Here is a 115,343-nt window from a genome sequence, read left to right on the forward strand (position 1 = left end):
CTTTCGATTGAGTCTAGTAAATCTTCTTTAACCTCTATTATCTTTGAACAGTTTTTACATATTAAATGATGGTGATTATGGCTATCTTCTTTATCTAGGCATATTTCATATCTTATACATCCATCGTCTAAGTTAAGCTTTGATATAACCCCAACATCATCTAATAACTGCATAGTTCTATAAACTGTTGCTAATCCGATTTCAGGACAATCTACTCTAACTAAATCATATATTTCTTCACTGCTTAAATGTTTATCTGTATTTTTTATAAGTATTTCAACTATTGCTCTTCTTTGTGGTGTTATTTTAAATCCTGTTTCTTTTAATTTATCTTTTAATAACTCCATTGTATTCATATAATATCACCCTTATTTTCAATTGATAATCTTTATTAATTATTTTATTTGATAATGGCCATTTTGTCAATAATTTATAGACATTTTATTTGTTATATATAAAACCATTTAGAATTTTCAGATTTTCTTCTTTGTCCCACTTTATAACATACTTTTTACTTTCATTGCTTATACCTTCATCTCTATACTTTTCTACTGGAAACTCCAATTGCTTTATCTCATAATTAGCTAACTTTTGAGATATTAATGCTAATTTAAATATTTTATCAATAGATATATTTACATCTATATGTTTAACTACACTACTTATAACCTTTGGATAATCTTTTAAAGGTATATTAGTTAATTTGTTTGCTATATCAGTTAATATTTTTCTTTGTCTTTCATCTCGCTTATAAATGGTATCCATCTTCCTTATTCTTGCATAAGCAAGAGCTTGGTATCCATTTAATTTATTATTTCCTACTTTGTCTATATACTTTATATTACCCTCATTTTGAGAATTTAAATCATAACAGACTTCTATAGTTTTATTAAGGTATTCTATTTCTTTTTGACTAACGTCTACTTCTACCCCTCCTATAGTATCTACTATTTCTATAAATGATTTAAAATCTACTACTGCATAATCCTTTATATCTAAATTAAAATTATTATTTATTGTTTCTAAAAGTAGTTTTTCCTTACCATAAGCATATGCATGATTTAATTTTTCATATCCTATATTAGGTATATTAACTAATGTATCTCTGGCTAGGGACGTAAGCCTTAGAGCTTTATTTTTAGTATCTATAGTTAGTATTATCATACAATCAGACCTTGATGGTTTATTAGTATTTGAACTATCTGTCCCAATTAGAAGTATATTTTCAATATCATTTTTACTATTTTCTAAACTACTATTTTCTAATGAGTCAATCTTTTGTGTTATACAAATAAGTATTATAAAAAGACATAATATAAATTTTTTCATTATCATTACTCCTTATTCTTATTTGTAAATATTTTGCCTCACTATTATATTTTTACTCAAAAAATTTACTATGCTTAAGCGACGTATCGACGAAATATTTCATTTTACCAATTATATATCTTATCTAACTTATGTTTGCATCAATCTCTCAAACTAAGTATCAGTAAAATATTTTAAATTTTATATATTAAACTACTATAAATTATCCTAAAACTAAATAGTTTATAATACCTTAATATATAAAAAACTACCTATTGCTAGGTAGTCTTTTTATTATTCTTCGTCTTCGTCGAAGTTTAATCCTTCTTCTTCCATTAATGTGTTGTATACATCAACAACTATTTCATATTCTTTGTCATCTTCTAATGGAACTAATATTTCGCCTTCTTCATCTTGGTCAATTCTAAATACTAAAGCTTCTTCTGTTTCTTCTTCTAAAGGAACTAATATAGCATATTCTTTTCCTTCTGCTTCTAGTGTTAATATTATTTCAAAAGCACTTTCTTGGCCATTTTCATCGATTAAGTTTATTATATTTTCTTGCATGTTATCCACCTCTAATTCTATTTATTAACTATATTATATATCATAAACTAGTTAATTTATATATATTTTAAAAATTTCTTTGTCTATCTAAGTATCCTTGAAGTATTATTACAGCAGCTACCATATCTATAACACTTTTTCTATTTTCTCTTCTAACATTACCTTGTATAAGTGTTCTTTCTGCTGCTACTGTTGATAATCTTTCATCCCAGTATTCTATTGTTATTCCCGTTTCTTCTTGTAATAATTCACAAAACTTTATTACTTTTTCACCTTGTGGACCTAATGTTCCATTCATATTCTTAGGTAACCCTGAAACTATCTTAGTTACTTGTCTTTCTTTTATTATTTCTTTTAATGCTTCTATGTCTTTTTTCTTCCCTATTCTCTTTACTGTTTTAACTCCTTGTGCTGTAAGACCCATTAAGTCACTAACTGCAACTCCTATAGTCTTATCACCAACATCAAGTCCCATTATTCTTCCGTCTAGCATTTTTTTCTCCTTAAATTTTAAGATAGGTCAGGTTTTAACCTGACCTTTATGGTTTAATTTTTATTGTCTTCTTTGTTAAATATTATCATATTTATACTTATAATTATTATTGGTATAAGTATGTATATTGATGCAGTTGAAGCTGCTACTATTCCTGAGTCATTAACTAAAAGTGTAACTATACATCCTACCATAGATGCAATAAATCCTTTAAATAATATAGGATATTTCTTAGCTATGTCTCTAAAGTGTCTAGGTGGCTTAAATATAAACATAGCAATTATAAATATTCCTGCTAGTAATATATTAACCCATACACTAGTTTGAGCTAACTTCATATTCATTTGTATCTTTCTACCAAATGTTTGTAGTATAGCTCCTGGTCCATTTACTAGTATTTGATTTACAAATACAGATAAATGAGATTCACTTCCTGATACTACGTCTAATACTGCAAAGGCTACAACTACAGCTACTGCTGCTACTCCTAGTAATATAACCTTTTTAAAGTCTAATTTTACATCATATATAAGTAGTATAAATAATAAGTATGCTACTGATTCAGATATAGCACCACCAACGTTGGCTCCCATAGAAGGATATGCACTTGTTATTAGTATTACTATACTCATTAGGGCTACTAACCACTTAGGTATTTTTTTGTAATTTAGAAGCACTGCCATAGCAAATACAGCACTTGCTATTGTTACTCCTTCATATTCATTACCTATACCGTAGTATCTTGCACCTATTATAGCATCATAACTCATTATATTGTTTCTCATTAAATATGTTCCAAATACGGAGTCAATAACTATAACAATTATAGTTACTAAAGCAAAGAATCCCATTTGCTTTATATCATCTTTAAATAGCTTTCTACCTAATATATAAAGAATTAGTGTAGTAAGTACTATCCCAGCTGTTATAGTCATAGGTGTCTTAAAATTAAATACAGGTGCCAGAAGTAGTGCTAGTGGCATTATTATCCCTAATTTTATAAGCTCTTTTAATACATTAAATACTCGTTCTTTGTATGGTACATATTTTCTAAGTAATATAGCAATCATTCCTATTACCCAAGAAGCTGACACTATACCAACAAATGTATTTACTACATTTGCTCTTATGTCAGATACTGAAACCATTTTTACAAATTCATGTTGAATATAACCTATGTTATCATCCTTTTGAATTAATTCATAGCTTCTACCTACCATATTTTTATTTTTAAGTCCAAATTCATTTAAGATATCAACACCAACATCTATATTAGCAACTATTCCTTCTCTTCTAGTAGTTGCTGATGATAACAATCCTTTTTTATTTCCTTCAAACTTTATTATAGGAGATAATCTTCTTCTGTTTTTGTAGTCTAGATCATTTGGAAATGCACTACTTATATATACAACATCATTTTCTCCTACCATATTAAATACTTCTTTAAGGTATTTATTTATATTTTTAACTATATTTGCCTTCATACTTTTGTATGTATTATCATTTAAGAATAATCTATATTGATCTAATCTATATGTATCTCCTAAGTCAACAAATATAGCATCACTTTCATTGTAATATTTTTGAGTTTCTTTTATAAGTTTATTATAATCTGTTCTTATTCCATACGGCATAGATTCATCTTTTACATTAATATTATCAATGTTTCCACCATCTATTCTTCCGTACTCATCCATTGCAACTAAGCCTATATTTCTATTTTTTACAAGCTCTCCATTTTCAATCTTGTCACTATTTCCAAGAACTGCTGTTTTTAAATTATTTTCAGATAATGTTTGTCCAAGGGCACCTAGCATTGATCCATATTGGCCATATTCTATATTATCATTTATAGATTTATTTATATCTATATTGTTTATTGCCTTTGGTTCTTTACCTGTTACGGATTTAAAAACTTTTCCATTTTCTTTAGTTAACTCTTGAAAATCTATATACTCTTGTGCAGATACATTAACTCTTCCTCCTGCACCCATACTAGCATAAGATCTTCTATCATCAGTACCTCCATCGCCTCTTATATTCATAAGGGCAACATATCCCCTATTTTTTAATTCTTTTTTAAGAGTTGGTACACTTAGCATAGTATTTAAATTAGTTCTATTCATATTAATAAATATAACTTTGCCGTGTTCATCGGCAAAGCTATATTTTGGAATAGAAACTAGGAGTATCATTAATGTTATCAACACTGATACAACCTTTTTTTTCATAAGATTGACCTACTTTCTATTTAGATAATGTGTTATTACTTCCTCTAGTATTTCATCCCTTTCAAATCTCTTTATAACAGCCCTTGCATTGTTATGACTAGTTATATAACTAGAATCACCTGATAAGATATATCCTATTAATTGGTTTATAGGATTGTACCCCTTTTCAACTAGTGATTGATATACAAATTTTATTGTATCACTAATACTCATATTTTCAGATTCAAATCCTTCAAATTTCACAGTACTATCAAAATTATTATTCATGTTAAATCCCCCTTATTAAAATTATTTTATTTGAGATTTTACAACTTCACTAGCTCCATTTAATACTTCTTCTACTTTTTCTACATCTGGTGCACCAGCTTGAGCCATATTAGGTCTTCCTCCACCTTTTCCACCAGCTATAGCTGCTATAGATTTAACTATATTTCCAGAGTGTATTCCTTTATCTACTGCATCCTTAGTAGCAGTTACAACAAGATTTAACTTATCATCAGCTACATTTGCTAAAACAACAACTCCACTTTGTAATTTGTCTCTTAAGTTATCTGCTACTTCTTTTAAAGTATTCATATCCATTCCTTCGAATTTAGCAGTAACTAAGTTAACTCCATTTACATCAACCTTTGAATCAAGTACTGATTCTATTGATTGTAAACTCATCTTAGTTTTAACATCGTGTAATTCTTTAGCTAAGTTTTTGTTTTCTTCTAATAAAGCTACTACTCTTGTAGTTAAGCTATCTTCTTTAGTTTTTAAGCTTGAACAAACATTAGCTATTACATCTTCTTTTCCATTTAAGTAGTTGTAAACTGCCTTACCTGTTATAGCTTCTATTCTTCTAACTCCTGCAGCTACTCCACCTTCAGATAATATCTTAAACATTCCTATTTGAGAAGTGTTAGTTAAGTGAGTTCCTCCACAAAGTTCTATAGAATAATCTCCCATAGAAACAACTCTTACTTCATCACCATATTTTTCTCCAAATAAAGCCATAGCACCTTTATTTTTAGCATCTGTTATACTCATATTTTCACAAGTTATATCTAAAGCATCAAATATTATATCATTTACTTTTTCTTCTATAACTTTTATTTCCTCTTTAGTTATAGCTTCAAAATGAGTTACGTCAAATCTTAATCTATCTTCTGTAACTAAAGAACCTGCTTGATTAACATGTTCTCCTAATACTTCTTTTAATACTTTATGAAGTATGTGAGTAGCACTATGGTTTCTAGCACAAGCCATTCTTCTTTCTTTATCTACTTTAACAAATAAAGTTTCTCCTACATTTATTTTACCACTTCTTACAACAACTATGTGTTTTATAGTATTGTTTGGACCTTTTTTAGTATCAACAACATCTATTACGATATCTTCATTTTTATTAACTAAAGTACCTTTATCTCCTGCTTGACCTCCACCTTCTGGATAGAAAGTAGTTTTATCAAGTACTATTATAGCTTCATCACCTGCTTCAACACTTTCAACTATTTCATTATCCTTAACTATTGCCTTAACAGTAGCTTCTTCATTTAAGTTGTTATATCCTTCAAATGATGTGCATATAGACTTATCTAATTGAGATACTGCATCTTTTTCCCAAGCTACAGAGTCCATATTTCCTCTAGCATCTCTTGCTGCTTGTCTTTGCTTTTCCATTTCAGCATGGAATCCTTCTTCATCTATAGTCATATGTTCTTCTTCTAATATTTCTCTAGTTAAGTCAACAGGGAATCCATAAGTATCGTATAGTTTGAATGCATTTTCTCCACTTAATACTGTCTTTTCTTCTTTTCTTAAATCTTCCATATAAGAAGCTAATATTTCTATACCTTTATCTATAGTTTCATTAAACTTTTCTTCTTCTATTCTTATAACTTTTTGTACATAGTCTCTCTTTTCAACTAGCTCTGGGTAAGCTTCTCCACTTACTTTTATAACTTCGTCAACTAATTTATATAAGAATGATTCCTTCATTCCAAGTAATTTTCCATTACGAGCAGCTCTTCTAAGTAATCTTCTAAGAACGTATCCTCTTCCTTCATTTGATGGAAGTACACCATCTGATACTAAGAAACTAACACTTCTTATATGGTCAGTTATTATTCTTATAGATTTATCATTCTTAGCATCTTTTCCATAAGTTGTATTAGTTATTTTTTCAACAGAGTTTAATATATGCTTTATAGTATCGACTTCAAATATAGTGTCAACACCTTGCATTATACAAGCCATTCTTTCAAGACCCATACCTGTATCTATGTTTTTATGCTCAAGTGGGTTGTAGTTTCCATCTTCATCTTTGTTAAATTGAGAGAATACGTGATTCCAGAATTCTAAGTATCTATCACAATCACATCCTGGCTTACAATCTGGATTGTCACACCCATATTCAGGACCTCTATCAAAATGTATTTCTGAACAAGGACCACAAGCACCAGTACCTATTTCCCAGAAGTTATCTTCTTTACCAAGTCTAACTATTCTTTCTTTAGGTATACCTATTTCTTTTTCCCATATTTCGTAAGCTTCATCATCTTCTAAGTATACACTTACCCATATTTTATCTTGAGGTATGTTTAAATGTTCTGTAACAAATTCCCATCCCCACTTTAATGTTTCATGCTTAAAGTAATCTCCGAAAGAGAAGTTACCTAGCATTTCAAATAATGTAGCATGTCTAGCTGTAACACCTACATTTTCTATATCACCTGTTCTTATACATTTTTGACAAGTTGACATTCTCTTGCTTGGTGGTACTTCAGCACCTGTAAAGTAGTTTTTAAGCGGTGCCATACCTGCATTTATTAATAATAAACTTTTGTCATTTTGTGGAACTAGTGAATAACTTGGTTGCACTAAATGACCTTTAGATTCAAAGAAGTTTAAAAATTTACTTCTTATTTCATTTAATCCCATTGATTGCATTATTTTATCCTCCTTAATTATGTATTACAAATTTGCATATAAAAAAGCTCGCCACTATAACATAGTATAGGGGCGAGCTTATTCTCGCGGTACCACCCTACTTACTGAATATTCAGTATCTTCGGAAAACCTTAAGTTATAACGGAACTACCGTCGATTCATACTATTATTTCAAAATCGATACTCAAAGACTGCTTCAATTAATCTATCATAAGAACTCTCACCAATATTCTCTCTCTGTAAAGCTTCAATTAATTTACTATTTCTTTTCACTGCATTTAATATATTTGTTTTATTACATTATATTACTAAATTATGTTGAAATAATCAATAGTATTTTGCTACACATATAAATTTATATTCATATTGTTTCACAAATACTTGTAATTTTATCTTAGTTATTAATAAAATAGCTTTATAAAGCTAAGTCTATGATTCCTCCGCCAACTACAACATCACCGTTGTACATAACAACTGATTGACCTTTAGTTATAGCCCTTTGTGGCTCATCAAATACTATCTTTATAGCATCTTCTCCGTGCTTGTATACAGTAGCTGGTGATGGCTTAGCTGAATATCTAATTTTAGCTTCAACTCTTATAGGTTCGTCTTCTTTTACACCATCTATTGATATAAAGTTTACATCTTTAGCTATTAATACTTTATTAAATATATCTTCATTATCTCCAAGTACAACTGTATTTCTAACAGGGTCTATATCAACAACAAACATAGGCTTACCAAGCGCTATTCCTAGACCTTTTCTTTGACCTATAGTATAGTTTATTATACCTTTGTGTTTTCCTAATACATTTCCTTTAGTATCTACAAAGAATCCTTCTTCAATTCTTTTTTTAGAATGTTTTTTAACATATCCAGCATAATCATTGTCTTTAACAAAGCATATTTCTTGACTATCTGGCTTATTGTGAACATCCATGCCCATTTCTTTTGCTATTTCTCTAACTCTATCCTTTTCATAATCTCCTATAGGAAGTAAAGTATGTTCTAACTGTTCTTGAGTTAGGTTGTATAAAGCATAAGTTTGGTCTTTTTTATCCGTAACTGATTTTTTAAGTAAAAATCTTCCATTTTCTTCATCTTTTTCTATTTTCGCATAATGTCCTGTAGCTACATAATCACACCCTATTTGACGAGCTTTTCTAAAGAAGTCATCAAACTTTATGTGCTTATTACAAGCTATACAAGGATTAGGAGTTCTTCCATTTAAGTATTCATCTATAAATGGTTCTATAACTTTTTCCTTAAATACATCACTAAAGTTTAATACATAAAAAGGTATACCTATCTTGTCAGCAACTTTTCTAGCATCTTCAACAGCTGCTAATGAACAACATCCACCTTCATTTTCTATAAGTTCATCATCATCATCTTGCCATAGTTTCATAGTAACACCTATTACATCATATCCTTGCTTTTTTAAAAGATATGCTGCAACAGAGCTATCTACTCCACCACTCATACCGATCATAACTCTTTTTTTCATAACGTCACCTTCTTTTGTTAATTACATTTATCTCTTTATTATATATATTTTTATAACTTTTTAAAAGGATAATAGCATAATTTTTCAATATATAAAATATAATATCCCTTTTAAGTATTAACTTAAAAGGGATATTATATCATCTATTACTTAATAAATTACATTTCTTCCTCTTCTATATCATGGTGATGATCATGATCATCATCTATAACAACACCATCTAATTCTGGTATGTGTATATTGTGCTTTTTAGAATAATCTATTAAAGCTGATTTTATAGCTTGTTCAGCAAGTACTGAGCAGTGCATTTTAACTGGTGGTAAACCATCTAGCGCTTCAGCAACAGCTTTGTTTGTTACTGCTAATGCTTCATGTATAGTTTTTCCTTTTACCATTTCTGTAGCCATTGATGAACTAGCTATTGCAGATCCACATCCAAAAGTTTTAAATTTAACGTCTTTTATAACTTTTGTATCTTCATCTATATCAAGATATATTCTCATTATATCTCCACATTTAGCGTTTCCTACTTCACCTATTCCACTAGCATTTTCTATTTCTCCTATATTTCTTGGATTCATGAAATGATCCATAACTTTTTCACTATATTGCATGATGTTATCCTCCTTTAATTTTATATATTAAATCTTCCCGATATTATTTGTCTTTGTTTTCTTTTATAAATTTATCATATAGAGGTGACATACTTCTTAGTCTCTCTATAACTTTTGGTAATTGTTCTATTATATAATCTATATCTTCTTCAGTTGTAAAGTCTCCTATAGATAATCTTAAAGAACCATGAGCTATTTCATGAGGTAATCCTATAGCCATTAAAACATGTGATGGATCTAATGAACCTGATGTACATGCAGAACCACTTGATGCAGCTATACCTAACATGTCTAGCATTAATAGTATTCCTTCTCCTTCTATAAATTCAAATGAGAAGTTAACATTTCCTGGTAATCTATGTTCCATACTTCCGTTAACTCTTGTGTATGGTATATTTTCAAGTATTCCATCTATTAATCTTTTTCTTAATGCAGTAAGTCTTTCTATATGGTTATCCATATTTTCTTTAGCCATTTCTGCTGCTTTTCCATATCCAACTATTGCAGGTATATTTTCAGTACCAGCTCTTCTTCTTCTTTCTTGTGCTCCACCGTGTACAAATGAATGTAACTTTGTTCCAGTTTTGATGTATAAAGCACCTATTCCTTTAGGTCCATATATCTTGTGAGAAGACATACTCATTAAGTCTATATTTAATTCTTTAACATCTATATTAATATTTCCAGCTGCTTGAACTGCATCTGTGTGGAATATTATATTATGTTTTTTAGCTATTTCACCTATTTCTTTTATAGGTTGTATAGTTCCTATTTCGTTATTTGCAAACATTATAGTTATTAATATTGTAGTGTCTTTTATAGCTTTTTCTAATTCATCTAATTTAACTCTACCTTCAGCATCAACATCTAGGTAAGTTACTTCAAATCCATGATATTTTTCTAAGTATTCGCATACATGAAGTATACCATGGTGTTCTATTTTAGATGTTATTATGTGGTTTCCTTTATGTTTATTAGAGAAAGCAACTCCTTCTATTGCCCAGTTATCACTTTCTGTTCCACCAGCTGTAAAGTATATTTCATTTGGTTTTGCATTTATAAGGTTTGCTACTTGCCCTCTAGCTTTATCTAATGCAGCTTTTGCTTCTCTTCCGAATGTATGAAAACTAGATGCATTCCCAAAATAATCTGTTAAATAAGGCATCATTTCATCTAGTACTTCTTTTTTAACAGGTGTTGTAGCTGAATAATCCATATATAATCTTCTTTTTTCCATTTTGTATTCGCTCCAATCTACTTTAATAAATTTGTTATATCACAGTCTAATTTGTTTTTGTTGTAATCATCTATCATGTCTTGAAGGTTTATAGCATTTATTACATCCTCTATTCCCTTCTTTAATTTTTCCCAAACGACTTTTGTAACGCATATATTTGAATTTTCACAAATATCCTCATCTATAACACAATCTGAAATTGATATAGGTCCTTCTAGCACTACTAAAATATCCCCTACTTTTATTTCTTCAGGTTTTTTAGCTAGCAAATATCCACCTTGTGCACCTCTTACACTTTTAACAAGTCCAGATTTCTTAAGTGATGAAAATATCTGCTCTAAATATTGTTCTGATATATTTTGTTTTTTAGCTATATATTTTAATGGAACTGGTCCATTCTCTTCATTTAGAGATAATTCAAACATAGCTTTAAGCCCATATCTACCTTTAGTTGATAGTTTCATATATTATCACCCTTTACTCAATTACAATTCATAGTAATTTACTAGGTTTTATCTTCAATATTATTTTATTATATCCTAGTAATTTTGTCAACATTAAATTCATACTAATTTACTAGGTTTTATTTTTTCACATTCACTAATTAAAATGCTTTATTTATACTATATATATACCACCTTTTTTATAGCGTAAACATATTATTTTTTTAATTTTTCTAAATATTTTTTATAAGTAAAAAAGACCGTATTTAAACAGTCTCTTTATAATTACTTTTTTTGAATAGGAAATTAAAAAATCCTCTTATTCCATTAAACATAACTATTATTACAACCAGTATTATTATTCCAGTAATAGCTCCACTTGAATCTATAAATACATCCTTTATACTTCCAACTCTTCCAGCTACTGATAGTTGTCTCATTTCATCGTAATAAGCATATAAAGCACTTATTATAAATGCTAGTGTAGCTGATATAAATACTCTTTTAGTAAATACATAAAGCATTAAACATAAAGAAATGCCAATACATGCATATATACTGAAATGAGCTAATTTTCTAACTATATAACTTTTGCTTCCATATCTTTTCAAAACATTAAATACTTTATCTTTTATACTTATTAACTTACTATCTTTTAGAGTAACCTCTTGTCTTACTTCATCAACTATTTTAACAACTTTATCTGATTGTATTTTAGATACATTACCTTCTTGGCTTGAAAAATAATACATAGTTCCCATTGCTAAAATAACTAATACTAAGCAAATTATTTTTTTCATGGTAGTATCACCTCTTTTATATTTAATGATTATACATTATATAATTATACAAGTCCAATTTTTACAAAAAATATATCCTATAATACTCACTAAATAATAAAGTTTTTTCTTAAACTTTAGTCATGTCTATATTGTTTGAATATAAAATAGGGTATCTCCCAATAAGAGGACACCCTAAGCATAATAAATACTCCATTTTCCTATTTCTTTAAATCCTAATTTTCTATATATCTTTCCTGCTTCTTCATTATCATAAAATAAACACGGAATTTTTCCTTCTTCTAATAATTCTCTGCATAACTTGCTTATACATACAGTTGCATAACCTTTATTTCTGTAATTTGGATGAGTCCCTACACCAACTATAAGTCCATATTTTTGGCTTTCTAATGTACTCTTTGCCATAGCAACAACTTGTTTATCACATGGTATATAATAACCCCTTCCAGTTTTTAGAAGATTTTTTATGTTTTCTACTGTAGTGTTTTCAAATTCTTCTATAACTTCATATAATTTTACCACTTTACCTATATTACCAAATCTAATCTTTTTTACATTTGAACTTCTCATTGTATTTTCTAAATTTTTGGTTGTAAGTAACTTACAAAAACTAACTATTCTTTTTCTATTGATATTTAAATTATTTTCAAATTTTTCTAAACATGCTGTTTTACCACTTATTTCAGTATAATCTAATTTGTCTATAAAGTTAGAAAATCTCTTTACATTAAATTTAGAATGAGAATAAAATGTTAAAAAATCTAAATATTTAACTAATACTCCTTCTATATTGCCACTTCTATCTATATCTGCCCATACACTAAAAAAACTATTATCATATCCAAATCTTTCAATATCCCCAACTATAAATAAATTAAATTCAGGTTCCTTGCTTAAATAATCAACTACCTTCTTATGATATTTTTCATCTATTTTCAAAATCATATACTTCCCCCTGATATAAAAATCAATATATATATGAAAACTACCCTTATAATATTTTTATTATCAATAGTGGTTTTTATGATAATTTTATAATTGTTAATATATCTCCTTCTTATTAACCTTTATTTTTTAAATTTTCCCAATAAGCTTTAAAAGCCATCTCATTTTTATTTTTACCTGGATTGTAATATTTTTTATCTTTTATAAGTTCTGGCATGTATTGCTGACTTACATAATTATTTTCATAATTATGAGGGTATTTATAGTCTATACCTCTACCTAGATTTTTAGCACCACTATAGTGTGCATCTTTTAAGTGGACTGGTATATCTCCAACTTCTATATTATCTAAATCATATATAGCTGATTGTATAGCAGCGTATGTAGAATTAGACTTAGGACAATTTGCTAGATATATTGTAGCTTGTGCTAAAGGCAATTGTGCTTCTGGAAACCCTAGTTGATTTGCTGCGTTGACACAAGCCTCAACTATAGTTATAGCTTGGGGTACAGCTAGTCCTACATCTTCACATGCAATACACAAAAGCCTCCTAGTTATACTATTTAAGTCTCCTGCCTTTATAAGCCTTGCTAGATAATGTATAGATGCATCTATATCAGAACCTCTTATAGACTTATGAAATGCAGACAATATTGAGTAGCTATCATCTCCTTTATTGTCATAATTAAGTATCTTAACAGAAGAACATTCTATTGTATTATCTAGAGTTATGTTAATTTCATCAGAATTACTATCAATGCTAACATTAAATACAAGTTCTAATTTGTTTAAAGCACTTCTCATATCACCATTGCAAGTTTCTGCTATATATCTTATAGCCTTTTCTTCAACTTTTATTGTTTTGCTTTTATAGAGATTTCTTAATTTTTCTATTGAATTCATAAGGCCTATAAATATATCTTGTGAATTTATTTGTTTAAACTCAAATACTGAACATCTACTAAGTATTGCTTTATATATAGCAAAGTATGGGTTATCTGCTGTACTTGCTATTAAAGTTACTGATCCTTCCTCTATAACTTCTAGTAATGATTGTTGTTGTTTTTTATTTAGAGCTTGTATCTCATCTAACATTAAAATTATACCATTATAAGAAAATAGGTCTCTTTTAGTGGCCTCTATTACTTCTTTTATTTCTTTGACACCGCAGTTTACAGCATTTAGTTTTATATACTTTTTTCCTGTTGCGTTTGCTATTATGTTTGCTAAGGTAGTTTTACCTGTTCCTGGAGGGCCATATAAAATCATATTTGGTATAGTTTTATTTTGTATTAATTTATTTAATATTTTCCCTTTTCCTATTATGTGAGATTGCCCCACCATATCATCTATACTTTGAGGTCTAAATCTATCTGCTAACGGTTGCATATTACCTCCTAATATACTTGTATTAAATAAAGGTACCTATAAACATTTATAGATACCTTTTATTATTAGTAATTTGATTTTAATTTCTTTAATTCTTCTATAAGCTTGTCATTAAGTATTTTTATATGTGTCCCCTTCATACCTAACGATCTAGATTCTATTACTCCAGCACTTTCAAATTTTCTAAGTGCATTTACTATAACTGATCTTGTTATACCAACTCTATCAGCTATTTTACTAGCTACTAATAAACCTTCTTTGCCATCTAATTCTTCAAATATATGCTCTACAGCTTCAAGTTCTGAATAAGATAAAGTGCCTATAGCCATTTGTACTACCGCTTTCTTTCTCATTTCAACTTCTAATTCTTCACCTATAGCTCTTAATATTTCAAGACCTACAACTGTTGCACTATACTCTGCTATAACTAGATCATCATCATTAAACTCTTTATCATACCTCGATATAAGTAGTGTACCTAATCTTTGTCCACTTCCTAATATAGGAACTATTGTATTATATTTTTGTGCTCTTTCTGCTTCTAGAGGGAAGAACTCTAATAATTTTTCTCCTGTTAAGTTCTCTAATGTATCAGATACTTTTAGCATATTTTTAGTATACTCTTCTGGGAATTTTTTTTGTCTTGTCCCCTCTTCTTCTACTACCGAACTATCTTTTTCATCATTTAGGAATAAGCCTAATACTTTACCTTTAGAGCTTAGTATGTATATATTTGCACTTAACACCTCACCTAATGCTCCAGCTAATAAGTCAAAAGAAACATTACTGCCACCACTTGTTTGTAACGTTTTATTTATCCTTCTAGTTTTTTGTAATACTTCACTCGCCATTATAATTCATCTCCTCATGAAAATCAGCCTTTTCAGCTTTTCCCTATTCATCTATCTAAATTTTTATTCTTAATACGCATTATGCAATAGAATATTATCACAAAATCAAACCTTTTTCAATATAATAGGCCTTATTTTTCTAATTTTCGCTATTTTCATTCACTGGTTTTATATTATCGTTTTCTTTATTATTTAAATTCTTACAATCTTTATTAGAACATACAACTTTAGTTTCACCCTTTGTGACCTTTTCTACCATATATGACCCACATTCTGAACATAATTCTCCTGTTGGTTTATTCCATGCTACAAAGTCACACTCTGGATACCTAGAACAACCATAAAATGCTTTCCCTCTTTTAGATTTTCTAAGAATGATATCTCCTTCATGACACTTAGGACATTTTACGCCTATTTTATTAACTAGTGGTTTTGTCGTTTTACATTCCGGATAGTTTTTACATGCTATAAACTTTCCAAATCTACCGTATTTTATAAACATCTTTTCTCCACAGTTTTCACATACTTCATCTGTTTCCTCATCCATGTTTATTTTTTCTATACTTTCTTTAGCTATTTCTATAGCTTCTTTTAGTGGTTCATATGATTCTCTAACTACATCTTTCCACTTCATATGACCTTCTTCTATTTCATCTAGCTTACTCTCCATTTGAGCAGTAAAATCAGCATCTATAAACTTTTGGAAGTTTTTTTCTAGTATATCTGTGACTATTATCCCTAATTCTGTAGGATGTAAACTTGTACCTTGTTTTTCAACATATTCTCTATTTAGTATAGTTGCTATAGTAGGCGCATATGTACTTGGTCTACCTATACCTAACTCTTCTAAAGTCTTTACTAAACTTGCCTCTGTAAATCTAGCAGGTGGCTGAGTAAAGTGTTGAGTTGGTATTATATCTTCTATATCTAATATGTCACCTTCATTTATAGTTGGTAATATTTTATCTTCTCTGTCAGTAAAATTATATATTTTTGTATATCCATCAAATTTTAATTTTGATCCTGTAGCTTTAAATATATAATCATCTATCTTACACTCTACATTTAATATATCAAATACAGAGTCTTCCATTTGACTTGCAACAAATCTTCTCCATATTAAGTTATATAACTTAAATTGATCTTTAGTAAGATATTCTTTTATACTATTTGGAGTCTTTTCTACATATGTAGGTCTTATAGCTTCATGTGCATCCTGAACTTTTTTACTTTCTTTTTTATCTTTCTTGTCTTCTACATTTTTATAGTAGTTTTCTCCTATTTCACCTAGGATATAATCCTTAGCCTTTTCTTTAGCTTCTTCTGATATTCTCTTAGAATCTGTTCTTATATATGATATAAGACCGACAGTTTCTTTTTCTATATCTATACCTTCATACAACTCTTGTGCTATACTCATAGTTTTTTTAGTTGTAAAAGATAGTTTATTTGCAGCTTCTTGTTGAAGCATACTAGTAGTAAATGGCTTTGGCGCTGATTTTCTTCTACTCTTAGATTCTATTGATACTACATTCAATTTCTTACCTTTTATATCATCTAAGATGTTATTTATCATCTCTTCATTTTCAATTTCTATCTTCTCATTTTTCTTTGAATGAAATTTTAAATTAATATCTTCATTTTTTTCTGTTTTTGCATTTAGCTCTAATGTCCAATATTCTTTTGGTATAAATGCATTTATTTCTTTTTCTCTGTCGCATATTAATTTTGTCGTTACTGATTGAACTCTACCTGCACTAAGACCTTTTCTTATTTTTTGCCAAAGTATTGGGCTTATTTGATAACCCAAAAGCCTATCTAAAACCCTTCTAGCTTGTTGTGCATCTACTAGACTTAAGTCAATATTTCTAGGACTCTTTATAGCTTTTTTTATTGCATCTTTAGTTATCTCATTAAATTCTATTCTACACTGTTCATTTTCATCTAGATTTAATATATGAGCTAAATGCCAAGATATAGCTTCACCCTCTCTATCAGGGTCGGTTGCTAAATATACTTTCTTAGATTTTTTAGCTTCCTTTTTAAGTTCCTTTATTACGTCGCCTTTTCCTCTTATATTTATATATTGAGGATCAAAGTCATTTTCTATATCTACACCTAATTTACTTTTAGGTAAATCTCTTACATGACCGACCGAAGCTTTTACTGTATAATGGCTCTTCCCTAAAAATTTCTCTATCGTTTTAGCTTTAGCAGGCGACTCAACGATGACTAATGTTTTGGCCATAACCACACACCCCCACTTTTTATGTTATTTATGAATTTAAAATATATCTATTATTATTAATCTGTACTAAAATATCTCTTAATACTAATTCATTTAAAATTATGTTTACATATTTTATATCCATTCTAGTATTATCACAAATTTCATCTATATGCAAGGTTCCTTTATTTTTTATAGTATCTATTATAATACGAGATTTCTTATCTAAATTAATATTATCATACTTTTTTAAATTTTCTTGATTTTTATTATTAATAATTTTATATTCTTCTAAAATATCTTCTATACTGCATACCAACTTTGCACCTTCTTTAATTATTTTATGGCATCCTTCACTCATGGCAGAATGTATACTTCCTGGTATAGAAAATACTTCCCTTCCTTGTTCTAATGCAAAATCTGCAGTTATTAGTGCTCCACTTTTTATGGCAGCTTCAACCACTATAACTCCATCACTTATTCCACTTATAATTCTATTTCGCTGTACATAATTACTTGGATAGACTTTAGAATCTATACCATATTCAGATATTATAAGTCCATCATTTTCTAGTATTTCTTTACTCAAATATAAATTTTTTCTTGGTAAAATATTATCCACAGATGAACCTATTACAGCAACCGTTTTTCCACCACCTTTTATACAGCCCATATGCGAGTATGAGTCTATACCAGTAGCTAATCCGCTAACCACATTTATATTCATTTCTGATAATTTACTACTAATTGTTGTTGCACAGTGTTTACCATATGCAGTTGCTTTTCTTGATCCAACCATAGCAATTGATAGCCCTTCATTTAAAAGGTTTATATTTCCTTTATAATATAATAACTTTGGTGCATTATATATATTTTTTAGCTTACTTGGGTAATGATTATCTTCTATACTTACATATTTTATATTTCTCTCTCTTAATTTTTCTTTTATATTATCTAAATAAGCAAGACTTTTATATTTTACTATATTTTTCTTAATATTTAAATTTATATTTTCCATTTCATTTATTTCTTTATCACTTAAATGAATTATATCTTCTACTTTTAATCCATTTTTTAGCATTTTATCTATTATGTTATTACTTATCTTATCTATTGATTTTAGCCATAAATAAGCATCTTTTTTATCCATATGAGTCTCCTATTTAAAATATGTGTAATAAGCTTTTCTAAATGAAAAAGCTTCCATTATATGACTTGAATTTATATTTTCACTTTCTTCTAAGTCTGCTATAGTTCTCGATACTTTTAATAGTTTAGTGTAACTTCTGTTACTTAATTTATATTTTCCTAATATTAGATTTAATGTACTTAAACCATCACTTTCTAGCTTACAATAATCTAGTAACTTTGATGATTTTATCTCATCATTAGTTTTAATTAAATCATTTTCAAATCTTTTATTTTGAATAATTCTTGCTTTCTCCACTCTATCTCTTATAACATCAGAATTTTGTGAATTATCACTCTTAATTAACTCGTCATATGGTATTGAGTTAACTTCCACAAATATATCAAATCTATCTAATAGTGGTCCTGACAATTTATTTATATATCTATCTATGTCAATTTTTTTACATCTACACTCCTTATCGGACATAAAATATCCACAAGGACAAGGGTTCATAGCACCTACTAAAAGCACATTACAAGGATAGGTTATATTTTGCTTCACTCTAGATATATTAATAACTTTATCTTCTATAGGTTGTCTTAATGTTTCAAGTATTTTTCTATCAAATTCAGCTATTTCATCTAGAAATAATACACCTCTATGAGATAAAACAATTTCACCTGGAGTCGCTTTTTGACCCCCTCCTATTAATGCTTGCTTAGTTGAAGTGTGGTGTGGTGATCTAAAAGGTCTTTTTGTAATAATACCTTCATTATCAGAAGTCATTCCACATGCACTATAAATTTTAGTAACTTCTAACATTTCATCTTTTTGAATTTTCGGAAGAATCGTTCTTATTCTTTTTGCTATCATAGTTTTTCCCGAACCTGGAGGACCAATCATTAACATGTTATGATTTCCTGCTGCTGATATTTCTGCTGCTCTTTTTACAAAATAATTACCATAAACATCTTTAAAGTCTTCATCATAACCTATATTTTCTTTTCTATCTTGTTTTTTAGTTTTTATAATTTCATCTTTATCTATATCTATATCACCATTTAAATAGTCTATACATTCTTTTAAGCTGCTAACAGGTATTATATCTATACCATCAATAAAAGAACTTTCTAATACATTATCTTTAGGTATAAATACTCTTTTTATCTTGTTTTCTTTAGCCCCTATTACCATAGGAAGTATTCCTTTAACTTTTCTTATATTTCCATCTAAAGATAATTCACCTATAAACAAACTACTATTTAAATACTCATCATCTTTTTTTATAAGATTTTTAAGTATACCAATGGCTATTGGCAAATCAAAATAAGCTCCTTCTTTTTTCATATCTGCAGGAGATAAATTTATTACTATTCTAGAATTTAAAAACTTATATCCACTATTTATTATTGCTGATTTAACCCTATCTCTTGATTCTTTTATTTCTACTCCTGCAAGACCTACAATATTAAAACAGGGTATACCATTTTGTATATCAACTTCCACCTTAACAATAAAAGATTCTATTCCTATTAAATTACTTGAATTTATAATACTTAGCATTTTAACTCCTCTAAAAAGCATTTTCTATATGGTTAATCTTTTTATCCATAAAATATACTTCTATAACATCAAATCGAATTTTACTATCATAAATTTTTTTTGCAAATATATAATGTTTTGCTGTATTTGTTATCTTTTTTATTTTTTTATTATTTATTGCATCTCTTCCATATCCAAATCTTAAATCCATTCTTGATTTAACTTCTACAAATACTAATTCATCTTCAAATTTTGCTATTATATCTATTTCTCCACTTTTTATTCTATAATTAGTATCTAATACCTTAAATCCTTTTTGTATTAAAAATTCACAAGCTATTTTTTCTCCTAAATTACCTTTTTCTTTATTATTCATAGCTTCTCCTAATTCAAAAACTTTTTTGTAATTATATCCTCCTATATATTTATGTATACTACTTTTTACTTTTTTTGATTGAATTTTTTATAAGTTGCTACTAATATTACTTGTAGAGGGGGGGATTTTAATGTCTAGGTCTAAAAGACTTATTTATAAAAAGAAAAAGAAAAGATTATTAAAAAATAGAATTATCTTTTTATCTTCTTTCCTTTTTATACTAACTTTTTCATTTTTAATATTTACATATGGTAATAATCAAAAAAATAATAATACTACATCAAGTAATCCTAAAGTTGTACAAGCTCTATCTTCAGCTAAAGAAACTTCGACTCTCACCTTAAGCACTGCAGGAGATATTATGACCCATATGCCTCAACTTAAAGCTCAGTACGATAATTCATCTAATACATACAATTTTGACAATAACTTTCAGCATGTAAAACACATCTTAGAAAATGACGACTTATCAATAGCTAACCTAGAAACTACTTTAGCTGGTACCTCAGTACCTTATTCTTCTTATCCTACTTTTAATACGCCTGATAATATTATAGATAGTTTAAAATATGCAGGTATTGATATTTTATCTACCATTAATAATCACTCTTTTGACAAAGGTGATTTAGGTGTTAAAAGAACATTGGATATTTGTAAAGAAAAAGAAATAGAAACTATAGGCACCTCTAATAAAAATGAAAATAGGCACATTATAAAAGAAATAAATGATATATCTTTAGGTATAATTGCATTTAGCTATGGTGAAATAATAAATAATAACAAATATTTAAATGGAATAAAAATATCAGATGGATCTAAAGATAATATGAACATATTTGATATGCATGATGTTAACAAGGCTTTTAATACTATAAAAAAAGAACTAGATAAAATAAGAAATACAGATACACAAATAGCTGTTTTACATTGGGGTAATGAATATCAAAGGACTCCCAGTAAATTTCAAAAAGAGTTAGCTCAGAAGCTATGTGATTATGGAGTAGATATAATAGTAGGTTCTCATCCTCATGTTGTACAACCTGTAGAAATAATACGTTCTAAGGATAATTATACCAATACCTTAGTTATATATTCTTTAGGAAACTTCATATCAAATCAAAGACAAGAACTTTTAAACACACCTTACACAGAAGATGGCCTTATAGTATCTATCGAACTTACTAAAGATCATACAAAAAATCAAACCTTAATATCATCAGTAAATTGTATTCCAACTTGGGTTAATAAATATAAAGGCTTTAACAAGGATGTATATGAAATAATTCCAATATACTCTAAAGAACAACTACTTGAAATTAACAATTTACCTATGGAAAGACTAAAACTTTCTTATGAAAATACAGTATCTCAAATAAAAACTTCAGATATAATTAAAGTTCCGCAAAATATTTTTGAGCAAAAGTAAAAGTCTCTCCTAATTATTAGGAAAGACTTTTATTTTTATATCTATTTATATATAACCTTTTCATCTATATCATCTATATTTTGACATCCTGTTAATATCATTGTTGAACTTAATTCATTTTTAAGTTTTTCTACATAAGATTTAACCCCTTCTGTCTGACCTCCAAAAGATGCTGTTACAAATGGTCTTCCGATAAGCACTGCATCAGCTCCTAGTCCTATCATCTTAAGAACATCTACACCACTTCTAATTCCACCATCTACAAGTATAGTTATCTTACCTTTTACTGCCTTAGATATATTAGGAAGCACATCTACCGCCCCAGGAGTGCAGTCTAAAACTCTACCACCATGATTAGATACAACTATTGCATCAACTCCAGCCTCTACTGCCATTAAAGCATCTTCAACTGTCATTATACCTTTTAGTATAAATGGTAAATTTGTAGACTTTTTAAGTTCTTTTATAGCATTTACATCTTTAGGTACAACCTTTTTACCATGCATTGAAAGTGTTACAAGGCCACATGCATCAACATCTACACCTACTGCTATTGCCCCTGCTTCTTCTGCAAGTTTTATTTTATTTATTATGTCATGATTTTCCCAAGGCTTTATAAACACTATACCTTTACCATTATTTTCTTTAAGTACTTTTAAGTTTTCTATTAAAAATTCATCTATAGCAGTATCTCCTACCATAGCATATACCCCTGAATCAATACATCCTTTAACTACAGGTTCTATATATTCTCTTTCTGATATTTGTCCACCCATATTTAAAGTTGTTCCTGTAATTGGTGCAGCAAATATTGGAGCATCCATTTTTTGACCAAATAACTCTATACTAGTATCAGGATTACATACATTATGTACTACCCTCATATTTATCTTAACTTTTTCTAAACTCTTATAGTTCTCAGTGAAAGCTGATCCACTTCCTTTACCTCCCATACCAGGCACTTCTCCTGCACAGGCTACACCATTACAAACTTTACAAACCCTACAGCTTCCATTAAACTTTTCTCTAGCATTTTTTTCTAGTTCTTTAAAATTCATCTTAACTTCCCCCATCTTAAATTGTATAGTTTTGCTTTATAATTTATGGTATTTTTATATTTGTATTAATTATAGCACATTTTTTAAGAAACTCTTTCTATGTATAGGAGTTATACCATGCTTTTCTATAGCTTCGTAATGTTCTTTAGTTCCATATCCCTTATGGCCTTTAAATCCATATTCAGGATACATCTCATCATACTGATACATTAAATTGTCCCTTGTAACCTTTGCTAATATACTTGCTGCAGCTATTGATATAGATTTTGAATCCCCTTTTATTATAGGATTTTGAACAATATCTACTCCTGGTATAGTAGCTGCATCTATTAATAGATAGTCTGGACTTTTCTTCAAGCAGTTTAAGGCTTTTTTCATAGCCATATAAGTTGCATTTAATATATTGAATTTATCTATTTCTTCATTATTTACTATTCCTATACCATAATCTAGGGCTTCTTCCTTTATTATATCAAATAGTTCTTCTCTTTTAGCTTCACTTAGCTTCTTAGAATCATTTATTCCTTCTATCTTAGTTCCTTGTTTAAATACTACAACACTAGCTACCACAGGCCCTGCTAATGGACCACGTCCTGCTTCATCTATACCACCTATATATATATATCCTTTTTCATAACCTTCATTTTCAAATTCGTTTATCTTTTCTAATCTCTCTTCTTCTCTTCTTATAGCATCTAATTTTTTAGCCATTTTTACAGCTAAACTTTGAACTGATTTTCTCTCATCTATTTTCAAAATTTCTATATATTTCAAATATTCATCAGTACTTATATTTTCTATTATTTCTTTAATTTCTTTTACACTTTTATCTTTCATAAATTTCTCCTTGGATTACTTTATATTGTCTATTTATATATAAATATATATTTTTATTTCCTTCTATTAATATATTAACATATATTTGATAAACTATAATATAGTTCATTGTTTATATATTTATACCTTATAAATTTATAAAATAAAAAATCGTTGGTAATTAAACCAACGATTTTTTATTTTATCCAACTCTATTAATATCAGCACTTGATAAATCTTTAGATGTTGGTATAAAGTTACCTACTAATGATCCTATTAATACTGGAACTATCCAGTTAAATCCTAGTGGTGCAAAAGGTAATTTTGTTACAAGTGGTATTGATATTCCCATTGAATTAGCAACAGTTAATACACTTATAAGTAATGCAGCATATGTGGCACCTTTGAATGCATTATCATTTTTAATTCTTTTACCGAATATTGTCATTATAACTAATACAACTGTCGCTGGGTATATCATATCTAATATTGGAGCTGAGAATTGTATTATTGTACTTACTCCAAAATTTGAAACTATTGCACTAAATATACAAACTACTGTAACTATAACTTCATACTTTAATCTTCCATTAGTTATTTTTTCAAAGTATTGAGCAGTAGCTGATGTAAGACCTATAGCTGTCGTTAAACATGCTAAACCTACTATAAGTGCTAGTATTATTTTTCCTGGTTGTCCAAGTAAAGATGCAGTCATCTCTACTATTAAAGATGTTTGAGATACATCTACTCCATATATTTTAGAAACTGTAGCTCCAAGATATGTTAGTCCTCCATATACTAAACATAGACCTAAAGCTGCAACCATTCCTGCTTTTAATGTTAACTTAACTTTTTGATTTTCTTCTGTATATCCTTTATTTACAAGAGATCTTATTACAACAGTTGAAAGTGCTACTGCACCTAACGCATCCATTGTTTGATATCCTTGCTTAACTCCTTCGGCAAATACTCCATCAATCATAGGACTTGGATTTATTTCGCCTAATGGAGATATTATCCCTTTAACTATTAAAACACCTAAAGCTACTAATAATGCTGGTGTTAAAAACTGGCCTATTATGTCTACAACTTTTGATGGCTTTATAGTTAGTACAAATGTAATAGCAAAGAATATTACTGAGAATAATACCGGATTAAATCCATTAAATAAAGGGTGAACTCCCATTTCGAAAGTTGTTGCTGCTGTTCTTGGTATTGCTAATAATGGTCCAAGACATATCATTATAGCTGAACCTAAAATTATTGCTAATGTTTTTCCTGATCTTCCCAGAATTTTACTTACTTCTCCATTACACTTTGCTGATGCTGTTACTGCAAGTAATGCAAGTCCTACATCGGCTAGTATAAATGCTACAAATCCTATTAGCCAACTAGATCCTGATATTACTCCTAAATATGGAGGAAATATTAGGTTCCCTGCTCCAAAGAACATGGCAAATAGTGCAAATCCTACAACTACTACATCTTTAGTTGTTTTGTTCATATTAACGCCCCCTTAAATTCCTTCGAATTTACATAGATAAGTTTAAATATTAAATTATTTTTATATTAATAAATTATTTAATATTTCGAATTAAGTATAACATCTTTATTTTCAAAACGTCAACAATATTAAAAATATACTAACTTTTTTAAATATTCTGTATATTTTCATTTTCGCTTTATATTGTATCATTTTTCTACAAATATCTTTCCCTATTTCATATTTTTTATTACCTTTTTCAATATTTTCAGTATATTTTTTAATCTTATTTAAATTTTACAATATATGGTTTAATACTGTCAATTCATTTTTGTTATTTTTCTAACTATTCTATTTTTTACAATTATATTTTAATAACGTTTTCTTACTATTTTCAATAGTTTGAGCGTTATTTTATATTTCTAAATTTTTTTATTATTTTGTATAAAAATATCTAAAAGAATGTAAAAAAAGCATAGATAATTATCTATGCTTTTTCATTAAATTACAGCTTCTTGTTTGTGTACTTTTTCATCTTCTTTTTCTGCTTTTAATTCTCTATATAAAACAAATGCTGTTATTGCAGTTGCTAGAAAATCTGCTACTGGTTGAGCATACCAAACCCCATCTAATCCAAAGAATTTTGGAAGAATCATAATCATAGGCATAAGTAATATAAATTGTCTAAGTAAACTTAAGAACATTGCTATTTTAGCCTTACCTATAGATTGTATATAGTTTGATCCTGTTATAGATATTCCTATTATAGGTATCATTAATAGATATATTTTAGCTCCATTAATTGATACTTCCATAAGCTTAGGATCTTTATTAAACATTCCTACTATAACATCTGGTATAGTTTGTATTAATATCCATCCTGCAGTTAATATAACTATAGATATTAATGCAGATATCTTGAAAGCTTTATTTGCTCTTTTATATTTTCTTGCACCAAAATTAAATCCTATTATAGGTTGGGCACCTTGGTTAAGACCAAATATTGGCATTAAGAATATCATTGATATAGACGATATTGTAGCCATAGCACCTATAGCTAAATCTCCCCCATAAATTTTTAAAGCATTATTTGATATAACTTGAACTAGACTTGTAGCAAGCTGCATGGCAAAAGGTGCTGACCCTATAGCAAATATTATTTCAACTAAATGTTTATCTAGCTTTAAACTAGACTTATGAAACTTTAGATTAGATTTACCTCTTGCATAATACATAAGACCCCATAAAGCAGTTACTATTTGAGATGTTACTGTCGCAATAGCTGCTCCTTGTATACCTAATTTAAATCCAAATATTAATACTGCGTCTAAAACTATATTTGTCATACATCCTACTATCATTATTAATGCTGCAAGTTTTGGATTTCCATCACCTCTGATGGTATTGTTTAATGTATACGCTAGTACATTAAATATAGTACCACCTAAAATTATATATATATATGATTTCGCATAACCAATTGTACTACTACTTGCACCAAATATTCTAAGTATTTGATCTCCAAATACTATACCAAATACACTTATTAATAACCCTATTATTATTGATAAAGTTATGCTATTTCCTATAATCTTTTCTGCATCTTCTTTTTTTCCTTGACCTAATTTTATAGATATATTAGTAGTAGCTCCTATACCTACCAACATTGCAAAAGCTAACATTATAGTCATTATAGGAAGACATACTCCAACACCAGTTATAGCTAATGGTCCAACACCTGGTATATTACCTATAAATATTCTATCTACTACATTATAAAGTGCATTTACCATCATACCTATAATAGCTGGAACTGAATATTTTAGTAATAATTTACCAATGGACTCTGTTCCTAGTATTTGTTCATTTTTCATAATTTTCCCTCCTTTATATTGCACTACATATTTTTTTCAATAATATAATCATATTTTCTGATTCTTCTTTGTCTAAATTAGACGTTATAACTTCTTCCCAACTAGACATTATTGTATAAATATCATTTTTTAAGTCTTTGCTTTTATCTGTTAAATATACCTTATATGCTCTTTTATCATCTATGTTCTTTTCTCTTATTAAAAATCCTTGTTCTTCTAGCTTCTTTATCGCTCTTGCAGTTGTTCCTTTATCTATATTTAACACATCTGATAGTTCTTCCTGATTTCTACCATCCTGTCTATAAAGTTCTAATAAAAACATAACTTGCCCAGAACCTATTCCTAATTCATTTAATCCCTTTGATATAAATGAATTACCTTTTCTATATATTTGAGATATATATCTACCTATATGTTCTCGTTTTTTACCCAAAAAATCACCACCTAAATATAACACATATTTTAGAGTAGTTGCATAGACAACTATATTAGTATATCTCATTTTAGTTGTTATTGCAACTATTTTATTATATAATTTTTTAACTTTAATTAAATCACTTAAGCTCAAAACATGTTGTAATACAAACACCAACTATATTTCATAGAAAGTAGTTTTTTTAAAGGATACAAATCCCGAAATGTCAATATATACATGTGAACAAAAACTGTAAAAATAAATATATAACCTTAATGGAATTTTTCATAAAAGAAATAGATACTATCAAGAAAACGCAAAAAATAAATAATAGTGATTGGTCTAAAAACAATTAGGTTCTTCATCAAATATCTTAGTTAATACATTAAGAATTTTAAATATATTACTAAGATAAACTATTAATTATAAATACTGCTATTTATAGTTATTTTTATGCTAAATTATCACAAAATTCTTTAATATAGCCTAATTAAAATAAAAAGTTGCTCCTTTAAATTTAAGGGAGCAACTTTTTATATACGTAAATATTTTACGCTTATATTTTATATTGTATAAAATATTAATATCCTATTATTGGTTGATTAAAATTGTTCATCACTAAATGATATTTTTCCGTCAAAGTACTTATTTTCTTCATCTTTTAAATTAAACTTACCTATAAGTTCCTTTAACATTTGAGCTTGTGCAGATAATTCCTCACTTGCAGCAGCACTTTCTTCAGCAGTTGCTGAGTTAGTTTGTACAACTACAGATATTTGTTCAACACCAACATTTACTTGACTTATATGATTAGCTTGTTCATTACTTACATCTGCTATATACTGTATAACATTTGCTGAATTTTTAGCGCCTTCAACTACTGCTTCAAGAGATTTAGCAGTATCTGAAACTATTATAGTCCCCTTTTCTATAGCTTTAAGTGATTTTTCAATTAATTCTGCTGTATCTTTTGCACTTTGTGCAGATTTAGCAGCAAGATTTCTAACTTCATCTGCAACTACAGCAAATCCTTTACCAGCTTCTCCAGCACGTGCTGCTTCTACGGCTGCATTAAGTGCTAATATATTTGTTTGGAATGCTATATCATCAATATTTTTAATTATATTTCCTATTTCATTTGATGTAGTATTTATATCATCCATTGCAGTAATCATTTCTTTCATTTGTTCTTTACTTTTATCTGTTGCCTTACTTGCTTCTAGAGATATATCTTTTGCTCTTAATGCATGTTCTGCTGTTTCTTTTATTTGTGATGAAACTTCATTTATAGTTGCTGAAAGTTCTTCAATTGAGCTTGCTTGTTCTGTAGTACCTTGAGAAAGTACTTGTGCTCCTTCTGATAATTGATAAGAACTAACTGCTACTTGTTCGCCAGCTTCATTTATTTGTATTAAAGTGTTATTTAAATCATATACTATTTTATTTAAAGCTATTAATATAGGCTCAAAGTCTTTTACAAATAGACTTTTGTATTCTTCGCTATCTGCATGAATATCTAAATTGCCATCACTAACTTCTGTTAATATATATGTTAAAGCATTTATCATACTTCTAAAATCTTTAACTATTTTATATGTAGCATCTGCTACTAGACCGATCTCATTGTCTTCATCTATAACTGGGACCTCTGAATTTAGATCTCCTTGAGCTAACTTATTTAATCTTTCACTACATTCTTTTAATGGATTTCCTATTTTTTTAGAGAATCTTATAGCCACAAATATAGCTAAAACTGTAACTACTACAGTCAATATTCCTGTATATATGATTGATTTATACATCTCACCAAGGAAATCACTTTTGTTTACCATTATACCCATACCCCATCCATTACTATTTTTTACTGGGGCATATCCTAAAATCCAATCTTCACCATTTAAATTTGCATCAGAAAATCCTGTTTCTCCTGAGATAAGCTTTTCATCTGCTTGTGCAAAAGGTTTTAGACTTTCATTACTTTCTGCTTCTTTTATAGTATTTTTTGCATTAACTAAACTTGCATCTCTATGAGCAATTGTAGTTCCTTGATTGTCTACAAGATAAGCATAACTATTTTCACTTATATCTATGCCTCTAACTATATCATTTAAATAATCTTTATCTAAATCAAAAGTTACAACTCCCACAACTTTACTATTTTCTACTCCATTTTCCCAAATAGGTGCTGAAACTACTAGTATATTCTCTCCTGTTACCTTACTAAGAACTGGACTACCTAAATATGCTTTACCATTTATAGAAGCTTTAAAGTAATCTCTGTCAGAGTAATCGTTTCCACTAAAAATATCTTTTCCATTTGTATCTATTATTTGACCCACTTTCATTCCATATAATTTTTCTTGTCTATCTATAATACTTTCTTTTTCTTCCTTACTTACTTTTGGGTCTGAAATTTCCTTAATAATACCTGTTTGAATCGTTGCATTTTTTATATTTGTAATTTTTTGAGTTGCAGTTTGTGCTGCTTGCTTAGTAGTTTCTACTATGGTTTTTGATAATACACTATTAGCACTCTTATAATTTAAGTAACTTGTAACAGTACCTAAAAGTAAACAACTTATAACTGAAAAACTTACTATTATCAAAGTTAGTTGAGTTTTTATACTTTTGCTTTTACTTTTACCTTTTATCTTATGCCATAATTTAGTTTCCATTAATTGCCTTCCTCCTCTTATCACACTTATTTTCATACATTCTTTTCATTAAATAACCCTGCATTATAAATCATTAGATTTTAAATATACTCATTCCAAATAATTTATTCACCTCAAACCTTCCATATTAAAATTTGCCCTCATTAAATCATTTAAGATTTGTTGATTTTGTTTTGTGCTAAATATCATAATATAATTTCCATATTATGGTTAATAATACGGACATTTCTATGATTTATTTAGACTTATTAATAACTATTCCTACTACAAAATTTTAAAACATACCTTATAATTACATGTACAACGTCCCTAGTACTATATAAGTATAAATAACAGCTTATAAGTAAAACTTAAAGTGAGAAACAAATATGGTAGTAACAGTAACTAAAAATTCATTAAAATTAAAACTAAGATTTGATTGTATAAAAATTAAGAAACATGTAAGATAATAGTAAAAAATAAAACTTATTCAAATATAAACCCAGATGTGCTCAATGATGGTGTACATACAGTAGGAGTGGTATTATCATCACTTCAAAACTTTAAATTATTAGAAGTATTAAAATAGATAATTCAATATTATCCTAATAAAAATTCACTTCGCTCATTTTGTATAATTTAAATTTATAGAGAATAATTTTATGGAAATTAAAAAGAAATTTTTAATGAGTTTTAAAATTACATCAAGTAAAATGGATCAGTAGATGAGCCTAAAGTAGATTTGACAGAAAAAGAAATAGAAACAGCTATGTCTATAATAGTTTCTAAAAATATATTAGACATAAAATAAAGGTAGAGCTTTTGCTCTACCTTGTTTTAGTTAAGTATGTTAATTACAAAATTTTCTAACAGAACCTTAATTTTTTATATCTTCTGGAACCTCTAAAGTTATTTTTCCTATTTTACCATCTCTAAACTCATTTAATACAGTAGTTGCTATACGAGTATAATCTAACTCTTTTCTTCCTGTTACAAATCCTCTTTTACGTCCTATCATATCCATAGTTTCTATATCACTATTACCTAGTTCCCCCAGCTTATATCTAGCTTTTAATTTTTCTGGCTCTATCTCCATAAGCTTTCCTATAAGTCTTAAAGCAAGTGTATCAATATCTAGTATTTCATCTTTTATTGCTCTACAAAACGCTAAATTAAGGGCTACATCTTGATCTTCAAATTTAGGCCAAAGTATACCTGGTGTATCTAATAATTCTAGGTTTCCTTTTAATCTTACCCACTGTTTACCTTTAGTAACACCTGGCTTATCTCCTGTTACTGTACTTTTTCTACCTGTTAATTTATTTATTATAGACGATTTACCTACGTTTGGTACTCCAACTATCATTATTCTTATAGGTCTTTCTTTTCTACCTTTTTCTTTTAATGCATCCATCTTATCTTTAGTTACATTTTTACACTCATCTATTAATTTATTAAGACCCATACCTTTAATAGTATCTATTGGTATAGCTTTTATACCTTTTTCTTTATAGTATTTTATCCATCTATCAAGCTTTGCTCTATCTGCTAAGTCACTTTTATTTAATATAACAACTCTTGGTTTATTTCCTGCAAGTTTGTCTATATCTGGATTTTTACTACTAAATGGTATTCTAGCATCTAAAAGTTCTACTACAACATCTACTAATTTTAAATTATCTCTAACTAAGTCCTTAGTCTTTTTCATGTGTCCTGGATACCAGTTTATATGTAAATTATCATCTCTTAGATATTCATCATAATCGGTTCTCATTTTATCTCCTCTTGCCATGATTATCACTCCTTTTTATATTAATTCGCTCATTTTATTTCAACTTATCTATTATACCATAATATTTTTTTATTTGCTTGTTTAATATTTGATGCTACATTACTTCTATTATAACTATAACGTATATTTTTTAAACCTCTTTATATATAGAGAAAAAACTAGCATATTATATTTCTGCATACTTCCTAATGTTTGATTAATAATAAGCATAAACTTCATGTGAAAAATCTATAGATGTTTCTATAGTTCCTTGTATAATAAGATTTTATATATAAAAAAAGGACTGTAAATCAGTCCTTTTTATCTATAGTAAAGTTTAATTATCTAGCTTCTTTTATCTTAGCAGCTTTACCTACTCTACCTCTTAAGTAGTTTAACTTAGCTCTTCTTACTTTACCTTTTCTAGTTACTTCTATCTTTTCTATTCTTGGAGTGTGAACTGGGAAAGTTCTTTCTACACCAACGTTGAAAGATATTTTTCTAACAGTGAAAGTTTCTTTTATTCCTCCACCTTGTCTCTTTAATACTACACCTTCGAATACTTGTATTCTTTCTCTTTTACCTTCAACTATTCTAACGTGTACTCTTACTGTGTCCCCAGGTCCAAAGTTAGGAACTTCTTTCTTTAATTGCTCTTGCTCTAATGATCTTAATATTTCGTTCATTTTTTTCCTCCTGATATCATAGACATTCTTAATTACTGACCAACGTAACAGAGGAATGCCCGTTTTTTTCAACATTTAAAATTATACTATACTTTAAACTTATTTACAAGCTTTTTTGTACAAGTCTGGTCTTCTTTCTTTAGTTATTTTTATAGACTGTTCATGTCTCCAATTATCAACATTTTTGTGGTTTCCAGATAATAAAACATCCGGCACTTCTAACCCCATAAATTCTCTAGGTCTAGTATAATGAGGGTACTCTAATAAATTATCTTTGAAAGATTCTTCTTCAAAAGATTCATTTTGGCTTAGTACTCCTGGTATTAACCTTGATATAGAATCTATCAATATAAGAGCTGGTAACTCTCCTCCTGTTAATACATAATCTCCAATAGATATTTCATCTGTTACTATTAAGTCTATAATTCTTTGATCTATGCCTTCATAATGTCCACAAAGTAATATTATATCTTCTTCTGTAGAAAATTCTTGTGCTATAGACTGGCTATGCACTTTACCTTTAGGTGTTAAATATATTACTCTAGGATTATTTATACCATGAGTATCTATAATATGCTTATATGTATCATATATAGGTTGAGGAGTCATAACCATACCTGCTCCCCCTCCAAATGGGTAATCATCTACTTTTTTGTGCTTACTATTTGAAAAATCTCTAATATTATATATAAATACTTCTATTTTTCCTTTTTCAATAGCCCTTTTCATTATACTTTCACTCATATAAGAGTTAAATATATCAGGAAATAATGTCATTATATGAAATCTCATTTTATCACCTAGTCTAACATACCTTTTATAGGATTTATTATCATTTTCTTCTCATTAATATCTATAGTAGGTACAAATTGCATAACAGCTGGGATTAAGTATTCTTTGTTATTTTCATCTTTTACAACATATACATCATTAGCAGCATATTGTAAAACTTCTGCTAATTTTCCTACATATTGCCCATCAACAGTTTCTACATCTATTCCTATAATATCAGCTACAAAGAATTCATCTTCATCAAGTTCTCTAGAATTTTCTCTAGATACATATATAAATTTATCCCTTAATTTTTCTGCATCTTCTATTCTATCGATACCTTTTATTTTCATTATTACCATATTTCCTTTATATCTTACCCTTTCAACTTCTAAAGGATTTTCTCTGTCTTTTCCTATGTAAAATTCTTCTAAATCATCAAATCTATTTATATCATCAGTATAACTATAAACTCTAACTTCACCTTTTAACCCTTGTGTATTGACTATTTTTCCTATTTTAAAATGTGTTACTTGTGTCATTATCATTCTCCTTAAAGATAATATTTTATATGTTCTTTCTATAATTTTATTATATATTATGCACTATAAAACTATAGTCTATAAGTTCTTAATACATTAAAAGGATTAGGTATATACCTAATCCTTTTAAACTATATCAAGAGAAACTTTAACATTCTCTTTGTTAGCAACGGCTTTTACAACAGTCCTTATAGACTTAGCTATTCTACCTTGCTTTCCGATAACTTTTCCCATGTCATCCTGAGAAACTTTTAGTTTTAATGTTATTTCCTCATTGTGTCTGACTTCTTCAACTATTACAGCTTCAGGATTGTCAACTAGAGCTTTAGCTATCTCTAACACTAGCTCTTTCATATACTCATCTCCTAATAAAGCTTATTATTTTTTAGAAGCTTCGAACTTTTCCATAACACCGTTGTTAACTAATAAAGTTTTTACAGTGTCAGTTGGTTGAGCACCATTTGATAACCACTTAACAGCTTTCTCATCGTTTATTTTAACTTGCTTTGGTTGAGAAACTGGGTTGTAGTATCCTATTTCCTCTATGAATTTTCCATCTCTTGGAGATCTAGAATCTGCTACTACTATTCTGTAGAAAGGTTTTTTATTTGATCCCATTCTTTTTAATCTTATTTTAACTGCCATTACAGTCACCTCCGAAAATTTTTATTTTGCTTATTTATTTAAAGAAAGGAAGTCCGGCAAAACCGCCCCTTTTCTTCATACTTTTTTGAGAGCCTGTAAACATCTTCATCATCTTCTTCATCTCATTGAATTGTTTTAAAAGTCTGTTTACATCTTGAACAGTAGTTCCACTACCTTTAGCTATTCTTCTTTTTCTAGAAGCATTTAGCAAACTTGGGTCTTTTCTTTCTTCTTTTGTCATAGATTGAACAATGGCTTTAGTTCTTTTCATTTCTTTACCATTTAAATCTACATCTCCAAGTTGGTCTTTTATATTCCCTATACCTGGAATCATACCTAATATTTTATCAAGAGGACCCATATTTTGGATTTGCTCCATTTGTTCTAAGAAATCTTCAAAATCAAGTTCTTGTTTTTTAATCTTTTCTTCTAATTCCTTAGCTTTATCTAAATCAATATTTTCTTGTGCCTTTTCTATTAAGCTAAGTATATCACCCATACCTAATATTCTTGAGGCCATTCTATCTGGATGGAAAGGTTCTAAATCATCTAATTTTTCACCCATACCTATGAATTTTATAGGTTTTTGTGTTACGGCTCTTATTGAAAGTGCAGCACCACCTCTAGTGTCTCCATCTAGTTTTGTTAGTATTACTCCATCTACACCAAGAGTTTCATTGAAGCTTTCTGCAACATTGACTGCATCTTGTCCTGTCATTGAGTCTACTACTAATAGTATTTCATGAGGTTTAACTTCAGATTTTATAGATTTTAATTCATCCATTAAGGCTTCATCTATATGAAGTCTACCTGCTGTATCTATTATAACTAAGTCATTGTTATTTTTTATTGCATGACTTAATCCTGCTTTTGCTATGTTTACTGGACTTTCCTTATCACCCATATTGAATACTGGTATATCTAACTTTTCTCCAACAACTTGTAACTGCTTTATAGCCGCTGGTCTATAAACGTCACAGGCAACAAGTAAAGGTTTCTTACCTTGTTTTTTGAAATATCCTCCAAGTTTTCCAGATGTAGTTGTTTTACCTGCACCTTGAAGACCTACCATCATTATTATAGTTGGTGGTTTTGGAGATATTACTATTTTACTAGCTACATCACCCATTAGGCTTGTAAGCTCTTCATTTACTATTTTTATTACATGTTGTGCCGGAGTTAAACTCTGCATAACTTCTTGCCCAACACATCTTTCTTGCACCTTCTTTATAAAATCTTTTACAACCTTAAAGTTAACGTCCGCCTCTAAAAGAGCAAGTTTAACTTCTCTCATAGCATCTTTTACGTCTTTTTCGGTTAATTTACCTTTAGATTTTAATTTATCAAGTGCACCTTGCAATTTATCTGATAATCCTTCAAATATCATTTTAACATCTCCCTACATACATCTTCTATATTTTCTAGCTTAGGGATTAAATTAGCACAATCTCTATTTTGCAATAAATTTTGTTTAATGTCAACAATTTTATCTTGTATATTTTTTATAAAATTTTCTTGTTCTTTATGTTTATGAACTAAATTTAATTTACTCTCGTAGTCTTTTAGTATTTTTTCTGAACGCTTAAGAGTATCATATACTCCTTGTCTTGATACATTCAGATTTTCACTAATTTCACCTAGAGAATAGTCTTCTTCATAGTAAAGTGAAACTATTTCTCGCTGCTTATCAGTAAGTAGTTCTTTGTATTGTTCAAACAACAATCCAATCTCAACCATTTTTTCTATATTCATCTCTTTACACTTCCCAGTAAATTACTGTAAAGGTTAATTACTTTACACATTGTATTTTATATCATATATAAAGTATTGTCAATATAGAATTAGCTTATTTTTTGCTTTATTATTGACATTTTATTTTTGCTAATTTAGTTCCCAAATAATGCATCTGAAAATGCTTTTGCATCGAAATCTTGTAAGTCTTCTACCTTTTCTCCTACACCTATAAGTTTTACAGGTACATCTACCTCACTCTTAACTGCAAGGACAACACCACCCTTAGCAGTACCATCTAGTTTAGTTAATACTATTCCTGTTATATCAGCAACTTCTTTAAATGTCTTAGCTTGTGCTACTGCATTTTGACCTGTCGTTGCATCTACTACTAATAATACTTCTTTTTTAGCTTCCGGGAATTCTCTATCAACTATTTTAAATACTTTTCCTAACTCATTCATAAGGTTAGCTTTGTTGTGAAGTCTTCCTGCTGTATCACATATTAATAAATCTACTTTTCTAGCCTTTGCAGCTTTAACTGCATCAAATATTACTGCACCTGGATCTGCTCCTTCTTGATGCTTTATTATATCTACATTGCTTCTGTTTGCCCATACTTCTAATTGTTCTATAGCTGCGGCTCTAAATGTATCACCAGCTGCAAGTAAAACTTTTTTACCTTCTGATTTATATCTATTAGCTAATTTACCTATAGTAGTTGTTTTACCAACACCATTTACTCCAACCATCAGTATTATAGTAGGTGAATGAGTAACATCTAATTTTTGATTTTCTTCTCCTAATAATTCTTCCACTACTATCTTTAGTTCATTTCTTACATCCATAGGATCAGTTATACCTTTAGACTTTATCTTATCTCTAAGGCTGTCTATTATATTCATTGTAGTATTAACACCAACATCAGCAGTTATTAAAATTTCTTCTAATTCTTCTAATAACTCCTCATCTACTTTTGTATATGATTTTAATACATCATCTATTCTATCAGTTATACCTTTTTTAGCCTTAGTTAAACCTTCTTTTAATCTATTAAATAGATTAACTTTCTTTTCTTTTGGTTGTTCCTGTACTTCTTCTACTACCTCTATTTCTTCAATAGATTCATCTTTAACTTCATCTTTAGTTTCTTTACTTTCATTTACTATTTCTATTTTTTCTTCAATAAATTCTTCTTCTAAATCTTTTACATCTTCTTCATCTTCTTTTATAGTTTCTTCTATAACTTCAGTTTCTTCTGTATCTACTTTTTCATTTACTTTACTAACTTCTTCTATAAGATCTACTTCTTTTATATCTTCTTCAATTAAGTTTTCTTCACTTACTAACTCTTCAACTTCTTTATTTTCTTCTTTTTTCTTTCCAAAATTAAATAACTTCTTAAACACTTATCTTCCTCCTAAATGTTATTTTAACTAATCCTTTTATATTATATCAGTCATTTTTTCTGCTTCATTTAGCTTTAAGCTAAGAACTTTAGATATTGCTTTTTCCTGCATAGTAACACCATATATGTAATCTGATGCCTCCATAGTCCCTCTTCTATGTGTAACTGATATAAATTGAGTGTCTTGAGATAGTTCTTTTAAAAATTCACCAAATCTAAATATATTAGCATCATCTAATGGGGCTTCTATCTCATCTAATATACAAAACGGCGTAGGTTTTGCAAGTAATATAGAAAATAATATACTTATAGCTGTAAGTGCCTTTTCTCCACCTGATAATAAATTTAGGTTTTTCATTTTCTTTCCTGGTGGTTGTGCTACTATTTCTATATCACTTTCTAATATGTCCTTTTCATCTAATATTATAAGTTCTCCTCGTCCTCCACCAAATAGTCTTTTGTAAACCATTTTAAAGTTATCATTTATTTCATTAAACTTGACTTTAAACTCAGTTTTCATATTACTCTCAAGTTCTTCTATAAGATTTTCTATAGCTTCTATTGATTGCTCTAGGTCTTGTTTTTGTTCACTATAGAAGTCATATCTTTCTTTAACTTCTTCATATTCTTTTATGGCATCTATATTAACATTACCTAAATTCCTTATTTCTCTTTTTAAAGATTCTAATTTCTTTTTATCAATTTCAATGCTAGTATCTTTTATATTCATAGCATCAGCTACAGTCAACTCGTACTTTTCAAATAAGTTGTTTATATAATCTTCTTTAGAAACTTTTATTCTATCTATTTTAGATTCTACTTTAAATAAACTTTCTTTTAAATCTATATACTGTCTATCTATGATTTTAAGATTTTTATTATGTTCTTCTAGTTTTTGCTTTAGATCTTCTTTTGCTAATTTTCTATTTTCTAGATTTCTACTGTTGTCGCTTAATTGTTTATTTAAGCTAACTTTTTCTGTTTCTTCTATTACTGTCTCTTCTCTAAGCTTAGATATTTCTATATTTTGATTTTCTATAGATTTTTCTATATTGCCTTTTTTAAGTCTTAGTTCTTCATTTTCATTCTTTATTCTTTTAATATCTGCATATATAGATTCTAAAACTTGCTTATCCTTAACTAATTTTAGATTTAGATTATCATGCTTTTCTCTATCTTTTTCATAGTAGTCATTTGATTTTTTTAATTCTAAGCTTAGTTTTTCTATGGTTTCTTTATTTTCTTCATGCTCTTTGTCCATTTTTTCTATTTCAATTTTAACTATATCTAATTTATCTTTAGTATATTTTAAATTCGAAATAAGTCCATCTTTTTCATTTTGTAGTTTATTAATACTTATATTTATATTTTTTATTTCTTCTTCTACTCTATTTAATTTAGAACTTTCTATTATAATATTTTTTTCTAACTCTTTTACTTCTTCTTCTATTTTTAAAATATCATTTTTCTTTGTTGATATATTATTATCTTTTTCTTGTTTCTGTTTAATAAATTCTTTTGTTTCTTTTTTAGCATCTTCAAGTTTTTGAGAATATTCATTTATAAGTCTTTTTCTAGATAATATACTTGTATTATTTTTGAAACTACCTCCAGTTAATGACCCTCCTGGATTTAATATTTCTCCATCTAAAGTAACAACTTTATATCTATGACCTGTTTCTCTTGCAAACTTTATACCTTCATCTATATTATCTATTATTATAGTCCTTCCCAGTATATTTTCTATTATATTTTTATACTTTTCATCATAAGATAATAAATCACTAGCTATGCCTATAAATTTAGTATTACTTTTTATAGTACTTGGGTTTATCTTATTTGCTTTTATTGTATTTAGAGGTAAGAATGTTACTCTACCTAGATTATTTTTCTTTAAATAGTTTATAGCTATCTTGGCACTATTTTCATCACTAGTGATTATATTTTGTAAGTATGCACCAAGTGCAGATTCTATTGCTTTTTCGTATTTCTCACTAGTTGTGATAACTTGTCCTAAAGCTCCATGTATACCTTTTAAAGATTTATTTTTTAATACTTCTTTTACACCTTTATTAAATCCTTCATTATGATTTTCCATGTCTATATAAATATTAAGCTTAGAATTATAATTGTTTATACTATAGTTACCATCTTGAATTTGCTTTTCTAATTTTTTACTATGATTTATAAGCTCTTCTAAAGTATTTTTATTTTCCAATTCCTTTAGCTTTAATTTTTCTAATTCAGCATTTTTTTGACTAACATTTAGTTTAATATCATTTAGTTCTGTGAATTTTTCATTTAAATCACTTTTTACTTCACTAATCTCTAAGTCTATAGATTTATCACGAGAATTTATATTCTCCATATTGGCACTAAGTGTTGACAATCTATTACTAGATTCTTGTTTTTTATTTAAAAGGTTTATTATCCCATCTTTTAAACCTTCTATTTTACTATTTACCTTTTCTATACTTTCTTTTTTACTTAAATTATTTTTATCCAATAAATCTATATCTTCAGTTAGAGACTTTATTGTATTCTCTTTTTCTATCTTATTTATCTCTAAATCCTTAATTAAATTTTCATTAGAAGATATTTTATTTCCTATTTCACTTAACTCATTTTCACTTTTTAATATACTTTCATTTAAATTTTTAATTTTTTCATTTATAAGATTTAATTGAGCATCTTTCTGAGATATAACACTTTTTATACTGTTTATATAATCTATCGATTTATTTATATTCTCACTTATATCTTCAACTTCTTTAGATGTTTCATTTAAGTTATTTTCTAACTTTACCTTTTGGTTGTTAGTTTCTATAGCTTGTTCTTCTAATAGTTTACTGTGTTTTAGCGCTTCATTTAAATCTTTTTCTAGTAAATCTATTTCTTTTATATAGCTATTTACTTCTATAGTCTTTAATTTATCATTAAGTTCTATATACTTTTTAGCTTTTTCCTGTTGAGAAAATAGTGGTTTTAGCTGATTTTCTATTTCTATATAGATATCTTCTATTCTCTCTAAATTTTCCTTAGTATTTTTTAAATTTCTCTCAGCTTCTTGTTTTTTATATCTAAACTTTGATATTCCACAAGCTTCATCAAATACTTTTCTTCTATTTACAGGATTATTGCTAAGTATTTCATCTACTTTACCTTGTTCTATTATTGAGTATCCATCTTTTCCTATACCCGTGTCTAAAAGTAATTCTTTTATATCTTTAAGTCTGCAAGGTTTATTATTTAAAAAGAATTCACTTTCTCCACTTCTATATGCTCTTCTTTTTATAGTTATTTCACTAAAATCTATATTTAATTTATCTTCAGAATTATCTATAGTTAACGAAACTTCACAGTAGCTCATTGCTTTTTTGGTATCAGTTCCTGCAAATATTACATCTTCTAATTTGTCTCCTCTTAGACTTTTTATACTCTGTTCTCCAAGTACCCATCTAACAGCATCAGATATATTACTTTTACCACTTCCATTTGGACCTACTATTGCAGTTATCCCTTGATTAAATAATATATCTGTTTTAGTTGGAAAGGATTTAAATCCCTTCAATTCTAACCTCTTTAAATACAACTTCGTCTCTCCCTTCAATAATAAAACTAAAGGTTATAAATATTACATAATTTTATATATATATCTTTAAAACTAGTTTTAATTACTTTTTCATCATCTATTACTATTTCTAAGCTATCTAAATCAATATTAGCTTCTTTTGTTTTTAATATTATGTTTAATTTTTCTTTTAAATAATTAGTATTTGTCTTTTTATTACCTATTATTTTTGATATGTTCTTTTTATTAGTATTTACTACTATTTTACTTGTAGCTTTATTTTCTATAACAATACTTTCTAAATAATCTTTTATCATAGCCCCTTCTACTAATTCTCTAAAGGCTGGATGATATGGACCATCAACTACAGCTTTTCCTATTTGTATATCATCAGTAGCTTGGAGTCCAACTCTTATTACATTTATATTATTGACATAAAATAAAGCTAAAAGCTTTTTAACAATATCAACACTTTCTTCTAAAGAAAATGAATTATATTGCTTTCTATTTAATAAATCTTCTAAACCTGTCTCTTTAACAACTAGAGTAGGATAAATTCTTACGCAGTATGGGTCAAGTTCTATAAACTTTTTAGCTGTATTTATACATTTTTCCTCTGTATCTGAAGGTAGACCTACCATCATCTGAAGTCCTAGGTTTATACCATTTTCTTTTATTAATTTAGAACTTTTAAATACCTGTTCTGCATTATGGCCCCTTATGCTATCTCTTAATACATCTTCATCTAAAGACTGTACTCCAAGTTCTATTATACTTACACTATACTCTTTTAACATATCTAATATTTCTTGACTTATGCAGTCTGGTCTTGTTGACATTCTTATATCCTGTACTAAACCTTTGTCTACATACTCTTTAGCTACAGATAATAAATTTCTTTGTATATCAACATCTATAGCAGTAAAACTTCCTCCAAAGAAAGCAATCTCCACAATTGCATCTTTATCAATTGTTTCTAGATATTCCTCTACGATATTTCTTACGTCAGAGCTAGTTATATCTGTACTAACACCTGTTATCTTTTTTTGATTGCAAAATATACAATCATGAGGACATCCTCTGTGAGGAACAAATATAGGTATTATTCTTCTTTTCATATTTCATCATCCTTTATATTGTTACTTGTAGAGCTTTTTTAGCTGCTATTTGCTCTGCTTCTTTTTTACTTTTTCCTTCTCCAACACCTAAGACTCTTTCATTTATTCCAACTTCCATTATAAATCTTTTATTATGATCTGGTCCTTTTTCATCTACTAATCTATACCATATATTACTTTCACCTTTTCCTTGTAAAACTTCTTGAAGGTGAGTCTTATAATCTCTAAATATTTTACCTTTTCTTGAATCACAGATTATTCCTTCCATGTATTTTAGTATAAATACTCTAGCTGGTTCTAATCCTCCATCTAAGTATATTGCAGCTATTACAGCCTCAAAAGCATCTGCTAATATAGACATTCTATATCTACCACCAGTAGCTTCTTCTCCTTTTCCTAGCAACATATATATTCCTAGATTTATCTCATTTGCTGCTTCACTTAAAGATTCTTCACAAACTATATTTGCTCTTAACTTTGTTAATTCTCCTTCTGGTAAATTTCTTTCTTTTTTAAATAAATATTCACTTACTACTATACTTAGGACAGAGTCTCCTAAAAACTCAAGTCTTTCATTAAAATCATACTCCTTATTTTCATTTGAGTACGAACTATGAGTTAAAGCTTCTAATATATACTCTTTATTTTTAAATTTATATTCTATTATATTTTCAAACTCATCTATATTCTTTAATATATCTTTTTTTAACTTCATTTTATTACCTCCGAGTTAATTATCTCTAGATTATAGTGTACTATTTTTCAACAAGTATTGCAAAATAAAAAATTTACTTGTCTACTTTAATATTCACACTTATTTTTAAATTTATAGTTTCCTTATAATATATTTTAAAAAGAAAAGCCTATGAGATATTCTAATAACTCATAGGCAATCTTATATTAATCTAACTAATTTTCATCTATATCATCGCAACAATTAATACACATACAATCTTCATCGTCTGCTGATAGTATTATTCCTTGACAGTTTGGACAAACGATATCAACCTCATCATCATATAGAAGTTCTTCATCTACTTCTACTAAGTCTTTACAATTTGGACATTCCATTTCTATAAAGCTAAGGTCCCCTTCTTCATCTTCGTCTATTTCTGAATCACTATATATATCATCTTCTATATCACATAAATCTTCATCTATAGATTCAACATACTCAGTTAAATCTGCTTGCTCTTCATCTAATTCAACTATTGCATCTGCAAAACTATCTAAAACGTCTATTATCTTATGTATTATTTTTCCTTCTTTACTTTCAGAGCTTATGTCCATCCCTTCAGCTAATCCTTTTAGGTATGCAACTTCTTCAAATAGGTATTTCATATGTAACCCTCTCCTTCTTTTGTAAGTATAAAATTAAAAGCCCGTATATCTTTATTATTAAGATATACAAGCTTTTTATACATAAATTATTAAACTCTTGATAAATATTCACCAGTTCTAGTATCTATCTTTATCTTGTCACCTTCATTTATAAATAATGGAACTTGAACAACAGCTCCAGTTTCAACTGTAGCTGACTTAGTTACGTTACTAGCTGTGTCTCCTTTTATTCCTGGTTCAGTTTCAGTTACTTCTAATTCTGCAAAGTTAGGAGCTTCAACTTGGAAAGCTTGTCCTTGGTAGAATCTTATTGTAGCAACCTCATTTTCTTTTAAGAATTTTATAGCTTCTTCAACTTGTACATAATCTAAAGGTATTTGATCAAATGTTTCTTGATCCATGAAGTAGTATAATTCTCCATCATTGTATAAGTATTGCATTGGTCTTGTTTCTATATGAGCTTTAGGGAATTTATCACTTGGGTTGAAAGCTTCTTCTCTTATAGCTCCTGTTTTTAAGTTTCTATATTTAGTTCTTACGAAAGCTGCACCTTTACCTGGTTTAACGTGTTGGAAGTCAACTATTAAACATGGTTGTCCGTCTTTTTCAAATGTTACACCTTTTCTAAAATCACTTGCTGATACCATTTTGGTCCCTCCATAAAAATAAATTTATTATTTTGTGGTGATACTTTTTATTATATATTATAATCAAAAGTTTATTTTTAATCTTAGGCAAATACTTCTATTGTATTTATCTATATATGTATATATTATCACCATACCTTTTTCAATTATATATACTCTTGCAATCTTGTCAAGTTATATTAAAAAAATTAAGTTTATAACTACTTTTAGCCCTTGTTTTTTATAAGTGCATTTATGCCTAATATATAACTATCAAATCCAAAACCTGATATTTGTCCTATACATGCTTTTGCTGTCACACTTTTTTGTCTAAACTCTTCTCTTTTATGAACATTAGATATATGAACTTCAACTACATCTAATTGTACAGACATTATCGCATCATAAATAGCATAGCTATAATGAGTAAAAGCGCCAGGATTTATAACGATTCCATCATACAAAGTGTTAGCTTCGTGTATTTTGTCAATTATATCTCCCTCATGATTACTCTGAAAGAAATCTACAACTATATTTTCATCTATAATCTTACATTCCTTTTTTATATAATCTTTTAAGTCATCTATTGTTCTTTCACCATAAATTCCTTTTTCTCTTTTACCTAACATATTCAAATTTGGACCATTAATTACTAAAAATTTCATAAATACCCCCGACTATACGATTACAAACTTTTCTACTATTAATAATATCACATATTATCTAATATAAACAAGTATTTCGCTTACCACTTCATCTATATTTTTACTATCTACATTTATTTTTATATTAGATGCCTTATTATACTTATCAATTCTTTCTGAAAGTAATGTTTTTATAGTTTCTTCTACATCTTTGCTTTCTTTTAATAAAGGTCTTTTGTTTATTTCATTTGATACATTTTTTTTAATCGTACTTACACTTGCATCTAATAAAATTACATTTTGTTCATTTTTTAATATATCTATATTTTCATTCTTACTTACTATACCTCCACCAGTTGAAATTATTATGTTATCCTCAGTCGTAAGATCTTTTAGTAGTTTCGTTTCTACATTTCTAAAATATACTTCTCCATCTTCTTTAAATATGTCAGTTATAGACCTTTTTTCTATTTCTTCTATTTTAGTATCCATGTCAACATATTCCATTTTTAACTCTTTAGCTAGTTTTCTTCCTACTACGCTTTTCCCACTACCCATAAAACCAATTATTACAACTCTCATTTATTATCTCCCTCAAAATTTATTATATTTACAGTAAATTCTTTTTCTAGGTTAGTATTATTTTTTGACAACTCTAGTTTTATATTAGCTATTTTACCATCATAGTCTGTTGATATATACATATTATCTATATAATCTCCAACTTCATAACCTCCACCTTCACTGTTTCCATATACATCTAATGTCCTTATAAAAATTTTATTTGAATTTTTATTTAGAAATATTTCTTTATCCTTTAATTTATTATCATTTTCTTTGTACTTACATTTTATTGATGTTACACTTTTCAGCTCATTGTTTTTATCGTAGTTAATAATATATTTAGAGTTTTGTATTGCTTCTTTTATATATTTAGATACTTCATTTCCTTGTTGTTGTAATTCAACACTATCTTCTATTTTCATTTTTATATTATTTGAAAATATAAGTATATAATAAAGTAAACTTATTATTATGACTATAGAAGTTATTGATATTACGCTTTCTAAAAGTAAATATCCTTTCTTACGTTTCATACTTACCTTCTTTCAATAAGACTCTTCCGCTAATTGGTACTATTGTTATCTCTTTTTTAATATTTCCTTTATAAACTCTTATAGTTTGACCTCTACGATCTGGAGAACCATCGGTTCTAAATATTATTTTACTTTCCCCATATTCTATCTTCGTTTCATTGGGTAGTGACACTTCTTTTTTTATTTCACCTTTAGATTTTAATATATAAGATTTGTTTTCGTTATTTAGATCATAGTATATGTATGTGCTTAGGTCTCCGAGCATATTTACTCTTCTTACATATCTAATATCTACTGCTAATTGTTTCGTAAATGAGTTGATGTAATATTTATCTAGATTATCATAAAAAAAATATAATGTTGATACTAAAATCATTATACTTATGCATACAACAAGTTCTACCAAGGTCACATTCCTTCTCTTTTCATTTTTAAATCTCCTTGTAATTATATAATTTTACTATATCGGTTTTATCATCTATAGATAAATCCTCATTAAATGGATTTAATATTTTAACTTTTGATTTTAATTTTTTTATATAATTCCCATCCTTTATTGTTATGAGTATCTCAAAATCTACAGATTTTTCCTCTCTATTTATCGATATCCTTGATGGAATAGATACGATTACATTTTTTATCTTACATTTTGATATGTCTTTTATATTATTTATAAAACTTAATCCACTAAAAGAAGTGTAAAAATCATCTTCATCTATAGCATATTCTTTTATTAAATTAACTTCTCTTAGTATATTACTATGTACTACTTCCATAGCACCATAGCTATGTTGTTTTAATGTTTCATCTTTATAATCTAAGTTAAATATACTTAAATTATTATAGGATACTCCTATAGAAGTCATGGCTAATATTATTACAATAGAAAAGATTATTACAGTTGTTACTAGTATAGATCCTTTACTTTTTCGTAACATAAGACATAAGGTTTATACTATCATAATCACTTTGAACTATTACTTCTATTTTATAACAATTATAATAATCTTTTTCTTCTTCTATTGTTGTTTTTATCTTATATCCTTTTTCATTATTTTCATATGCTATTTCTTCATCATTTTCTATATGAAGTTTTGTATATTCTATATTCTTTCTAGCTATCTCAAGCATTTCAAATTTTTTATTGCTACAACTAACTAATCCATTACTATTTTGTAAGGTTGTAGCAATAATATACATACTTATACCTATTATAGATATACTAATTATACTTTCAACTAAAATAAATCCTTCTCTTTTTTTTATCAATAGTTACTCCTTTACATTAATCTACTTGATCATAGTAAAGTCCTTTTAGGTATAACTCATCCTCTTTACTTGGTTTTATGCCTGTCCATATGTAAAATGCCTCTAATCCTTGATTTATAAGCATATCAATTCCATATACTACATCTAAATTATTTGACTTTGCCCACTTTATAAAAGAAGTATTTTGTGGCTTATATACGATATCACATACTAATAAATCTCCTTTTACACGAATACTTTCATCAATAGGACATTCATTGCTTTCCATACCAACTGGAGTGGTATTTATTAATATATCAATATCTTCTATATCATTTTTATCTATAGTCTTGTTTGAATATGTAGAAGCAATTTTAAAATTATCTCTTATAATCTCACTGATATCCATAGCTTTTTGAATACTTCTATTTCTTATTTCTATAGATTTAACTTTATTAGATGCTAGCTGAACTGCTATGCTTCTACTTGACCCTCCAGCACCTATGATCATTATCTTTTTATTATTAAGGTCGTACCCTTTATCTAATATAGACTTTACAAATCCAAGCCCATCAGTATTATAACCTGTTAAAAAACCTTCATCATTTTTTATAGTATTTACAGCACCTATAAGTCTTGCATTTTTGTCTATATTTTCTAAAAATTTCATTACATTTACCTTATGAGGAATAGTTACATTACAACCTCTCATATTTAAGGTCTTAATACTTCTTACAGCTTCTTCTAAATCACTTTCTTTTACATCAAAACAACAATATATATTATTTTGATTATATTTTTTGAATAAATAATTGTGTATACTAGGCGAAAAACTTTGCTTAATTGGATGACCTAAAAGACCTACTAATTTTGTTGTTGAATTTATCATAATATTATCTCCTATCTAACTTTATTGTCATTTAACTATTAAACTATACATTTATATTTAAAAATTGCACATTCTTAAGTACTCTGTATATATAAAGTTTTCTGACTTTTTGCTTCCTCTTTCTTTATATTCACATATATCTAAATCGCTTTCTATGTTTAAATTGATTTCTATACCATTTCGATTATTTCTATTTACACTTATGTCACCATTATAAAGTTCTAAAATATTCTCTGTAACTTTAAACCCTATATCTATAGCTGATTTATATTTATCATTTATATATTTATAATGATTATATTTATCTTTATTTCTAATACTTATATTAGTTTTATTACCTTTCCTATCCAAATCAACGTAAATTGTACTATTTGAACAAGAATACCTTATAACTATAGATAATAAAGTTAATATAACTCTCTCTATATCGTCATCATCTACTCTTGATACAATCTCTTCCTCACTAGTATCAAATACTATGTTTATATCATTTTCTAATAAATATTTATTAAACTCCTCACAAGTTTCTTCTATTAACGTAACTATATTATAACAATTCACATTAGTTTCATGAAACTCAGATTCTAACTTAGCTAAATCTATTACATTGTTAATTAAGTTCATCAGCATATAAGAATTCTTTTTGATAATACTTATAGAATTATTTAACTCCTTACTTATTTCTTTTTCTATTTTATCTTTATATATATACTCTATTAGCTGAATCGATGATGATATTACATTTAGAGGTGTCTTTAACTCATGAGACATATTAACGAAAAACTCAGTTTTTATTTTATTAGCAATTTTTTTAGCTTCTATTTCTCTTTCAATATTTTCTATATTTACACTTTCTGTTATATCTCTTACTATTCCGATTTCTTTGATTTCATTATTAATTTCTATTAATTTTTTCCCAACCTCTAAGTTTAATTCTTCTCCCTTACAAGTTAAAACATCTTTTCTTTTAAAAACTACCTCCTCGTTGTTTTTATTTGAAGATATTAATATATCATTATTTAGTAGTATATCTTCTTCTTCTAGATTTAGATTTCTGGATATTTCTGTAAATGCTACATTTTTATATATTATATTTTTCTGTCTATAATCTGCTAAATATATACCTTCTGGTATTATATTAACAAATGTTTTATACTTTTCTTTGCTCAATTTTAATTTTTCAATAGATTCCTTATACTCTGTTATATCTTTTATAACAACTAAATTTTTATGTGTATCTCCATCTTTAAAACTTGTTCTATCTATATTCATATAAGAATTTTTTCCCATAGAAGAATAACATATTTCTCCTGTTATAGAATCCTCTAGAACTATCCTTTTTATTTCTTTTTCATTAAAATCTATACCATTATCTTTACTATTATATAAAATATTATTATTGTCTGTTATTAGTATATTATATGGTATAGTTTCTATTATTTTTTCGTACTTTATATTGTTTTCATCGGTCTTTATCTCATTTTGCTTATTGTAAGTTATATCTTTAAAGGAACATATGATACTTTCATTTTTATTAAATTTAATTGGTGTAAATGTAACTTTAAAAAATCTTCCATCCTTGCTCTTTATATCACTTTTAATTTCTGTACTATGTTTTTTTGTTTTTTCTATACTATTTATAAAATTCAATTTATCTTTTATATTATCTCTTAAAAATTCATCTATCGTTAATTTTTCTTTATGCACTTTATATTTATTCCAAATTCTAAGGAAATTATCATCTTTACTCAATATACATCCATTAGAATCTATTATAAATATACACCTATCTTCTTCTCCTACAATTTCTTTAATTAATTCTTTTTTATTCTCTAAATTCTTTTCTAACTTAGCTGTTATATATTTATTTTGTTCTAACTTTTTATTGTATAAACTAATATTTTTGTTACCTTTTTTAAACATTTTTTTCTTTTTCCATACTCTATTATGTTCAATTATTATATATGAATTTACTATATTTTTGAACATGTACAAGTATACAATTATATCTATAATACTCCTATATAGTAATACATTCTCTTTTTCAACCAATAGGCTTAACAAAATACTTGAGTATATAAAAGTAATAAATATAACAGTTATCTTACTAATACTTTTTCTTCTTGTTAATTTTATGATTTCATAAAAAATCATCGTACTTATAAAACCAGTTACCAAAATATTATATAAACCAATTTTATTGTCTATCAGTGTTGTAAGTAACAATATAAAACTAATAAATATTAAATTATTTATTTTTTTGTTGATATTATTTTCACATACGCTAATCAGGATTAATACTTGAGCAATCATATAAAAGTTGCTCAAGCTTCCCTGTGATATATCCTTTGCTTTTGATATAATAATAACAACTATCATACTTAAAACAATAATATCTTTCTTGCTTTTATGTAAAATATATTTAGAATATACTACATATAACATTGCAAGAAGTATTGAAACTGTAAGTATATTAATATATTTATGCATTCTCAATCCCCTTTAATATAATTAACTTAGCTACTACAATTAAAATATATATCTGAAAATTCTATATCGATTTTTTCGTTATCACTAACACTTACTCCCACATCTATATTTTCACTATTTTTTATATTATCTTTTAAAATAATGGTAAATTCACTCCCCACATTTACCTCGCTGTTTACCTTAATGTCTCCTCCATGTGCTTTTACTAATTTATTTACTAATGATAAACCTATACCAGTTCCCTCTGCACCTCTTGTAAGGGTTCTATCTACCTGTTCGAAGTTCTCAAATATAATACCTATTTTATCTTTTGGTATTCCTATTCCAGTATCCTTGACTGATATATATACTAAATCTCCATCTTGCCTAAACTTGACTACTATTTCTCCGCCTTTTGCAGTATATTTTATAGAATTTGATATAAGATTTAATACAGCTTTCTCTATTTTTTTCTTATCTAGTATCATATATTTACTATCTATATTAGATTTAAATTCTATATTTACTCCATTTTCACTTGTATATAGCTTAGATTTATTAACTATATCCTTAAGCAAGTTTACTATATCATACTTCTTATATTCCATTTTATAGGTTCCATTTTCAAAATGTCCTATTTCTAAAATATTATCTAATAATCGCATTAGCCTATAACAATTTTGTTTTATAAGTTTTGTACATCCATTATCTCCCTTATTATTTTCTTTTTCATAATTGTATATAAGTTTATTAGTTTCAAATATAGTTGTTACAGGTTTTTTTATGTCTTTAGATACATTAGCTAAGAACTCAACGTTAAATCTATACTTATTATTTATTTCACTTAATATTTCTTCCATTTTCTTTATTTTATATTCATTGTCTAAAGTTCTCAATATTATCAAATAACTATTGCCAATATCAATTATAGCAATTTCTATCTCTTTAATTTTATTTGAAGGAACTTGAAATCTTTTAAATTTACCATATTCTAATTGATTTAAGTAGCTTTTAACTATCTTATTTAGGTTTTCAGTTCCTATTTCTTTTAATATTTCTATTAATACCTTATTTCTATATATATGATTATGTCCATTTTTTTCTATTATTGCTATACCTTGTGGAAGTGTTTGCAACAATACCTTATAAGTTTTTTCTCTTTGCTCAATTTCCGAGATAGTATTTTCTATGTTAGTTATATCTATGGCTATAGTTAACAAATTCTTATTTCCTCTTAATATAATACTTGTTGTTATTACTTCTATAACTTTCTTATTTTTTGTCTTTATCTTCATACTTACCTTGTCTTTTTTTCCAGACTGAACCATGTTTACTTGTTCTATAAATTTATTTACACTTTTACTTAATACCTTTTCTTGTATATTTTGTAAAACTCCCCTAGATTCATCATAATCCTTTATATCAAACAATTCTATAGCTTTATTATTTATATATTTTATACTGCTAGAATTATGTATTATTATTCCGTCATTTAATATGTCTATTAATTTTTTAAATCTTTGTTCACTCTCTTCTAATTTATTTCTTATTAGGACGCTTTCTGTTATATCAGTTAGAATACATATATTTCTATATTTATTTTTTAATATTTCTCTCTTAGATGCAAGTCTATATATCTTTTCATCATATCCATTTATTATGGTATCCAAATTTTCAATTTCATTTAAATCTTCTGGAAAATCTATAAACTTTGATTTTATTTCTTCTAATATATCTAAATCACTTAAATTACTTTTATCTTTACATATAAATTTCTCAAATTCTTCATTTCCATAGAGATATTCTCCATCTCTATTTAATAAAAAAACTATATTTTGAGATTCTTCAATTGATTTATTTAATTCTGTATTTACTTCAGCCATACTATCTTTAATTTTTTTTTGGGTCTCAAATTCTAGATTTATTTTATCTATTAGAGATTGTGTCATACTTTGATTATATTTAACCTTCAATTTATAATCTTTAAGCATTTTCATTATATTTTCCATATTACTAATAAGTAGTGCTTGTACAATTAATAAGTTTAGCAAAGTGTATGTTAACATATAAAATTTATTCTTTATACATAGACTTATTACAATAAATAAATATATCCCTATCATAGTTAATATATATCTATTTTTGATTCTTAGATTAGTCTTTTTATTGATTATGATACTTATTTTTCCTAAGTTTAACATAGTAACTCCAAAGTAATAATTTCCAGTTACTAACATCAAAATTTCTAGTAAATATATACATAATATATACATTAAAGATTTACAATTTAATATTTTGTAAAGTACTAATAATATAAAAGGAATAGAAATAGCTATAGATAAACTAACAATTTCAAAAATTTCTTTATAAATATATAAAGATTTCATATTTTCACCATCCCCCTTTTTTTGATTCCCCTTACTATAATTTTATCTATTATGCATTTATATTTTTGTTTTCAACTTGTACATTCATAATCCTTCTTCTATCTTCTATATAAGTAATATTAACATATTATAAATAGTTTTTTTGTCAGTTTTTGAACAATTTCACTATAAATTATTTGTTATAAATTACAGTTTTATGTAATAAATACTCTAAGTATTATATATATTTTTAAAACAAAAAAAGCCTATATAAGGCTTTTTTCTGATTTTAATTCTTTTCTAAGTTTTTTTAGTGCTCTTTTTTCTATTCTTGATACATAAGATCTAGATATATCAAGTTTTTGAGCAATTTCTCGTTGTGTTTTATATCCACAAGTGGTTAACCCATACCTTAAAAGAACAATTTCTTTTTCTCTTTTAGTCAATATCTTATCTAGTTGTTCATATAACTTACCTATTTGAACCTTAAGTTCTACTTGGTCTAATATATAATCTATATCAGTTCCCAAAACATCTATAAGACTAATCTCATTGCCTTCTTTGTCCGTGCCTATAGGATCTTGAAGAGATACTTGAACCTTATTTTTCTTATTTGTTCTTATACTCATAAGTATTTCATTTTCTATACATTTAGATGCATAAGTTGCTAGCCTAGTTCCTTTGTCAACATTATAGGTTTCTATAGCCTTTATAAGTCCTATAGTACCTATAGAAATAAGGTCATCTTGCTCTTCATTGGCATTATTATACTTTTTTGCTATATGGGCTACTAATCTCATGTTTCTCTCTATTAAAACTTCCTTTGCATGTTCATCTTTGTCTTTTTTAAATTTAGTTAAATAAATAACTTCTTCTTCAGGGGTTAATGGTTTTTCAAATGATTTAAAAGTTGTCAACAGGCCACCCCCTCTTTGAGATGCTTCATTTTAAATTATATGAATCTGGCCTGTCTAAATTGCTTGTTTTATATAATATTTTATTTTATTTATATTTTAAATTTTTGCATATTTCCTTGAAGATTGGTAATGCTGATTTGCTTTCTTCTTTAGTTCCTTCTACTATTACTGTTATAGTATATTTTGGTGTGTCACTCGGATAAAATCCAGTTATCCATCCATTATTTACTGAAATACCATCTATATTGGTTTGGGCTGTACCTGTTTTAACGCCACACCCGCCTTCTAAGTCTTTAAGTGCTTCTCCCGTGCCTGATAAAGATACTTTTTTCATCATGTCTTTTACTATAGTCAATGTATATGGTGATATTATTTCATCTTCTTTAGATTGATTAAAATTTTTTAAGATACCCTTATTATTATCTACAATGCTATCATATATATATAATGGCTTATATGTTCCATTATTAGCAATTATTTGTGTCATTTGATTTATTTGTATCGGTGTAAATTCCATACTTCCTTGACCTATAGCTAAATTTCTTATAGATATGTCTTTTGGTATTTCTCTATTTACTTCCTCTTCTAACCCTATATCTACCTTTTTATCTAAATGGAGTTTTTTAGCATACTCTATTATTTTGCTTTTTCCTACTTTATTTGCAATATCAAAAAATGCAGTATTACATGAATTAGCAAAAGCTTCGGTTAAACTTTGTATACCATGTCCCTCTTTATTATGGCAATTTAATATTTCTTTATTTTTTCCTATTTTTGTATTTCCTGTGCAATTATATGTATAGTTCTCATCTATAATTTTAGTATCAAGAGCTGCATATAAAGTTACTATTTTAAATACAGAACCTGGTGCATAAGTATTTTGTATTACCCTATTTCTAAGTTCACCCTTAGATTTTTCTGTATCACTTATATACTTACCTATATCATTTTGATCAAAGTTTGGCCTAGAACTCATAGATAGTATTTCACCACTTTCTACATCTGATATTATAACAGCTGTAGGGTTAGCTTCTTTATCTACTACTTTTTCAACTATTTTTTGAATATTTTTATCTATTGTTAATTTTATATGCTTATCTTTATCATCTTTTGTTACTGTTTTTATACTTCCTTTTAGTACATCTAAACCTTCTTTTCTACCTGCTTCACCTACTTTAAATACAGATATATATTCTTCATTTGATGCATTAAGCACTTCATCCATACTTCTCTCTATTCCATATTGTCCTATCTTATCTTTTTTATTTATATATCCTATAGTGTGGGATAAAAGGCTATCTTCGTCATATCTTATACTTCTTTTAGATACTATTATATTTTTTTCTAGTAACTTTTCTTCCATTTTTTTACTTATATTATTTACTTGTATTTCAAATATTGATGACTCTGTTTGCTCTTCTATTTCTTTATATATCTCTTTATCACTTAAATTACTTACTTCTTTTACTAAGTTTCTTATGCTAGAATCATTTATAAATTTTTCTTTTTGTACTATTAATACAGTTTCTTTCTTCTTATCAGTTAAAGGTTGATTATTTCTATCATAGATTACACCTCTACCAGTATTTAAATCTATTTTTTCAGTACTTTGATTTTCTTGTCTTTGTTTATATTCATCAGATTTTAATATTTGTATATCTGCTAGTCTATATATTAAAAATAAATATACTAATACAAATATTAAAACTGTTGTTTTTCCTCTACCAACCATAGTTTTTGGTAAATTATATTTTTTCCTTGACATAAAATCACCCCTTAGATACTTGTCATTTTTGACAATTTCTAAGGGGTTAATACTCTTTATTCTAATTAATCTAATTGTGTTCTTATTTTACTTATAACTATATCTATAGCTACTTCGTTTTGTCCACCTTCTGGCATTATTATATCAGCATACTTTTTATATGGTTCTATAAATTGATCATGAGCTGGCTTTACTGTAGTCAGATACTGATCTATAACAGAATCTACAGTTCTACCTCTTTCTTTTATATCTCTTTGTATTCTTCTAAGTATTCTTATATCATCTTCAGTATCAACATATATTTTTATATCTAATTTATTTCTTAACTCTTCATCTTCAAGTATCATTATACCTTCTACTATTATTATATCCTTTGGAGTTATTGTAACAGTTTCGTCATGTTTTCTAGTATGAAGTTCATAGTCATATATAGGCTTTTCTATGCTTTTTCCATTACATAATTCTTCTATATGTTGTATTAAAAGCTTATTATCAAAAGCAAGTGGATGGTCATAATTAGTTTTTAGTCTATCTTCAAAACTTAAATGTGTTTGGTCTTTGTAGTAAGCATCTTGCTCTAATGTAGCTATATTTTCATCTGGTATATTATCCATTATAGCTTTACAAACTGTACTCTTACCAGAACCAGTTCCTCCTGTTATTCCTATTATTAAAGGTCTCTTAGTTTTTTTCATGATGTAGTACTCTCCTTACAAAAAAGATTAGCGTTTATTCTTGATCATTTGGATTCTCTAAATAGAATCCAGATGTAAACTCTCTATTATTTAACTTTATTTCTTCGATCCAACTTGGATTAAACTCCCAATTATTTGGGTCTTCATAAAACTTATCTAAAGCAAATCTATAAGCTTTAACAACTTTAGATATATAATTAGCGTCTTTCATCTTACCTTCTATTTTAAGACTATTTATTCCTGACTTTATCATAGCCGGTAAATCTTTTATCATACATAAATCTTTAGAATTAAATATGAATGTTCCTCTCTCATCTTCATAAACCGGGAAATATTCTCCTGGTCTTTTCTCTTCAACTAGACTGTATGTTTTTTTATTTACTTCACTATCTGAATCTTTTCCTTTTATATAATTGCTTATAAGAGGCCTTCCTGAATAAGATATAGCCATTACTCCATGTACATATGCTTCTAAATCTAATTCTATAGGTGTATTTAGCCTTATTTGACCTAGCTCATCACAAGATAATTCTCTTGATAATGTTATTCTTTTTATACCTTGCTCATGCCAAAATTTAGCTGTTACGTAATTTGTAACATTAGCTTGTTCTGCTAAATGTATATCCATATTTGGTACAGCCTTTTTAGCTACTACAAGCATACCAGGCTCTGCTATTATGATAGCATCTATTCCTACAAATTCAAGTTCTTTTAGGTATGTTTCTATATCTGAAAAGTCCTTACTATGAGGAACTATATTAACAGATGCATAAACCTTTTTATTATGTTTATGTGCAAAGTTTATACCTTCTATTAATTCATCCTTTAAAAACTCCTTATCTATAGAGTTAAGACCAAAAGCTTCACTTCCTATATATATAGCATCTGCACCATTTGTTATATTTAACTTTAATTCTTCTAAGCTTCTAGCTGGCGCCAATAATTCTACATTATGCATTTAAATCACCCCTCTCGCTTTGTTTGTAGCTAAGTGCTACTCCATCTGCTATAGGTATTAAAGATGTAGTTAAATAGTCACAGTTTGATATATAATCTAAGTAACTTCTCATTCTTTTTACTATAGTCTTTTTACGTCTTATAACGAAACTATCATGTGCAACCATTCCTTGATATAATATATTATCTGATATTAAAAGTCCATCTACTTTTAATTTATCTATAACCATATCATAAAATAATTGATATTGTCCTTTAGCTGCATCTAAAAATATTATGTCAAACTCTCCTTGAACTTCTTTTAATTTTTCTTCTGCATCGCCTTCTAATATCGTTATATTATTTTCAAATCCAGCTAATTTTATATTTTCTTTAGCCTTTTCTATCATTTTTTCATTTCTCTCTACTGTTATTATCTCCACATCTTCACCTAGAGTAGATGCAAATAGTATAGATGAGTATCCTATAGCACAACCAACTTCTAGTATTCTCTTTGGTTTTTTCATTTTTAGTAAAACTTTTAAAAGTTCTGATACTTCTTTGTGTATTATAGGTACATTATTTTCATGTGCATAATCTTCTAGTTCTTTTAAAAGTCCTTCTTTATCTTTTAATGTATTTCTTATGTAATCTTGTACTAATTCATTTACTATATTGCTCATTAAATTCACTCCTTAAATAGCAGAAACATTAATATAGGATTACACTTTGAATATCTCAAAGCATAATCCCCATATTTTAAATTTTATTTATTCTCTGCACTTGCTTTTTCTTTGCTTAATTTATCCCTTTGTTCTTTATATTCCTTCTCAAACTTAAGATGTTCTTCGTAAGTTTTGCTATAGTTATTTCCTCCATCCATAGTAGCTACAAAGTATAAATAATCTGTATCTTTTGGATATAATACTGCTTCTATAGATTTTATACTAGGATTAGCTATTGGTGTCGGAGGTAGTCCCACATTTTTATAACTATTATACGGAGAATCTATCTTTAAATCATTATATGTTACTATTTTTTTTCTTTCTGGGAATATATACTGTATAGTTGCATCAGACTGAAGTCTCATACCTATATCTAATCTATTGTAAAATACACTTGCTATCATAGGTCTATCTTCATCTCTAACAGCTTCTTTTTCAACAATAGAGCTCAGATTTACGACCTCTTGAAGAGTCATTTTTAACTCTTTTTGTCTTTTTTGTAACTTTTCAGTATACATTTTACCAAATTCAGCTAACATTTTATCCAAAACCTCTTTTTCACTTGTACCTTCTTCAAAGTAATAAGTCTGAGGATATAAGAAACCTTCTAGTGTAGTTATATCTTTTTCTTTTAAATATGGAAAATCACTATAAAATTCCTTTGGATTTTTGATTAGTTTTTCATACGTTTCTTTATTGCCCAGTTTTTTAGATACTAATTTATCAATTACTTCATTAGAAGTTGATCCTTCTGGTATAGTTACTTTTATACCATCTTGATATGTTTTTCCAGATGATAATATGTCAATTATATCATTATTAGAATAGGTTTGATTAAGCAAATATTTTCCAGACTTTATGTTTGGAATTTCATTACTTACTTTTGCTACAACTTTGAATAATGTCTTATTCTTTATTAATTTTTTTTCGTATAATATATCTGTCATTGTATTTATAGTAGCACCTTTAGGTATTTCTACTACTATATCTTTTTTATTTTTTTTATTGTATGGTCCTATTTGTATGAACACAAAACTCCCTATTAATCCCAATAATACTACCAAGGAAATTAATGCTATCTTAAGTTTATTATTTCTCAAGTACATAGTATTTTCTACTCCTTATATATATTTATATCTTTTATATTATAAATCTAAGAATAAAAATTTTCAATAAAATTGTCGAATAAATTTCTTTTCTAAATTCATTGCTTTTTTATATTTGACTTATCTAACGTTCATTTATTAGTAATTTATCAAATTAATTATAAAAATTAATAGCTTCAAAATTTTTTTATAATTATAAAAAGCTTAACGTTATTTTTTACACGTTAAGCTTTTTATAATCATAATATTAAAATTTTTTTATTTCATCTTTAGTTACAACACCATATATTAACTTTTTAGGTTGTGTTTTATCATCTACTATTTCATAAGCATTTATAAATCTTTCTTTTGCTTGTTCAAATTTTTCTTCTTTATTATAATGCATGTAAGCTAATACATCGCCTTCATTTACATAGTCTCCTACTTTCTTTTGAAGTACTATACCTGCTGATAAATCAAGTTCATCTTCTTTAGTTTCTCTACCAGCACCTAAAATCATAGCAGATACCCCTATTTCTTCTGCTTCTATCTTACTTATATAACCACTTTTTGGTGATTTTATAGGTACTATATTTTTAGATTTAGGAAGTAAATCATAATCGTCAACTACCCTCTTATCTCCGCCTTGATTTTCTATAAACTCTTTTAGTTTTTCTAGTGCACGTCCTGAAGATATAGCGTCTTGTATCATTTTCTTACCTTCTTCGAAACTTTCACAAACTTTTGCTAATACTAACATATATGCCCCTAATGTTTCACATAGCATTACAAAATCCTTAGGTCCATTTCCTTTTAAAGTTTCTATAGCTTCTATTACCTCTAATGAGTTACCTACAGCAAATCCTAAAGGCTCATCCATATTAGTTATCATACCTATTGTTTCTCTACCCATTCCACAACCAATATCAACCATAGCTTTTGCTAGTTCAAATGAATCATCTAGTGTTTTCATAAATGCTCCATCACCAGTTTTAACATCAAGTAATATAGCATTTGAACCTGATGCTAATTTTTTACACATTATACTAGCAGCTATTAAAGATATATTATCAACTGTAGCAGTTACATCTCTTAGAGCATACATTTTTTTATCAGCAACTGCTATTGTAGCTGTTTGACCACAAACTGCTATATTTTTTTCATTTACAGAATTTATAAATTTCTCTGCATCCATTTCTATTGAAAATCCTGGTATAGCTTCTAACTTATCTAAAGTCCCTCCAGTGTGTCCTAATCCTCTTCCTGACATTTTAGCTACAGGAGCACCACATGATGCCACTAATGGAGCTAAAGCTATTGTAGTTTTATCTCCTACTCCTCCTGTACTATGCTTATCAACTTTTATTCCTTTTATAGCTGATAGGTCTATAACATCTCCTGAATTCATCATAGCTTCTGTAAGATATACTGTTTCTTGTTTATTCATTTTGTTTATATATATTGCCATTAAAAGAGCTGATGCTTGGTAATCAGGTATTTCATTTTTTGAATATTTTTCTACGAAAAAGTTTATTTCTTCTTTAGGTAATTCATGCCCATCTCTTTTTTTTCTGATTATATCATATATTCTCATTTTATCTCTCCTTAACAAACTTTATATATAATCTATTATTTAAATATATAAGCTTAATACTAAGTTTAGTATTAAGCTTATATATTTATTATATACTTTTAACTACTAATTTAACTAAACTTAAGAATTCAGCTTTTACTTTTTGAGTAGTTTCTATTACTTCTTCATGGTTAAGAGGTTGATCAAGTATTCCTGCTGCCATGTTAGTTATACAAGATATTCCTATAACATCCATAGATGAATGGCTAGCAACTATTACTTCTGGTGCAGTAGACATACCAACAGCATCAGCTCCTAGTATTCTTGCCATTTTAACTTCTGCAGGTGTCTCATATGTTGGTCCACTAAAGAATGCATATACACCTTCTTGTACTTTTATATCTAGCTTCTTAGCACACTCTCTAACTAATTCTATATATTTTGGTGAATAAGCTGTAGACATATCTGGGAATCTTGGTCCAAATCTTTCATCATTTTTACCCATTAAAGGTGTACTTCCACTTAAGTTTATATGATCTTTTATTATCATTAAATCACCTGGTTTAAAGTCTACATTTGCTCCTCCAGCTGCATTTGTAACTACTATAGTTTCAACTCCTAAAGCTTTCATAACTCTAACTGGGAATGTTATTTCTTGTTGAGTATATCCTTCATAGTAGTGGAATCTCCCTTGCATAGCAACTACATCTTTGCCTTCTAATTTACCTATTACAAGGCATCCTGCATGTCCTTCAACAGTAGATACAGGGAAATTAGGTATTTCATTATATTTTATCTTTACTGGATTTTCTATTTCATCAGCTAATACTCCTAATCCAGAACCTAATATAAGTCCTATCTTAGGTGTTATATTTATTTTTTCATTTATAAATTTTGCACTTTCTTGTACTTTGTTAAACATATGTCTCCTCCTTGACTATTTAAGTATTTGTGATTTAAAACTAGTTCCATTTTTAGTCATTTTTGTATCTAATATATCTGCTACTGTAGCACCTATATCTGCAAAACTTTTTCTTATACCTAAGTTTACACCACTCTTGATATTTTTTCCATAAATTAATACAGGTATATACTCTCTAGTATGATCCGTACCTTTGTAAGTTGGATCATTACCATGATCAGCATTTATTATAAGTATATCATCTTCCTTTAAAGCATCTATTATTTCTGGAATTCTAGCATCGAATTCCTCTATAGCTTCTTTATATCCTTTTACATTTCTTCTATGTCCATATTTTGAATCAAAATCAACTAAATTAGTAAATATTAATCCTTTATTTTCTTTATTAATGTAATTTATAGTTTGGTCTACTCCATCCATATTATCTTTAGTGTGTATAGCTTCCGTTATACCTTGTCCATTAAATATGTCTTCTATTTTACCAACGCCAATTACATCTAGTCCAGCTTCTTTTATATTATCTAATACCGTTTTTTCAAAAGGATTTAATGAGTAGTCTCTTCTGTTAGAAGTTCTTACGAACTCACCTTTTCCTTTTCCTATATATGGTCTAGCTATAATTCTAGCTACTGCATTGTCTCCCATCATTATTTCCCTAGCTATTTCACACATTTTGTATAATTCATCAAGTGGTATTATTTCTTCATGCGCTGCTATTTGGAATACACTATCTGCTGATGTATATACTATTACATCTCCTGTTTTCATTTGATGTTCTCCATATTCATCTAATATAGCAGTTCCTGATGCTGGCTTATTTCCTACAACTTTTCTTCCTGTTCTTTTTTCAAATTCATCTATTATTTCTTTTGGGAACCCATTTTCAAATGTTTTAAATGGAGTTTCAACTAAAACACCTGTCATCTCCCAATGTCCTGTTGTAGTATCTTTTCCTTGAGAAATTTCTTCACATTTTCCAAAACAACCTATAGGAGAATCTACTCCTTCTACAAAATCTACTTCGTCTATATTTCCTATCCCTAATTTTAATAAGTTAGGTATCTTTATATCCTTATGTGTTTTTATTATATTTCCTAAAGTATTAACACCTTCATCTCCAAATTTTTTTGAGTCTGGAAGTGCTCCTATTCCTACACTATCAATTACAATCCATACAACCCTATTCATATTATGTCCTCCTTTTTTTGTAGTTTATTTCCTAGGATGTTTTTCTTTTATTTCTCTTCTCATATTCTTATTTATGTGATTTAAATATGATTGCAAACTAGATAAATTGCTATTTCCTAATATTTTGCTTACTACAGCAACATTAGCACCTTCATTTAAAAGATGAATAGCAAAAGAATGCCTAAGCATACTTGGATTTATGTTTTTATCTATATTAGCTAAATTAGCATATTTTTTAATAAGTTTCCATAAGCCTTGTCTTGTAAACCTTTGTCCTAAGGAACTTACAAATAAAGCTTTTTCATCTTCATTTGCCAATTCAGTTCTTGATTCATTTATATATTTTTCTAAATACTCCTTAGATGTATTGGATAAAGGTATTATTCTTGGATTTTTTCCTTTATCACAGCATATATAGTCTAAATCTAATTCTACAGAATCTATATCCATATCTATAAGCTCTGATACTTTTATACCTGTACCATACAATATTTCAAATATTGCCTTATCTCTTATTTCTTTAGGTGTATTTAAATTTTTAAAATCTAAAAGCCTTTTTATTTCTTCCTCTGTTAAAATATCTAAACTATTTTTCTCTATTTTAGGCTTTTTTATATTTCTTGCAGGATTATTTTTACTTATACCATAAAAAAATAAATAATCATGAAAAGATTTTATTGATGATATCATTCTAGATACTGTTGCTACAGATATATTTTCCTGTTCTAATCTTATTATATATCCTATAATATCATTTTCTACAACATTATCTAAACTTATCATCTTTTCTTTTAAATAATCAACATATCTTTTTATATCTATATAGTAAGATGATATAGTATTTTTAGATAGATTCTTACTATTTAGATATTTTATGTATTCCTCTACAACCTCCATAGCAAACTCCTTATCTGACTAGGAACTTAATCATACCTATACTTATAGTATTTAGTACAACTTGTAATATAACTGTAATACTTATTATAATTATAACATTTAATATAAATCTTTTTACTAAAAATATCATATTTTCTTTTCTTTTGTGCTTAATTTCTAATAATATTTTTTTTACATAATCAAATGCCACTAACGTTAATATAACTGTACCAGGTATAATAGCTAAATTTTTCATAAATAAAACAAATATCATTTTTATTGATTCAAAATTTAGTGCTAATATCATACTATTTATAGTATAGCCTATTGATAAACCTTTTAGCATAAATATTATAAGCACTACTGGAAAAGTTATTACTAAGACTGAAAAAAAAGCGACACAAGCCATAAAGCTTAAATCTATTTTTAAATTTGATAATATAGCTTCTTTTATTCCTTCTCTTGAATTATAGTACTCACTTATAAAACTAATATCTTTTATTATTTCATCTTGATAACTTGGCCATATTTTATTTAGATAAGATCCAAGTGCTACAAATACAATAAATATTAACCCAATAAGTACTATTTGTCTGTTAAGTTCTTTAAAATTATTTTTTCTATATGTTCTTCTCAAATTTATAACCTCCCCTTTTACCTTACAAAATAGTATGTATAAAAAGAGGAGGTTATGACATTTTATATTAATTCTCTAGCTATTAAAATTCCAATTGCTGTTTTTGCATCTTCTATTTCATTTTGAATAACCATGTTATAAGCTTCTTCTAAACTTATAGTATGTACTTCTATATCTTCATCATCATTTAAATTTCTTTCACCTACAGTAATATCAGTAGCTAGATATATGTATATTTTTTGATTAGAAAAACCTGCTGATGTATAAAACTTATGTATTAGTTTTAAATTTGAAGCATCGTATCCCGTTTCTTCTTTTAGTTCTCTTTGTGCACATTCTTTTGGTGTTTCACCAGGTTCTAACTTTCCTGCTGGTATTTCCCATATAACTTTTTCTATTGGTTTTCTAAATTGTTTAATTAATACTATTTCATTATTTTCATTTAATGCTAATATACCAACTGCACCAGGATGTTCTACTATTTCTCTTTTTTGATATCCTTGGTTTATAGTCTCTACAGTATCTACTTTTAGGCTGATTGTTTTTCCAGTGTATATTTTATCACTACTAATAGTCTTTTCTTCTATCACCATCACAAACCTCCATTAAATAATATGCAGCACTACTTGCAGCCTCGAAAAACTCTTTATCTTGTTCATAATTTCTTCCCATAGTTCTTACCTTCAGGCCAAAATAATCTAAGTCTTCTTTAGTATTTTTATTATCTATATATACTATATTATGTCTATTTAAATCATTTTCTTCTATTTGTGCTCTTATTTTATTTAATTTATCACTTTCATAATTTGATATTGGTATTGTTATATCAACATTTACAATTTCTTTAAAAATAGTAATACTATGGTGAGATATTCCATTATGTCTTTCTCTTTTATCTGCAAAACTAATTCTAGGTATAGCTATAGGATTTCCACCAAGTTTTTTTACTGCATCTAATATAGGTCCTTGTTCTATTCCTGTAAATCCATATTTAGTTCCAGTACCTGCAATTCCAGGTCCCATACTAACAAATACACAGTCTGCATTTAATACTTCTTTAGCAGTTATTAAAGCTGTATATATATTTATACATTCATAATCCCCTCCGAATGCATTCCCTATAGTTATAGTATAGTCTATTAATCCTTTACTTTTTAAAGTTTCTACATTTTTACTTAGGTATATCGGTAATGCAGCTCCATCTGTCATTATATATACTATTTTTTTATCTTTATTATTTCTTTTATATGATGCTACAAAAGGTGTAAGCATACTATGAAGTGTCCCAACAACAACTGGCATATCATTTAAACTTTTAAAGCTTGATATTTTATCATGATAAGTACTTTCTTGTTCTTCAACTGAATCTACCTTAACTTGTAGTGGCGTATATCTTAATTTCATAATATGACCGCCTTCTGTAAAGCTTGATTCTATATTATTTAGATTAGTTATTACAAAATGATATCCTCCAGTACCTAAACTTAACTCAACAGCTGTTGTATTTAATACAACCTCATCACCTACATTTACACTCCCTGTCATCTTAGGGTAGTTGTATGCTTTTTGTATTTCTCCATTTATATTAACTCTTATATCTTCTAATTTTTCACTCTTATCTTTTATAGAATCTACAATTCCTATTCTTTTACTTATCATAAGTTTACCTTCCTAATTTATCTATGAAATTTAAGAACTTATTTTTCTCTATTATCTTAGTTAAAGAATACTTCTCTGTAAGTATATGTATAAATATTAAAAATGCTAACCAAGCTAATCTAATATTAAATGAATACCCCATACATATAAGTATTCCTATAGATATACCTAAAACATTTGATCCTGTGTCTCCCATCATAGCTTTAGCTTTTAAGTCGTAATTAAAATATGCTAATACATTTGGAAGCAGTAAAAGAAGTAGACTTTTTTCAAATCCTGCTAATGTTAAAAGTAAAACTAACCCTATTATTAAATATACCTTTATAGCTCTTCCAGGCCTTAAATCTAATAAGTTCATAAGATTTGTAGAAAGTGCTATTATAAGAGTATTTACAATTATATCTAATATATCTTTAGATATTGCTATAGATATTAATATACCTATAAATCCTCCAAATAATGCCTTAAATCCACCTGTTGTAAGCTTTCCTTTAAACAAACTCTTAAAATGTCCTTTAAGCCCACTAACATCTCTATTTCCTATTATATCGTCTAATATTCCTGCAAAGAACATTGCTATTATTCCAAATATGAACATAAATAAATATAGTAGCTTATTAACATCATTAGTTACAAATCCTATAATAATACCATTTATTATTATCATAGGTAAAAATACTATACCCATACTAACTGGTATCATATCTTTTTTATAATTTGGTCTTAATACATTACTATCTATTAATAAATTTTTAAATAAAGGGATAACAACATAGGTTCCAAGCAATCCTGTTATAAATAAAACAGTATAAAGTATATAATATTTCACCTATATACTACCTCCATTCTTTATTTTTTGCTTTTAAAACTTTCTTTATATGGTAGTATTGTTTTCCCCTATGAATAAAACCTTTTAAATCTCTTCCTGTTTCACTATGAGTCATATTTACTAATACTTCTTTGATTGTGTAACCGTATTTTAATATGTCTATAGTCATACCTACTTCTACACCATAACCATATGGAATCTCTTCAAATTTTTCTAATACTTCTTTTTTAAATATCCTTTGTCCTGATAAAGTAGAGTCTAGTTCTACACCTGTCATCTCAAATACAGATTCTTTAGCTAATCTTTTTACAAATCCTAGTCCTCCCTTTTTCTTTGCAGGAGGGAATTTTGCTATAATAACATCGGCTTCGTTGTTTAATATAGGCATGATAAGTTTTTTAACTTCACTAGCTGAACTTCCTAAATCTCCATCTAAAAATCCTATTATATCTGCATTTTCCATAGCTATTTTTAACCCATAGTTTAATGCGTATCCTTTACCTCTATTTTTATCTAATTTAAACACTTTTATTTTGTCATTTTTAACACTAGATGCTATTTCTGTAGTATTATCGCTAGAACCATCATCTACAACTACAATTTCATCTATTTCATTTATATCAGTAATGCTTTCTAATGTGTCCTTGATCTTATCTGCTTCATTGTAAGCTGGTATTATTATACTTATGTAAGAACTCATATTTTTTCTCCTTTTCTTATTTCTTATAAGGGAATAATTGTTTTGCACTTTCTAATCTACCAAAATCCCCTGTAGCTCCTTTTTCATTTAATAATATAGTTAAAGAAACTTTACCTATTCCTTCTTCAATATTATCTATAGTTGCTATTTTGTTTTTAGAATATAAGTCTATATAAGAATTTTTAGTATTACTTTTTTGAACTCCTACTATATATTTATTTTGTTCTTTTAATTTAGTTATTAAAGCTTCATCTATCTTATCAAAGTTTTCTTTTTGAACTTTATCTTCACTTCCACCTGTTAAAACTACAGAATCATAATCTATATAATTTTCTGCTATAGATTCTACTTTAATTAACTCTAAACGTTGAAGATTTTCTAACTTAGATATACTACCTTCTTCTTTTAAAGATTCTGCTATATAATTTATAACATCTTTTGCATTGTTTAGTTCAATTGAAAGTTCTTCTGATGCTTTCTTTAAAGCATCTTTATTTTCTATATTGCTAGTAAGTACTATATCAAATGCTACATTTCCTCCAGCATTTTGTATTATACTTGCAATTTCTTTACTATAATCATTTTTTTCATTTGTAGATATTATTCCTATATTTTTATTTACAAGACTATCTTTTATTATCTTATCTGAATTTTGATTTATTATGGCTATTGCTTCATCATAATATTTATTTAAATTAGTTAAATTTTCTTCTAAGTTATCATTTGTTGTTTTTAGTACTTCAAACTTACTATCTAAATCTTTGATCATACTTGCTTGTTGTTTACTAAGTTCTTGATCATAATTTAGATTAAATCCTACTAACATACCAATTCCTAAAGCTATAAAAATAGCTCCTATGGTAACTATATAATATTTCATGTTTATATGCATTTTTTTCCTCCTAAATCTACATTTGTAGTAATAGCTTTAATTTTAGCTGCATTAGATGTATAAACTGCTGAACACTTGGAGAGAAAGAGGCTAGTATAAGTATTGGGAATAAGGCAGTAGCTATTAATGCCCATATATACTTCATCTTTAACTTACTTCTATATAGTAGGTTAACTCCTTTCGCATCTATAAGCTTTGATCCTATTTTTAATCTTACTAAGAAAGTACTTGCCATACCCTTTCTTCCTTTTTCTAGAAAATCTATCATATTAGAATGAGTTCCAAGAGCCACTATAAGCTCTGCTTTGTACTCGTAAGCTATTAACATAGCTATATCCTCACTAGTTCCAGGTGCTGGAAATACTATAGCATCTAGCCCTAAATCTTGAACTCTTTTAAGACCTGGTGCCCTTCCATCTGTATAAGCATGTACGATTATCTCACCTGCTTTTTTAAGAGCTTCATCACTAACACTATCCATATCTCCAACTATAACATCTGGAGTATAACCAAACTCTAGTAACGCATCCGCTCCTCCATCAACACCAACTAATATTGGCTTCACTTCTTCTATGTATGATAATATTGTGCTTAAATCTTGCTTATAATCTTGTCCTCTTACAACTATTAGTACATGCCTATTAGCGTAATTAGTTTTAACTTTAGGTATTTCGACTTCTCCTAATATGAATCCTTTTTCTTTCTTTGCATAATCAATAGTATTATCTATGAACCTATCTAGTTCAACTGCTAAGTTTTCGTATGCTTTTTTTAATTTGACTGCTACTTCTTCTTTGCCTAATACTTCACCTTGTCCTAAAAATTTATTGTCTCTATAAATTTTACCATCTATAATTTCAATATTTTGACCTTCAGACAACTCATTAAATAATTCTTCACCTATATTATCAACTATAAGAATATTTTTTTCAGTTAGTATTCCAGGTCCTTTATTAGGATATCTTCCACTTATAGAAGGTGATGCATTAATAACTAGCTTTACTTTACCTTCTACTAAAGAATTCGCTGCAACTTCATCTATATCTATATGATTTATAACAGCTATTTCTCCACCCGTAAGTCTCTTTGCAAGCCTCTTTGTTTTTCTATCTACTTTAATAGGGCCTTCGACTCTCATAAATTAAACCTCCGATATCATTTTTAAAATCACATTACATTATAGCATTATTTAACGACAAAATAAATGTTTAAAGTCAGTTTATAATTTTATATAAGGATTTTTTAAATATATTTGTATATTTTAATCAATCTTATTTAACCTTGATAAATTCATCAACTCACTTTTGCTGTTTTTTTCAGGGTTACATATTACTATTTCTAAAAGGAGATTTAACTGTTCTCCTATTGATTTTCCACTATACCCCATCAACCTTAAATCGTTCCCGTTTATATCTAAATCATTTATTTTATAGCATTCATTATTTTTAGCTATTTCTTCTATAAATTCTGTATATTTATCTATTGAATGTTTTCTTATACTTAATTCTTCAATCTCTTCACAATCACCTACTTTTTTGTAATATATTTCCTTCAATTTTAAAATATCTTTTAAATTATCAATTCCTATTTTATTTAGAATTTTTTTAATACCAATCTTATCTAAATCTATATTATCTATTAGCATATAGTCAATCATATTATTTATGTATTTTGTTACATTATTTGGATATTTCAGTTTGCTTACAATATTATTTTTTCTTATATTTTTATTGTAAAACTCTATTTTTTCCTTTGTCTTATTTAGTCTTTTTGTGTTATTTTCTAAAATTAAAAATTCTATCATCAATAGTCTTTGCTCTAAACTAATATTACACTCTTTTAATATTGTTAACTTTGTACAAAAATCTTCATAATTCTCTACATGAGAGTATATCTCTAACTCCTTAAATATATTCAAACTATATAATAATCCTAGTTTTTGAGGGTTTTCACTAAGTATGATTTTTTTTATTTCATCACTTACTCTTTCTCTGCTAATATTTTTTAATATACTAGAATTTCTTTTTATACTTTCAAATGTTTCTTTTTCTATATCAAATCCTAGTTTACTGCTAAATCTTATAGCTCTTATTATCCTAAGTCCATCTTCAATAAATCTTTCATCAGGATTACCTACTGTTCTTATTTTTTTATCATGTAAATCTTTAACTCCATCAAAATAATCGATTAGTTTATCTTCTTCATTATAAGCCATAGCATTTATTGTAAAATCTCTTCTCTTTAAATCATCTACTAACTTTGATGTAAATTCTACATTTTTAGGCCTTCTATTATCTTCATACTCACCTTCAACTCTATATGTTGTTATCTCATAAACCTCATCTTCTATTAAAATACCTACTGTTCCATGCTTTATTCCATTTTCTATTATTTTATAGCCTTTAAATATATCTATTATTTTATTAGGTTTTGCACTAGTTGTTATATCATAGTCATTTGGTAAAATACCTAATATACTATCTCTGACACATCCTCCTACTATATAAGCTTCTTCACAATGTTCTTTTATTTTTTCTATTATAAATTTTACTGATTTCGGTAAATTTATATACATCACATATCTCCTTAATTTATATATATTTATAAGATAACCAAATTTTAAAATATATAATACTTTATACTCACTTGTTTACACTTTGAATATAGCATTATAAAAGCCTTCTTAATATTAAGAAGGCTTTTATAATGCTATATTTATTTAACCATACTATGCTCTAATCTTAATTTATCTGCTATCATAGCTATAAATTCAGAATTTGTTGGTTTTCCTTTTGTATTATGCACTGTATAACCAAATAGTTGATTTATTGTATCAACTTTACCTCTACTCCATGCTACCTCTATAGCATGTCTTATAGCTCTTTCAACTCTACTTGGAGTAGTATTAAATTTCTTAGCTATACTTGGGTATAATTCCTTAGTTACAGCTCCTAGTAATTCTACGTTATCTATTACCATCTTTATAGCTTCTCTTAAATAAAGATATCCCTTTATATGAGCTGGAACACCAATTTCATGTATTATATTAGTTATTTCTGTTTCTATATTACCTACATTTTTGACAAAGTCACTTCTTGTCATTTGTATATCAGCATGAGCCCTAGGCTTTATGTCTGCATGTGCAGGTCTGTTTGAAACTAATTCTCTTATTCTATTTATAAATATTACAAAATCAAAAGGTTTAACTATATAATAGTCTGCTCCTAAATTTATTGCACTTTGTGTTATTTTGTCTTGTCCTACAGCTGATAGAACTATTATTTTTGGCATTTTAGGTATATCCATAGAATTTAACTTCTCTATAACACCTAATCCATCTAAATGTGGCATTATAACATCTAGCACTAATAAATCTGGTTGTAATCTTTTTACTAAATCTAGTGCTTCTATACCATCTTTTGCGATTCCTAATATTTCTATATCACTTTCATTAGATAAGTACTCCTTAAGTACCTGACAAAAATCCTTGTTATCATCTGCTAAAACTATTTTTATTTTATCGCTCACTTAAACTTCCCCCCATTAATAAAACATCTTCTCTTTTATATTAAAATTAAAACCCTTTATACTTAAGCATATTCGACATAGTAAAATTATATTCCTTCAATATATTTGAAATCTATTGAAAAATATATTAAATTTTAATTTCTCTTATCTAATTCTATCATCTCATCTATAAAAATACCATATCCTTTTTTGGCATTATCTTCAAAAACATGTGTTAATGCCCCAACTAGCTTATTATTTTGTATAATAGGGGCACCACTCATGCCTTGTACTATACCGCCTGTATAATTTACTAATTTCTCATCAATAATTTCTATAACTATGTTTTTATCTCCTTTATTTTCATATATATTTTCTATATTTATGTCATATGGATATACATATCCTTCCTCATTTTCAAGTAAAATACTTGCTTTACCCCTTTTTATTTCATTCTTGTTTCCCACTTTTATAAGAGGTAATTTGTGTTTTATGTTGTTTATTATATTTCCCTCTATACCTTCATTATCATTATTGCTAAATGTTCCTATTAAGTTGTATTCATCCAAATTACAATCAAAATTACCAATAACACTCTCTGTTGATTTTTCTAGATTTACTTCTGTTGGATAATATACACTACCTTCTTTTATTTTTAATATTTTACTTGTATCAAAATCTTTTATAGGATGTCCTATTGCTTTAAATTCTTCATTGTCTGGATCATAAAACGTCATAGTTCCAACTCCCGAAACTTTATCTCTAACCCATAAGCCTAACCTTTTTTCTTCGTCTTCTACTTTTAATTTTATCTTTATAACTAGTTCTTTACTATCTCTCTCAACTGTTAAATATACAAAATCTTCTTTAATATCTTTTATATATTCGTATATATCATAAGCATTTTCGATTTTTTTTTCATTTATTTTTATTATGTTATCCCCTTTTTTTATCCCTCCTATATACTCTAATGATTCATCTTCATAACCTATTACTAATGCTCCATCTGTTTTAGCTTTTATTCCAATTAGATTACCGCATGGATAAACATACTTATTACTCTTATTTACAGCCTCTATATAGTAATTTTTTATACCATCATAAGTTATAGATATTAAAAGTATAGCTACCATAATTGCTAATGTTAAAAATACTGAATTTCTTTTAATTTTCATAAGTATATCTCCTCTTTTATATATATACTTATAGTTCCTATTTTGGATTTTTTTATACAAAAAAAGAAGCCCTAAAGGCTTCTTTTTGCTAGTTCTATTATTTCACTTGCGTGTTCAATAGTTTTTTCTGTTATATTACTTCCAGCTATAAGTCTAGCTATTTCATCTCTTTTTTGGTCCTTGTCTAACTTTCTAATAGTAGTAAATGTTCTTTCATTATCTGTACTCTTCTCTATACAATAATGAGTATCTGCATTAGCAGCAATCTGTGGTAAATGAGTTATACAAATAATTTGCTTTTTCTTTCCTATATTACTAAGTTTCTCTCCTACTATTTGTGCTGCTATTCCACTTATACCTGTATCTATTTCATCAAATACTAATGTATCAATTTGGTCTATATCCGCAAGTATGGTCTTAAATGCTAGCATAAATCTAGACATTTCTCCACCTGAAGCTACTTTATATATAGGTTTAATATCTTCACCTAAGTTAAATGATATCATAAACTCTATATCATCCATTCCTCTAGGTGTGAATATTCCTTGTTCAAAATTTACTTTAAATGCAACATTTTTCATATTCAAGCTTTTTAACTCTTCTAATAGGACTTTCTCTAACTGTTTAGCTACTATCTTTCTTTGAGAAGTTAAGGCCTCAGCTCTTTCTTTAAGTTTACTTTCAAGCTTATTTAATTTAAGTTTAAGCTCTTCTACTCTTTCATCTCTATTTAATATTTCATCTAATCTATTCTTTATATTTTGATGATAATCAAATATTTCTTCTATAGTTTCTCCATATTTTCTCCTTAGGTTATTTATTTCATCAACTCTAAGTTCTATTTGTTCTAACTCATATGGTTCAAAATTTATATTTTCTTTATAATTTCTTATCTCTCTTGATATATCTTGAAGCTCATACATTATTCTTTCTATCTCATTATTATAATCACTTAAACTTTTGTCATATTCACATATTGATGATAGTTCTTTTACTGCATTACCTATTAAATCTACTGCATTAACCTGACCTTCATATAAATTTTGATAACTTATATTTAAATTTTTAAAGATTTTTTCACCATTTCTATAGACGTCCCTTTGTTTTAGTAAGTCTTCATATTCGTCCTTGCTAAGATTGGCAGATTCTATTTCATTTATTTGAAACTTTAATAAATCTATCTCTCTTTGAATTTGCATATCATCTTTATTTTCAGTTAATATATTTAAAGCTTTTTTTACATCACTATACTCATCATATATTTCTTTATATGAAATTTTGAATTCTTCTAATTCATGTTCTCCAAATAAATCTAAAAATTCTAGATGAGTATCTTTATTGAATAATGCTTGTGTTTGATGTTGACCGTGAACATCTATAAGCTTAGATGCTATTTGCTTTAAAACATTCATCTTAACAGTTCTTCCATTAACCCTAGCAACACTTTTTCCATCACTATATATTATTCTAGTTATAACTAGTAAATCATTATCATCTAGTTCAAGATCATTATCATTAAGTACTTTTATTAAATCTTTATTTTTAGAGTGAAATATAGCTTCTACTACACCTTTTTCAGTTCCTTTCCTTAAAAAAGATCTATCATATTTCTCTCCTAAACAAAGTCCTAATGCATCTATTATTATAGATTTTCCTGAACCTGTTTCTCCTGTAAGTATGTTCAAATTTTTATCAATATTTAAACGAAGCTCCTCAACAAGAGCACAATTTTTCATATATAACTCAAGGATCAATTCTAAATCCCCCTCTTTTAATAAATCATATAAATGTTTTACTTATTTAGATTATGAGAATTTTCAACAACTTCTATTATCTTATTAGTATGTTGTTCTTTATTAAACTCATATCCTTCATTACCATTTCTTAAGTGTATTAAATACTCTATATTTCCTTCAGGACCTTTTATCGGTGAGTAATCTAATCCTAATATTTCAAATCCATTTTCAACAGCAAAATTAGATATCATTTCTATAACTTCAATATGTGTTGATTTTTCTCTAACCACACCTTTTTTACCAACTTTTTCCCTACCAGCTTCAAATTGTGGCTTTATTAAAGCTACGATTTGACCATCTGGACGTATTAATTCCTTGCATTTTGGTAGTACTAGCTTTAAAGATATAAAAGATACGTCTATAGATGCAAAATCTGCAAACTCTTTAGTTTGTTCTATAGTAACATGTCTTATATTAGTTCTCTCCATGCAAACTACTCTCTCATCTTGTCTTAATTTCCATGCAAGTTGTCCATATCCAACATCTATAGAAAATACTTTTGATGCTCCATTTTGAAGCATACAATCAGTAAATCCTCCTGTTGATGAACCTATGTCCATACACACTTTTCCTTCTAATGTTAAATCAAAGTTATTCATGGCTTTTTCAAGCTTTAATCCACCTCTACTTACATATGGTATTGGATCTCCTTTTACCTCTATCTTAGCTTCTTCATCAACATCAGAACCTGCTTTATCACATCTTTGATTATTTACAAATACAAGACCTGCCATTATTGCCTTTTTAGCTCTTTCTCTACTTTCAAAGTATCCTTTTTCTACTAATAATAAATCTATTCTTTTTTTCATAAAATTACCTTTCTAGTTTACAGTCTTTTACTCTCATTGCTATCTTCTCTGGAGATAGACCTATTGTATCATATATTTCATCTGCATTCCCATGAGGTACAAATGCTTCTGGAAGACCTAAATTCATAATATTAACATCAATTTTATTATCTGTTATATATTTATTTATTCTACTTCCAAATCCACCTATTATTGTATTATCCTCAATAGTTATAACCTTTTTATGAGTTTTTAACAAATCTGATAAAAGATTTTTATCAATAGGCTTTAAGAACCTTGCGTTAACTATTGTTGGATTTATATCCTCTTTTTCTAATAATTCTTTAGCTTTAAGAGCATGTTTTACCATATTTCCTATTGCTAGTATAAGTATGTCTTCTCCTTTTGACAATACTTCATAACTTCCTACTTTTATAGGTTCATACTTACCACTTTCTAAGTAATAACTACCCCCTCTTGGATATCTAATAGCTACAGGCTCTTTTAATTCTAGAGATAAATCCATCATTAACTCTAGCTCTTTGCAATCCTTAGGAGCCATAACCGTTATATTTGGTATTGCATTTAAGTAGCTTAAATCAAACATACCATGATGAGTTTCACCATCATTACCTACTATACCAGCTCGATCTATAAGGAATGTTACAGGTTTTTTAGTTATACATACATCATGTATTACTTGGTCATATGCCCTTTGTAAAAATGATGAGTATACAGCAAAATACGGTTTTAATCCATTTTTTGCAAGTCCTGCAGCAAATGTAGTTGCATGTTGTTCTGCTATACCAACATCATAGTATCTATTTGGGTATACTTTTTCAAATAGATTTAATCCTGTACCCGATGGCATAGCTGCAGTTATTGCACATACTCTATCATCTTTTTCTCCCATAGATACTAATTTCTCTCCAACTAATGAAGATATAGATTTTGTACCTGATGATTTTATACCTTCTCTTATATCAAATTTTGACACTCCATGATATTTATGTGGTTCATTTTCTGCAAATCTATATCCTTTACCTTTTTTAGTTATAACATGAAGAAGCTTTGGCCCTTTTTTTTGTTTGCATTTTTCTAAAATTTCTATTAATTCTTTAATATTGTGCCCATCTATAGGACCATAATATTTTATTCCTAAAGACTCAAATAACTCGCATTCTTGAGGAATAAATGTACTTATTATACTATCTTTAAATTTATTGGCTGTTTTAGATATTAACTCTCCTCCAGGAGCTATATTTAATATCTTTTCAACTTCATTTTTTACTTTATTAGCTGCTGAGTTTCTAACTATACTAGATAAATACCTAGACATTCCACCAACATTTTTATCTATAGACATTTCGTTATCATTTAATATAACTATCATATCTGTTTTTGTATGTCCTAGATGATTTAATGCTTCTAGTGCCATACCACCTGTTATTGATCCATCTCCAATTACAGCTATGACATTACTATCTTCACCTTTTATATCTCTTGCACATGCAATACCATGTGCCACTGAAATTGATGTGCTACTATGACCTGTATCAAATATATCATGTGGACTTTCACATTCTTTAGGAAATCCACTTAAACCATTTAATTGTCTTAGTGTATTAAATTCTCCTTTTCTTCCAGTTATCATCTTATGTACATAAGATTGATGCCCAACATCCCATACAATTTTATCTTTCGGACTTTCAAATACCTTATGCAATGCTAGTGTAAGCTCTACAACCCCTAGATTGGAAGCTAAATGCCCTCCTGTTTGAGAAACAGATTTAACTAAAAATTTTCTTATATCCTTTGATAGTTCATCCATTTGTTCAACGTTCATCAACTTTATATCACTTGGAGAGTTTACTTTATCTAAATATTTATACATATAATCCTCACCTTTATTTATCAGCTATTAATACAATTAATAGTCTATAGTTTACTTTATACAAATTTTATTTATAAAATTCTAACATCTAAAAAATGAATATACCTTAGTATTGACTAAGTTATATTCATTTTATAACCGTATTAAAATATTTACTATTTCAAGTATCTTAATCTATATAAAATTTAACTATCTATAATTTTACTTATAGACATATAATTTTAATACTTTTGTCAAATACGAATTATATCATACATTGTATATTTTTTCAATTTACACGAAGTATAATGCTACTAATATACCTAGTATAGCCCCAAACAATACTTCTTTAGGAGTATGACCTACTAGCTCTTTTAATCTTTCATGCTTTATTGGTTTTCTATGTTGTACATCATCTATAATTTGATTTAGTATTGCCGCTTGTTTTCCTACAGAACGTCTTACTCCAGTTGCATCATACATTATTATTAAAGAGAATACACATACTATAGCAAAATCAGTTGATTGAAATCCCCTTTCTATGCCAACTAGTGTTGATAAGCTAGTTACAAATGAGCTATGAGAACTTGGCATACCTCCTGATGTAAATAATCTAGAAATTTCTATTCTCTTATCTTTTCCTGTAAATATTTTTATAAATTGTGCTAAGAAACAAGCAAATATACTTATCCCTAAAACTTTGTTGCTAAAAATTTGTGAAAAAAAATCCATCGTTCCTCCTTAATACTCTCTGTCCACTATATAATCAGCTAAACTGCTTAAAAATTCTGTATCATTTGATATTTGTGTTAATGCTTCTTTAGCTTCTTTTATTAATCTATTCGCTTCTTCTTTTGACTCTTCTAGTCCTATTAAGGATGGGTAAGTAGATTTATTATTGTCTATATCACTTCCTACTTTTTTTCCTAACTTAGACTCATCTCCAACTATATCTAATATATCGTCAACTATTTGGAAGGCTAGTCCTATATTTTTTGAATATTTAGTTATATTTTCTAATTCATTATCATTTGCATTTCCTATTATAGCTCCCGCTCTCATACATCCTATCATTATAGCTGCAGTCTTATTGTTATGTATATAATCTAATTTTTCTTTAGATATTTTCTTATTTTCACTTTGAACATCTACTACTTGTCCACCTATCATACCATTTATTCCTGCAGCTGATGCTATCTCATACATAGCATTTAAATATTTGTTTGGATTTTCTTTGTTCATAGAACCTAAAAGCATAACTTCAAAAGCATAATTTAAAAGGGCATCTCCTGCAAGTATAGCCATATCTTCACCAAATACTATATGATTTGTTTTTCTACCTCTTCTTAAATCATCATTATCAAGTGCTGGTAAATCATCATGTATTAAAGAATATGTATGTATCATTTCTATTGCCATAGCAAATGGTATCGCATCCTTATAATCTCCACCTACTGATTTACATGCTTCTAATGTAAGTATCGGTCTTAACCTTTTTCCACCTGCACTTAAACTATAATTCATAGCCTCCATTATAGTTTTTTGATATCCTTCTTCTTTTGGCATATACTCCTTTAATAATTTTTCTATATAGCTTGCTTTTTCTTTTAGCACTGCTTTAAATTCCACGTTTATTCCTCCCTAATATCAAATTCTTCTTCTACACCTAATTTATTAAATTTACTTATTTTAAATGTCGCATCATCTAAAAGCTTATTACAATATTTGTAAAGACTTATACCTTGTTCATACAAACTTAATGACTCATCTAAACTAGCATTTTTAGATTCTAATTTTTCTAGAATTTCCTCTAATTTTTTATAGGCTTGTTCATACGTTAGATTCATGTCTATACCTCTTTTGATTTTATTTTTTCAACAGTACACTCAATACTTCCATCTTTTAAAACTATATCTAAGTTATCTTTAAAATCTATCTCTTTTATACTGTTTACTGTAACTCCATGTTTTGATAATATACTATACCCTCTATCTAATGTTGATAAAGGGCTCATATTATGAAGTATTGCTCCAGTTTTTGAAAGTCGATCTTTTTCTGTGTTTAATTTCTTTTCTGCTTCAAGTGTTATTTTATCATATATCCTATCTAATTGTATAATTTTATCTCTTATTATATAGGACTTAATATAACTATTTATCTTATCCATAGTATGATTTAGTCTATGCTCGCTTATATTTATATTACTAGTTAATGATTTATTCATTCTATTTAATATGTTATCTAGTTTAAAATTTAATTCTTCTAATGATGGTGTTGCTATTTCTGCTGCTGCCGATGGTGTAGGTGCTCTCATATCACTTACAAAATCACATATAGTAAAATCTGTTTCATGCCCTACCGCAGATATTATAGGTATATTAGACTCAAAGACTGCCCTAGCTACCATTTCTTCATTAAATGACCATAGTTCTTCTATAGAACCTCCACCTCTACCAACTATAATTGTATCTACGTTATCCATCATATTAAAAAATTTTATCCCATCACATATATCATACTTTGAACTTTCACCTTGGACATTAACAGAATATAACTTTATATTAACTTTTGGGTATCTTCTTTTTACTACGTTTACTATATCTCTTATAACTGCACCTGTTTGTGATGTTACTACACCTATAGAATTTGGTATTTTTGGAATAGGCTTTTTATATTTATTGTCAAATAATCCTTCTTTTTCTAACTTTTCTTTTAATTTATTAAACTCTATATATAAATTTCCTATACCTTCTGTTTCTATAGAATTTATATACAACTGATAAGAACCATCTCTTTCATACACAGATATATATCCATTAGCTATAATCTTAGTCCCATTAGTTAGTGCTAAGTCTTTATTATAATTATTTTTAAATATAACACAATTTATTTTTGAATTTTCATCTTTTAAAGATAAGTATACGTTTCCACTACTATGTATTTTAAAATTTGATATTTCTCCTTTTACTTTTAAATTGTATAAGATAGGGTCATTGCTTAATATTCTTTTTATATATGAATTAGCTTCACTTATAGTTAAGGCTCTTATTTTCAAATTTTTTCACTCCTATTAAAGCACAACCAACAGCATTGTCTGTTGCGTACTCCGGTTTAGTAAAATATGCATTTATCTTATATTTTCTTAATCTATTTGTTAACTCTTTTGATATATACTTACTAGCAGATACCCCTCCAGCAAATACTATATCTTTTATATTGTATTCTTTACTTATATGCTCTATTGATTTTATCATATTTCTAACTACTGCATCTAAAACTAATTTACTTATGTACTCTTTGCCACAATTACCTATTATATTATCTATTTGATTTTCAAGACCTGATAGATTCATATATCCTTCTTTTACAGAAGTTTTTAAACCTTGTTTTATTGCAGACTCACAATTTAGTGCATTTTCATCTATATATTTACCACAAGGGAAATCATATCCCATCTTAACTCCAACTCTATCTATAAGTTGTCCAAAACTTATATCCTTGCTTCCACCTACTATTTCTATGTCATAGCTTTCTTTATTTTTAGTGCAAAGCAGTATTTCTGTTGTCCCTCCTGACATATGAACAGATAAGAACTTTTCTTTATTTAATTTATTATCTAAAAGACTTGCTTCTATATGATTTTCTTGATGAGTAGTTTCATATAAATCACAACCTATCATTGTTGAACACAGCTTAGAAAAATTATATCCTACAGTAAATACTGGCATATAAGAGTTTTTAATTGGTCTTGGTTTTGTAGATGCGCATATTCCAACTATATTATATTTATTTATAATCGATTTTATTTTACTGTCTATTTCTCCTAAATTATTTATATGCTGAAAAACAGCTTCACTTTGCCTTAATCCCTTGCTATCTTTTTTTACTTTAAGTAATATTTTTTCATTAAATATTACTTTTTTATCTAAAGATATAGCTGCTATAGAAGTTGTATAGCAGCTAGTATCTATTCCGATTATTATATTATTTTGATTCTGTTTCACTAACGACACTTCCTAATATTCCATTTATGAATTTAGGAGTTTTGTCATCACAGTATAATTTAGCCATTTCTATAGCTTCATTTATTGAAACTTTATTTGGTATCTCTTCTACAAATAATATTTCACATATAGCTAGTCTTAATATTGCTAAGTCTACCTTTGCCATTCTATTAACTGACCAATTTTTAGCATATTTGTTTATCATTGCATCTATTTCGTCCGATTTTTCACTTAATAATTTACACATTTGAGCCATATATTCTCTATCTATAACATCATCAGCTTTTAAATTTTCTAATTTTAACTCTGGGTTATTTGAATATTGTAATCTAAGCTCTTCATATCTATTTGTTATGTATTCTAATTGATCATTTAAAAATTTATCTAATACATCACCCATATCTTCTTTAGTTATTTGAGTTTGATATATTAATTTCATCATATACTCTCTTGTAGTTACTTTTCTCGCCTTATCATTCTTCATTAGTCTTAATCCTCCTCTAATTGATATTATGTACATATTACACAATAAAAAACCCTCTGATTTTCAGAGGGTTTGATTAACTTTTCTTAGCTTGCTTAGCTTCTTCTCTTTCAGCTTTTTCTTTCTTAAAGCTGATTCCTTGAACATGTATATTAACTTGAGAAACATTTAATCCTGTCATTGTCTCAACAGTGTTTTTAACATTTTCCTGAATTTTAAAAGCTATGTCTGGTATAGATACACCATACTCTATCATAACCATAACATCTAAGCTAACTTCCTCTTCTTCTACTTGTATTTTTACACCATTATTTTTAAATAATTTATCTGTTAATGTTGTATTCGTTTCAACGCCTTCTATCTCTAATGCTGCAAGACCTGCTATAGTAGATATTACATCATTAGATATTTTAACTTGTCCAAAATCATTATTTTCCATGATAAACTTACCCCCTTATATAAGGAACTATTTTATAACTATAATAATACCAAATACCATTAAACTTTGCAAGGAAATAACCTTAGTTAAATTCTAAGGTTATTGTTTTCCTTATATTAATATGTATATTTTTTGTTTTATATTAATTTTCATTGTTCATAATTTTTATATTTTCATAATCTACTTTTGCTTCTTCTGCTACTAAATCAAATACTTTTGCTGCATCTTTCTTTTCAAATTTTTTCTCATTTACTACAACATTTACACTTTCATCACTTATATATACTAGTGCATTTTCAAAACCTTTAGTACTTAATAAGTTTTCTATTTTAAGTTCAGTTTCCTGGTCTTTAACTAATTTAAGCTTCATATTTGATGCTTCTTCTCTAGCTTTATCCGAAGTAGATGGATTATTTATCATTTCGTTTAATTGTCCACTTAATTCATTTCTTTGCTTTTCTCTAGTCATTTTCATATCTAGTATATATGTAGACTTTTTCATATTTTTTTCTGATGTTAATTGACTTTTTATCTCCTTACTTGTTTCAGTTACCTTTTCATTAACTTCGCTTTTTTTACTATCTACGACTTCTACATCGTCTTCTTTATCTTTTTTATTTTCAGATTTCTTTTCTGAGTTTTTCTCTATTTGAGCTTCTTCATATGCTTTTAGCTCTTGACCTGTTTCTATAGCTGATTTTTCACTTAACTTATAATTCACAGCTCCTACTACTACTAACATCGCTGCTAAACTTACTACAACAAAACCTCTACCCTTATAATCAAACTTCATTTTTATCCCCCCAGTTTAATATTTATTACTTTGTGTATACTTCTACTTGATGCCCTGCTACCTGAAGAGCAGTTTGTACAGCATCATAAAGTGTTTCTTTAACAGTCGGGTCACTAGCCCCACTTGATACTACTATTACACCTTTTATACTTGCTTCATTAGTTTTTAATACTATTGGTTCATTTGAACCTGATGTTATTATAGTTTTATTATCACTTGATGTTGTTATAGTTCTTTCTCCTCCCTTAGTATCTTTTTCTTCTGTTTTTTCTGTAGTTGAGTTTGAATTATATGCAGGTTGAATTTCTTCACTAGACTCAAATGTTATCATTACATCTACTTCCCCAGCTCCTTCTATTTTTGATAGTATTTCCTTTAGTTTACTTTCTAAATTTTTTTCTTGATTTGAAGAGCTAGTAGTTTCTGGTTCATTTTTTTTAACTACTTCTTTTTCTTTATTATCTTTTGGTGATAAACTTGGCATTGCGATAAGAGCTATTGCACAAACTACTACTAAAGATAATAATGTGTATATCTTTTTTTTATCTTTTTCATTTAGGTTTTTAAACATTCCCACAACTCCTATTAATCAATTTCTATAGTTTCTATAGATACATCTAGTATCTCTATTAAGTCCTCTTTTAGTTTATCTTCATCTATTCCTTTTTGACTTTCATCGCTTTCATTAAAAGCTTGTTTTATTTTTTCTTTTTCTTTAGATTGTATGTCCTCTTTTCCACTTTTATTACTACTTTTTTCTTTAACTTTTATATTTTCTATATCAGATCCATTTATATCTACGTCTTCTAATTCATATCCATACTCATCTAGCTTTAGCTTTAAGACTTCTTTAAGTCCATCTTCATATCCTTTACTTAAGCTATCCTTACCTGTTTCATTTGCCAAACTATTCATACTATCTACATATTCTTTATTATATTTAGCCATAGACTTTAAAATAGTGTCCTCCAATCTAATATTAGATGAAAATATATTTATAATTGGAGTTAAAACTATAAACACAAATATGAAATTTAATACTAAATTTATATATGGTTTTATTTTAGACGATGGTAAAATCATATTAACTACATTTACTATAAAAGCACCTATTAGTATAGTTATAATCCACTGTTTTATACCTTCTAACATAACCCACCTCTTATCCTTGAGCTACTACACTTATTGAAGTTATTATTGCTACTGTAACAAAAAACATTATTGCAATTGCGATTATGCAAGCCAACATTACTACCATTAAGTTGGCTATTTCATTTAAAAAACTTGATATTTTCTCTTCTCCTATAGGCTCTACTACTATAGCAGATATTTTATAAACCAATACTACAGATAATATTTTTATAACTGGAACCAAACAAATTCCAACTATTAATACAAGGCCAATTCCTCCAAATACACCTTTTATAAGCTGCGATGATGAGAGCAGTATATCAACTGAATCAGATACAAAATTACCTACCACTGGAATAAAGTTTCCTAGGGCAAATTTAGCTGTTTTAACTGTAAAATTATCTATATTTTTTACATATAAGCCTTGCATAGATACAAGTCCTAAATATATGGTAAACATTGCTCCTATAGAAACTAAATTTATTTGTCTTATAAAAGATGATAGTTTTTTTAGTTTTATACTTTGAGATAAATTATTTACGACTAGAATTGCAAATGCTACAGAAATTGATACGAATAAAAATTGTTTAAAAATTATATTTATGAATGCAACTCCACCTATAAATATTGGGTTTAAAACTGTTGATGTAATAGGAAATCCTATAAGCACCAATAATGTTATAAGTATAGGCATTATTACTTTCATTAAATTTACGGTGGAATCTATAGTATCATTACATATTGATAGTATATCTTTAAATCCGACTAGCGTAAGAGATACTATTGTTATAAATATTATATAAGTAATTATCTGACTTATTGCTCCCGATGAAAAAGAGTTTTGTAAACTTTTAAGTAAAGATGATAATAGTGCTAGTACTAATATTAGTGATGCTACTTTTAGACTTGCTTTAAATTCATCAAATAACATATATTTTATAGATTCTTTATTAAACAAATCTGTTATTTTCTTTTCTCCACTTATAAGCTCTTTTATAAATACTTTTAAATCAACCTCTTCTACTACTACCGAATCCTGTATAAAATTTTCTATTTCTCCTATGTTTATTTTTTCTAATTGACTATCTATATAATTATCTATACTTTTCTTTGTTTCATTATAGTTTTCATCTTTATCATTTTCATTTGAAAAACTTATAGAAAAAGATGCCATAATCATAAATATCGTAAGTATAGATGCTAAAAAGCTTTTTTTCATATGTAATCATTCTCCTACGGGATAATATTTATTATCATCTCTACAATAGATAAGAGTATTGGAAAAGACATAGTCATAACTATTACTTTTCCTCCAAATTCTAATTTAGAGGCTATACTTTTTTCTCCACAATCATTACAAAGTTGTATTGCAAATTCCATAAGATAGGCTATCCCTATTAATTTTATTATTAAAGTTATATATACAGATGGTATATTAGCTTTTTGAGCTAAGTTCTGTATGCTTTCAATTATAAAGTTTAGCTTAAATATTACAGATAAAAGTATCGTTACCCCTGCAATTATTGCTATGAAATTTGCCATCTCTGGTCTTTTAGGCCTTATAATTAAACAAATAGTCATTGCCAGTATAGCGACTCCAATAAGTTTTATAATTTCCAAAGTGTCACCCCCTACTTAGTAAAGCATGAACATCGTCTTTATTGTATCAAATAAAACACTTACCTCTTTTAATACAATTGTAAATGCCATAACTACTCCTACTACAGTGACATATATTTGCCAGTCTTTTCTGCCTGAAGCATCTAATATAGTATTAATTATTGTTATTAAAAGTGCTCCTATACCTAACTTAAATATTAGTGAAATATCCATACTAATCCTCCTATATCAAAATTATTCCTATAGCCAATCCTATAATTGTAGATAATTTTTTATAAACTGCACCTTTTTTATTTATATCTTCTTTAGTTTCATTAGTTATGCCTTTTAAATTTTCTATACATAAATCAATCATTCTAGTTTGAGATTCTATATCACTTTTACCTAAAGCTAATATAAGTTTTTTAACTTCATCAACCTCCTTATCTTGTAAATAGGTTTCTTTTTTTAAAATACTTATATTGTCGTTTAAAATATCTTCTAATATTTTTTCAGTATTATTTGTAAGTCCATATTTTAACTGCATAAAAAACTTATGTGTAAAATATTCTTTCTTTAATGAAAGTCTTTCAAATATTTCTTCTAAGGTATACATACCAAAGTGCAAGTCCATTCTCATTATCTCTAATATTTTTATGAGATCATTTACTTGTTTATGCCTATTTGTATAAGCTTTGCTTATATATTCACCTATTAAGTAGCTACAAGCTACTAAAATACCTATTATTACAATTTTAATTTGCAAAATACCATCTCTTTTCTTCTAAATCATATATTTTATCAATTGTTCCTGGACCTTTTTTAGCAGAAAGTATAATTACTTTTTTAAATAATTCTTTATCTAATAATCTGTTTAACTCTTTTCTATTTTTTATATCTTCTATAGAATCACCATGTACCGTGGTTATTAAGCTAACACCACTATTTAAAGCCGTATATAAGGCATCTATTTCATCTTTACTACCTATTTCGTCTGTTACTATTAAATTAGGTGACATAGATCTAAGTAACATTATTATTCCTATGTCTTTAGGACAAGTTTCTATTATGTCAGTTCTTATACCTACATCCATTTGAGGTATTCCAAGATATGATCCTCCTATTTCATTACGTTCATCTATTAAAGCAACCTTTATACCTTTAAATCCATAATCTTTATTTCCATTACTTAAATTTCTTACTATATCTCTTACTAGAGTTGTTTTCCCACACTGAGGTGGAGATATTATTAGAGTGTTATTTACTGAATTGCTTCCTTTTATGATATGGTTTAAAATTTTATCAGAACATCCTATAACTTCCTTTGATACTCTTATATTTAAAGATGATACATGCTTTATATTTTTAACTTGTCCATCTTCAACTATTGCCTTTCCAACAATACCTACTCTATGACCTCCCCTTAATGTTATAAATCCTTTTTTTATATCATCAATAAAAGAATGTATTGAATATTTGCATATCATTTGAAAACTTTGCTCTATATCATCCTTAGTTACTATGTATGAATCATTATAGCTAGTTTCAAGCTTGTTCAAGTTTATGTTATAAAAATAGTCCTTATTATTTGAGTTTATGATAAGTGGTTTATTACAGCGTAGCCTTATCTCCTCTATACTTATGCCATCTTTTATTATATTTTTAATTTTGTCCCTTACGTTAATGGCTAGTGAATTTATAACTTCATTGCTAAGTTCATACATAACTATCCTCCTCCTTTGTATATATAAATTCTATTAAATAAACATAAAATTTATGACAACAAAAAAAGAAGTCATAAGACTCCTTATCTATTTCCATCTTTTCCATTGTACTATAAATAAAATACCTGCTAAAAATAATGCACTTCCTATACCTATATATACTGGCGACCAGTATATTGGTTTTACAAATGAACTTTCTCTAATAGTTATACCTAATGTCATCATAACAGCCATTATTATATAGCTTTTAGTGTCAAAGAATGAAAATATACATAGTTTTTCTTTATCTTTATCAGCTATCCTATCTCTATGTTTATTAACTAATTTTTTAAATATAAAATTAAAGAATATATAAAATATCACTATAGATACTATTATTGATATTATAACTTTGCTTCTTAAACTTAAAAATACATCAAGTCCAAGTTTTAAAACCATACCTCCTGCTAAAATCCATACTATTCCTGCTATTAATAGTAGATTTTTCTTATAACATCTTGGTGTTAAATTTTCCATATTAAGTCTCATCTCCATCAATTATTCTAGCTTTTTAATTATACCCTTATATTTTTATATAAAACTTTAGATACAAAATATTTTCTATACTAATTTAATTTATGATACATTAAGATTTTGAGTACTTACTTTTATATCTTACAAAAAAAACAAGTAAAGTAAATAATCCTTATAATTAAAAATAGACTTTCTACGTTTGTAGAAAGTCTATTTTACTAATATTTCTTTAATACTATAGATGCATTATGCCCACCAAACCCTAGTGAATTTGATAATGCATATCTGACTTCTTTATTTCTTCCTTTATCTAATACATAATCTAGGTCAAGTTCTTCATCTACATTTTGAACATTTACTGTAGGTGGTATAAAGTTATCTTTTATACTCATAGCACAAACTATAGCTTCTATCCCACCTGCTGCTCCTAATAAATGTCCTGTCATAGATTTTGTTGATGACACGCATAAGTCATATGCATTTTCTCTAAATACTGTTTTTATAGCTTGCGTTTCAAGCTTGTCATTGTAGTAAGTAGATGTTCCATGTGCATTTATATAGTCAACTTCTTCTATAGGAACATCTCCGTCCTTTAGAGCCATTTCCATAGAACGAGCTGCTCCTTCACCGTTTTCAGCCGGTGTCGTCATATGGTACGCATCTGCTGTTAATCCATATCCTACAATTTCAGCATATATATTAGCATTTCTTTTTAAAGCATGTTCTAATTCTTCTAGTATTAAAACTCCTGAACCTTCTCCCATTATAAATCCATCTCTATCTTTATCAAATGGTCTTGATGCAGCTTTTGGATCATCATTTCTAGTCGACATAGCCTTCATATTACAAAATCCTGCAAATGCAAGCGGAGTTATAGGAGCTTCACTTCCTCCTGCCACCATAATATCTGCATCGCCTCTTTGTACTATCTTAAAAGCATCTCCTATTGAATGTGTTCCTGATGCACAAGCTGTACATACATTTGTATTTGGTCCCTTAGCACCTAAAAATATAGATACTTGACCTGATGCCATATTTCCTATCATCATAGGAACTAAAAATGGACTTACTCTTTTATTTCCTTTTTCTAAAAGAGTTTTATGTTGTTGTTCTATAGTTTCAACTCCACCTATTCCTGTTCCTATTATTACACCCATACGATCTTTATTTATAGAATCTAAGTTTAGTTTTGCATCTTCTACTGCCATTTTTGATGCAGCTATAGCATATTGAGTAAATTTATCTAATCTTTTTATTTCTTTTTTATTTATATATTCCTCTGGATTAAAATCTTTTACTTCTCCTGCTATTTGAGTTTGGAAAGTACTAGCATCAAATCTAGTTACAGTATCAATTCCGCAAACACCAGCTTTTATATTTTTCCAAAAGTCTTCTTTATTATTTCCAATAGGTGTAACACATCCTAAACCAGTTATTACAACTCTCTTTTTCATAGAGAAATACCTCCACTATTTATTAGCTTCTATAAATTTAACTATGTCTCCTATAGATTTGAAGTTTTCTGCTTCTGTATCTGGTATTTCCACTCCAAATTCATCTTCTAAAGCCATTATTATTTCTACTGCATCTAATGAGTCAGCTTCTAAGTCCTTCATTAATGAAGTCTCCATTGTTATTTCCTTATCTTCTACGCTTAATTGCTCTCTTATTATTTCTACAACTTTTTCAAACATTTTTATTTCCTCCTAATTTTTACTTTTCAAAATTTTCAATCTTTTTATTTTGCAACTATACATACATAAAGTTTACTTTGCTAATATCACTAACCATATAACTTCTTATCTACTAATTTAAATCTATTTTCAAATGATTTATAACAAAGTTTTTAATTTATTAACAAAATTTATAAGTTTTTATTATTGCATTACCATTCCACCGTCTACGTTTATAACCTGACCAGTTATATAACTAGACATATCACTTGCCAAAAATACTACTGCATTAGCTACATCTTCTGGTTTCCCAAATTCTTTTTTAGGTATAGTGCTTAACATGCTATTTTTTATATCATCACTTAATACTTTTGTCATATCAGTATCTATAAATCCTGGTGCTACTGCATTTATATTTATATTTCTTGATGCAAGTTCTCTTGCTGTTGATTTTGTAAATCCTATAACTCCTGCCTTAGATGCACAGTAATTCGCTTGACCTACATTTCCTATTACACCTACTACAGATGATATATTTATTATTTTTCCATATTTATTTTTCATCATAGGTCTAGTAACTGCCTTAGTACAATTAAATACACCTTTTAAATTTATATCTATTACCTTGTCAAAATCTTCTTCCTTCATTTTCATAAGTAAGTTATCTTTAGTTATGCCTGCATTGTTTACTAGTATATCAACTCTACCAAATTCTTTTATAGTTTTATTTATCATTTCATTAACTTCTTCAGACTTTGATACATCACATTTTATAACTATACATTTTACACCTAAATTTTCTATCTCTTCTTTTGTTTTTAATGCTTCTTCTTCTTTTGATGTATAGTTTATAACTATATTAGCTCCATTATATGCAAGCTTTTTAGCAATCTCTTTTCCTATACCTCTAGACCCACCTGTTATTACTGCTATTTTATTTTTCAGATTTAACATACTATCTCTCCATTCTTATAGATCTCTACAAATTCTTCTAAAGAATCCATATTCTCTATATTATAAATATTTACATTTTTATCTATATTTGAAGATATCTTCTTTATAAATCCTTTTAAGGTTTTTCCTGGGCCTATTTCTATAAATGTGTCATAACCTTCATTTATTAATTTTTCTATTGAATCTTCCCAAAGTACAGAAGAACTAACTTGTGATATAAGTAAATCCTTTCCTTCATCTTCATAGTATTTTGCATTAACATTTGATACTACACTTACCTTAGGTTTTCTTATGTTTACTTTATTTAGCTCTTTAGATAATTTTATTCCTGCTTCTTTTAGCATTGATGAATGAAATGGACCACTAACATTTAACTTAACAGCTCTTTTGGCTCCATTTTCTTTTAGTAATCTTATAGCTTCATCTATCTTATTATTTTCTCCTGATATAACTATTTGACCTGGAGAATTATAGTTTGCTACTTCAACAACTCCATCATCTATATTATCTATTATGCTTTTTAGCTTATTTCTATCTAACCCTAGTATTGCAGCCATAGCTCCTTTGCCTACTGGGACAGCTTCTTGCATAAATGATCCTCTTTTTTTAACTAAAGAAACAGCATCATCAAAATCAATAGCATCTGTAGCTACTAATGCACTATACTCTCCTAATGATAATCCTAAACATGCATCATATTTTAAGTCTATTTTTTCATTTAATGACTTTAAAAGAGCTATACTATGAGTAACTATTGCTGGCTGAGTATTTTCTGTTTTAGCTAATGTTTCACCATCACCTTCAAACATTATACGTTTTAAATCCATGTCTAAAGCTTCACAAGCTTTATCTATAACTTCTTTAGCTATATTGTCATTCTCATATATATCTTTTGCCATACCTACATACTGACTTCCTTGTCCTGGAAATACTAATGCTATTTTACCCATAAGCCACCTCCTGCTTTATAAATCTATGTTTGGCATTATCTCTTTAACTTGGTTGACTATGTCACCTATAATTTTTTTACAAGGCTTAATATCTTTTACTATAGATGCTATTTGACCAGCCATAAACGATCCATTTTCAATGTCCCCATCTATAGTAGCCATTCTTAAAGAGCCTACACATTTTTTATCTATTTCTTCTGGATTTATTCCCTCTTTTTCCATACTAAGGACTTCTTTTGATAATTTATTTTTAAGAGTCCTAACAGGATGACCTGTACTTCTTCCTGTTACTATAGCATCTCTATCCTTAGATTTTATAATCATATTCTTATAATTTTCATGAACACTACACTCTTCACTACATATAAATCTAGTTCCTATTTGAACTCCTTTAGCACCTAAAGCAAGTGCTGCAACAACGCCTCTTCCATCTGCTATACCACCTGCTGCTATAACAGGTATATTAACTGCATCTGCAACTTGCGGCGTTAATACCATAGTAGTTAATTCTCCTATGTGCCCTCCAGCTTCTGTTCCTTCAACTATAACTGCATCTGCCCCTAGTTTTTCCATTCTTTGAGCTAATGCTATCGTTGGAACTACTGGTATAACTTTTACATTTGCTTTTTTGAGCTTTTCCATATACTTTGCTGGGTTACCTGCTCCTGTTGTTATCACAGGTATATTTTCTTCTATTACCAAATCTATTATTTCATCTGCAAATGGAGATAATAGCATTACATTTACACCAAATGGCTTATCTGTAAACTCCTTGCATTTTCTTATTTCTTCTTTTATTATTTCCTTTGGTGCATTACCACCTGCAATAATTCCTAATCCACCTGCATTTGAAACAGCACTTGCTAAATTAGCATTAGCAACCCATGCCATTCCGCCTTGTATTATAGGATATTGTATATTTAATAATTCACAAATTTTATTCATCATTTCCTCCTTATATACTCCACTTAATAACTGAAGCTCCCCAAGTAAGTCCTCCTCCAAAACCAACTAAGACTATATTATCACCCTTTTTGATTTTAGAGCTTCTGTATGCTTCATCCATAGCAACGGGGATTGATGCTGCAGACATATTTCCGCATTTGTGTAAATTTACATAAACTTTATCCATACTTAACTTAAGTCTTTTTGCCGATGCCTCTATTATTCTTATATTTGCTTGATGTGGTATAAGATAATCTATATCATTAGTGTCCAAACCTGCCATTTCTATAGCCTTTATGGATGCATCTCCCATTATTCTAACTGCAAATTTGTATACGTCATTTCCTGCCATTTTTATAGTGTGAAGATTATCCTCTACAGTACTTTTACTAGCTGGAAGCCTAGATCCTCCAGCTGGTATATTTAGGAAGTCTTTACCTCTTCCATCTGCACCAAGGTAAGTAGATAGTATTCCACCATCATTTACTTTACCTATAATAACTGCTCCTGCTCCATCTCCAAATAGGATAGAAGTACCTCTATCAGTATAATCTAAAACCCTTGAAAGTACTTCTGCTCCTATTACCAAGATGTTTCTATAACAGTTAGTTTCTATAAATTGTTTAGCGATAGTTAATCCATATACAAAACCTGAACATGCAGCTGATATATCAAAAGCACAAGCATTAACTGCACCTATTTTTTCTTGTACTAAGCATGCAGTTGATGGAAACGCCATATCTGGTGTAGCAGTTGCTACTATTATAAGATCAATTTCACTTGCTTGTAAATTTGCACATTCCATAGCTTTAAGCGCTGCCTTTACAGATAAATCTGATGTTGATTCATTTTCATCAGCTATTTTTCTTTCACTTATTCCTGTTCTAGTTTTTATCCATTCATCACTTGTATCTAATATTTTTTCAAAGTAAGAATTATTTAGTACCTTTTTGGGTAGATAACTTCCTACGCCCAATATACCAGCTTTTTTGTTCATATATAAATTAACCCTCCATACGAGTTTATTTTATTCTTCGCTTTCTTTATTAACTACTACAAAATCTTTTATATCTTGTAGCACGTTTCCTTTAGCAAATTTTATTCCTTGATTTATGGCATTTTTTATAGCTCTTGAATCTGAACTACCGTGTGCTTTTATAACTCCTCCATTAACTCCTAATAAAGGTGCTCCTCCATATTCAGCATAATCCATAAATGATTTTAATTTTCTTAGGTCATCTTTTAAAAGCATTGCTCCTAATTTACCTTTTGTACTTGATAAGAATGTTTCTTTTAAAAGTCCCATTACAGATATTGCAACACCTTCTGCTGATTTTAGAAGTATGTTACCTGTAAATCCATCACAAACAATTATATCTGTATAATCATTTATTACATCTCTTGCTTCTACATTTCCTATAAAGTTTAAGTCTATATTTTTTAATTCTTCATAAGCTTTTTTTACTAAGTCATTTCCTTTTCCTTCTTCTATTCCTACATTAGCTAAGGCTACCCTAGGATTAGAAAGACCTAAAACTTTTTTAGCATATATATTACTCATAGCTGCAAACTCTACTAAGTTTCTTGGTTTGCAATCTGCATTAGCTCCACCATCAGCTATAAGAGTCATTCCTTTTTTAGCATTTGGTATAGCTGGACATAAACAAGGTCTATCTATACCTTTAATTCTACCTACTACAAATAATCCCCCAGCAAGTAATGCTCCCGTATTTCCCGCTGATATAACTGCATCTGCATATCCTTCTTTTACAAGTCTAAGCGCAACAACCATTGATGAATCTTTTTTAGATCTTATCGCTTTTACTGGCTTATCTTCATTTTCTATAATTTCTGTTGTATGAATTATTTCAAGTTTTTCTTTATCAAAATCATATTTTGAAAATTCTTTTTCTAATATCTCTTTATCTCCAGTTATTACTATATTTATTCCATATTCTTTTATTGCATTAACTGCACCTTCTACATTAGATTGTGGTGCATTATCTCCACCCATACCATCAATTACTATTCTCATACATTCTCCTCCTAATCTAATTCTTCAAATATAAATTTTCCTCTAAATATTTGTTCTTGTGCTTTATTATTAATGACAACTTTGACATAATGCTTTGTACCTACATTTTTGTAGATTTCAGCCTTTGCTATAAGTCTATCCTTTTGTTCTATTAATTTCAAACATTTAACATTTGCAAACCTCATTATTACTTTTGGTGCATCTACTATAGCCATTGCTAATGAGTCTGCCATAGAAAATATATATGTATCCTTTAAAGTATTAGTTTTAGAATAGAGCATATCTTCTGTAATTTCTAGCATAGATATTCCTAATTTCCCTACTGATAAATCAATTATTTCTCCTGTAATTTCCTTAATTCCAAGAGTTTTTACCTTTGAACTTTCTGCTTCTGCAATATTTTTTACTCTCTCCCTAAGTTCAGGTATATTCAGACTCATTCTATCTAGCCTTATAGTTTGAATACTAACTTCAAATAGGCTAGCTAACTCTTCGTCTGTATAAAAAGGGTCAGCCTGTAACATTTCTATTAATTCCTTTTGTCTTTGGGCTTTACTTTTCTTTTTCATATTACCTCCAAGTTTTTATAGCTGTAATTAGTACCAGCTACTAATAGTAGTATATAGTATCACAATAAAATTATCAATACTTTTTTATTATTTTTTGTTTAAACAAAAAAAACATGTAGAGTAATCTACATGTTTTTAGAAGTTATTATTCAGATACAACTTCTTTACCTTTATAATATCCACAGTCTGGACATACTCTATGTGGTAATTTTGGCTCATGACATTGTGGGCAACTTACAAATCCAGTTGCTACCATTTTAGAGTTAGCTGCTCTTCTCATTTTAGTTTTTGATTTAGATGTTTTACGCTTTGGTACTGCCATTTACGCCACCTCCTTAGTCGTTTTTAAATATATCTTTTAATTTAGCAAAACGGGGATCAATATTCTCCTCGTCGTTCGCAGTTTCAGTGCAAGAACAATTTTCTTTATTAAGATTTGCTCCGCATCCTTGACAAAGTCCCATACAATCTTCATCACAAAGAACTCTTGGTGGTATTTTAAAGTCTAATGTTTGTTGTATAAGTTCTATAATATCTACAACTTGTCCATCATAGATGAATGCATCATCATCTTCAAAACTATCTTCATCATAGTCTTCTTTTACTAAAAAACCATTTATAGAGTATTCTATTGGTACTTCGACATCTTCTAAGCATCTTGAACATTGGTCAAGAATTGTAAAATCTACATCTACATCTAGGTATAATCCATTTTTAGTAGATGATATTTTACCATTTAAATTTATTGGTGAAACTAACTTATAGTTGTTATCACAATAACTAATAGTATCAACTTTTTGAGAAAAATTCAAGTCTAATTTGTCAGTTTCTCTTCTTATTAATTTATCTAGACTGATTTGCATTGTATTCACCTCAATCCACTACCAATTTATTATACAAATTTAGTAGATGTTTGTCAAGTATTTTTACTTGATAGATATTTTGAAAATGTTGTAAGACATAGTTTAAGGTAGGCTTTAACCTACCTTAAATATATTATAACCTATTACAATTATTTTACTAATGCAACAGTATCTCTTGCTATCATTAACTCTTCGTTAGTTGGTATTAATAATATCTTAACTCTAGAGTCTTCTGTAGATATTACTCTTTCTTTTCCTCTAACTTTGTTAGCTTCTTTATCTAAGTTCATTCCTAAGAATTCCATGTTAGAAGCTATTGATTCTCTTATTTCTATACCATTTTCACCAACACCAGCAGTAAATACAACAGCGTCAACTCCGTTCATTTCTGCAGCATAAGCTCCTATGTATTTTTGAACTCTTTGAACGTATGCATCTAAAGCAACTTGAGCTTTTTCATCACCGTTTGAAGCAGCTCCTTCTATATCTCTAAAGTCACTAGATATACCAGTCATTCCGTATACACCTGACTTTTTGTTCATTAAATCAGATAATCCTTTAGCATCTAATCCTTCTTTTTCCATTAAGAATGGTAATATAGCAGCATCTATATCTCCACATCTAGTTCCCATTATTAATCCTTCAAGTGGAGTGAATCCCATAGATGTATCAACACACTTACCACCATCAACAGCAGCTATAGAAGCTCCATTTCCTAAGTGACAAGTTATTATCTTAACGTCTTCTATGTTCTTTCCAAGCATTGCAGCAGCTCTTTGAGATACATACTTGTGAGAAGTTCCGTGGAATCCGTATCTTCTTACACCGTACTTAGTGTATAATTCATGAGGTAATCCGTATAAGTAAGATTTTTTAGGCATAGTTTGGTGGAAAGCAGTATCAAATACTCCTACCATTGGTACACCTGGAAGTATTTCTTCACAAGCTTTTATACCCATTATGTTAGCTGGGTTGTGAAGTGGTGCTAATTCTACACACTCTTCTAATGCAACCATAACTTCGTCAGTTATCTTAACTGAACCAGCGAACTTTTCTCCACCGTGAACTACTCTGTGTCCTACAGCTTCAACTTCGCTTATTTCTTTAACTCCACCGAATTTAGCATCAACAACACCGTCTAATACTAACTTTATAGCATCTTGATGGTTTTTCATTGGTTGTTCTATTATTAATTTACCTTCAACACCATCTTTTTCTTGCTTAAGTATAGAACCTTCTATACCTATTCTTTCAACTAATCCTATACATAAAACTTCTTCATTTGACATATCTATTAATTGATATTTTAATGAAGAACTACCACAGTTTAATACTAATACTTTCATTAGTATACCTCCTTAAAATTTTATGAATAATATGTAAAAAGCCTTTTAGGCTAACATTTACAATTTACTTTTTGTATACAGTAAACATTCTTTAACACTAATTAATATATCACTTTTTATTATAAAAGTACAGTACATTATCTATTTATTTGAAAATTTATTAAATTTGGTTCATAAATTAAAAGCATAAGTTTTATTATATATAAATAGTATATTGACTTTATTTAATATATTTTATATTTATATATTTACTTCATTTAAATATTTTTGCTTAACATAGATTATTTTTCTCTATTTGTTATAATATTATAATATATTATTTAAATTATTTTTTACAATATAGTTAGATTTCTACATATATTGTAATTACTCTATTATAATATTAACACAAGGAGAATCATTATGAATATACTTGGAGTAATAGTTGAGTACAATCCATTTCACAATGGACATTTACACCATTTAAATAAATCTAGACAGCTAACAAAAGCTACTCACACAGTCGCTATTATGAGCGGAAATTTTTTACAAAGAGGTGAACCAGCCTTATTTGATAAATATACTAGAGCTTCTATCGCAGTTGAAAACGGTGTAGATTTAGTTCTTGAACTTCCTACTTTATATGCTTGTCAGTCTGCTGAAATATTTGCCCACGGTGCAATAACAACTTTAAATTCATTAAATTGTATAGATTCAATTTGTTTTGGTAGCGAAGAAGGAAGTATTGATGTTTTGTATACTATAGCTAAAATACTAGTTGATGAGCCAAATGAATTTAAAGTAAATCTAAAGAAATACTTAGATGAAGGTATGCTTTATCCTAGTGCACGTAGCATGTCTTTATTTGACTATATATCTAAACATAATTTGATAGATATATCAAAAGATAAACTTTTAAATGTATTAAATTCCTCTAATAACATTTTAGGTCTAGAATACATAAAATGTCTACTAAAATTAAATAGTAATATAAAACCTTTTACGATTTCTAGAGTACAAGCTTCATACAACTCTGAAAATATAACTAGTAGTATTTGTTCTGCTACTGCCATAAGAAAATCTTTAAAAGATTACAATGATTTATCACTTATAAGTAATGTAGTTCCTAGCCAAACTTATAATATACTTAATGAAAAAATTAATAATAATTTTTTACCTATGTTTGATGAAGCTTACTTTGATATTATAAAATCTATTGTAGCTAGAGATATTAGTATATTAGATAAATATTTTGAAGTTAACGAAGGAATAGAAAATAAAATATACCAAAATATATTTAGGTCTAATTCTCTTGATGAACTTCACTTATCTATAAAAAGCAAAAGATATACATTAACTAAAATAAAAAGAACTCTTAATAATATACTACTTGGAATAACTAAAGAAGATATAAGTTACGTTAAAGATATAAATGCCGTTCCTTATATAAGAGTTCTAGCTTTTAACGATAGAGGTCGGGAAATATTAAAAGCTATTAAGAAAACTTCTGAAGTAAATATAGTAAATAAATTATCTAAAGCGTCATTTTCTATGAATGATAAATTATTTAAGACTTTGCTTGATTATGATATAAGATCGAGTAACATATATAATTTAATTTACTATAAAAACAATCCTGATTTATTAAAGGGTCCTATGGATTATTATATATCTCCTATTTACATTAAAAATAATAAAAATTAAAATCTATTTACAAATAAAAAAGCACAGTTTATTCTGCGCTTTTTTATTTAGTTTAAATTAGTATATTTTACTTGGATTTAATATATTTTTATGATCAAAAGCAGTTTTTATACTTTTTATAAGATCCATATAAGACTCACTTTGAGATTCATGTAAATATTCTTTTTTAGCATAGCCTATTCCATGTTCTCCTGAGACTTGCCCTCTAAGTTCTCTTGATTTTTCATACATACAATCAAAGCTTTCTTTTAATTTTAACTTCCAAGTTTCATCATCCATACCATCTCTTAATGTATAAACATGAAGATTACCGTCTCCTGCATGCCCAAAACTCTTTATTCTTACATTTAATTCTTTTTGTAAATCATGAGTATATCTTATAAAATCAGCAACTTTATCTCTAGGTACTACAACATCACATTCGTCCATTTCTGTTGTAGATGCTTTTATAGCTTCTAAAAATGCTCCTCTTGCTGACCATATAGATTCATTTCTTTCCTGTGTATCAGATATAAATACATCATATGCCCCATTTTTTAAGCATAAGTGGGCAACTTTTTCATATTCTTTTTCTATATCTTCTTTACTATTTCCATCAAATTTTAATAGTAGATACGCATCTGAAGTATTATCAGGGAAAGACTTTCCTAAAAATTCTTCTGCTGCAAGTATTACATCTCTTTCCATAAATTCTATCGCTGTTGGTATTGACTTTGATTTTATTATTTTAGGTACAGTTTCTATTGCTGTTGGTAAATCCTTAAAAGGAATTAATAAACTTATATCTTTTTTAGGAAGAGGTAAAAGTTTAAGTATTGCCTTTGTTACTATTCCTAATGTACCTTCTGAACCTACAATCAAATCTTTTATACTATATCCAGAACTATTTTTTACTACTTTTCCTCCTATATTAACAATATCACCATTAGGAAGTACAACTTCAAGTCCTCTTACATAGTCTCTTGTAACTCCATATTTAACAGCTCTCATTCCCCCTGCATTAGTGTTTATATTTCCACCTATTGTGGCACTTTTTTCACCTGGATCTGGCGGATAAAATAAATCTCTTTCTTGAACATATTGTCCTATAGTCATCAAAAGCACTCCTGGCTCTACTGTTAATGTTAAATTTTCTTCATCTAATTCTAATATTTTATTCATTTTGCTTAAATTAATCATTATACCACCATGAATTGCTACAGAAGCACCAACAAGCCCTGTTCCTTGTCCTCTTGGTGTTACAGGTATATTATTTTTATAGGCATATTTCATTATTTTAGATACTTGTTCTGTATTATATACATTAACAAGTACTTCTGGATATTTTTCCACTCCTCCTAATTCATCATGTGAAAAATCTTCACTTATATCTTCGCCTGCAAAGACTTCTTCTTCTCCACAAATATCTATTAAAAATCTAATATCATCATTATCTATTTTTTTATACATAGCTATTCCCCCTATTCTTCTACGGATAATGCCACTTCTAATTGCTTTTGTTCTATTTTTTCTATTAATTTAGGAACAATCTCATATATATCACCTACTAATGCTAAATGAGCAACATCAAATATCGGTGCTTTTTCATCTTTATTTATTGCTACTATGTAATCAGAACCTTGCATACCTGCTACAAACTGAACAGCCCCAGATACCCCACACGTAATTATAAGTTTAGGTTTTACAGTTCTTCCACTAAGACCTATTTGTCTTCTTGGGTCTATCCATCCAGCTTCTATTAATGGTCTTGTTCCTGCAACTTGTGCTCCTAGTCTATCTGCTAATTTATATATCATATCCATATCATCTTGCTTTTTAATAGCCCTACTTGCAACTACTATAACTTCTGCTTCTTCAAGACCTACCTCTTTCGTTTTAGGTTTACTATCTAATACATTTATATTTGATACTAATTTTTCCTTACTAATACTACATAATGTTATCTTTCCATTTGGACTTTCAACTTCTTCTGGTTCTGAGAATATTTTATATCTTACTGTAGCAAACTGTGGTCTATTATTTGGAGTATGAATATGAGCCATTATATTTCCTCCAAATGCTGGTCTTATTTGATCTAAATCTGTATTTTCTTGAATATCAAGTATTGTACAATCTGCCGTAAGCCCTGTTTTAAATCTAGCCGCAAGTCTTGGTGCTAAAGATCTTCCAAGTGTAGTTCCCCCTACTAACATTATCGTAGGTTTTATATTATTTATAAAATCTTCAACTGCTCTAGAGTATGGCTCTATTCTAAAATGTTCAAATTCTGGATTATCATAAACAAATACTTCATCTACTCCATAAGATATTAATTTATCACATTTATCTTTTATATCTTTACCTACAAATACACAATATACTGGATGATTTACTTTCTTAGCCATTTCACGAGCCTTACCTATAAGTTCATAAGTTACAGGATGTATATCTCCTTCATGGTGGTCTACATATACAGCTATTCCTTTCCATTCATCCTTGTTTATCTCTTTTTTTAGATTTTCTACAAATTCAAAAGCTCCTTTTGGTCCCTTTTTAACACAAATCTTACACATTTTACAAGCTGAATTTATTTCTATTTTTTGGTCAATTAATTCTATGGCATTAAATGGACACAATTTTAAAACTTCATCTATATTATCTATTTTCTCTTGATTTATTACTACTTTAGCCATATAAATCCCCCCTTATATTAACTTTAACTCCTTAAGTTTATTTGCTAACTTTTCACTTATTTCTTCACTACTTCCTCTTAAAACTTCTTTTTCATTATTAGAAGTTGGAGGGAATATTCTTAATACTTGGGTTGGCGAACCATTAAGTCCATAATTGTTTTCATCTTGATCTTCAAAGTCACTTAAACTATACATAGGTATTTCTCTATTTTTAGTATCTAGCTTTAATTTAAAAGAAGGTAATCTCGGTTCATATATGCCCTTTTCAACAGTTATTAAACATGGATAATTTATTTCACATTCTTCTAATGTATTTGGCATATCACACTCAACTACTATACTTTTATCTTTAATTTCTATTATTTTAGTTACATTTGTAATATGTGGTATATTTAAAAATTCAGCTATTTCTGGTCCAACTTGAGCTGTATCTCCATCAGTAGTTTGCTTTCCACATATTATTAAATCTGGATTTCCTACTTTTTTTATACCTTGAGATAGTGTATAAGAAGTTGCAAGTACATCAGCACCTGCGAATTTTCTATCACTAAGTATAGCTCCCTCATCTACTCCCATCATAAAACTTTCTTCTACAATTTGTTTTGCTTGTGGTGGTCCCATTGTCAATACTTTTAAAGTCGCACCTTTTTTTTCTTTTATTTTAAGTGCTGTCTCTAATGCGTATAAATCATATGGATTCATTTTAGAATCTACACCATCTCTTTTAAGCACACCTGTTTTTTCATCTACTTCAACTTCAGAAGTTCCTGGAACTTGCTTAATACATGTTAAAATTTCCATACTTTATCCCCCTTAACTATTTAACTATTACAGATACTCCATCAGGAATAACTACAACCTTTGAATCCCTTCCCTTTATATGAAATGCCATATTTAAAGCATCTTCAAAGTTTGATGCATGCTTCATATGCATATTCTCTATCATATCTTTATCACACTTATCTGTAACCATTATTACAGTGTAATTTTCAAGTATTCTAGCTAATATTTGAAACTCCCATTGGTCAGGTACAGTATCTCCCCTACTTACCTTTCTTACTTTTTCTAAAACTTCTTTTGGTGATTTAGCATTTGCTATATTATCGTAAAAAGATTGACCTCCATGACCATCATTGCAGGCAGATATCATAATTATTACTCCACCTTCATTGCAAGTAGCTTCTGCTGCAGTCATTCCTTTTACAGACTGATATATATTTTGATCAAGAGGATACCCTCCATTAGTACTAACAACTATATCAGCTTTATGAGATTTAACTTTAGATAACTCTGTTACAAATTCACATCCTTTTTTATGTGCTTTTTCTACATCTCCAGCAAAAGATGCTATAACTTTTTTATCTTGGTCTATTACAACATTTAGTATAAAAGCGAGATTTGATACTTTAGCTGCATATACCATATCCTCGTGAATAGGATTATTTTGTAGTGTTCCAGTTCTGGCATTTTCACTATCTATAAAGTCACTACAGTGGTTATACATTATAGTTTTTGCTGATGCTATACCTGGTAATATACTTTTTCTACCTCCAGAAAAACCTGCAAAAAAGTGAGGTTCTATAAAACCTTCTGCTATTAATAAATCTGCTTCTTTAACTAGTTTATTTAGATATAAATCTCCACCAGATGGCAATACTCCCATTTTTTCCATTTGAGAATCATCTGTTGATATATGCATTATTATTTCTTCATTTTCTACTATTTCCTCACCCATTTTATAAATCAATTCTTCTTTTGTACTTTCTCTGTGAAACCCTGTAGCAATTAATATTTTTATACTTGCATCTTTATTTACTTTTCTTATTCTTTTTAAGATTATTGTCATGGTAATTTTGCTTGGTACAGGTCTTGTGTGATCACTAGTTATTATGACGATACTTTTTTTATCTTTTGCTAATTCTTCTAATTTCTTAGAGCCTATTGGATTGTCTAATGAATTTTCTACTATTTCTTCTTGAGTTCTATTGACTTTATATGTATGTGCTTTAGATTGAAGTGTCATTAAGAAATTTTCATCTGGAATATTTAAAATCATTCCCTCTTTAGAATATGGAACTTTTAAAGTAGGCATATTTTCCCCCTTATATTTTTATATCTGTATATAACTTCCAAAATAAACTAATACTCCTAATATTACTACATATCCTAAACAAAATTTAAGAGTTGAGTTTAAAATTTTACCTTCTTTTCCTATTAACCCAGTAGCAGATGTTGCTATAGCTATACTTTGAGGTGATATCATTTTTCCTGCTGTTGCCCCTGCAGTATTTGCTGCTGCTATCCAATATGGGTCTATGCCTAGAGATGTAGCTGATTGAGATTGTAAACCTCCAAACAATATATTTGCTGATGTGTCACTACCTGTTACAAATGTACCTATTGAGCCTAAAAGTGGTGATATTACAGGATAAAATGATCCAGTTATTGCGCTTAGTCCAAAAGATATTGATGCTGTCATTGTGCTGTAAGACATAAGTTTTGATATAGCAACTATAGATGTTATAGTTATAAAAGATTTAGATAATTGTTTTACAGTTCTTATAAATACATTTATCATAGTAGATACTTTTACTCTTTGTATTAATCCACCTATAAATGTAGCAACTATTATTACAATACCTGGTGTATTTATCCATATGAATTCAGTTGTTGCGGCTCCTTCTCCTGTGTATATTTTAAATTGACTTGCAAATCTAGCTAAAAATTCATTTATAGATGTGAACAATGGACTTGCTGCTAAAATTAAAACACATAGTAATATGTATGGAAGCCAAGCTAATATACCCTCTTTTGTACTTACACTGACTTTTAATGCTACACTTCCTTTTATTCTATTTTCTTCTTCTGACATATCTTTTCTTTTATTCATTGCTTTTGCCATAAGAATTGTAATTAGCATACTACATAAACTTCCTATAAGAGCAGGTAATTCAGCTCCTAGATACTTTGCTACAAATATTTGAGGTAATGCAAATGCTACCCCTGATGCTAAAGTTATTAAAAATACTCCTTTTAATGCTTTAAGGCTTTTCTTTGTTAAAATTACTAATACAAAAGGTATTACTATTATGAATGGTGCTAATTGAATTGCTGTTAAATAACTTAATCTCATTACGTCTAGTCCCGTCACTGATGCTAATGTACTTACAGGTATGCCTATTGCTCCAAAAGCTGTTGGTACTGTATTAGCTATAAGACATATTATAGCTGCAAATATGGGATTAAATCCTAAAGATGCTAATATACTTGCTGGTATTGCAACTGCTGTGCCGTATCCTGCAACAGCTTCTAAAAAACCTCCAAATCCCCAAGCTAGTATAAGCACTTGTATTCTGTCATCTGTTGTAATACTAGATAACATTTTTTTCATAGTATCCATAGTTTTAGTTTCAACTGCTAAATTATAAGTAAATAGCGCTGCAACTATAACTAAAAGAATTGGCCATAATGCAACTAATACTCCTTCTATAGATGCCGTAATAGCATCTACAAATGGCATTTTCCAAAATACCATAGCTATAATAAATGTTAATATAACTGTTGCAAAGCAGGTTTTATGTGCTGGTAGTTTCATTATCCCTAAGGATACAATTAACCATATTATCGGTATTATAGCTATTAAAAATAATACATACTCGTTCATCAAGTACCTCCTATATATTTTATTTTATGTCGGTAACTTGAATGATGGTCAGTGGTATTACCACTTATATTTTATATAATATAAGAGATATTTATAAACCGCAATAATTGATTGAAAATTAACAATTTTCAACCAATAGTTTTTATATAGCTTTCTCTTATATTTTCCATATGTCTTTTCATCTCTTCATAAGCTAATATCGGATCATTTTTGCTTATTCCTTCATATATCCTTCTATGATTTTCAAATAATAGTTCTTCATCTCTATAATTTTCTATAATTTTTTCTCTTGCATCTTCTATAAACCTTTCAAATAGTTTAGATGATGTTATAAATACACTTTCTATAAGATAATTTTTACTTATAGATGCTATTTTATTGTGAAATCTTTGATCAAGTTGGATTATTTTCTTACTATTGTATTTTTTCATACTATTTTCTTTTCCCATTGCACCTATTATAGTTTTTAATTCTTTACAGTCTTCTTTTGTTGCTTTTATTGCTGCTATTTTTACGGTTTGTAATTCTAATACTTCTCTTAGTTCCAATACATTTTGCCATGTACCTTCATTTAATTTAAATACCATAGATAGAGGTTCTATTAGTGACTTTTCTATATTAGTACATATAAAGTTTCCATCGCCTTGTTTGCTTTCAACCACCCCTATAGTCTCTAATACCCTTATTGCTTCCCTAATAGATGTTCTACTTACACTCATCTGCTCTGATAATTCTCTTTCCGATGGGAGCTTATCTCCTTTTTTTAATTCCCCATTTAAGATTTTATCTTGTATTTGTTCTATTACAAGTTCATAAACTTTCTTATTTGAAATATTAACAAACATGATATCCCCCTTAAATTTATATTATTTATATATTTTTTCTCATATATATCTTCTTCCTTAAATATACTTGTCTTATACTATATATTTTATTAGGTGATGCTTATGAAGAAAAGAAAAATTATATGTTTTTTTGTTCCTATATGTATCGTTTTATTAATTATACTTGGAATAATTATTTTTCCTAATGATTCCTTAGAGGCTGCTAAGGAAGGCATAGAAATTTGGACCACAATACTAATACCTTCTTTACTTCCATTTATTATAGGTGCAAACTTGATTGTTGATTTAAAAATCGTTGATATAATTGGGTTTATAATTAACCCTTTTACTAAGTTTATCTTTAATGTTTCTGGGAAAAGTGCCTTAGTCTTTCTTATATCAACAGTTTCTGGCTATCCTGTAGGTGCAAAACTTGCCTCAGAACTTAGGCTTAATTCTCAAATTTCTAAGGATGAAGGGCAAAGGCTAATTTCTTTTTGCTCTACATCTGGGCCACTATTTATAATAGGTGCTGTAGCAACTGGTATGTTTAAACATCCCAATCTTGGTTATTTAATGATTATTTGCCATTACTTAGGGTCTATATCTATAGGATTGTTTTTTAGAGGTTACGGTAAAGATATTATTTCTAGTTCATCTATATCCCTAAAAGCTAATATTAAAAATACAATAAATACTCGTTTCTCTAATGGTCAAGGCTTTTTTGTTCTATTTGGAAATGCTGTAAATAGTGGTGTTAATACATTACTTATGATTGGCGGTTTTGTAATAGTATTTTCAGTGATTTTTAAGGTACTTACATTATTTAAAATAGTTGATGTCATTGCTTTTATCTTATATATTCCTCTATCTCTTTTAGGATTTACAAAAGAACTTTGTTACGGTCTTATAAGTGGCTTATTTGAAATAACTATAGGTTGTAATAAAATATCATCTGTATCTAATGTTTCAGAAGCTTTAAAAGCCTCTCTAGCTAGTTTCTTAATAGGGTTTAGTGGTATTTCTATACTTGCCCAATGTTGTACCTTTATATCAAAAACAGATATTAGCGTACCTATATACATATTAAGTAAATTTTTTCATGGGATTATATCAGGGATTCTTACATTTTTACTATATCCTTTAATAGAATCAATTTCACTTGTTTCCAATTTCTCTAACACTTATAATTATATCTACCATGGTGGTGTATCTAATTTTTATTTGTCTAATTACAATACAGTACTTTTAGTAATATTTATAGTTTATATTTTAAATCTTCTTTCAAGGCTAGAAAAGATCGCTATAAAAAAAGAAAGCTAACACTTTCTTTTTTTATAGCCTTTATATTATTGTTCTGGATTTAACTCTAATCTATCTCTTGATATTTCTTCTAGTAAATCCTTTATATTATGTTCTAAACTTAAAAGTACATTATCAGCATACTCTATAGATCCAAGTCTTATTTCACCTGCTATTCTTTCTGCTCTTGCTATCATTTCTTTAGCTTGTAATTCTGCTTTTTGAATAGGTTCACTTGATTCTAAGTAAGCATTTAAAATTTCATCAGAATTTTTCTTTAACTCTTCTACTTTTTCATTGTACTCATCTTGTATTCTTTGTGCTTCCTTTTTAGCTTGTTCCACTAATTCTTGTGCTTCTATTTTTGCATCATTTATTATTTTGTGTCTTTCTTTATTAATCCATGTTGCTTGCTTTACTTCTTCTGGAACTAATGATTTTATTTCACCTATAACACCTAATACTTCATTTTTATCTATACCAGACTTTTGAGAAAAAGGTATTGAAGATGCATTATTTATCATACTTTCTAATTCATCTAACAATTCAATTATTTCTAAATCTACATACATAGTTACTTCCCCCTATTAGTTTTTCTTTTAAGTTCTTCTAATACAACTTCTGGAACTAAGTTTTTTATATCTGCATCAAAGTTTAATACTTCCTTTATTAACGAGGAACTTATAAATGAATACTTTGGATTAGTTGCTAATATTACAGTTTCAATATTAGGATTTAATTCTTTATTCATGTGAGCCATTTGCAGTTCATACTCAACATCAGTACCATTTCTAATTCCTCTTACTAAAGTATCTATACCATGTTCTTCACAATAATTTACTAAAAGTCCATTAAAACTTACTATTTTTATATTATCAAGATGATTAGTACATTTTTCTATAAGTTCTACTCTTTCTTCAAAAGTGAACATTCCCTTTTTATTAGGATTATGAAGCACCCCTATTTGCAACTCATCAAATATTTTAGAAGCTCTACATATTATATCTAAGTGTCCATTAGTTATTGGATCAAAGCTTCCTGCAAATATAGCTTTTCTTATTTTTTTATTCATCTTTTTGCTTAGCCCTCCATTTTAACATTGATATTAGGATTTTATATATTCTATTTTAACTTATAAAATGTTAAAGTTGTATTCCCATACTTTTTGTCTCTACTTTTTTCTAAACTGCCTATTTCTTCTGGGAATTTATCTTTAGTATCATGTTCGACTACAATTATACCATCTTCTTTAAGTATATTTGCATTGTCTATTTTTTCAAGAGCATCAATAAACATGTCTTTATAATATGGAGGATCCATAAATATAACATCAAATTTATTATTTTTTATTTTAAGCTTACTTATAGCATCTTTGAAATCTAAGTTTAAGACTTCACTTTCATTTTCAAATCTAGCTTTCTTTATATTGGATTTTACCAAAGCTATACTCTCTCTACTTACATCCACAAAGGTACATTTTGAAGCACCTCTAGATAAACACTCTATTCCTAAAGAACCAGTTCCAGCAAATAAGTCTAATATGTTACTTTCCATCATATATGGATTTATCATATTAAATAATGATTCTTTAACTCTATCTGTTGTTGGTCTTACATCTTCATTTTTAGGAGTATTTAACTTTAATCCTCTTACTTTTCCTGATATTACTCTCAACGTACCTTCACCTCATTGTATATTTTAGCATAATTTTATATTAATTTAACGAAATTTCTTTAACTATATTCTCAAATTTATTCATAATTTCACGTTTTAAGCCTTTATTTTCATAATTATCTAACTTAGAGTCTTTAGAAAATATAATTCTAGCTTCTTGTTGAGCAAGTTTAAGTATTTTCATGTGTTTAAATATATTTGCAACCTTTAATTCTGGTAAACCATGTTGTCTTGTTCCAAAAAATTCACCAGGCCCTCTTATTTCTAAATCTTTTTCTGATATTTTAAATCCATCATTTGTTTCTTCCATTATAGACATTCGTTGTCTACAAACTTCTGATTTAGATGCGTATATTAATATACAATAAGACTTATGACTTCCTCTACCTACACGACCTCTTAACTGATGAAGCTGTGCTAACCCAAATCTTTCTGCATTTTCTATTATCATAAGTGTTGCATTGGGAACATTAACTCCAACCTCTATAACTGTTGTTGAAACTAATATATCTATTTCTTTATTTTTAAAACTCTTCATTATAGAATCTTTTTCGCTGCCTTTCATCTTTCCATGTAAAAGACCTACTCTAAGATCGCTAAAATATTCAGACTTTAGCTCATCAACTAGTTCTGTAGCTGCTTTAGCTTCTATAGCTTCACTTTCTTCTACTAGAGGGCACACTATATAAACTTGTCTTCCTTTTTCTACTTCTTTTCTAACTAATGAGTTGTAAGCTCTATCTCTTTTTCCTTTATCAACTGCTATAGTTTCAATTGGCTGCCTTCCTGGAGGAAGCTCATCTATTATAGATATATCCAAATCTCCATAAAGTATAAGAGCTAATGTTCTTGGTATTGGAGTTGCCGTCATTACTAATATATCTGGATTCTCTCCTTTTTCCGATAATTTGCTTCGTTGCCTAACTCCAAATCTATGTTGTTCATCTGTTATTACTAACCCTAGATTATTAAATTCTACTTTATCTTCAATTAGTGCATGAGTTCCTATTAATATATCTATTTCTTTATTTTTTACTCTTTCTAAAACTTTTTCTTTATTCTTCTTTGTTAAACTACCAACTAGTAATTCTACATTCACTCCAAAAGGCTTTAAAGTTTCTGTAAGAGAAATATAATGTTGTTCAGCTAATATTTCAGTAGGAGCCATTAATGCACCTTGATATCCATTTAAAATACAATGTGATAATGCTAAAAGAGCTACGACTGTTTTACCTGATCCAACATCACCTTGTACTAGCCTATTCATAGCACTATTTGAATTCATATCATCTATTATTTCATTTAATGCTCTCTCCTGAGCTTTCGTTAATTTAAATGGTAATGAACTTCTTATTTCTTCTAGTTTCTTATTTTCTAAAAACTTTATACCATCGACTTCACTTACTCCATTTTTAAACATAAATAATCCTAACTGTAGCATTAAAAATTCTTCAAATACGATTCTATATAAAGCAATTTTTAAGGCTTCTTTACTGCTTGGATTATGAATATTTCTAACAGCGTAATCTATGCTACATAACTTATATTTTTCTAATATATTAATTGGAAGATACTCTTTTATGTTTATTTCCTTATCATTAAGCACTCCTTTTATTATGCTACTTACTTCTTTATTAGTAACTCCATAAGTTAAAGGATATACAGGTATTATTTTACATGTAGATTTTGGTGAATTGCTAAGGTGCTCCACTTCACAAGAAGTTAATTCTACATTTTTAAATTCTTTTTTAACTTTACCAAATACTAATATAGTATCTCCAACTTTAAATGCATTTTTTATATATTCTTGATTAAAAAATACTAATTTTGCATACCCTGTTTCATCTCTTACGTCTAGCTTAGTTATATTAAGACCTTTTCTAGGAGATGACGTATGGCTTCCTACTATAATAGCTTTTATAGTAGCTCTATCTTCATTTTCTAGTTGAGCAATCTTTTTTATATTATTTCTATCTTCAAATTGTCTAGGAAAATAATATAATAGATCTTTTAGCGTAAATATATTTAATTTATTGAGTTTTTGAGCTCTTTTAGGTCCTATCCCTTTTACATACTGTATATCTTTATTTAAATCCATATTATCACCTATTAGATAAAAATCCTGTACAATCCTTACTAAGTAGGATTTTACAGGATTTTTTAAATATTATTCAACTGAAATTAAGTAGTAATAAAGAGGTTGACCTCCGTAATATAATTCTACATCTATGTCTTCAAACTTTTCTTCTAACTCGTCACGAAGTTTGTTTGCATCTTCTTCTTTTACATCTTCACCATAGAATAAAGTTATTATAGCACTATCTTCATCTACTATATTTTCTATAAGCTTAGTTGTTATTTCATCAACACCATCTCCAGCAGATTGTAATTTTCCTTCTGCTATACCTATTATATTACCTTCTTTAACTTCTATATCATTCATAACAGTATCTCTAACTGCAAATGTAACTTGACCTGATTTAACTAGTCCTAAAGACTCCATCATAGCTTCTTCATTTTCTTCTACAGATAAGTCTGCATTGAAGTTTACTAATGCTGTAAATCCTTGAGGAGTATTTTTAGTAGGAATTACTATTATATTTTTTTCACTTAATTCTTTTGCTTGATTAGCAGCCATTATTATATTGCTATTATTTGGGAATATAAATATATTTTTAGCATGAATTTCTTCTATAGCTTTCATAAAGTCTTCTGTGCTAGGGTTCATTGTTTGTCCACCCTCTATTATGTAATCAACACCAAAATCTTTAAAAATTTGAGCTAGTCCTTCACCCATAGAAGTTGCTATGAATCCATATTCTTTTTCTTCTACTGCTGATGCTGTTTCATCTTTTGTATCAAGCAATATGTTTTCATGTTGTACTTTCATGTTTTCTATTTTTATAGTTATTAATTGTCCATATTTTAAAGCATCTTGTAATACTAGTCCTGGATCATTAGTATGAACGTGCACTTTTATTACACCGTCATCTCCAACTACTGCTAAACTATCTCCATACTTCATCATCATATCTCTTATTTGTAAGTCGCTTACTTTATCACTTTCTAATATAAACTCAGTGCAATAAGCAAACTTTATATCATCCGTATTTATTTGCGCTTGAGCTGATGATTGTGTCGTAGTAGTAGATGATTTTTCTAAAGCCTCTATAGAATTTCCTTTTAGAGCTTCTAACATTCCTTCATATATTAGTACTAGACCTTTACCTCCAGAGTCTACAACTCCAGCTTCTTTTAGTGCTTTTAATAATTCTGGTGTTCTATTTAATGAATTATTAGCTTCCTTTATAACCATTTCTAAGAATGCTACTAAATCTTTTTCTTTCTTACAAGCTGAAAGTGCATATTCTCCACTCTCTCTTACTACTGTAAGTATAGTCCCTTCTATAGGCTTTATAACAGCCTTATAAGCTGTATCTGAACCATTCTTAAATGCATCTGCTAAATCTGATGTAGATATCTTTTCTTTTCCTTCTATTGATTTTGCAAATCCTCTTATTATTTGAGATAGTATAACACCTGAATTTCCTCTAGCTCCCATTAAAGAGCCTTTAGATAGAGCTTTACCTATTTCAGTTATATTATCCCCCTCTACCTTAGACAATTCTTTCATTGCATAAGATATAGTAAGAGACATGTTTGTTCCTGTATCTCCATCTGGAACTGGAAAAACATTTAGTTTATCAACTAAATCTTTATTATTTTGAAGATTATTTGCACCTGACACAAACATATCTCTTAATAATTTACCATCTATATATTGAATCATTTTCTTCCTCCTAATTACTTAACTCTAATTCCTTGAACATTGATATCTATTTTACTTACTTTTATAGCCGTTGTGTTCTCAACTGTATATTTTACTCTATCTATTATGTTATTTGCAACAGTAGATATATTAGTTCCGTATTGTAGTATAACATATAATTCTATAGCTATAGTGTTATCTTCTAATTCTTGTACTAAAACACCTTTTAATACGTTCTCACCTTTTAATAGTTCTACTATACCCTTAGTTTTATATGCTAAACCTACTAATCCATAACTTTCCATAGCAGCTCTGTATGCAATTTGTGCTATAACATGTTTATCTATTTCTATATTTCCATATTGATTACTTACTTTTACGCTCATGATTTACCCCCTTAGGTTCATATTTTTATTTGGAATAAATATTTTATTTATATTATTATAAAAATTTATATATCCTATAATACTATAAATATGATATAATTTAAACCTACGTAATTATTTTGTAATAGTAAATATTTTATTTTAAATATTTACTTTATACAAAATTATATATATAATTTTATATGATAACAAGACATTGTTCAATATTTGTTAAGCAAATATATATTTCTATTGCACGTTTTTAATATTTATGTTAATATAAATATGTTTTTAGTCTTTAAATAGTTATCATTTTAAGGAGGTGTACGTAAATGGCAAAGGTATGTAGCGTATGTGGTAAAGGAAAGGTTTCTGGAAACCAAGTATCACACTCAAATAGACATAACAGAAGAACATGGTCAGCTAACTTAAGAAGCGTTAGAGCTATAATAGATGGAACTCCTAAGAGAGTTAAAGTTTGTACTAGATGTTTACGTTCTGGAAAAATAGAAAGAGCTTAATTGTTCTTTAAAGCCTACTAATTAGTAGGCTTTTTTATTTCATATGTATTTTTATAATTTCATCTAATGATTATAGTAATTACATTAATTACTTTTTCTTGCTTCCCTTCATAAACTTTAATATAATTCCAGCTATCCATTTAGGCATTTTTATTGTTACCATTTTCATTTAACATTCCCCCAATAATATTATTTATTTGGCTTACTTATAAAGCATATTCAAGTATCAATAAAAAAATAGTAAAACTCCACATCCAATTAAAATAACTGCTGTAAGCAATGTCCAAATCCACCCCGGAAGCATCATAGATAAAAGTACTGCTCCTCCTGTTGACAAACATAACATTCCCAATAACACCTTAGAGCTATTTTTCATTAAAACACCTCCTTGAGTTATTTTACTATTTAAACTTATGTATATATTAAATTTATGCAAAATAGTCCATATTTAGACCTGTCCCACTTTTTATTAATAAATTTTTTCAAAATAAAAAGACGTATTTCAAAATACATCTTTTACAAAAGTTCTATCAATTTATCTATACTTTTTTTATCACACATATCTATTTGTTTATTAAAACTATCTAAAATCAACTTATCATCTTCTGTAAGATCTCTAAAATCTTTTTTATCTATATATACCTTTAATCCCTTCATAAGGATTTTGTCTTTTATACTTAATTCATTATAGAATATTGAACCTCTAAAATTAACTAAAGTTATATTACTTGCTATTTCATCACTAAAATTTTTATCTATTAGATTTTTTCTTAATTCTTCAGAAATTGACTCCATACCTACAGTAAATATTATTACTCTTTTATCTTTTATATTATGAAAGTTTTTCTCTATAAAACTTATTCCATTTATTTTGCTTGCATATATTCCTCCACCATATATTATAGTGTTATATTCTTTTAAATCCTTATTTCTAATATCACTAACTTCATATAAATCGGCATTTAGCCTCATTGCTATCCATCCAGAATATTTTTTAGTACTTCCATATTTAGATTTATATATAACCGCTACCTTATTATCCATAAAACCCCTCCAAAATTAT

Annotated in this window: 117 protein-coding genes, 1 pseudogene and 1 other annotated feature (1 of these 119 running past the window's edge); of the genes and pseudogenes, 6 read left to right on the forward strand and 112 right to left on the reverse strand. The window is 27.9% G+C overall.

What is annotated here, in order from left to right; all coding sequences use genetic code 11:
- The 19 genes from FRIFI_RS10430 to FRIFI_RS10520 all read right to left on the reverse strand — a co-directional run.
- A protein-coding gene (locus FRIFI_RS10430) for a Fur family transcriptional regulator (protein WP_092924614.1) crosses the window boundary here: on the reverse strand, nucleotides 1-356 show its 5' portion. Its footprint begins 82 nt before the window's first position; only the first 356 of its 438 coding nucleotides appear in the window; its start codon is at nucleotides 354-356; its stop codon lies beyond the left edge, outside the window.
- Between the two features lie 85 nt (nucleotides 357-441).
- Nucleotides 442-1,329 carry an LCP family protein gene (locus FRIFI_RS10435; protein WP_166505817.1) on the reverse strand — a complete coding sequence of 296 codons (888 nt, stop codon included), beginning with the start codon at nucleotides 1,327-1,329 and terminating at the stop codon, nucleotides 442-444.
- A gap of 273 nt (nucleotides 1,330-1,602) precedes the next feature.
- Nucleotides 1,603-1,875, reverse strand: coding sequence for a DUF1292 domain-containing protein (locus FRIFI_RS10440; RefSeq protein ID WP_092924610.1), 273 nt, complete (start codon nucleotides 1,873-1,875; stop codon nucleotides 1,603-1,605).
- A gap of 67 nt (nucleotides 1,876-1,942) precedes the next feature.
- Nucleotides 1,943-2,368, reverse strand: coding sequence for a Holliday junction resolvase RuvX (gene ruvX / locus FRIFI_RS10445; protein ID WP_092924608.1), 426 nt, complete (start codon nucleotides 2,366-2,368; stop codon nucleotides 1,943-1,945).
- Nucleotides 2,369-2,421: 53 nt separating this feature from the next.
- The gene (locus tag FRIFI_RS10450; protein ID WP_092924606.1) at nucleotides 2,422-4,599 is read right to left on the reverse strand and encodes a hypothetical protein; all 2,178 of its coding nucleotides are present in this window, start codon (nucleotides 4,597-4,599) and stop codon (nucleotides 2,422-2,424) included.
- Between the two features lie 9 nt (nucleotides 4,600-4,608).
- Nucleotides 4,609-4,866 (reverse strand): IreB family regulatory phosphoprotein, encoded by a 258-nt coding sequence (locus FRIFI_RS10455; protein ID WP_092924604.1) that lies wholly within the window; start codon nucleotides 4,864-4,866, stop codon nucleotides 4,609-4,611.
- Nucleotides 4,867-4,887: 21 nt separating this feature from the next.
- Nucleotides 4,888-7,533, reverse strand: coding sequence for an alanine--tRNA ligase (gene alaS, locus FRIFI_RS10460; RefSeq protein WP_166505818.1), 2,646 nt, complete (start codon nucleotides 7,531-7,533; stop codon nucleotides 4,888-4,890).
- A gap of 65 nt (nucleotides 7,534-7,598) precedes the next feature.
- Nucleotides 7,599-7,815: a binding site (T-box leader), on the reverse strand.
- 133 nt (nucleotides 7,816-7,948) lie between these two features.
- A complete protein-coding gene (gene mnmA, locus FRIFI_RS10465) occupies nucleotides 7,949-9,040 on the reverse strand; it encodes a tRNA 2-thiouridine(34) synthase MnmA (protein ID WP_092924600.1) in 1,092 nt (363 codons plus the stop codon).
- Between the two features lie 158 nt (nucleotides 9,041-9,198).
- The gene (nifU, locus tag FRIFI_RS10470) at nucleotides 9,199-9,654 is read right to left on the reverse strand and encodes a Fe-S cluster assembly scaffold protein NifU (RefSeq protein ID WP_092924598.1); all 456 of its coding nucleotides are present in this window, start codon (nucleotides 9,652-9,654) and stop codon (nucleotides 9,199-9,201) included.
- Nucleotides 9,655-9,697: 43 nt separating this feature from the next.
- Nucleotides 9,698-10,891, reverse strand: coding sequence for a cysteine desulfurase NifS (gene nifS, locus FRIFI_RS10475; protein ID WP_092924596.1), 1,194 nt, complete (start codon nucleotides 10,889-10,891; stop codon nucleotides 9,698-9,700).
- A gap of 17 nt (nucleotides 10,892-10,908) precedes the next feature.
- Nucleotides 10,909-11,355, reverse strand: coding sequence for an RrF2 family transcriptional regulator (locus tag FRIFI_RS10480; RefSeq protein WP_092924594.1), 447 nt, complete (start codon nucleotides 11,353-11,355; stop codon nucleotides 10,909-10,911).
- A gap of 245 nt (nucleotides 11,356-11,600) precedes the next feature.
- The gene (locus FRIFI_RS10485; protein ID WP_166505819.1) at nucleotides 11,601-12,134 is read right to left on the reverse strand and encodes a VanZ family protein; all 534 of its coding nucleotides are present in this window, start codon (nucleotides 12,132-12,134) and stop codon (nucleotides 11,601-11,603) included.
- A 174-nt stretch (nucleotides 12,135-12,308) separates the two neighbouring features.
- On the reverse strand, nucleotides 12,309-13,079 hold the full coding sequence (locus FRIFI_RS10490; protein WP_166505820.1) for a GNAT family N-acetyltransferase: 771 nt from the start codon (nucleotides 13,077-13,079) through the stop codon (nucleotides 12,309-12,311).
- A gap of 115 nt (nucleotides 13,080-13,194) precedes the next feature.
- Entirely contained in the window at nucleotides 13,195-14,469 is a 1,275-nt protein-coding gene (locus FRIFI_RS10495) for a replication-associated recombination protein A (protein ID WP_092924588.1), read from the reverse strand.
- Between the two features lie 65 nt (nucleotides 14,470-14,534).
- On the reverse strand, nucleotides 14,535-15,320 hold the full coding sequence (codY, locus tag FRIFI_RS10500) for a GTP-sensing pleiotropic transcriptional regulator CodY (RefSeq protein ID WP_092924586.1): 786 nt from the start codon (nucleotides 15,318-15,320) through the stop codon (nucleotides 14,535-14,537).
- A 139-nt stretch (nucleotides 15,321-15,459) separates the two neighbouring features.
- The gene (topA, locus tag FRIFI_RS10505; protein WP_092924553.1) at nucleotides 15,460-17,568 is read right to left on the reverse strand and encodes a type I DNA topoisomerase; all 2,109 of its coding nucleotides are present in this window, start codon (nucleotides 17,566-17,568) and stop codon (nucleotides 15,460-15,462) included.
- Nucleotides 17,569-17,596: 28 nt separating this feature from the next.
- Nucleotides 17,597-18,697 carry a DNA-processing protein DprA gene (dprA, locus tag FRIFI_RS10510; protein WP_166505821.1) on the reverse strand — a complete coding sequence of 367 codons (1,101 nt, stop codon included), beginning with the start codon at nucleotides 18,695-18,697 and terminating at the stop codon, nucleotides 17,597-17,599.
- Nucleotides 18,698-18,706: 9 nt separating this feature from the next.
- On the reverse strand, nucleotides 18,707-20,242 hold the full coding sequence (locus tag FRIFI_RS10515; protein WP_166505822.1) for a YifB family Mg chelatase-like AAA ATPase: 1,536 nt from the start codon (nucleotides 20,240-20,242) through the stop codon (nucleotides 18,707-18,709).
- Between the two features lie 10 nt (nucleotides 20,243-20,252).
- Entirely contained in the window at nucleotides 20,253-20,597 is a 345-nt protein-coding gene (locus FRIFI_RS10520) for a YraN family protein (protein WP_166505823.1), read from the reverse strand.
- A gap of 130 nt (nucleotides 20,598-20,727) precedes the next feature.
- Here FRIFI_RS10520 and FRIFI_RS10525 point away from each other — a divergent pair, with 130 nt between their 5' ends.
- Nucleotides 20,728-22,023 (forward strand): CapA family protein, encoded by a 1,296-nt coding sequence (locus FRIFI_RS10525; RefSeq protein WP_166505824.1) that lies wholly within the window; start codon nucleotides 20,728-20,730, stop codon nucleotides 22,021-22,023.
- A 41-nt stretch (nucleotides 22,024-22,064) separates the two neighbouring features.
- Here the strand turns inward: FRIFI_RS10525 and FRIFI_RS10530 are convergent, their stop codons facing one another.
- The 6 genes from FRIFI_RS10530 to FRIFI_RS10555 all read right to left on the reverse strand — a co-directional run bounded on the left by FRIFI_RS10530 (nucleotide 22,065) and on the right by FRIFI_RS10555 (nucleotide 30,344).
- Nucleotides 22,065-23,081, reverse strand: a complete 1,017-nt coding sequence (locus FRIFI_RS10530; protein ID WP_092924543.1) for an alpha-hydroxy-acid oxidizing protein — start codon at nucleotides 23,079-23,081, stop codon at nucleotides 22,065-22,067.
- A gap of 69 nt (nucleotides 23,082-23,150) precedes the next feature.
- On the reverse strand, nucleotides 23,151-23,918 hold the full coding sequence (locus tag FRIFI_RS10535) for a ribonuclease HII (RefSeq protein ID WP_092924541.1): 768 nt from the start codon (nucleotides 23,916-23,918) through the stop codon (nucleotides 23,151-23,153).
- A gap of 181 nt (nucleotides 23,919-24,099) precedes the next feature.
- The gene (gene brnQ / locus FRIFI_RS10540; RefSeq protein WP_166505825.1) at nucleotides 24,100-25,401 is read right to left on the reverse strand and encodes a branched-chain amino acid transport system II carrier protein; all 1,302 of its coding nucleotides are present in this window, start codon (nucleotides 25,399-25,401) and stop codon (nucleotides 24,100-24,102) included.
- A gap of 479 nt (nucleotides 25,402-25,880) precedes the next feature.
- Nucleotides 25,881-27,254, reverse strand: coding sequence for an MATE family efflux transporter (locus FRIFI_RS10545; protein ID WP_092924537.1), 1,374 nt, complete (start codon nucleotides 27,252-27,254; stop codon nucleotides 25,881-25,883).
- 13 nt (nucleotides 27,255-27,267) lie between these two features.
- Nucleotides 27,268-27,843, reverse strand: coding sequence for a MarR family winged helix-turn-helix transcriptional regulator (locus tag FRIFI_RS10550; RefSeq protein ID WP_242977252.1), 576 nt, complete (start codon nucleotides 27,841-27,843; stop codon nucleotides 27,268-27,270).
- Between the two features lie 428 nt (nucleotides 27,844-28,271).
- Complete coding sequence (locus FRIFI_RS10555; RefSeq protein ID WP_166505826.1) at nucleotides 28,272-30,344, reverse strand: methyl-accepting chemotaxis protein; 2,073 nt, start codon at nucleotides 30,342-30,344, stop codon at nucleotides 28,272-28,274.
- A gap of 448 nt (nucleotides 30,345-30,792) precedes the next feature.
- Between FRIFI_RS10555 and FRIFI_RS15570 the strand changes: the two genes are divergently transcribed.
- Both FRIFI_RS15570 and FRIFI_RS15560 read left to right on the forward strand, forming a co-directional pair.
- Entirely contained in the window at nucleotides 30,793-30,912 is a 120-nt protein-coding gene (locus FRIFI_RS15570) for a DUF1659 domain-containing protein (RefSeq protein ID WP_465231456.1), read from the forward strand.
- A gap of 141 nt (nucleotides 30,913-31,053) precedes the next feature.
- A pseudogene (locus tag FRIFI_RS15560) lies at nucleotides 31,054-31,134 on the forward strand (hypothetical protein); the annotation flags it as partial.
- A 66-nt stretch (nucleotides 31,135-31,200) separates the two neighbouring features.
- On the opposite strand, the gene ylqF reads toward FRIFI_RS15560, so the two are convergent.
- The 73 genes from ylqF to FRIFI_RS10930 all read right to left on the reverse strand — a co-directional run bounded on the left by ylqF (nucleotide 31,201) and on the right by FRIFI_RS10930 (nucleotide 97,806).
- On the reverse strand, nucleotides 31,201-32,097 hold the full coding sequence (ylqF, locus tag FRIFI_RS10570; protein WP_166506281.1) for a ribosome biogenesis GTPase YlqF: 897 nt from the start codon (nucleotides 32,095-32,097) through the stop codon (nucleotides 31,201-31,203).
- Between the two features lie 338 nt (nucleotides 32,098-32,435).
- Nucleotides 32,436-32,780, reverse strand: coding sequence for a 50S ribosomal protein L19 (gene rplS, locus FRIFI_RS10575; RefSeq protein ID WP_092924533.1), 345 nt, complete (start codon nucleotides 32,778-32,780; stop codon nucleotides 32,436-32,438).
- 99 nt (nucleotides 32,781-32,879) lie between these two features.
- Nucleotides 32,880-33,572, reverse strand: coding sequence for a tRNA (guanosine(37)-N1)-methyltransferase TrmD (gene trmD, locus FRIFI_RS10580; RefSeq protein WP_092924531.1), 693 nt, complete (start codon nucleotides 33,570-33,572; stop codon nucleotides 32,880-32,882).
- Between the two features lie 8 nt (nucleotides 33,573-33,580).
- Complete coding sequence (rimM, locus tag FRIFI_RS10585) at nucleotides 33,581-34,093, reverse strand: ribosome maturation factor RimM (protein ID WP_330405518.1); 513 nt, start codon at nucleotides 34,091-34,093, stop codon at nucleotides 33,581-33,583.
- Between the two features lie 126 nt (nucleotides 34,094-34,219).
- Complete coding sequence (locus tag FRIFI_RS10590; protein ID WP_092924529.1) at nucleotides 34,220-34,447, reverse strand: KH domain-containing protein; 228 nt, start codon at nucleotides 34,445-34,447, stop codon at nucleotides 34,220-34,222.
- Nucleotides 34,448-34,471: 24 nt separating this feature from the next.
- Nucleotides 34,472-34,738 carry a 30S ribosomal protein S16 gene (gene rpsP / locus FRIFI_RS10595; protein WP_071119726.1) on the reverse strand — a complete coding sequence of 89 codons (267 nt, stop codon included), beginning with the start codon at nucleotides 34,736-34,738 and terminating at the stop codon, nucleotides 34,472-34,474.
- A gap of 34 nt (nucleotides 34,739-34,772) precedes the next feature.
- Nucleotides 34,773-36,125, reverse strand: coding sequence for a signal recognition particle protein (gene ffh, locus FRIFI_RS10600; RefSeq protein ID WP_166505827.1), 1,353 nt, complete (start codon nucleotides 36,123-36,125; stop codon nucleotides 34,773-34,775).
- On the reverse strand, nucleotides 36,122-36,490 hold the full coding sequence (gene ylxM, locus FRIFI_RS10605) for a YlxM family DNA-binding protein (protein WP_166505828.1): 369 nt from the start codon (nucleotides 36,488-36,490) through the stop codon (nucleotides 36,122-36,124). The genes ffh and ylxM overlap by 4 nt, the downstream gene beginning before the upstream one ends.
- A gap of 134 nt (nucleotides 36,491-36,624) precedes the next feature.
- Nucleotides 36,625-37,878, reverse strand: a complete 1,254-nt coding sequence (gene ftsY / locus FRIFI_RS10610; RefSeq protein ID WP_166505829.1) for a signal recognition particle-docking protein FtsY — start codon at nucleotides 37,876-37,878, stop codon at nucleotides 36,625-36,627.
- A 36-nt stretch (nucleotides 37,879-37,914) separates the two neighbouring features.
- Nucleotides 37,915-41,469, reverse strand: a complete 3,555-nt coding sequence (smc, locus tag FRIFI_RS10615) for a chromosome segregation protein SMC (RefSeq protein WP_166505830.1) — start codon at nucleotides 41,467-41,469, stop codon at nucleotides 37,915-37,917.
- A gap of 26 nt (nucleotides 41,470-41,495) precedes the next feature.
- Nucleotides 41,496-42,566, reverse strand: coding sequence for an elongator complex protein 3 (locus FRIFI_RS10620; RefSeq protein WP_092924520.1), 1,071 nt, complete (start codon nucleotides 42,564-42,566; stop codon nucleotides 41,496-41,498).
- A 13-nt stretch (nucleotides 42,567-42,579) separates the two neighbouring features.
- A complete protein-coding gene (rnc, locus tag FRIFI_RS10625) occupies nucleotides 42,580-43,281 on the reverse strand; it encodes a ribonuclease III (protein WP_092924518.1) in 702 nt (233 codons plus the stop codon).
- A gap of 194 nt (nucleotides 43,282-43,475) precedes the next feature.
- Entirely contained in the window at nucleotides 43,476-43,907 is a 432-nt protein-coding gene (locus tag FRIFI_RS10630; protein ID WP_092924516.1) for a CD1247 N-terminal domain-containing protein, read from the reverse strand.
- Nucleotides 43,908-43,996: 89 nt separating this feature from the next.
- The gene (gene efp, locus FRIFI_RS10635; RefSeq protein WP_092924514.1) at nucleotides 43,997-44,554 is read right to left on the reverse strand and encodes an elongation factor P; all 558 of its coding nucleotides are present in this window, start codon (nucleotides 44,552-44,554) and stop codon (nucleotides 43,997-43,999) included.
- A 206-nt stretch (nucleotides 44,555-44,760) separates the two neighbouring features.
- Nucleotides 44,761-45,198: a type II 3-dehydroquinate dehydratase gene (aroQ, locus tag FRIFI_RS10640; RefSeq protein ID WP_092924512.1), complete on the reverse strand. Its 438-nt coding sequence runs from the start codon at nucleotides 45,196-45,198 to the stop codon at nucleotides 44,761-44,763.
- Nucleotides 45,199-45,252: 54 nt separating this feature from the next.
- Entirely contained in the window at nucleotides 45,253-45,759 is a 507-nt protein-coding gene (locus FRIFI_RS10645; protein ID WP_092924510.1) for a shikimate kinase, read from the reverse strand.
- The gene (locus FRIFI_RS10650) at nucleotides 45,756-46,274 is read right to left on the reverse strand and encodes a hypothetical protein (protein WP_166505831.1); all 519 of its coding nucleotides are present in this window, start codon (nucleotides 46,272-46,274) and stop codon (nucleotides 45,756-45,758) included. The genes FRIFI_RS10645 and FRIFI_RS10650 overlap by 4 nt, the downstream gene beginning before the upstream one ends.
- Nucleotides 46,264-46,686 (reverse strand): hypothetical protein, encoded by a 423-nt coding sequence (locus tag FRIFI_RS10655; protein ID WP_166505832.1) that lies wholly within the window; start codon nucleotides 46,684-46,686, stop codon nucleotides 46,264-46,266. Before FRIFI_RS10655 ends, FRIFI_RS10650 begins: the two co-directional genes overlap by 11 nt.
- 19 nt (nucleotides 46,687-46,705) lie before the next feature.
- On the reverse strand, nucleotides 46,706-47,212 hold the full coding sequence (locus tag FRIFI_RS10660) for a hypothetical protein (protein WP_166505833.1): 507 nt from the start codon (nucleotides 47,210-47,212) through the stop codon (nucleotides 46,706-46,708).
- The gene (locus FRIFI_RS10665; protein ID WP_166505834.1) at nucleotides 47,196-47,543 is read right to left on the reverse strand and encodes a hypothetical protein; all 348 of its coding nucleotides are present in this window, start codon (nucleotides 47,541-47,543) and stop codon (nucleotides 47,196-47,198) included. Before FRIFI_RS10665 ends, FRIFI_RS10660 begins: the two co-directional genes overlap by 17 nt.
- A 16-nt stretch (nucleotides 47,544-47,559) precedes the next feature.
- Entirely contained in the window at nucleotides 47,560-48,411 is an 852-nt protein-coding gene (gene aroE, locus FRIFI_RS10670; RefSeq protein ID WP_207733531.1) for a shikimate dehydrogenase, read from the reverse strand.
- 57 nt (nucleotides 48,412-48,468) lie between these two features.
- The gene (locus FRIFI_RS10675) at nucleotides 48,469-50,901 is read right to left on the reverse strand and encodes a sensor histidine kinase (protein WP_166505835.1); all 2,433 of its coding nucleotides are present in this window, start codon (nucleotides 50,899-50,901) and stop codon (nucleotides 48,469-48,471) included.
- A gap of 26 nt (nucleotides 50,902-50,927) precedes the next feature.
- On the reverse strand, nucleotides 50,928-53,267 hold the full coding sequence (locus FRIFI_RS10680) for a PAS domain-containing sensor histidine kinase (RefSeq protein ID WP_092924496.1): 2,340 nt from the start codon (nucleotides 53,265-53,267) through the stop codon (nucleotides 50,928-50,930).
- 245 nt (nucleotides 53,268-53,512) lie between these two features.
- Complete coding sequence (gene sigK / locus FRIFI_RS10685) at nucleotides 53,513-54,163, reverse strand: RNA polymerase sporulation sigma factor SigK (RefSeq protein ID WP_166505836.1); 651 nt, start codon at nucleotides 54,161-54,163, stop codon at nucleotides 53,513-53,515.
- 85 nt (nucleotides 54,164-54,248) lie between these two features.
- Nucleotides 54,249-55,928, reverse strand: coding sequence for a peptidoglycan D,D-transpeptidase FtsI family protein (locus FRIFI_RS10690; RefSeq protein ID WP_166505837.1), 1,680 nt, complete (start codon nucleotides 55,926-55,928; stop codon nucleotides 54,249-54,251).
- A gap of 65 nt (nucleotides 55,929-55,993) precedes the next feature.
- Nucleotides 55,994-56,623, reverse strand: coding sequence for a uridine kinase (udk, locus tag FRIFI_RS10695; protein WP_092924490.1), 630 nt, complete (start codon nucleotides 56,621-56,623; stop codon nucleotides 55,994-55,996).
- A 34-nt stretch (nucleotides 56,624-56,657) separates the two neighbouring features.
- Nucleotides 56,658-57,581 carry a peptidase U32 family protein gene (locus FRIFI_RS10700; protein WP_092924488.1) on the reverse strand — a complete coding sequence of 308 codons (924 nt, stop codon included), beginning with the start codon at nucleotides 57,579-57,581 and terminating at the stop codon, nucleotides 56,658-56,660.
- Nucleotides 57,574-58,242 carry an O-methyltransferase gene (locus FRIFI_RS10705; RefSeq protein ID WP_092924486.1) on the reverse strand — a complete coding sequence of 223 codons (669 nt, stop codon included), beginning with the start codon at nucleotides 58,240-58,242 and terminating at the stop codon, nucleotides 57,574-57,576. The genes FRIFI_RS10700 and FRIFI_RS10705 overlap by 8 nt, the downstream gene beginning before the upstream one ends.
- Before the next feature lie 83 nt (nucleotides 58,243-58,325).
- Complete coding sequence (mltG, locus tag FRIFI_RS10710) at nucleotides 58,326-59,390, reverse strand: endolytic transglycosylase MltG (RefSeq protein ID WP_092924484.1); 1,065 nt, start codon at nucleotides 59,388-59,390, stop codon at nucleotides 58,326-58,328.
- 247 nt (nucleotides 59,391-59,637) lie between these two features.
- Entirely contained in the window at nucleotides 59,638-60,963 is a 1,326-nt protein-coding gene (locus tag FRIFI_RS10715; protein ID WP_166505838.1) for a pyrimidine-nucleoside phosphorylase, read from the reverse strand.
- An 88-nt stretch (nucleotides 60,964-61,051) separates the two neighbouring features.
- Nucleotides 61,052-61,864, reverse strand: a complete 813-nt coding sequence (locus FRIFI_RS10720) for a purine-nucleoside phosphorylase (RefSeq protein WP_092924480.1) — start codon at nucleotides 61,862-61,864, stop codon at nucleotides 61,052-61,054.
- Nucleotides 61,865-61,879: 15 nt separating this feature from the next.
- Nucleotides 61,880-63,052 carry a phosphopentomutase gene (locus FRIFI_RS10725; protein ID WP_092924478.1) on the reverse strand — a complete coding sequence of 391 codons (1,173 nt, stop codon included), beginning with the start codon at nucleotides 63,050-63,052 and terminating at the stop codon, nucleotides 61,880-61,882.
- A gap of 24 nt (nucleotides 63,053-63,076) precedes the next feature.
- Nucleotides 63,077-63,949: a tyrosine-type recombinase/integrase gene (locus FRIFI_RS10730; RefSeq protein ID WP_092924476.1), complete on the reverse strand. Its 873-nt coding sequence runs from the start codon at nucleotides 63,947-63,949 to the stop codon at nucleotides 63,077-63,079.
- Between the two features lie 10 nt (nucleotides 63,950-63,959).
- The gene (locus FRIFI_RS10735) at nucleotides 63,960-64,565 is read right to left on the reverse strand and encodes a hypothetical protein (RefSeq protein ID WP_166505839.1); all 606 of its coding nucleotides are present in this window, start codon (nucleotides 64,563-64,565) and stop codon (nucleotides 63,960-63,962) included.
- Between the two features lie 62 nt (nucleotides 64,566-64,627).
- Nucleotides 64,628-65,158: an NUDIX hydrolase gene (locus tag FRIFI_RS10740; RefSeq protein ID WP_092924473.1), complete on the reverse strand. Its 531-nt coding sequence runs from the start codon at nucleotides 65,156-65,158 to the stop codon at nucleotides 64,628-64,630.
- Nucleotides 65,133-66,224 carry a DUF3866 family protein gene (locus tag FRIFI_RS10745; protein WP_166505840.1) on the reverse strand — a complete coding sequence of 364 codons (1,092 nt, stop codon included), beginning with the start codon at nucleotides 66,222-66,224 and terminating at the stop codon, nucleotides 65,133-65,135. Before FRIFI_RS10745 ends, FRIFI_RS10740 begins: the two co-directional genes overlap by 26 nt.
- 4 nt (nucleotides 66,225-66,228) lie before the next feature.
- The gene (locus FRIFI_RS10750; RefSeq protein WP_092924470.1) at nucleotides 66,229-67,053 is read right to left on the reverse strand and encodes a glycosyl transferase; all 825 of its coding nucleotides are present in this window, start codon (nucleotides 67,051-67,053) and stop codon (nucleotides 66,229-66,231) included.
- 7 nt (nucleotides 67,054-67,060) lie between these two features.
- Nucleotides 67,061-67,753: a glycosyltransferase family 2 protein gene (locus FRIFI_RS10755; protein ID WP_166505841.1), complete on the reverse strand. Its 693-nt coding sequence runs from the start codon at nucleotides 67,751-67,753 to the stop codon at nucleotides 67,061-67,063.
- Nucleotides 67,754-67,769: 16 nt separating this feature from the next.
- Nucleotides 67,770-68,645: a copper transporter gene (locus FRIFI_RS10760; protein ID WP_166505842.1), complete on the reverse strand. Its 876-nt coding sequence runs from the start codon at nucleotides 68,643-68,645 to the stop codon at nucleotides 67,770-67,772.
- Nucleotides 68,646-68,661: 16 nt separating this feature from the next.
- A complete protein-coding gene (steA, locus tag FRIFI_RS10765) occupies nucleotides 68,662-69,783 on the reverse strand; it encodes a putative cytokinetic ring protein SteA (RefSeq protein ID WP_092924464.1) in 1,122 nt (373 codons plus the stop codon).
- 123 nt (nucleotides 69,784-69,906) lie between these two features.
- The gene (locus FRIFI_RS10770) at nucleotides 69,907-71,220 is read right to left on the reverse strand and encodes a CCA tRNA nucleotidyltransferase (RefSeq protein WP_166505843.1); all 1,314 of its coding nucleotides are present in this window, start codon (nucleotides 71,218-71,220) and stop codon (nucleotides 69,907-69,909) included.
- Between the two features lie 140 nt (nucleotides 71,221-71,360).
- Complete coding sequence (gene spo0A / locus FRIFI_RS10775; protein WP_092924460.1) at nucleotides 71,361-72,173, reverse strand: sporulation transcription factor Spo0A; 813 nt, start codon at nucleotides 72,171-72,173, stop codon at nucleotides 71,361-71,363.
- A 134-nt stretch (nucleotides 72,174-72,307) separates the two neighbouring features.
- A complete protein-coding gene (locus tag FRIFI_RS10780) occupies nucleotides 72,308-73,327 on the reverse strand; it encodes a SpoIVB peptidase S55 domain-containing protein (RefSeq protein ID WP_166505844.1) in 1,020 nt (339 codons plus the stop codon).
- Nucleotides 73,328-73,398: 71 nt separating this feature from the next.
- Entirely contained in the window at nucleotides 73,399-75,081 is a 1,683-nt protein-coding gene (gene recN / locus FRIFI_RS10785) for a DNA repair protein RecN (protein ID WP_092924456.1), read from the reverse strand.
- 38 nt (nucleotides 75,082-75,119) lie between these two features.
- Entirely contained in the window at nucleotides 75,120-75,932 is an 813-nt protein-coding gene (locus tag FRIFI_RS10790; RefSeq protein WP_092924454.1) for a TlyA family RNA methyltransferase, read from the reverse strand.
- A gap of 4 nt (nucleotides 75,933-75,936) precedes the next feature.
- Complete coding sequence (gene dxs / locus FRIFI_RS10795; protein WP_166505845.1) at nucleotides 75,937-77,805, reverse strand: 1-deoxy-D-xylulose-5-phosphate synthase; 1,869 nt, start codon at nucleotides 77,803-77,805, stop codon at nucleotides 75,937-75,939.
- Nucleotides 77,806-78,078: 273 nt separating this feature from the next.
- Nucleotides 78,079-78,516 (reverse strand): divergent PAP2 family protein, encoded by a 438-nt coding sequence (locus FRIFI_RS10800; protein ID WP_092924450.1) that lies wholly within the window; start codon nucleotides 78,514-78,516, stop codon nucleotides 78,079-78,081.
- A 9-nt stretch (nucleotides 78,517-78,525) separates the two neighbouring features.
- Nucleotides 78,526-79,413 (reverse strand): polyprenyl synthetase family protein, encoded by an 888-nt coding sequence (locus FRIFI_RS10805; protein ID WP_166505846.1) that lies wholly within the window; start codon nucleotides 79,411-79,413, stop codon nucleotides 78,526-78,528.
- Nucleotides 79,414-79,415: 2 nt separating this feature from the next.
- Complete coding sequence (gene xseB / locus FRIFI_RS10810; RefSeq protein WP_166505847.1) at nucleotides 79,416-79,631, reverse strand: exodeoxyribonuclease VII small subunit; 216 nt, start codon at nucleotides 79,629-79,631, stop codon at nucleotides 79,416-79,418.
- 2 nt (nucleotides 79,632-79,633) lie between these two features.
- Nucleotides 79,634-80,839, reverse strand: coding sequence for an exodeoxyribonuclease VII large subunit (gene xseA, locus FRIFI_RS10815; RefSeq protein WP_166505848.1), 1,206 nt, complete (start codon nucleotides 80,837-80,839; stop codon nucleotides 79,634-79,636).
- Nucleotides 80,811-81,788, reverse strand: a complete 978-nt coding sequence (locus FRIFI_RS10820) for a Kae1-like domain-containing protein (RefSeq protein WP_166505849.1) — start codon at nucleotides 81,786-81,788, stop codon at nucleotides 80,811-80,813. The genes xseA and FRIFI_RS10820 overlap by 29 nt, the downstream gene beginning before the upstream one ends.
- Nucleotides 81,769-82,272, reverse strand: a complete 504-nt coding sequence (gene nusB, locus FRIFI_RS10825; protein ID WP_092924440.1) for a transcription antitermination factor NusB — start codon at nucleotides 82,270-82,272, stop codon at nucleotides 81,769-81,771. The genes FRIFI_RS10820 and nusB overlap by 20 nt, the downstream gene beginning before the upstream one ends.
- 76 nt (nucleotides 82,273-82,348) lie before the next feature.
- A complete protein-coding gene (locus FRIFI_RS10830; RefSeq protein WP_092924438.1) occupies nucleotides 82,349-82,711 on the reverse strand; it encodes an Asp23/Gls24 family envelope stress response protein in 363 nt (120 codons plus the stop codon).
- A 142-nt stretch (nucleotides 82,712-82,853) separates the two neighbouring features.
- Complete coding sequence (locus FRIFI_RS10835) at nucleotides 82,854-83,504, reverse strand: SpoIIIAH-like family protein (protein WP_092924436.1); 651 nt, start codon at nucleotides 83,502-83,504, stop codon at nucleotides 82,854-82,856.
- A 25-nt stretch (nucleotides 83,505-83,529) separates the two neighbouring features.
- Nucleotides 83,530-84,075 carry a stage III sporulation protein AG gene (locus FRIFI_RS10840; RefSeq protein ID WP_092924434.1) on the reverse strand — a complete coding sequence of 182 codons (546 nt, stop codon included), beginning with the start codon at nucleotides 84,073-84,075 and terminating at the stop codon, nucleotides 83,530-83,532.
- Nucleotides 84,076-84,089: 14 nt separating this feature from the next.
- Nucleotides 84,090-84,656, reverse strand: coding sequence for a stage III sporulation protein AF (locus FRIFI_RS10845; protein WP_092924432.1), 567 nt, complete (start codon nucleotides 84,654-84,656; stop codon nucleotides 84,090-84,092).
- A 10-nt stretch (nucleotides 84,657-84,666) separates the two neighbouring features.
- A complete protein-coding gene (gene spoIIIAE, locus FRIFI_RS10850; RefSeq protein WP_166505850.1) occupies nucleotides 84,667-85,854 on the reverse strand; it encodes a stage III sporulation protein AE in 1,188 nt (395 codons plus the stop codon).
- A 14-nt stretch (nucleotides 85,855-85,868) separates the two neighbouring features.
- Nucleotides 85,869-86,255 carry a stage III sporulation protein AD gene (gene spoIIIAD, locus FRIFI_RS10855; protein WP_166505851.1) on the reverse strand — a complete coding sequence of 129 codons (387 nt, stop codon included), beginning with the start codon at nucleotides 86,253-86,255 and terminating at the stop codon, nucleotides 85,869-85,871.
- A 15-nt stretch (nucleotides 86,256-86,270) separates the two neighbouring features.
- Nucleotides 86,271-86,468: a SpoIIIAC/SpoIIIAD family protein gene (locus FRIFI_RS10860; protein ID WP_092924426.1), complete on the reverse strand. Its 198-nt coding sequence runs from the start codon at nucleotides 86,466-86,468 to the stop codon at nucleotides 86,271-86,273.
- 10 nt (nucleotides 86,469-86,478) lie between these two features.
- The gene (locus FRIFI_RS10865) at nucleotides 86,479-87,000 is read right to left on the reverse strand and encodes a stage III sporulation protein AB (RefSeq protein WP_166505852.1); all 522 of its coding nucleotides are present in this window, start codon (nucleotides 86,998-87,000) and stop codon (nucleotides 86,479-86,481) included.
- Nucleotides 86,990-87,958 carry a stage III sporulation protein AA gene (gene spoIIIAA, locus FRIFI_RS10870; protein ID WP_092924422.1) on the reverse strand — a complete coding sequence of 323 codons (969 nt, stop codon included), beginning with the start codon at nucleotides 87,956-87,958 and terminating at the stop codon, nucleotides 86,990-86,992. Before spoIIIAA ends, FRIFI_RS10865 begins: the two co-directional genes overlap by 11 nt.
- Nucleotides 87,959-88,045: 87 nt before the next feature.
- Nucleotides 88,046-88,486: a hypothetical protein gene (locus FRIFI_RS10875; protein ID WP_166505853.1), complete on the reverse strand. Its 441-nt coding sequence runs from the start codon at nucleotides 88,484-88,486 to the stop codon at nucleotides 88,046-88,048.
- Between the two features lie 203 nt (nucleotides 88,487-88,689).
- Nucleotides 88,690-89,925, reverse strand: a complete 1,236-nt coding sequence (gene fabF / locus FRIFI_RS10880) for a beta-ketoacyl-ACP synthase II (protein ID WP_166505854.1) — start codon at nucleotides 89,923-89,925, stop codon at nucleotides 88,690-88,692.
- Nucleotides 89,926-89,940: 15 nt separating this feature from the next.
- Entirely contained in the window at nucleotides 89,941-90,165 is a 225-nt protein-coding gene (gene acpP, locus FRIFI_RS10885) for an acyl carrier protein (protein ID WP_092924416.1), read from the reverse strand.
- Nucleotides 90,166-90,348: 183 nt separating this feature from the next.
- A complete protein-coding gene (gene fabG / locus FRIFI_RS10890) occupies nucleotides 90,349-91,098 on the reverse strand; it encodes a 3-oxoacyl-[acyl-carrier-protein] reductase (RefSeq protein ID WP_166505855.1) in 750 nt (249 codons plus the stop codon).
- Nucleotides 91,092-92,048 carry an ACP S-malonyltransferase gene (gene fabD, locus FRIFI_RS10895; protein ID WP_166505856.1) on the reverse strand — a complete coding sequence of 319 codons (957 nt, stop codon included), beginning with the start codon at nucleotides 92,046-92,048 and terminating at the stop codon, nucleotides 91,092-91,094. The genes fabG and fabD overlap by 7 nt, the downstream gene beginning before the upstream one ends.
- Before the next feature lie 15 nt (nucleotides 92,049-92,063).
- Entirely contained in the window at nucleotides 92,064-92,993 is a 930-nt protein-coding gene (fabK, locus tag FRIFI_RS10900) for an enoyl-[acyl-carrier-protein] reductase FabK (RefSeq protein ID WP_166505857.1), read from the reverse strand.
- A 10-nt stretch (nucleotides 92,994-93,003) separates the two neighbouring features.
- Nucleotides 93,004-93,990, reverse strand: coding sequence for a beta-ketoacyl-ACP synthase III (locus tag FRIFI_RS10905; RefSeq protein WP_166505858.1), 987 nt, complete (start codon nucleotides 93,988-93,990; stop codon nucleotides 93,004-93,006).
- A 30-nt stretch (nucleotides 93,991-94,020) separates the two neighbouring features.
- Nucleotides 94,021-95,028 carry a phosphate acyltransferase PlsX gene (gene plsX, locus FRIFI_RS10910; RefSeq protein WP_166505859.1) on the reverse strand — a complete coding sequence of 336 codons (1,008 nt, stop codon included), beginning with the start codon at nucleotides 95,026-95,028 and terminating at the stop codon, nucleotides 94,021-94,023.
- A gap of 11 nt (nucleotides 95,029-95,039) precedes the next feature.
- Nucleotides 95,040-95,597, reverse strand: coding sequence for a transcription factor FapR (fapR, locus tag FRIFI_RS10915; protein WP_092924404.1), 558 nt, complete (start codon nucleotides 95,595-95,597; stop codon nucleotides 95,040-95,042).
- A 145-nt stretch (nucleotides 95,598-95,742) separates the two neighbouring features.
- Complete coding sequence (rpmF, locus tag FRIFI_RS10920; protein ID WP_071119670.1) at nucleotides 95,743-95,919, reverse strand: 50S ribosomal protein L32; 177 nt, start codon at nucleotides 95,917-95,919, stop codon at nucleotides 95,743-95,745.
- Between the two features lie 13 nt (nucleotides 95,920-95,932).
- The gene (locus FRIFI_RS10925; protein WP_092924402.1) at nucleotides 95,933-96,460 is read right to left on the reverse strand and encodes a YceD family protein; all 528 of its coding nucleotides are present in this window, start codon (nucleotides 96,458-96,460) and stop codon (nucleotides 95,933-95,935) included.
- Nucleotides 96,461-96,609: 149 nt separating this feature from the next.
- Nucleotides 96,610-97,806, reverse strand: a complete 1,197-nt coding sequence (locus tag FRIFI_RS10930) for an acetate/propionate family kinase (protein WP_092924400.1) — start codon at nucleotides 97,804-97,806, stop codon at nucleotides 96,610-96,612.
- A 402-nt stretch (nucleotides 97,807-98,208) separates the two neighbouring features.
- On the opposite strand from FRIFI_RS10930, the gene FRIFI_RS10935 reads away from it, so the two are divergent.
- Nucleotides 98,209-99,489: a nucleotidyltransferase gene (locus FRIFI_RS10935; protein WP_092924398.1), complete on the forward strand. Its 1,281-nt coding sequence runs from the start codon at nucleotides 98,209-98,211 to the stop codon at nucleotides 99,487-99,489.
- A 57-nt stretch (nucleotides 99,490-99,546) separates the two neighbouring features.
- Here the strand turns inward: FRIFI_RS10935 and FRIFI_RS10940 are convergent, their stop codons facing one another.
- The 6 genes from FRIFI_RS10940 to FRIFI_RS10965 form a co-directional block, all read right to left on the reverse strand.
- On the reverse strand, nucleotides 99,547-100,938 hold the full coding sequence (locus tag FRIFI_RS10940; RefSeq protein ID WP_092924396.1) for an FAD-binding oxidoreductase: 1,392 nt from the start codon (nucleotides 100,936-100,938) through the stop codon (nucleotides 99,547-99,549).
- Nucleotides 100,939-100,949: 11 nt separating this feature from the next.
- Nucleotides 100,950-102,161 carry an electron transfer flavoprotein subunit alpha/FixB family protein gene (locus tag FRIFI_RS10945; RefSeq protein ID WP_166505860.1) on the reverse strand — a complete coding sequence of 404 codons (1,212 nt, stop codon included), beginning with the start codon at nucleotides 102,159-102,161 and terminating at the stop codon, nucleotides 100,950-100,952.
- 12 nt (nucleotides 102,162-102,173) lie between these two features.
- Complete coding sequence (locus FRIFI_RS10950) at nucleotides 102,174-102,962, reverse strand: electron transfer flavoprotein subunit beta/FixA family protein (protein ID WP_092924391.1); 789 nt, start codon at nucleotides 102,960-102,962, stop codon at nucleotides 102,174-102,176.
- A gap of 16 nt (nucleotides 102,963-102,978) precedes the next feature.
- Nucleotides 102,979-104,253 (reverse strand): nickel-dependent lactate racemase, encoded by a 1,275-nt coding sequence (gene larA / locus FRIFI_RS10955; RefSeq protein WP_166505861.1) that lies wholly within the window; start codon nucleotides 104,251-104,253, stop codon nucleotides 102,979-102,981.
- An 18-nt stretch (nucleotides 104,254-104,271) separates the two neighbouring features.
- The gene (locus tag FRIFI_RS10960) at nucleotides 104,272-105,825 is read right to left on the reverse strand and encodes an L-lactate permease (protein WP_092924388.1); all 1,554 of its coding nucleotides are present in this window, start codon (nucleotides 105,823-105,825) and stop codon (nucleotides 104,272-104,274) included.
- Between the two features lie 128 nt (nucleotides 105,826-105,953).
- On the reverse strand, nucleotides 105,954-106,670 hold the full coding sequence (locus FRIFI_RS10965; RefSeq protein WP_166505862.1) for a FadR/GntR family transcriptional regulator: 717 nt from the start codon (nucleotides 106,668-106,670) through the stop codon (nucleotides 105,954-105,956).
- Nucleotides 106,671-106,772: 102 nt separating this feature from the next.
- On the opposite strand from FRIFI_RS10965, the gene FRIFI_RS10970 reads away from it, so the two are divergent.
- On the forward strand, nucleotides 106,773-107,972 hold the full coding sequence (locus FRIFI_RS10970) for a sporulation integral membrane protein YlbJ (RefSeq protein WP_166505863.1): 1,200 nt from the start codon (nucleotides 106,773-106,775) through the stop codon (nucleotides 107,970-107,972).
- Nucleotides 107,973-107,998: 26 nt separating this feature from the next.
- On the opposite strand, the gene FRIFI_RS10975 is transcribed toward FRIFI_RS10970, so the two are convergent.
- From FRIFI_RS10975 to FRIFI_RS11000, 6 genes are all read right to left on the reverse strand, one after another.
- Nucleotides 107,999-108,523, reverse strand: a complete 525-nt coding sequence (locus tag FRIFI_RS10975) for a hypothetical protein (RefSeq protein ID WP_092924379.1) — start codon at nucleotides 108,521-108,523, stop codon at nucleotides 107,999-108,001.
- A gap of 2 nt (nucleotides 108,524-108,525) precedes the next feature.
- Entirely contained in the window at nucleotides 108,526-109,023 is a 498-nt protein-coding gene (coaD, locus tag FRIFI_RS10980) for a pantetheine-phosphate adenylyltransferase (RefSeq protein WP_166505864.1), read from the reverse strand.
- Between the two features lie 50 nt (nucleotides 109,024-109,073).
- Nucleotides 109,074-109,625, reverse strand: coding sequence for a 16S rRNA (guanine(966)-N(2))-methyltransferase RsmD (gene rsmD, locus FRIFI_RS10985; RefSeq protein ID WP_092924373.1), 552 nt, complete (start codon nucleotides 109,623-109,625; stop codon nucleotides 109,074-109,076).
- Nucleotides 109,626-109,665: 40 nt separating this feature from the next.
- Entirely contained in the window at nucleotides 109,666-111,723 is a 2,058-nt protein-coding gene (recG, locus tag FRIFI_RS10990; protein WP_166505865.1) for an ATP-dependent DNA helicase RecG, read from the reverse strand.
- A gap of 69 nt (nucleotides 111,724-111,792) precedes the next feature.
- Complete coding sequence (locus FRIFI_RS10995; RefSeq protein WP_092924367.1) at nucleotides 111,793-113,415, reverse strand: DAK2 domain-containing protein; 1,623 nt, start codon at nucleotides 113,413-113,415, stop codon at nucleotides 111,793-111,795.
- A gap of 14 nt (nucleotides 113,416-113,429) precedes the next feature.
- On the reverse strand, nucleotides 113,430-113,780 hold the full coding sequence (locus tag FRIFI_RS11000; RefSeq protein WP_092924364.1) for an Asp23/Gls24 family envelope stress response protein: 351 nt from the start codon (nucleotides 113,778-113,780) through the stop codon (nucleotides 113,430-113,432).
- Nucleotides 113,781-114,091: 311 nt separating this feature from the next.
- On the opposite strand from FRIFI_RS11000, the gene rpmB reads away from it, so the two are divergent.
- Nucleotides 114,092-114,280 (forward strand): 50S ribosomal protein L28, encoded by a 189-nt coding sequence (gene rpmB, locus FRIFI_RS11005; RefSeq protein WP_092924361.1) that lies wholly within the window; start codon nucleotides 114,092-114,094, stop codon nucleotides 114,278-114,280.
- A 226-nt stretch (nucleotides 114,281-114,506) separates the two neighbouring features.
- Here rpmB and FRIFI_RS11010 read toward each other — a convergent pair whose 3' ends face one another.
- Both FRIFI_RS11010 and FRIFI_RS11015 read right to left on the reverse strand, forming a co-directional pair.
- Complete coding sequence (locus FRIFI_RS11010) at nucleotides 114,507-114,656, reverse strand: 2-oxoglutarate translocator (protein WP_092924358.1); 150 nt, start codon at nucleotides 114,654-114,656, stop codon at nucleotides 114,507-114,509.
- Between the two features lie 140 nt (nucleotides 114,657-114,796).
- The gene (locus tag FRIFI_RS11015; protein ID WP_166505866.1) at nucleotides 114,797-115,324 is read right to left on the reverse strand and encodes a flavodoxin domain-containing protein; all 528 of its coding nucleotides are present in this window, start codon (nucleotides 115,322-115,324) and stop codon (nucleotides 114,797-114,799) included.
- Between the last annotated feature and the right edge of the window lie 19 nt (nucleotides 115,325-115,343).

The sequence above is a fragment of the Romboutsia hominis genome (assembly GCF_900002575.1).
Taxonomy (GTDB): domain Bacteria; phylum Bacillota; class Clostridia; order Peptostreptococcales; family Peptostreptococcaceae; genus Romboutsia_C; species Romboutsia_C hominis.

Bases quoted from the DNA above. Each gene is read 5' to 3' on its own strand.
- dxs (WP_166505845.1), bottom strand. From the start codon at position 77,805: ATGTATAAATATTTAGATAAAGTAAACTCTCCAAGTGATATAAAGTTG.
- fapR (WP_092924404.1), bottom strand. From the start codon at position 95,597: ATGAAAAAGAAAAGTAAAGCCCAAAGACAAAAGGAATTAATAGAAATG.
- FRIFI_RS10755 (WP_166505841.1), bottom strand. From the start codon at position 67,753: ATGAGTTCTTACATAAGTATAATAATACCAGCTTACAATGAAGCAGAT.
- FRIFI_RS10800 (WP_092924450.1), bottom strand. From the start codon at position 78,516: ATGGATTTTTTTTCACAAATTTTTAGCAACAAAGTTTTAGGGATAAGT.
- xseB (WP_166505847.1), bottom strand. From the start codon at position 79,631: ATGAATCTAACGTATGAACAAGCCTATAAAAAATTAGAGGAAATTCTA.
- FRIFI_RS11015 (WP_166505866.1), bottom strand. From the start codon at position 115,324: ATGGATAATAAGGTAGCGGTTATATATAAATCTAAATATGGAAGTACT.
- FRIFI_RS10835 (WP_092924436.1), bottom strand. From the start codon at position 83,504: ATGAAGTTTGATTATAAGGGTAGAGGTTTTGTTGTAGTAAGTTTAGCA.
- FRIFI_RS10650 (WP_166505831.1), bottom strand. From the start codon at position 46,274: ATGAAACGTAAGAAAGGATATTTACTTTTAGAAAGCGTAATATCAATA.
- FRIFI_RS10485 (WP_166505819.1), bottom strand. From the start codon at position 12,134: ATGAAAAAAATAATTTGCTTAGTATTAGTTATTTTAGCAATGGGAACT.
- mltG (WP_092924484.1), bottom strand. From the start codon at position 59,390: ATGTACTTGAGAAATAATAAACTTAAGATAGCATTAATTTCCTTGGTA.
- FRIFI_RS10690 (WP_166505837.1), bottom strand. From the start codon at position 55,928: ATGTCAAGGAAAAAATATAATTTACCAAAAACTATGGTTGGTAGAGGA.
- FRIFI_RS10860 (WP_092924426.1), bottom strand. From the start codon at position 86,468: ATGGATATTTCACTAATATTTAAGTTAGGTATAGGAGCACTTTTAATA.
- FRIFI_RS10975 (WP_092924379.1), bottom strand. From the start codon at position 108,523: ATGTATGTAGATTTAGAAATAATTGAATTGTTAGATGAATTAGAAAGT.
- topA (WP_092924553.1), bottom strand. From the start codon at position 17,568: ATGGCCAAAACATTAGTCATCGTTGAGTCGCCTGCTAAAGCTAAAACG.
- brnQ (WP_166505825.1), bottom strand. From the start codon at position 25,401: ATGAACAAAACAACTAAAGATGTAGTAGTTGTAGGATTTGCACTATTT.
- FRIFI_RS11000 (WP_092924364.1), bottom strand. From the start codon at position 113,780: ATGAGCGTAAAAGTAAGTAATCAATATGGAAATATAGAAATAGATAAA.
- FRIFI_RS10970 (WP_166505863.1), top strand. From the start codon at position 106,773: ATGAAGAAAAGAAAAATTATATGTTTTTTTGTTCCTATATGTATCGTT.
- FRIFI_RS10490 (WP_166505820.1), bottom strand. From the start codon at position 13,079: ATGATTTTGAAAATAGATGAAAAATATCATAAGAAGGTAGTTGATTAT.
- ylxM (WP_166505828.1), bottom strand. From the start codon at position 36,490: ATGAATATAGAAAAAATGGTTGAGATTGGATTGTTGTTTGAACAATAC.
- plsX (WP_166505859.1), bottom strand. From the start codon at position 95,028: ATGAGAATAGTAATTGATGGTATGGGTGGAGATAATGCACCACAATCT.
- FRIFI_RS10535 (WP_092924541.1), bottom strand. From the start codon at position 23,918: ATGAAAGATAAAAGTGTAAAAGAAATTAAAGAAATAATAGAAAATATA.
- FRIFI_RS10730 (WP_092924476.1), bottom strand. From the start codon at position 63,949: ATGGAGGTTGTAGAGGAATACATAAAATATCTAAATAGTAAGAATCTA.
- FRIFI_RS10790 (WP_092924454.1), bottom strand. From the start codon at position 75,932: ATGAAAAAAAGAATAGATTTATTATTAGTAGAAAAAGGATACTTTGAA.
- FRIFI_RS10440 (WP_092924610.1), bottom strand. From the start codon at position 1,875: ATGCAAGAAAATATAATAAACTTAATCGATGAAAATGGCCAAGAAAGT.
- FRIFI_RS10875 (WP_166505853.1), bottom strand. From the start codon at position 88,486: ATGAGACTTAATATGGAAAATTTAACACCAAGATGTTATAAGAAAAAT.
- FRIFI_RS10770 (WP_166505843.1), bottom strand. From the start codon at position 71,220: ATGTATATAAATTTACCGAAATCAGTAAAATTTATAATAGAAAAAATA.
- fabG (WP_166505855.1), bottom strand. From the start codon at position 91,098: ATGTTAAATCTGAAAAATAAAATAGCAGTAATAACAGGTGGGTCTAGA.
- fabD (WP_166505856.1), bottom strand. From the start codon at position 92,048: ATGGGTAAAATAGCATTAGTATTTCCAGGACAAGGAAGTCAGTATGTA.
- FRIFI_RS10950 (WP_092924391.1), bottom strand. From the start codon at position 102,962: ATGGAAATTTTAACATGTATTAAGCAAGTTCCAGGAACTTCTGAAGTT.
- FRIFI_RS10905 (WP_166505858.1), bottom strand. From the start codon at position 93,990: ATGAACAAAAAAGCTGGTATATTGGGCGTAGGAAGTTATCTACCCAAA.
- rpmB (WP_092924361.1), top strand. From the start codon at position 114,092: ATGGCAAAGGTATGTAGCGTATGTGGTAAAGGAAAGGTTTCTGGAAAC.
- FRIFI_RS10555 (WP_166505826.1), bottom strand. From the start codon at position 30,344: ATGGAAACTAAATTATGGCATAAGATAAAAGGTAAAAGTAAAAGCAAA.
- FRIFI_RS10830 (WP_092924438.1), bottom strand. From the start codon at position 82,711: ATGGAAAATAATGATTTTGGACAAGTTAAAATATCTAATGATGTAATA.
- FRIFI_RS10740 (WP_092924473.1), bottom strand. From the start codon at position 65,158: ATGGTGATAGAAGAAAAGACTATTAGTAGTGATAAAATATACACTGGA.
- fabK (WP_166505857.1), bottom strand. From the start codon at position 92,993: ATGAATAAAATTTGTGAATTATTAAATATACAATATCCTATAATACAA.
- FRIFI_RS10925 (WP_092924402.1), bottom strand. From the start codon at position 96,460: ATGCAAATCAGTCTAGATAAATTAATAAGAAGAGAAACTGACAAATTA.
- FRIFI_RS10720 (WP_092924480.1), bottom strand. From the start codon at position 61,864: ATGTTTAACAAAGTACAAGAAAGTGCAAAATTTATAAATGAAAAAATA.
- mnmA (WP_092924600.1), bottom strand. From the start codon at position 9,040: ATGAAAAAAAGAGTTATGATCGGTATGAGTGGTGGAGTAGATAGCTCT.
- FRIFI_RS10705 (WP_092924486.1), bottom strand. From the start codon at position 58,242: ATGAGCAATATAGTAAATGAATTAGTACAAGATTACATAAGAAATACA.
- FRIFI_RS10645 (WP_092924510.1), bottom strand. From the start codon at position 45,759: ATGAGAGTTGTAATAATTGGTTTTATGGGTAGTGGGAAAAGCGTAGTA.
- FRIFI_RS10515 (WP_166505822.1), bottom strand. From the start codon at position 20,242: ATGCTAAGTATTATAAATTCAAGTAATTTAATAGGAATAGAATCTTTT.
- nifU (WP_092924598.1), bottom strand. From the start codon at position 9,654: ATGCAATATAGTGAAAAAGTTATGGATCATTTCATGAATCCAAGAAAT.
- rnc (WP_092924518.1), bottom strand. From the start codon at position 43,281: ATGAAGTTAAAAAAAGATATATTAAAGAATATAGATGAGTTTGAAAAT.
- rimM (WP_330405518.1), bottom strand. From the start codon at position 34,093: ATGACACAAGTAACACATTTTAAAATAGGAAAAATAGTCAATACACAA.
- FRIFI_RS10840 (WP_092924434.1), bottom strand. From the start codon at position 84,075: ATGTTTAAAAACCTAAATGAAAAAGATAAAAAAAAGATATACACATTA.
- udk (WP_092924490.1), bottom strand. From the start codon at position 56,623: ATGAAAAAAACTAAGAGACCTTTAATAATAGGAATAACAGGAGGAACT.
- FRIFI_RS10590 (WP_092924529.1), bottom strand. From the start codon at position 34,447: ATGAAAGAGCTAGTGTTAGAGATAGCTAAAGCTCTAGTTGACAATCCT.
- nifS (WP_092924596.1), bottom strand. From the start codon at position 10,891: ATGGAAAAAAGAAGATTATATATGGATTATTCAGCTACAACACCTGTT.
- spoIIIAE (WP_166505850.1), bottom strand. From the start codon at position 85,854: ATGAAAAAAAGCTTTTTAGCATCTATACTTACGATATTTATGATTATG.
- FRIFI_RS10675 (WP_166505835.1), bottom strand. From the start codon at position 50,901: ATGCATAAATATATTAATATACTTACAGTTTCAATACTTCTTGCAATG.
- FRIFI_RS10940 (WP_092924396.1), bottom strand. From the start codon at position 100,938: ATGTATAAAAAAATAGATAATGATGATATTAGATTTTTAATAGATATT.
- larA (WP_166505861.1), bottom strand. From the start codon at position 104,253: ATGCCTACTTTAAAAGTTCCATATTCTAAAGAGGGAATGATTTTAAAT.
- FRIFI_RS10435 (WP_166505817.1), bottom strand. From the start codon at position 1,329: ATGAAAAAATTTATATTATGTCTTTTTATAATACTTATTTGTATAACA.
- FRIFI_RS10965 (WP_166505862.1), bottom strand. From the start codon at position 106,670: ATGTTTGTTAATATTTCAAATAAGAAAGTTTATGAACTTGTAATAGAA.
- FRIFI_RS10745 (WP_166505840.1), bottom strand. From the start codon at position 66,224: ATGATAAGTAAAAGAATAGGAATTGTAGATTCTATAAAAGATAAGAGT.
- FRIFI_RS10780 (WP_166505844.1), bottom strand. From the start codon at position 73,327: ATGAAAATTAAAAGAAATTCAGTATTTTTAACATTAGCAATTATGGTA.
- rpmF (WP_071119670.1), bottom strand. From the start codon at position 95,919: ATGGCAGTACCAAAGCGTAAAACATCTAAATCAAAAACTAAAATGAGA.
- FRIFI_RS10450 (WP_092924606.1), bottom strand. From the start codon at position 4,599: ATGAAAAAAAAGGTTGTATCAGTGTTGATAACATTAATGATACTCCTA.
- FRIFI_RS10620 (WP_092924520.1), bottom strand. From the start codon at position 42,566: ATGAAAAGAAGAATAATACCTATATTTGTTCCTCACAGAGGATGTCCT.
- spoIIIAA (WP_092924422.1), bottom strand. From the start codon at position 87,958: ATGTATGAACTTAGCAATGAAGTTATAAATTCACTAGCCATTAACGTA.
- FRIFI_RS10995 (WP_092924367.1), bottom strand. From the start codon at position 113,415: ATGATTCAATATATAGATGGTAAATTATTAAGAGATATGTTTGTGTCA.
- FRIFI_RS10660 (WP_166505833.1), bottom strand. From the start codon at position 47,212: ATGTTACGAAAAAGTAAAGGATCTATACTAGTAACAACTGTAATAATC.
- FRIFI_RS10930 (WP_092924400.1), bottom strand. From the start codon at position 97,806: ATGAAAGTATTAGTATTAAACTGTGGTAGTTCTTCATTAAAATATCAA.
- FRIFI_RS10525 (WP_166505824.1), top strand. From the start codon at position 20,728: ATGTCTAGGTCTAAAAGACTTATTTATAAAAAGAAAAAGAAAAGATTA.
- nusB (WP_092924440.1), bottom strand. From the start codon at position 82,272: ATGAAGAATGATAAGGCGAGAAAAGTAACTACAAGAGAGTATATGATG.
- aroE (WP_207733531.1), bottom strand. From the start codon at position 48,411: ATGATAAATTCAACAACAAAATTAGTAGGTCTTTTAGGTCATCCAATT.
- ylqF (WP_166506281.1), bottom strand. From the start codon at position 32,097: ATGAGAACCGATTATGATGAATATCTAAGAGATGATAATTTACATATA.
- FRIFI_RS10845 (WP_092924432.1), bottom strand. From the start codon at position 84,656: ATGTTAGAAGGTATAAAACAGTGGATTATAACTATACTAATAGGTGCT.
- FRIFI_RS10960 (WP_092924388.1), bottom strand. From the start codon at position 105,825: ATGAACGAGTATGTATTATTTTTAATAGCTATAATACCGATAATATGG.
- FRIFI_RS10630 (WP_092924516.1), bottom strand. From the start codon at position 43,907: ATGAAATACCTATTTGAAGAAGTTGCATACCTAAAAGGATTAGCTGAA.
- FRIFI_RS10480 (WP_092924594.1), bottom strand. From the start codon at position 11,355: ATGAAACTATCAACTAAAGGTAGATATGGGCTTAAAGCTATGTTTGAA.
- FRIFI_RS10545 (WP_092924537.1), bottom strand. From the start codon at position 27,254: ATGAAAAATGAACAAATACTAGGAACAGAGTCCATTGGTAAATTATTA.
- ffh (WP_166505827.1), bottom strand. From the start codon at position 36,125: ATGATATTTGAAGGATTATCAGATAAATTGCAAGGTGCACTTGATAAA.
- FRIFI_RS11010 (WP_092924358.1), bottom strand. From the start codon at position 114,656: ATGAAAAATAGCTCTAAGGTGTTATTGGGAATGTTATGTTTGTCAACA.
- recG (WP_166505865.1), bottom strand. From the start codon at position 111,723: ATGGATTTAAATAAAGATATACAGTATGTAAAAGGGATAGGACCTAAA.
- FRIFI_RS10495 (WP_092924588.1), bottom strand. From the start codon at position 14,469: ATGCAACCGTTAGCAGATAGATTTAGACCTCAAAGTATAGATGATATG.
- codY (WP_092924586.1), bottom strand. From the start codon at position 15,320: ATGGCGAGTGAAGTATTACAAAAAACTAGAAGGATAAATAAAACGTTA.
- fabF (WP_166505854.1), bottom strand. From the start codon at position 89,925: ATGAAAAAGAGAGTTGTAATAACTGGTTTAGGATGTGTTACACCTATT.
- FRIFI_RS10455 (WP_092924604.1), bottom strand. From the start codon at position 4,866: ATGAATAATAATTTTGATAGTACTGTGAAATTTGAAGGATTTGAATCT.
- rpsP (WP_071119726.1), bottom strand. From the start codon at position 34,738: ATGGCAGTTAAAATAAGATTAAAAAGAATGGGATCAAATAAAAAACCT.
- dprA (WP_166505821.1), bottom strand. From the start codon at position 18,697: ATGGATAAAAAAGATGCTTATTTATGGCTAAAATCAATAGATAAGATA.
- FRIFI_RS10680 (WP_092924496.1), bottom strand. From the start codon at position 53,267: ATGAAATCTTTATATATTTATAAAGAAATTTTTGAAATTGTTAGTTTA.
- FRIFI_RS10945 (WP_166505860.1), bottom strand. From the start codon at position 102,161: ATGGCTAAAGTAGTAATAAATCAAGAGAAAATAGATAATATAGATGAA.
- FRIFI_RS10520 (WP_166505823.1), bottom strand. From the start codon at position 20,597: ATGAATAATAAAGAAAAAGGTAATTTAGGAGAAAAAATAGCTTGTGAA.
- FRIFI_RS10935 (WP_092924398.1), top strand. From the start codon at position 98,209: ATGAATATACTTGGAGTAATAGTTGAGTACAATCCATTTCACAATGGA.
- aroQ (WP_092924512.1), bottom strand. From the start codon at position 45,198: ATGAAATTTTTAGTAATTAATGGTCCAAATTTGAATATGTTAGGTAAA.
- alaS (WP_166505818.1), bottom strand. From the start codon at position 7,533: ATGCAATCAATGGGATTAAATGAAATAAGAAGTAAATTTTTAAACTTC.
- FRIFI_RS10700 (WP_092924488.1), bottom strand. From the start codon at position 57,581: ATGCATAATGTAGAATTATTGGCGCCAGCTAGAAGCTTAGAAGAATTA.
- FRIFI_RS10530 (WP_092924543.1), bottom strand. From the start codon at position 23,081: ATGAATTTTAAAGAACTAGAAAAAAATGCTAGAGAAAAGTTTAATGGA.
- coaD (WP_166505864.1), bottom strand. From the start codon at position 109,023: ATGAATAAAAAAATAAGAAAAGCTATATTTGCAGGAAGCTTTGATCCA.
- FRIFI_RS10725 (WP_092924478.1), bottom strand. From the start codon at position 63,052: ATGAATAGGGTTGTATGGATTGTAATTGATAGTGTAGGAATAGGAGCA.
- FRIFI_RS10715 (WP_166505838.1), bottom strand. From the start codon at position 60,963: ATGAGAATATATGATATAATCAGAAAAAAAAGAGATGGGCATGAATTA.
- ruvX (WP_092924608.1), bottom strand. From the start codon at position 2,368: ATGCTAGACGGAAGAATAATGGGACTTGATGTTGGTGATAAGACTATA.
- acpP (WP_092924416.1), bottom strand. From the start codon at position 90,165: ATGTTTGAAAAAGTTGTAGAAATAATAAGAGAGCAATTAAGCGTAGAA.
- FRIFI_RS10760 (WP_166505842.1), bottom strand. From the start codon at position 68,645: ATGCATATAAACATGAAATATTATATAGTTACCATAGGAGCTATTTTT.
- trmD (WP_092924531.1), bottom strand. From the start codon at position 33,572: ATGAGATTTCATATAATGACATTATTTCCTGATATATTTAACTCTTAT.
- efp (WP_092924514.1), bottom strand. From the start codon at position 44,554: ATGGTATCAGCAAGTGATTTTAGAAAAGGTGTAACATTTGAAAAAGAC.
- steA (WP_092924464.1), bottom strand. From the start codon at position 69,783: ATGAGAGTCGAAGGCCCTATTAAAGTAGATAGAAAAACAAAGAGGCTT.
- rplS (WP_092924533.1), bottom strand. From the start codon at position 32,780: ATGAACGAAATATTAAGATCATTAGAGCAAGAGCAATTAAAGAAAGAA.